Origin of the sequence: Acinetobacter sp. IK23 (assembly GCF_035615275.1) — a bacterium.
Classification (GTDB): domain Bacteria; phylum Pseudomonadota; class Gammaproteobacteria; order Pseudomonadales; family Moraxellaceae; genus Acinetobacter; species Acinetobacter seifertii.
Genome location: NZ_JANBNX010000004.1, coordinates 115,344 through 204,700 on the forward strand (window position 1 = coordinate 115,344; position 89,357 = coordinate 204,700).

The window sequence follows — 89,357 nt, forward strand, 5'->3', positions numbered from 1 at the left end:
CGTTGGACTGCTTTATAGGTCGTATTACCTGTATTTAAGTCTGGGAAAATAAATACATTGGCACGACCAGCTACGCGTGAGTCTGGTGCCTTTTGGCGTCCTACACTTTCAACAGAAGCTGCATCGTATTGGAGTGGGCCATCAATCAGTAAATCAGGGCGGCGTTGCTGTGCAATTTGAGTTGCTTGCTGTACTTTCTCAACATCCGCCCCTGTTCCAGAGGTTCCAGTCGAATAGCTAATCATGGCAATACGTGGGTCAATTCCAAACGCTTTTGCAGAGTCAGCAGACTGAATCGCGATTTCAGCAAGCTGGTCGGCTGTAGGGTCTGGGTTAATTGCACAATCACCGTAAACATAAACTTCATCTGGTAAAAGCATAAAGAATATGGATGAAACTAAAGAGTAAGACGGTGCGGTTTTAATCAGCTGAAAAGCAGGGCGCACGGTGTTCGCGGTTGTGTGAACTGCACCAGAAACCAAACCATCTACATGATCTAGCGCCAGCATCATGGTGCCAAGAACAACAGTGTCTTGTAATTGATCTTTGGCTTGTAACTCGTTGAGTTTACCTTTGCGGAGCTCAACCATAGGTGCAACATATTGGTTGCGAATGCTATCCGGATCAATAATTTCTAAGTCAGCTGGTAGTTCAATCCCGCGTGCTTTTGCAACGTCTTGAACTGCATCTGGTTTTGCTAGCAAAATACAATGTGCAATACCACGAGCCTGACATATAGCAGCTGCTTCAATAGTACGTGGCTCATCGCCTTCTGGAAGCACAATTCGTTTTTTAGCTGCAATCGATTTTTGTACCAGCTCATGACGGAATGCTGAAGGGGAAAGACGAGGAGTTGCACCGTTATTACTGTGCTGTTTAAGCCATTCGACATCGATATGACTTGAAACAAAACGAGTCACTTGCTCGGCACGTTCAGTATCATCAGTTGGAATTTCATTACCAAAATCAGATAAGCGCTGTGCTGTTTCCAGTGTGTTTAAACGGGTATGTAAAATTGGTAAGCCTTGTTTGATAGCGCTTTGGCAAAACTCTAAAAGCTCAGGGGCAGGTGCTTCACGTTCGGTCAGTACCAAGCCTGCCAATGGAATACCGTTACTAGTTGCCAAGCTACCTGCAAGTAACACATCGGTACGTTCAGATGCGCTAATAATCAACTCGCCAGCAATGAATTTATTCAATTCATATTCAATGCTTGAGGCAATTAAACTTGAGTGCAAAATACGACGTGTTTTCGCTTCGCCTTGATGTACCCATTGACCATCAATCACGTTCGCGATGTCTAAAGTTCTAGGTACGCTTAGTGTATTACTAAATGGAACTAAACCAATAATTGGTAAATCGTTCGATCCAAAGTAGCGATTGTATTTTTGCAGTTCTGTCGTAAATTTTGCGATGTCTTCAGTTGGACGCAGCGATGGGTCGAATGCGACAGGAATCTGAGCTGTTTCCTCAGATAAGCCACGTGTACGCATAAAGAGTACACCTGCTGTTCGGTTTGAAGTTGCACCGCCAAACTGACGCAAGTGAGCTTCAACTTTCTCTGCTGTTTTACGTGGGTTTTGGATGTCTGCTGTGCTTACCAAAACCACTTCTGCATCAAGAGCTTGGGCAAGGCTGGCATTAAGCTCACTGGCAAAATGGTCTTGCCCATTTGGCAATAAGCCTTCAACAATAATGACATTATTGTCTGCTGCAATACTGCGATGAAGACTTACTGCTTCTTCAAGGAGTTCATCGACTTCACCTGACGCAATGCGTTGGGTTAACTTTTCATGAGAAATGGATTGAACAGTTTTACCTTGAAATAAATGACCAAATAAAGATGTAGTTCGGTCTAAATTTTCTTGATCTACCTGAGAAAACGGTTTTAAAAAGCCTGCTTTAATTCCATTACAATCAAGTGCATAAATCATACCTAAGCAGGCAGAGGTTAAACCAACCCCTTCACCTGTAGGAATTAATAAAATTGTATTCATATAAACCTATAAATAACGTTCTTTAACTTCTGTAATTAAGCAAGGCTAATTTCAGGAGATGTATTTTGTGCAACGTCTACAACCTGACGCGTTTCTTTAGCAATACGGCCTTCTTCATCGGTTGGAATCACCCAGATTTGTGGTCCTGTACCGCTATCAATACGGCCTTCTGTGCCACGTTTTAAATTGTTGTTCTGGTCTTTATCGAGCTGTAAACCAAAGTGAGGTAAATAAGCTAAAGTCTTTTCACGAATGTAAGCTGAGTTTTCACCAATACCACCTGTAAAGATCAGGCCATCAATACTTGGCAAACCACAGCTTAATGCTGCAAGTGATTTTGCAAGGCGGTAGCTAAATACTTCAATTGCAAGACGCGCATCTTCGTTGCCATTTTCAGAGGCTTCAATCACAGTACGCATATCGTTAGAAAGTTGTGATAAGCCAAGTAAGCCACTTTCGTTATTTAAAACTTTATCGATTTTCGCCAAGTCCCAGCCAAGATTTTTTGCAAGGAAACTGTGTAAGCTTGGGTCGACATCCCCACTACGGGTTCCCATTACAACGCCTTCAAGCGGGGTAAGGCCCATAGAAGTATCAACACTTTGTCCATTCCATACTGCACAAGTCGAACTACCATTGCCCAAGTGTGCTGTTAACCAGCCACCTTTTTGGAAATTACCAGCCAGTTCACTACCGCGGTCAGACACATAAGCATGACTTGTGCCGTGGAAGCCATAGCGGCGAACGTTATGGTCTGTATATAAAAATTTAGGGATTGCATAACGGTATGCATGCGCAGGCATGGTTTGGTGGAATGCAGTATCGAATACGGCAACTTGAGGTAATTCAGGAAATAGGCGCATTGTTGCTTCAATCCCGATTAAGTGGGCTGGGTTATGAAGCGGTGCAAGAGGGGTGGCTGCACGAATACGTTCTATAATTTCAGGAGTAAGTAATTCAGCTTTAGTGAGGCTTCCACCATGTACGACACGGTGACCGATTGCTTGAGGTTTATAGTTTGCAAGACGTGCAAGTAAAGTTTCTAAAGCTTTGGCGTGGTCAGCATAAGGAATTGAGAGCTCTAGTGGTTCTCCACCGACTGTAATTCCTTTAATACGAGCATCAGCCGCCCCTAAGTTTTCTGCTAAACCATAAATACGATCTTCACGACGGTCTGAAACCAGCGCGTATTTAATAGATGAAGAACCGCAATTAATAACTAATACTGATGTAGCCACGTTGAAATACCCAAGTCCTGATTTAAAAATAGTTTTCCTAACTTCCTGATCAAAAGGCATTAATTGCAACATGCATTAAGAGCAGGTTGTGATGTTTTAACATGTGTTGTTTTTCTGTCCAAGATAGACTTTAGCCCATTAGACTTAAGCACTATCGACCATCAAATTTTTTATAACTAATATTCGTTGAGTATAAAGCTTAACCACTGTATTTATTGTTTTTTTGTAGAAGAATTAAACAGTTTTTTGTATATATTTATGAAAAGTAAATTTTGAATCAATGTAATTTTCAACTATTTGGTATAAATTTTTTAAGAAAAAATAAGTGTTGTTATTTTAATCAAACTACAGGGGAGTATTACAAATAATATACGTAATTGAAATTAAGTTTTAATAGTTTATACATAGGATAAAAAGGATAAATTATAAACATTTTTAATATCAAACTAAGTATAAATAAGTATAAAAAATTCAGTGCTCACCCATTTATAAAGATATTTTATTGCTTTGATATTATGAGAAATTTCTCATAGTTATTAATATTTAATTTACCCGTAAATATAGTCAAAAATAAAATCATTTCCTTGTTTAAAACTTAAACATTATTTGTCTTTAATGCTAAGGCCTAGAGTATTGCTCGGAGTTATAAGGACTTGCATGTCGCTTTTTGCCTTAATAATATTATTCATCCCTCTGCCAAATGATCGTTAAATATATCGTTTGGTCTATTTTGTTTTTCCGGCTTATCCGGTTGTACAGGAGCGTCCAGCATGGACTTGCCGAACCCAATATTGGCAAAAGTTACCGAGCGTGTAATCGCGCGTAGCCAAAAAACTCGTTCTGCATATTTACAACGCATTGAACATGCCCAAGGTAAATTTCCTGCTCGTGGAGCACTCTCATGTGCCAATCTCGCGCATGGTTTTGCCAGCATGGAAGATAATGAAAAATTAATTATTAAAGTTGGCCGTGAACCAAATATTGGCATTGTGTCTTCATATAATGAAATGCTTTCAGCACATGCCCCTTATAAAACCTTCCCAGACATTATAAAAACAGCTGCCCGTGAAAATGGTGGTGTTGCTCAGTTTGCAGGTGGTGTGCCGGCAATGTGTGATGGCATTACTCAAGGTAATGCCGGTATGGAATTGTCATTGTTTTCACGTGAAACAATTGCGATGAGTACAGCAATTGCACTTTCTCATAATATGTTCGATGCCGCATTGTGTCTCGGCGTATGCGATAAGATTGTGCCGGGCTTACTGATTGGTGCGTTACAGTTTGGTTATCTACCAACTATTTTTGTGCCTGCGGGTCCAATGAGTAGCGGTTTATCAAATGATGATAAAGCCAAAATCCGTCAACAATTCGCGACTGGTCAAGTGGGCCGTGATGCCTTACTTGAAGCTGAATCGGCTGCCTATCATGGTCAGGGCACATGTACCTTCTACGGTACTGCAAACAGTAACCAAATGCTGATGGAAGTCATGGGTTTACATTTGCCAAGCGCTGCATTTGTTCACCCTCATACGCCATTACGTGATGCGCTCACTGCCGAAGCGGCTAAACGTGTGCTTGACTTAACTGCTGAGCGAGGCAACTACACACCAATTGGTCATGTGATTGATGAAAAAGCTATTATCAATGGCATTGTGGCTTTACTCGCGACGGGTGGTTCAACCAATCACACATTGCATCTGATTGCGATTGCACGTGCGGCTGGCATCTTAATTGACTGGGATGACTTTGATGAGTTGTCTGCTGTTGTTCCATTGCTCGCAAAAATCTATCCAAATGGTAAGGCCGATGTAAACCATTTCCAAGCTGCGGGTGGGGTGGCATTCCTTATTCGTAACTTACTTGAAGCTGGTTTACTCCATAACGATGTAACGACAGTCGCTGGTAAGGGTTTACAGCACTACACCAAAGAACCGAAATTGATTGACGGTAAGCTCAGTTGGGTTGACGGTGTAGTTCAAAGCCTTGATGACAAAGTACTTCGTAGCATTGATGCGCCGTTTCAGCCAGATGGTGGTTTGCGCTTAATGCAAGGTCGCCTTGGTCGTGGTGTTATCAAGATTTCTGCTGTTGCGCCAGAGCACCGTAAAGTGAAAGCACCAGCAATCGTATTTGACTCTCAAGAAGCGGTACAAGCAGCGTTTGATCGTGGCGAATTACATCGAGACTTTATTGCGGTCGTTCGTTTCCAAGGTGCTCGTGCGAATGGTATGCCTGAGTTACATCGTTTGACGCCTGTGTTGGGTGTTTTACAAGATCAAGGTTTCCATGTTGCCTTAGTTACCGATGGACGTATGTCTGGTGCTTCAGGCAAAGTTCCTGCGGTGATTCACTTATCTCCAGAAGCGTTACTAAATGGGCCGATTGCTAAAGTCCAAACCGGAGATATGTTGGTTATTGATGCTGAGGCTGGTGTACTCGATATTGAGTTAGATGAACAAACTTGGCAATCACGCCCTGTTGCACAGCCAGAACATCAGGCAGAAAACGAAGTTGGTTTCGGCCGTGAATTATTTGGTGTATTCCGTGCAGCAGCAGCACCTGCTGAACATGGTGCATCTGTGTTTGGTTCACTTGTTGGTGAAGAGCCGCAAGCGCATATTTGAGACAAAGGAATTACAAAGTAATGAGCAAGATTGAAGATGTGGTCAAATTAGGTCCAGTAATTCCCGTGTTGGCTTTTGACTCTGCCGAACAAGGTGAACATGTATCACGTGCGTTGCATGCTGGTGGTGTAAAAGTACTGGAAATTACTTTACGTACCGCTGCTGGTTTGGCTGCTATTGAGCGTGCAAGTCAGTTGGCAGACGACATTGTGGTGGGTGTGGGAACAATTACCAAGCCTGAGCATTGCGCCCAAGCTAAAAAAGCAGGCGCTAAGTTTGGTGTATCTCCTGGTTTAACCAAAGACTTACATTTGGCTGCGCAAGATGCTGGCTTACCTTTATTACCAGGAGTTATGACACCAAGTGATCTGATTCAGGCGATTGAGTTGGGCTATGACATTGTGAAATTTTTCCCAGCGCAGCAAGCAGGTGGAGTCGAGATGCTCAAAGCATTTTATGGTCCATTTCCAAACTTGCGTTTTTGCCCAACAGGTGGAATTACAGCAGAGTCAGCACCAGATTTCTTGAAGCAACCTAACGTAGTTTGTGTAGGTGGTTCATGGTTGACGCCTAAAGCTGCTGTTGCTGCACAAGACTGGGCTGAAATTACGCGTTTAGCTCAAATTGCGAGTCAGTTGAGAGCATTGTAAATGTAGTCAATATTTATAAAAAATGAAGTGCATTTTATGTGCTTTAAAGGCTGTATTGATGTGACCAGTTTGTGCTGGTCACACCTAAATATAAAAAATTAATGTCTTAACAGTAGGAATTACTGTGGTTGAAGACCTTTGTTTAGGCAGTGTGCCTAAATAATAATTCCAAGGAGAAATGTCCCATGGAGACGGTTCAGGGTGGCATGTTGCTGATCTACACTGTAATCGCGATTATTGCATTGGTTGTTATGATCGCGAAGTTCAGAATTTATCCCTTTTTAGTTCTTATCATTGTTTCACTCGGTTTAGCTTTAGCTGTTGGCATGCCAATGGGCGATATTGTTAAGTCATATGAAGCTGGTACTGGTAAAACCTTGGGCCACCTTGCGATTGTAATCGCACTCGGAACGATGCTCGGCAAAATGATGGCCGAGTCGGGTGGTGCTGAACGAATAGCAATTACTTTAATTAAATGGTTTGGTGAGAAAAATATTCACTGGGCCATGATGTTTATTGCCCTTATTGTTGGTCTTCCCGTATTTTTCGAAGTCGGTTTTGTTCTACTCATTCCAATTGCATTTAACATTGCTAAACGGACAGGTAAATCCTTACTGGTTGTTGGCTTACCGATGGTTGCTGGTTTGTCGGTTGTGCATGGTTTAATTCCGCCACATCCAGCAGCTTTGCTGGCAGTGCAGGCCTATCATGCGGATATTGGTAAAACGATTGCTTACAGTTTAATCGTGGGTGTTCCAACAGCTATTGTAGCTGGGCCTTTGTATGCACTTTGGATTAATAAATACGTCAAATTGCCTGAAAATAACCCGTTAGCAAAGCAGTTCGTTGAAGCAGATACGAATAGGACACGTGAGCTACCAAGCTTTGGGATTACCTTATTTACGATTATGCTGCCTGTTGTACTCATGTTAATCGGAAGTTGGGCTGATTTATTCTTTGCACCAAAGACTTTCGCAAATGATCTACTACGTTTCATTGGTACTTCTGATATCGCATTGCTTATTGCCGTACTGGTCAGCTTTATTACCTTTGGTACGATGCAGGGCTTTAACCGTGAACAAATTGAAAAATTCTGTGGTGGGTGTTTAGCTTCTATTGCCGGGATTATGTTGATTGTAGGTGCAGGTGGCGGTTTTGGTGGCATTTTGCGTGACACTGGTATTTCTGATGAGATTGTATCTACAGCTTTAAAGGCAAATTTATCGCCGTTATTGTTAGGCTGGTTTGTCGCAGCATTGATTCGTTTGGCTACAGGTTCTGCAACGGTGGCTATGGCTACCGCTTGTAGCATTGTTGCTCCAATTGCAGCTACGGCTGGCGTTGCAGTTAGGCCGGAACTCTTAGTCCTTGCCACGGGTTCAGGTTCATTGGTGTTCTCACATGTGAATGACGCAGGATTTTGGCTAATCAAAGAATATTTTGGTATGACAGTAGGGCAGACACTCAAAACTTGGTCGGTATTAGAAACGATCATTTCGGTGTTGGGTTTATCTTTCACGCTACTGCTTAGCACTATTTTATAATTAAAGGTGAGTAATCCATGATTGTGATTGCAATGGGTGTCTGTGGAACAGGTAAAACCCTAATCGGTGAGTTGTTATCAGAGCGTTTGGCTTGTGAGTTCCTCGATGGCGATACGCTTCATTCGGCTGCAAATAAAAGCAAAATGAGCCAAGGTATTCCTTTAACTGACGAAGACCGTTTGCCGTGGTTACAAGCTATTCGTAAGGCAATTGAAGAAAAACAACAAGCAGGTGAAACGGCTGTATTTACTTGTTCTTCACTAAAACGAGTCTATCGCGATATTCTACGTGGTCATGACCAGAACATTAAGTTTGTATACTTAAAAGGTTCTTATGAGCTGTTGCAGCAACGTCTTGCTGAGCGATCGGGTCATTTCTTTGATCCTTCATTGTTACAAACTCAGCTAGATACATTAGAAGAACCTGATGTGAATGAAGCAATTGCTATTGATATTGCGCTCACACCTGAACAAATCGTTGTGCAAGTCATGCAGAAACTAGGGGTAACTGACAGCGTGTGTCGCGGTTAACCTCGGTTAGAAACCCACATTTTAATGGCTCTATAGCCTAAGGCTTAAGCAAGGTGAATACCGGTAACGGTACTGGTATTTACCAAACTAGACCTGTTCATAACGGGCTAGGTTTACATTTATAAATAATTGGAGATAAGAAGAATGAGCCATTCAAATAATTTACAACATAAATTTCCCCCAGTAGATAGTATTCCTGACAGCGTACGTCTGCCATCTCAGATTCATCAGCGTATCTCGTTAGTGGATGGTGAGTTGAAGTTATGGGCTGGTTCAACCAAGAAGACATTCTCTCCAATCTGGATTCAGCAGCTTGACGGTAGCTTGCAACAAGTTGAGCTTGGTAGTTATCCAGTCATGGGTGAGAAAGAAAGTGACGAAGCTTTAGAAGCTGCAGTACGCGCCTACAATAATGGTCGTGGTGAATGGCCAATGATGAAAGTTGGTGAGCGCATCGCCTGTATGCAAAATTTCATTCAACGTATGGTGGAACAGAGAGACCTCATTGTTAAACTAATCATGTGGGAAATTGGTAAGAGCTTGGCGGACTCCGAGAAAGAGTTCGATCGTACTGTCACCTATATGCGTCAAACCATAGATGCCCTGAAAGATCTGGATAATGCCAACTCACGCTTTGTAATTGCTGAAGGTACGATTGGTCAAATCCGTCGTACTCCACTAGGTGTCGTGTTGTGTATGGGGCCATATAACTACCCGCTGAACGAAACCTTTGCTACCTTGATTCCAGCCATGCTGATGGGCAATACCATCATTTTTAAACCACCTCAATTTGGGACCTTGCTGTTTGAACCGTTGTTGGAAGCATTCCGTGATTCATTCCCTAAAGGTGTGATCAATACGATTTATGCACCAGGCTCTCTAGTGGTGCCACATCTGTTGGCATCTGGAAAAATTAATGTATTGGCATTGATTGGTTCTAGTAAAGTGGCTGACCACTTGAAAAAACAACATCCAAAATCTCACCGTCTGCGTGCGATTCTAGGATTAGATGCAAAGAACGCAGCCATTATTTTGCCAGATGCTGATTTGGATTTGACGGTGAAAGAGTGCCTGTTGGGAGCATTGTCGTTTAATGGTCAGCGTTGTACTGCGCTTAAAATGTTGATGGTACATCGGTCAATAGCTGACGAATTTGTTAAGCGCTTAACGGCTGAACTGGCTAAACTAAAAGTGGGTATGCCATGGGAAAAAGGTGTATTTATTACGCCATTGCCCGGTATTCACCGTACCACCTATATGACTGAAGTCATTGAAGATGCCGTGGCTAAAGGAGCTAAAGTCGTTAATCCGGAAGGTGGTGAGTTCTGCAAAACCATGTTCTATCCTGCTGTAGTTTATCCAGTGACAGAGGGTATGAGACTCTATCGCGAAGAACAGTTTGGTCCAGTGGTGCCTGTCTCTGTTTATGATGACATTGAAACTGTGTTGGAATATGTTACGACTTCTGACCACGGTCAGCAGGTGAGTATTTTTGGTAGCGATCCTGAGCAAATTGGTCATTTAGTCGATACACTGGTACATCAAGTTTGTCGTGTAAATATCAACTGTCAGTGTCAGCGTGGTCCAGATGTATTTCCATTCGGTGGCCGTAAAGATTCTGCCGAAGGTACACTATCTGTACATGATGCGTTACGTGCATTCTCTATCCGCGCTATGATTGCTGCTAAACAGACCGATGATAGTAAAGGCATGCTGGCCTCTATGGTATCTGAGCATTATTCTAAATTTGTGAATACCGACTTTATTTTCTAATGAACATATGATTAAAAAACCAGCCTTTGGGCTGGTTTTTTTATTGGAGCTAACAAAATAAAACGCCTGATATTGATCAGGCGTTTTATTTAAATAAGAGAGGACTTATTGACGTATTTGACCGTCACCTAACACAATCCATTTTTGAGAAGTTAAGCCTTCTAAACCAACTGGACCACGTGCATGAATTTTATCTGTTGAGATACCAATTTCAGCACCTAAACCATATTCAAAGCCATCAGCGAAACGAGTTGAAGCGTTAATCACGACTGAACTTGAATCTACACGAGCCAAGAACTGACGAGCTAAAGTATAGTTTTCAGTCACAATCGCATCAGTGTGATGTGAACCATATTTGTTGATATGGTCAATTGCTTCATCAATACCACTAACGACTTTAACAGCAAGAATTGGTCCTAAATATTCGGTATACCAATCTTCTTCTGTCGCAGATTTTACAGAAGCGCCCAAAATACGACGTGTTTCTGGACAGCCGCGCAACTCAACTTGTTTTTCAGCATAAAGTTCAGCAATACGTGGTAAGAAAACGTCTGCAATTTTTTCGTCAACAAGCAGTGTTTCCATTGCATTACACACGCCGTAACGATGTGTTTTGGCATTCAATGTAATTGGTAATGCTTTTTGCAAGTCTGCTTGAGCTTCTACAAACACATGGCAGTTACCATCAAGATGCTTAATCACAGGAATACGAGCTTCATTGGTTACACGTTCAATTAGGCTTTTACCACCACGTGGAACAATTACATCTACATATTCAGCCATAGTAATGAGGTGACCAACCGCTGCACGGTCAGAGGTTTCAATCACTTGTACTGAATGCTCAGGTAAACCAGCAACTTTTAAGCCATGTTTAATCGCTTCTGCGATGGCTTTATTTGACTCAAGTGCTTCTGAACCACCACGTAAAATAATGGCATTACCCGATTTAATTGCTAAAGATGCAGCTTCAAGGGTTACGTTTGGGCGTGATTCGTAAATCATACCAACGACACCTAAAGGCACACGCATTTTTCCAATTTGAATACCTGTGGGGCGATATGCAAGATCCGTAATTTCCCCAATTGGATCGACAAGCGCGATCACATCTTTTAAACCTTGCAACATCCCTTTAAAGCGTGCGGGCGTAAGCTCAAGACGATCAAGTAAGGCACTATCAAGCTTGTTGTTACGGCCTTTTTCCATGTCGAGTTGATTCGCCGCCAAGATTGCTGCCTGATTATTTTCTAAAGCAGTATAAATAGCAGAGAGTGCATGATTTTTAAGCGAAGTTGAAGCACTTGTTAATACGCGTGAAGCTTCACGTGCTTGTTGTCCAACTTTTTGCATGTATTGTTCAATTGAATCTTGCATAGCAGTTTTTAATCATTTACCAATGACTACGATAGTAGCAGTCAAATGCGGAACAATGAATGGCTTTTTTTCAAAAATGTGATCGCTATAAAGAAACATTTAAATATTTTGAAAACTATTAGCGGCTTAAACAAGATGAGCGGTCATTTCAGCGATTGCGTATATTTCAGACAATTGTTTAGAATGGACTTGTGCAATACAAACTAATACAAATTTTAAAGATTTGTGCATAAAAGATTACATGTTCAAGAAGGAACTCTTGCAGCATAAAAAAATTACAGCAAGGAGGAAGCAAGGATATGAATTCCATTATTCAAATGGATTCGGAGATAAACCAAGCTTATGCCGGTTTTGGGTTTTTCGATATCTACAATAGAGATAGTTTTAAACAGCCAGCTCGTACTACATGGATTGACGGCTGGAAAATTGAGTACATGGCGATTGCAGATCCAAAAACCATTCACAAAACACCCATCGTGATTGTTGGCGGCGCTTTTCAAAATTTTAACTCTTATAAATATTGTGTTGAGCAACTGTTTGAAAGTGGTCCTGTCATTCTAATTGACTTGCCATCAATGGGTGCAAATCAACAAATTACCAATCGGGATACTGGAATTTCTGCTGGAACGTTAGAACTACCTGATTTATCAGAAATGTTAGGTCGCTGGTTAGATATTGTTGGAATTCAAAAAGTTTCTGTAATGGGAATGTCGTTGGGTTCAGTCGTTGCTTCTTGTTTTGCCTATCACCGTCCAGATTTGATGGATCGTATGATTTTAATGGGTGTCATGCAAAAGACCCGTAAAAGCTGGCGAATGATTTTGGAAGAATCGCTCAAACTCATGCAAGAAAATCGTATGGAAGAGTTTGGACAAGCGGTCATTTTATATTTGGTCAATCATGCCAAGTTAGATAAAACCCGTATGTCTCCGACAGCTAAAAAACTTTTTTTTAGGCAAATGGCTGAGTTCACAGGTACCGAGCGCGAACGTTATGACATTAACTGTAATCGTCTTCTACGGTTAACAGATGTGCCAATTCCAGAATGTAAAACACTGGTTGCAGCGGGGCAGTATGACAGTTTTACTCTGCCTCATGAAAATGCGAACTTTGCTTTGCAATGTCCTGATATGGAGTTTGCACTCATTGCGAATGCCGATCATGTACCACAGCTCCAGCGTCGTAAAGAAACCATGAGCTTGTTTACTTCATTTTTAAAAGGTGAATCTATCCAAAATCTGGATGGCATTATTCCAATGACGCGCGAACAAATGCAAAGCATGGAGCGTCGAGGTGAAGAAAGGATTTCAGTCCTCCAACCTAAAACCAAATTGAGCCACCGTGAATGTAAAACAGAAGTGCCAGTAACGATTGCAGATGTCACTTTCTTTGGAATGTACTTAAAGTTAGATGATGTGACACAGCTCGACTTTGTAAATGAACACCCACGGGATCTGGCTCTGCATCTAGAAGATGAAGAAGGCCCTTTCTCGATTGAATGTTTAATCTTTGAAGCTACTGAACAAGGAATACGTGCTTTATTTAAACATGGCAGTTTTGAGCTTGCTGATCGTTTAAGTCGTTTTATTGTCCGTCAAAAACAAACTGCTTAATTAGGTTTTTATAAATGGAAGCTCGTTTATTTCGAGCTTCCATTTTTTTATATTTATTATTTTGTTTGGGCATGAATAGTCCAGACTAAGCCACCTAAATGCTCTTCATCGCTCTCTTTAGAAATTTCCCCAAAGAATATTTGTGGTTGTTCAACGTTAACTTGACTAAAGCCTGCATTTTTAAAAAAGTCTTTCACCTCACGTGGCGTTTTAAAATGAAAACTAAATGAGCTGCGAGACATGAGTTTAAGTAATTTACTACTGTTCCAGATAATGCTGGCAAGTTTATTTTTAACAGGTTCAGGGTAAAGGTCGGTTAAGTAATGGAACTTTTTAAAAGAAGTCCCATAGTGAGCAATTGACTGGATCAGTTGTTTTAATAAGTCTTTATCAAAATAGTTAATCAAACCTTCACTAATCACAACCAGTGGGCGGTTCGGGTCAAATACTTCAAATGCTTGAGCAAAGGCTTCGGTAAATAAATCGACTGATAAAATCTCAGGTGCATTTTTTTCAATTTGTTGTAACGCATTTTGTTTGGTTTGTGCCATATCGGGTAAATCAAGTTCTCGATATGTAATCGAAGGATAATGCTGCCTAAACCACCAGCCTCGTGGAGACAGGCCACATGCTATTTCTAGAACTTGTAAATCAGGACTTTCTTGAATGAGTTGTTCTAAGTGATGATCAAGCATGGTGTGGCGTTGTTTGAGTGTCGTGCGCATGCTACCGCCCACATATTTCTCTGCCCATGATTCTATTGGATGAACCAAATATGCTAGTGATTTGCCTTTGGCTGTAGCAAGTGCTTCATGAGAGATCCCCATTTGATACCAGATATAGCCTGTATAGTGGGCTGTAAAAGAGATGTGGCGGTGTTTTGAAAGGTGTTGTGTCATTCGTCCTGAACTCGATTTATTGTTTTTGGGTGATCTTCATTATTTGTAACAATGAAGAGATTTTAATGCATTGATGCCGAATAAACCTGCATGAAGGAGTCCTGTCAATTAGGTTGGCATTCTGGGATGAACTTTCAGTTGGAGTTACTTTTCTTTCGGGAAAAGTAACCAAAACCTGAGGTGCGAATAGCAAAGATTAATTATCTTTGCCGTACCGTAAAACGAAAGCTATGCTTGAGTAAATACTACGCACTTCGTTTGTCTTGCACAATGCGAAAGCGCTAACGCTTTTGCATTGCTCAGGTTGCGTATGACTTAACCGTGTATCAGATAGTGAATAGGTTTTTGTAGCCAATTGAAATTTATACTAACTTAAATCGAATTTTTAAACTCTTCAATGGCTGTTTTGACAGCTTGCCACTCGTCGCCAAGCGATAAAGTTTCACCAATCTGAATTTGTGGAATTTGACCACGCATGCGTTCAAGGCGTTCTTGGTTTGGTAGCGCTAAGTTTGCAATACCTTCGAGTGCTGTACAGGCTGCACTACGGTCATTACATACCAGCCCCATATCACAACCCGCTGCCAGAGCGGCCTGAATACGCGCATCTGCACCACCAGCGACACAAGCAGCCTGCATGCTTAAGTCATCAGAGAAAAGTACGCCATTAAATTTCAAGCGATTACGAAGGACCTCTTGAATCCAGAAAGGTGAGAAACCTGCCGGATTTGGGTCAACCTTGTCGTAAATTACATGTGCAGGCATGAGCGCGTCTAGCTCAGGCATAAGTTTAATGAAGCTTTGCATGTCATGGTTATAAATTTCGTCATAACTACGGCTATCGATTGCAGCTGCGACATGAGAGTCGGCTTTTACCGAACCGTGACCTGGAAAGTGTTTGCCGGTATTGGCCATTCCAGCTTTTTTCATACCGCGCATAAATGCGCCAGCAAGTGGAGCGATATCTTCAATATTTTTAGAGAATCCACGGTCACCAATCACATCGCTAATTGCATTAAGGTCTAAAACTGGTGCAAAACTAAAATCGATACCCACAGCTAAGACTTCTGTTGCCATTAACCAGCCACACTGTTCTGCCAGTTCAAGGGCCTTTTGTGGTTGAGTAATATAGAGTTCGCCAAAGCGACCCATTGCTGGCAATAGAGTAAAGCCAGATTTTAAACGTTGAACTCGACCACCTTCTTGGTCGACAGCAATTAAAATATCTGGGCGAACTTGGCGCATATGGTCGGTTAAAGCACGGACTTGTTGTGGTGATTCAATATTTCGTGCAAATAAAATCATGCCACCGACTTGCGGAGCTTGTAATAGTTCAATATCTTCTTTAGTAAGTTCTGTGCCGGCAATGTCCAGCATCAACGCGCCAATCATATTGGTTCCATTTGAATTTTGATTGAAAAACAATAAGCGAATTTTGCAATGATTTGCTACATTTTGTCAGTACAGAATATGATAAAACTACACGGTATAAACAATTTAGTTGGTTAAGATGTTGAATCTGCTTAGTTCATATCGAAAACAGAGCGTGTAAGATACGAACACCCAAGGAAGTATTAAGAATTTATGAAACTTCAAACTATAGCTTGTGCAGTAACAATCGCGACTGGCGGTTTATTCTTCTCTCATACGATGAACGAAGCAAGAGCAGCAACTAATACTGCTGCTGTTTCTCAATCGATCCAGCCAACGCAAGAGCAGGCCTTGGTGGCTCGTCAACTGGCAACTTTAGTTGATCGCCAACATTATTTAAATATGCGACTAGATGCGAATACATCTAATCGTATTCTCGATATGTACTTAGACAGTCTTGATCCAGATCACTCATTATTTTTAGACGCTGAAGTTCAAAATTATAAAAAACTCTATGGTTCAAATTTTGGTGCTTCATTAAAAGCGGGGAACTTAACTGGACCGTTTGCAATTCACCAGCAATATCGTGAACGCTTAAAACAATTTTACGAGTTCATGCTGGCTGAGTTAAAACAACCACAAAATTTAAAACAGCCAAATAGCTATATTGAAGTAGATCGCGAAAAAGCGCCGTATTTTAAAACAACGGCTGAGCAGCAAAATCACTGGCGTAAAATGTTAGTTTCGCAGTTAATTAATTTAACGATTAGCCGTGAAGAGGAACAAGCAAAACAAAAAGCGCTTAAAGAAAACCCGTCACTTGCTGATGGTCAAGACTTAACAGGCCCAGAAGATTTAACACCAGCGCAGACTTTGACTAAGCGTTATACACGTCAGCTTGAAAGAATTAGCCGTGTGAAAAGCGATGATGTTTTAGATAAAACATTAAACGCAATGCTAGCGACTTATGATCCACATAGTAACTATTATCCGCCAATTGATGCGATAGAACTGAACCGCCAAACGACCTTACAACTTGAAGGTATTGGGGTATCGATTCGTCCAGAACGTGGCAATGAAGATTACACCAAGATTGAAACCATTGTAGAAGGTGGTCCTGCAAGTAAGTCTGGTCAAGTGAAATCAGGAGATCGAATCGTTGGAGTCGCTCAAGAGGGCGGTAAAATGATCGATGTGGTTGGCTGGTCAAGTTCGGAAATTGTTGGACTTATTCGTGGTAAACGAGGCACTAAAGTAACGCTGAAACTTCTTGGTGCTGGTGCATCAATGAGTCAGGCACGTAATGTGACTTTAGTGCGTGATGTTATTCAAGAAGAAGATGCAGGTGTTCGTTCACGTACCGTTGAAGTAACACGCGATGGTAAAAAGCACCTACTAGGTGTGATTGAAATCCCATCGTTCTATTTTGACTATCGTTCACGTCGTGCTGGTCAGCAATATCGTTCAGTTTCTGAAGATACTGCAAATGCTTTTGAGGCATTAAAAGCGAAGAAAGTCGAAGGTATTATTATTGACTTACGTAATGACCCAGGCGGTTCATTAGAAGAAGTTGCACGTATGCTTGGACAGGTAATTAAGTCAGGTCCGGTTGTGCAAATTCGTGACGGCAATGGTAATGTCAGTGTATTTGAAGACAACGATGGCGGTCAGCAAATCTATACAGGTCCACTTGCTGTATTGGTGAACTTAGCATCAGCGTCTGCAAGTGAGATTTACTCTGCGGCAATTCAAGACTATGAGCGTGGCATTATCATTGGTAGTACAACCACAGGTAAAGGTACAGCTCAAGTTCAACTTGATACTTTGGCATACGGTCAAGCGACTTTAACACAACGTAAATTCTACCGTGTTACTGGTGGTAGTACGCAAAACAAAGGTGTAGTGCCAGATATTAAACTTGTCGACATCTATAACGAAGAGTTTGGTGAGCGTAAATCGAAGAATGCTTTGAAGTGGGATACCATTCCGACTGCACCATTTAAACGAGAAGGTTCTGTTCAACCATATGTTGCGAAGTTGTCTCAATTCTCTGAACAACGTGTTGCTGCCGATCCTCAGTTTAAATATTTAAATAAACGTACGGCTATTGCGAAGGTTACGAGTGACCAAAAGCAAGTTGTACTTGATATTGATAAGCGCCGTGCTGAGCTTCTTGGTTTAGAAAAGCAAACGTTAGATGCTGAAAATGAACGTCGTGCAGCAACAGGTCAAAAACCTTTTGCAAACTGGGAAAGCTACCAAGCTTCATTAGATGCTCTAGCTGAATCTCGAGCGAAAATGAAAGCTAACCAACGTCCTGCGTTGCCAGAAGAAGAAACATTTGTGAATGAAGCTGCAAATGTACTTATGGACTATGCAAAATTGCAAAACCGTTAAGTTCTTTTGTCTGTTTTACGAAAAAGCACGCTGTTCTCAGCGTGCTTTTTTAATTTTTGATGTCAGTAAACTGTCATGCATTTATCATCAAAGTGTCAAGAAAGCTGCTTAATCTTTAAGCATGAAAATAAATACATTGATGGATGGCGCTATGCAAGGCTCATTCGCGACAGCACTATTAAAACAACAGCAACTTCCTGAAAGCTTCCAATTCCATTTCAAACAAAAACAGCAGTGGTCTAATACTCAGGGATTGCATCAACTCCATGATTTAGTCCGTCCACGTTTAAAAATTGCGATTGTGACAGAGACATGGCCACCAGAGATTAATGGTGTTGCACTCTCGCTATTACAGTTATGTCAAGGTTTGCAAAAACAAGGTCATAAAATTTTACTGGTTCGACCAGAGCAAAAAGCCAAGTGTCATGAGTTTTTGCCAGAGCAAGAATGTCTGGTCATGTCACAAGCCATACCAAAATATCCAACTTTGCAATTTGGCTGGCCTCAATATTTAAAAGTTTCAAAAGCTTTTGAAAAGTTTGTGCCTGATGTTGTACACATTGTGACGGAAGGGCCTTTGGGCTTAACTGCCATGCAAGCTGCCAAGGCAAAAGATATTCCAGTTTCTAGTGGCTTCCATTCACCATTTCAAGATTTTAGTCGATTCTTTGATTTGGCTTTCTTGGTTAAGCCAATCCAAAAATACCTTTGCTGGTTTCATAACAATACTCAAGTGACCTGTGTGCCGAGTAAAGATACAGAGGAAGCCTTACGTGGTTTTGGTATTACCTGCCCACTTATTGTGGTTGGACGAGGGGTCGATACCATGCGCTTTTCGCCAAAACATCGTTCAGAAAGTTTACGTCAGCAATGGGGTGTCGATGCCGATACTCGTGTCATGCTGTATGTAGGGCGTTTATCACCAGAAAAAGAAGTGCAATTGATTGTTGAAAGTTATGCAGCCATGCAAAACATGTCGCAACATAAAACTAAACTGGTGGTAGTAGGAGATGGCCCAGATCTTGCTCGATTAAAAGCACTGCCAGAAGCGAGAAGTGTAGTTTTTACCGGTAGTTTGCGTGGACAAGAGTTGGCGACTGCCTATGCAAGCGCAGATGTATTTGTATTTGCCAGTCAAGTTGAAACGTTTGGTAACGTAGTTTTAGAGGCAATGGCAAGCGGTTTGCCAGTTATCGCGTATGATTATGCATGTGCACATCAATATTTAGTCCATAACGTAAGTGGCTGGTTAAGTCCACTTGGACAGAAAGACCATTTTATACAACAAATTTATCAACTCCCTCCAGTACAACAACTTAGAGAAATGGGCATACAAGCCTGTCGTAAAGTACAGCAAAGCGGTTGGCAACTTCCGGTACAGCAATTAGAACAGGCATTTTATCAGGTGGTGAAAGAATCCTCGGTGGACTTCACCTAAGTATCCTAAAATAGGAGAACGACCATGAAATTAAAGAATGCAAAAATAAAAATACTCGATCTCGATTTGAGAGGCTGTTTATATCTCAATCATTTTTCTCACTCACAACGTGTGGCTTTATTCTTCAAAATTATTAGCCGTGCGGGCGATGGGCCATTTTGGTACCTCATGCTAGCAATTGTATGGGGAATGCATGGCATTACCTATAGTTTGCAAATTATCTATTTGTTAATTGGCGGCTCAATAGGAACTGCAATTTATAAATTTCTAAAACATAAAACGACGCGTCCACGCCCTTACCAAGTCCATCAAGTAATTGTGCTTGGTGAAAGACCACTTGATCACTTTAGTTTTCCATCTGCTCATACGTTACATGCAGTGATGGTGACAATTGTGTTGGGGTATATCCAACCTGTGTTATTAGCCGCTATGTTACCTTTCATGGTACTGGTTGCGTTGTCTCGCATGGTGCTTGGACTTCACTACCCAAGTGATGTGATTGTGGGGGCACTTATTGGTGCGGCAGTGGCAAGCATCATTATATTTGTAGCGCCATTATTAAACATCGCTTTATAACGAACAGTAATTTTTATCAGCTTAAGCTATCGATTAGGTTTGTGTATTTGCTAAAGTACACAGTTCGTGATTTAGCAGATTAAACAGATAGGAGCCGCTATGGGCTTACGTTGGACAGATACGATTGATATTGCCATTGAATTGTCAGAAGCACATCCAGAAGTTGATCCGCAATGGATCCGTTTTACCGATTTACATGCATGGGTATGTGCATTACCAGACTTCAGTGATGACCCAAATAAATCAACCGAAGGATTGTTAGAAGGTATCCAAATGGCTTGGATAGACGAAGTTCGCTAAAAACAGTAGAAAAAATCGCAACTTTTACACATTCAAAGCTGATTATTACCTATGACATCGGTATAATGCTGCAAATTTTTTAAAGTTTAAATCTTAAAATAAAGGAGCCACTCATGGCTATTGAACGTACTTTGTCTATCGTAAAGCCTGATGCTGTGTCTAAAAACCACATCGGTGAAATTTTTGCTCGTTTCGAAAAAGCGGGTTTAAAAATTGTTGCGACTAAAATGAAACACCTTTCTCAAGCTGATGCTGAAGGCTTCTATGCAGAGCACAAAGAACGTGGTTTCTTTGGTGACTTAGTTGCATTCATGACTTCTGGTCCAGTTGTAGTATCTGTTCTTGAAGGCGAAAACGCAGTTCTTGCTCACCGTGAAATTTTAGGTGCTACAAACCCTAAAGAAGCGGCTCCTGGTACTATCCGTGCTGATTTCGCTGTAAGCATCGACGAAAATGCTGCTCACGGTTCTGACTCAGTTGCTTCTGCAGAGCGTGAAATTGCTTACTTCTTTGCTGACAACGAGATCTGCCCACGCACTCGTTAATCGAAAGCATTCAAACCAGATAAGTGGTATACTACTTATCTGGTTTTTTTATTCTCTCAAGAGCATATTGTCTGATTCTTGAACAATATCTTCTGTTTTTGACATGGTTTAGGTAAATACACATGAGTTCTGCAGTGGTCGTTTCATCTGAAAATCTTGATGGACAGCAGCAATCTTCGTCCACGCCAGCATCGCCTGCTGCCGAAAAAGTGAATTTACTCGGCATGTCACGCGCGCAATTAGAAAAATTCTTTGAAGATATTGGTGAGAAAAAGTTTCGTGCCGGACAGGTCATGAAATGGATTCATCAGTACTTTGTTACTGATTTTGCTGAAATGACGAATATTTCAGGAAAGTTGCGTGCAAAACTTGAACAAATTTGTGAGATTAAAGCTCCTGAAGTTGTTCACCGTCACTATTCAAAAGATGGTACACGTAAATGGGTGTTTCGCGTAGGTGAGGGTGCAGGTTCTTTAGTTGAAACTGTGTTAATTCCTGCGGAAGATAAAACAGGCTTACGCAAAACTTTGTGTATTTCATCACAAGTAGGCTGTGCATTGGACTGCTCATTTTGTTCAACAGGTAAGCAAGGTTTCCAACGTGATTTAACGCCAGATGAAATTATTGGGCAACTGTGGATGGCAAACTATTCTTATATGGAAGAAGTGCCTGTTGCTGATCGTGAGCGTTCAGTGACCAATGTCGTGATGATGGGTATGGGTGAGCCTTTGCTCAACTATGATGCCGTATTAAGCTCAATGCAGATTATGCTTGATGACTTTGCTTATGGTATGTCAAAACGTCGTGTGACTTTATCAACTTCAGGTGTGGTACCGAAAATTGACCAACTTGCACAAGATATTGATGTTGCATTAGCAATTTCTTTACATGCGCCGAACGATGAGTTGCGTAATGAACTTGTGCCAATTAATAAAAAATATCCATTGGCTCAGTTGATTGCAGCATGTCAGCGCTATATTGCCAAAGATGGTAATGAAAGTACGCGTAAACATGTGACCATTGAATATGTGATGTTAGAGGGCGTGAATGATCAGCCTGAACATGCACAGCAAATGATTAAATTATTAAAAAATTTACCAAGTAAAATTAACTTGATTCCATTTAATCCATTCCCGCACGCGCCATATGGTCGCTCAAGTCGAAATCGTATTATCTCGTTCCAAAAAACTTTGTCTGATGCCGGATTTGTGTGTACGATTCGTCAAACACGTGGTGATGATATTGACGCTGCATGTGGACAGTTAGTGGGTCAAGTAGCTGATAGAACCCGCCGTGCTGAACAGTGGCAGAAAAAAGTGACACAGCGTCAAGAGATTTTACGTACACAAGGATAAAGTTGAGGGAAGACTTTGAGTACTCCGAAGTTAAAGATCATGTTATGTATGGGGGTTGCAGTTGCATTTCTGGCAAGTGGTTGTCAGACGTCGCCAACACTAAAAAAGGACCCGGAAAAAGCAGTTAAGGTGCGTACGCAGCTTGCTGCAGAATACATTCGTTCTGGTGACTTGGACTCAGCAAAACGTTCCCTCGACCAAGCTCTAAGTATCGAGAGTCGTGACGCAACGGCAAATATGATGATGGGTATTTTATTGCAACAAGAAGGCAGTAAACCCAATTTAGAAAAAGCAGAACATTATTTTAAACGTGCAATTTCTTCTGAGCCAGATAATGCTCAGGCGCGTAATAATTATGGTACGTATTTGTACCAGATGGAACGTTATAATGATGCCGTCGAGCAGTTCCGTATTGCTGGTGCAACATTAGGTTATGACCAACGTTACCAAGCCTTAGAAAATCTGGGGCGGATTTATTTAAAATTAGGTGATATTGCGAGTGCTGAAAAAACATTCAAACAAGCGCTCCTTGCTAACCGTGACTCTTACATTTCAATGTTAGAGTTAGCAGAAATTTTTTATTTGCAGCAGCAGATTCCGGCTGCTACACAAATGTATGAGCAATATGTTCGTACAGTGGGGCAGAAAAATCAGGGTGCTCGCGCACTTTGGATTGGTTTAAGAGTGGCTCGAGCCAATGCGGATAAAATGGGAATGCAAGTTTTAGTAAATCAATTACGTGCTTTATTCCCGGAAAGTCCAGAATATCAACGTTATTTGCAATTACAGTATAGTACTGAGGCCGTATGGAAATAAATCCTAATTCACAGCAGCCAACTGGCTCAAGCTTACCGACTTCTGCTTTAGGAAATATTCAACGTCCTGGTGAGTATTTACGTCAAATTCGTGTTTCTCAGAAAAAAGAATTAGAGCAAGTATCTTCAGACTTAAATATGCCGCTGAAAACGCTAAGTGCGTTAGAGCAAGACGATTATAAATCTTTGCCAGAGGCAACTTTTATCAAAGGTTATTATCGTTCTTATGCAAAATATTTAAATGCTGATGCAACTGCAATTATTCAGCGTTTTGATGAGATTTATGCAAATGATACAGGCCTTTTGCCAAATCATGCTTTAAACAACTCACCAATTAAAATCATGGGTAAATTACCGGGTTCTAATAGTGATCGTAATAAAAAATGGTTAAAGCGTGCATTGCTTGCGATTTTGATTATTGCTGTAGTGTCATTGATCGTGATGGGCGTTCAAAAATGGACTTCAAACAAAGGCGAGACTGAAGTGCCAAAAGCAAATCAGTCTAATGTTGAAGTTTTACCTATGAAAGGAAATGGCTCTGCAACAGCGGGCGATCAATTGGTGTTAAACTTTAACCGTCCAACTTCTGTTCATATTGTAGATGCAACAGGTAAGGTTTTAGCGACAGGTCGTCAGGCATCGACTTTAACCTTAAATGGGGAGTCTCCATTCCAGATTCGTCTTGATGATGCAACAGCTGTGTCATTAAGTCTAAACCAAGAACAGATTTCATTGTCTCCATATACGGTAAACGGTAAAGCTGAATTCCGTTTATCCCGCTAATACCATGAGTTGAGCGATACAATGATAGAGAACCCAATTAAACGTCGACCAACACGTAAAATTCGTGTTGGTTCGGTCTATGTCGGTGGCGATGCACCTATTAGTGTGCAAAGTATGACAAATACCGAAACTTGCGATGTCGATGCAACTGTGGCTCAGATTGAGCGTTGTGTTGACGCAGGTGCAGATATTATGCGTGTTTCAGTTCCTTCTATGGAAGCAGCTGAGGCTTTTGGTGCAATCCGTAAACGTGTTTCAGTTCCACTAGTGGCTGATATTCACTTTGACCATAGAATTGCTTTGGCAGTTGCAGACTATGGTGCAGACTGTTTGCGTATTAATCCAGGTAATATCGGTTCAGACCAGAAAGTTCGTGAAGTTGTTGCTGCTGCACGTCATCACGGCATTTCTATGCGTATTGGTGTGAATGCGGGTTCTCTAGAAAAAGATTTACAGAAAAAATATGGCGAACCTACAGGGCAGGCACTGCTTGAGTCAGCTTTACGTCATATTGATATTTTAGACCGTCTAGATTTCCATGAGTTTAAAGTCAGCGTAAAAGCATCAAATGTATTTTTGACCATGGATGCTTATCGTTTGCTTTCTCAACAAATTGATAATCCATTGCACTTAGGTGTAACCGAGGCTGGTATTTACCGTACAGGTACTGTGAAATCAGCGATTGCTCTTGGCGGGTTATTGATGGAAGGCATTGGCGATACCATGCGTATTTCGCTTGCTGCTGAACCTGAAGACGAAATTAAGATTGGTTTTGATATCTTAAAATCGCTTGGTCTACGTTCTAACGGGATTAACTTTATTGCTTGTCCAAGTTGTTCTCGTCAAGAATTTAACGTGATTCAGGTGATGCAAGCCTTAGAAGAGCGTTTAGAAGATATCCGTACGCCAATGGATGTGTCAGTGATTGGTTGTAAGGTAAATGGCCCGGGTGAAGCAAAAGAAGCGGATATCGGGGTTGTTGGGGCTGCGCCTCGCTCACTGGTTTATCGTAATGGTGAGAAAAGCCATTTAATCGATACCGATCAATTGGTTGATGAAATCGAAACAATGGTTCGTCAACGTGTTCAAGAGCTTGAAGAAGCTAAATCTAAAGAAATTATTCGTAGTTCATCATGAGTTCAATAGTCGCAATCAAAGGTTTTAATGACGTCTTACCAACGCAAACATCAGCGTGGAGACGTCTCGAGCAGCATTTAGCATCGTTAATGGATGCTTATGGTTACCAACAAATTCGTTTGCCGATCGTTGAACAAACGGGACTGTTTAAACGTGCTATTGGTGATGCAACCGATATCGTTGAAAAAGAAATGTACACATTCTTCGATAAAGGAAACCCACCTGAATCATTAACTTTGCGTCCAGAAGGGACAGCGGGTTGTGTACGTGCGTTGGTTGAACATAACTTATTGCGTGGTGCTACGCCGCGTGTGTGGTATATGGGACCTATGTTCCGTTATGAAAAACCACAAAAAGGCCGTTACCGTCAGTTCCACCAGTTTGGTGTTGAAACTTTTGGTGTGGCAACTCCTGATATTGAAGCTGAAGTTATCTTGATGACAGCTCGTTTATGGAAACGTATGGGCGTTGATCATATGGTTCAGCTTGAGTTGAACACGTTGGGCGAAAAAGATGAACGTACAGAATATCGTAATGCTTTGGTTGCGTTCTTAAATGAGCATAAAGATGCTTTGGATGAAGATTCACAGCGCCGTTTAACGACAAACCCATTACGTATTTTAGATTCTAAAATTGAATCTACTCAGAAAATTTTGGAAAATGCGCCGAAATTAAATGACTTTTTAAAAGAAGATAGTCTAAACCACTTCCAACAATTACAAGATTATTTGACTGCTGCTGGCGTTAAATTTGTAATTAATCAAAAATTGGTTCGTGGTTTAGATTACTACAATAAAACTGTTTTTGAATGGACAACAACAGCACTTGGGTCGCAAGGTACAGTGTGTGGTGGCGGTCGCTATGATGGCTTGGTTGGTCAGCTAAAAGGTAAGGCAGACCAATCTGTACCTGCTGTAGGTTTTGGCATGGGAATGGAGCGCTTACTGCTTCTGATTGAACAAGTTGAACAACCTGAAACTGTACGTGATTGTGAAGCATTCTTGGTTGCAGAGCCTGCTTACCAAGCTAAAGCATTGGTTTTGGCAGAGCAATTACGCGATCAGCTAGAAGCAGCGAATAGCAATATTCGTATTAAAACGGGTTCACAAGGCAGCATGAAGAGTCAGATGAAAAAAGCTGATCAGGCTGGGGCTGTTTACGCCATGATTTTAGGTGAGCGTGAATGGGAAGCACAGCAGCTTGCGATCAAAGAGTTAGCAACAGCTGAGCAGACACAAGTTGCACTAGCTGAACTCGTACCATTCTTAATTGAAAAATTTACAAAATAAACTGAAACATCTGGAAAAGGACAATCACATGAGCTTAAGTGATGAAGAACAATTCGACAGCTTAAAGTCGTTCGCCAAAAAATATGGTTCTGCCATGATTAGCGGGATTCTCATTGCATTGATTGCCTTTTTTGGGTGGGAATATTGGCAAAAAAGAAATCTTGCAACGAGTCAGACTGAAACTGCAAAAGTACAGCAGTTAATGGATGAGGCAAATGCAACAGCCGATAATCCAAATGCTTTAGCTTCAATAACAGCTTCGGCAGATAAACTTGTAAAAGACGATATTGATTCAGTTCAGGCGATACAAACTCAATTTGTATTGGCAAAGCTTGCATATGAAAAACAAGATTATGCGGCTGCTGAAAAAGCTTTGAAAAAAGTTGAAAACTCAAAAGTAAAAGATGAAGGACTGATTCAGGTTGTAAAATTGCGTTTAGCAGATGCACAATTGGCGCAAAACAAATATGATGAAGCTCTAAAAACTTTGTCTGGTAATGTCGATCCGGCATTTAAAGCAACAGTAGAAGAGTTACGTGGTGATATCTTTGTTGCGAAGAAAGATATTGATTCTGCTAAAAAAGCGTATCAAGCTGCATGGGATTCGTTACTGGAACGTAAACAAGAGCGACAAATTTTACAAATTAAACTCGAAAGTGTTGGCGTTTTAGTTGAAGATCCACAGATTGAGCGCCCAATTTTGGAAACACAGGTGGAAGAGTCTTAATGAATCAGAAATTCAAACTGCCTTTGGCAATTGCAATCGCATCAGCTGTATTGGTGGGATGTTCTAGCAACAAAGTAAAAGAAGCAAAACCAAATCCACTACCGAAATTGACTGAGTCGACAAAGGCTCTAGTACCGGTGTTTTCACGCAGTGTTTCTTCTACGAATAAGGCAGATCCATTACGTTTACAACTTGATGCTAATGAAGGCGTTGTCTTTACACTTGATCCTAAAGGTGAAGTTGCAGCATATCGTGGCAAACAACGTCTTTGGGAGAAAAAAGTAAGTAAATTGGGCTTAAGCTCTGGTGTTGAAGCGGCTGAAGGTATTGTTGTTGTGGGTAACAGCAAAGGTCAGCTATTTGCTTTAGATCAAGCAACAGGTGAACAAAAATGGACTGCACAATTATCTGGTGCATTATTAAGTCCTTCTTTAGTTCAGTCTGGACGTGTGATTACGATTGCAAATGATGGTACTGTTTTTGCACATGATGCATCATCAGGACAACAAGTCTGGGCATACAAATTGCCAAACGTTCAGTTTAGTTTGCGCGGTCAGCCATCGCCAGTGAGCCTTGATTCACGTACTGTTTTAATTGCTTCAGCAAATGCTTATGTTTATGCAATTGATATCATTAGCGGTATTCCACGTTTCCAACGTCGTGTTGCGGTAAGTGAAGGTCGTTCTGATATTCAACGCCTGATCGATATTGATGGTGATCCAGTTGTTGCAGGCCAGCTTATGGTGACAACAAGCTTCCAAGGGCAAGTCACAGTGACTGATTTGGCTTCTCAACGTGTAGTTTGGAGTGAAGATTCAAGCAGTACCAAACGTCCAGAAGTTTATGACAATAAAGTATTTGTTTCGTCAACTGATGGCAAGCTGACTGCTTATGATTTAACGACAGGTGAGCAGCTTTGGCAAAATGACAGCTTGTTGAATCGTCATTTAAGTAATCCTGTTGTATTAGGCCAAAATTTAATAGTCGGTGATTTGGATGGTGTTTTACATCTTATTGACCCGACAACAGGTAAATTGGTGGGACGTTCTAAAACGAGTGGTGAGGTCAATACATTACGTGTTATTGAGAATCAACTCTACGTTTCGACCCAAAAAGGCGATTTAAGTATTTGGCAGAATCGTTAATTTTGTTCGCTTGTGCTAAAATAGCCGCTTAACAAATTACGCTGTTAAAAATATCGGGGTGTTTGAATTAAATCAGTTCAAAGCCCCGTCTTTTATTATGGTCATATCTGACCTTAAAATATATCTCCTGTATTGTTTCTAATGCTCATGCCATGAGATATGGCTGGTCTTGATTAAGGTTATTGTATGAAACCCGTTATTGCGCTCATTGGTCGTCCGAATGTCGGAAAATCAACGTTATTTAACCAGATTACCAAGAGTCGTGATGCACTTGTAGCCGACTTCGCGGGTCTGACTCGTGACCGTAAATATGGTGATGCGACTTATCAAAATAAGTCTTTCATTGTTGTTGATACTGGCGGTATCGGTGAAAGTGAAGGCGGTATCGATAACTACATGGCCGAGCAGTCAAAAACAGCCATCAACGAAGCAGATATTATTATTTTTGTAGTTGATGCGCGTGCCGGTTTGTTAGCTTCTGATGAGCAAATTGCTCGTGAACTTCGTACTTTAGGTAAGAAAATTTATCTTGTTGCGAACAAGGTAGATGGCGTACATGCTGAAGCTGCTTTAGTTGAGTTTTATAAACTTGGTATGGGCGAACCATTACAAGTTGCAGCAAGTCATGGTCGTGGCGTTCAGCAAATGCTGGAAGATGTACTTGCGGAAGTTCCAGAAGATGAAAACCCAGATGAACATGACAAAGACACTGGCTTACGTTTAGCCATTATTGGTCGTCCAAACGTAGGTAAATCAACGCTGGTAAACCGCTTACTTGGTGAAGACCGTGTAGTCGCATTTGACCAACCGGGTACAACTCGTGACTCTATTTATATTCCGTTTGAGCGTGAAGGCCGTAAATACACCTTAATTGATACAGCGGGTGTGCGTCGTAAAGGTAAAGTTGATGAAATGATTGAGAAGTTCTCAATTGTTAAAACTTTACAGGCAATGAAAGATGCACACGTTGTGGTTGTTGTGGTCGATGCACGTGAAGGTATTGTTGAGCAAGACTTACATTTAATTGGCTATGCGCTTGAAGCTGGTCGTGCCATGGTAATCGCCATTAACAAATGGGATAACATGTCTGAATACGATCGCAAGCAATGTAAGCTTGATGTTGAGCGTCGTTTTGACTTTATTCCTTGGGCAAAAATTCATTTAATTTCTGCACTGCATGGAACAGGGGTAGGTGATTTATATCCTTCTATCCATCGTGCCTATGAGTCTGCGAACTTAAAAGTATCACCAGCGAAATTAACTCAAATTTTGAGTGATGCAACAGAAGCTCACCAACCACCAATGATTAGTGGAAAACGTATTAAAATGCGTTATGCGCACATGGGCGGACAAAACCCACCGACTATTGTGATTCATGGTAACAAGGTTGATAAAACACCTGCGGACTACCGCCGTTACTTAGAGAACGTGTTCCGTAAAGTATATAAACTTGAAGGTACGCCAGTTCGTATTGACTTTAAAACTTCTGAAAACCCGTTTGAAGGTCGTAAGAGTCAGGTTGATGAGCGTACAGCAGCTCGTCGTCGTCGTTATATTCAGAAATTCAAGAAAGCGGAAAAGAAATTTAACCGTTAATTTGTATGAATGTAAAAAAGCCCAAAGTCTTCTTTGGGCTTTTTATTATATGGTTTAATAAGTTATTGTTACTTTTATATTAGCTTTACTCCCAGATAGAATGGATTTAAAAAATGATTGACAAAAATATTGAAGTCTATACAGGGAAGCTAGATACATTTTTAAAACAACAACAAAAAGACTTTCCCGACTTTCGTACATTTAACGATTATAAAAAGCAGCAGATACAACATATTAAAAATAAGCTATTAGCTCAAAAGCTAAATGTAAATCCAACAGATTTGCAATTTGCAAAACATGAGTATGGCAAACCTTATTTATTGGATCATACTTTGCATTTTAACCATTCACATAGCCAACAATATTATGCTTTGGCGTTAAGTGAACATGTTAAAGATATTGGTATAGATGTTGAAGAACTTGATCGTAAAGTACGTTTAGATAGTCTGGCACAACATGCCTTTCACGCTGATGAATATGCAACATGGCAAACTCTAGAACAAGATAGAGAGTTTTGGTTTAAAGTTTGGACTACTAAAGAAGCTGTTTTAAAAGCTTCAGGCCTTGGTATACGTTTGGATTTAAATACTTTAAATACTCAAGCGCATCCTACCAATCATGGTGGATTATGTTCGCATGAACTTATTGGAACGTTTGCTTATCAAAACTTTATCTTAGGTAACATGATTTTAACGGTCGCATGGCGTTCCGAGCAGTCTTGCCGTGGGTTTCAGTTTCCTTCTATTCAGCTTCATTCGCTTGATGGCTAACAAACAAAATAGTAGATATAAAAAAACCGCGAATTACGCGGTTTTTTTTGTTTAGAGCAAGCTATAAATTAAGCTTGACCTTCAACGGCAGCAGCTTGAGCACGTTCCATATTTGCTTCGAACTCTGCATCAAAATTGATAGGAGTAAGAAGTAATTGAGGGAAGCTACCTTTAGTGACTAAGTCATTTACAGCTTCACGTAAGAACGGGAACAAAATGTTCGGGCAGTATGCACCCAAAATGTAAGGTAAGCGATCTTCTTCGATGTTATCGATTAAGAAAATACCAGATTGAGTTACATCTACGATGAACGCTGTTTCATTGTCATTATTGGCTTCAACCACAACTTTTAAAGATACTTCAAAGTGAGTTGGGTCAATCTTTTCTGCAGCAGAAGAAAGATTGATGTTAAGTTCAGGTTGCCATTGTTTAGTAAAAACTTGTGCCCCTGGAACCTCAAAAGAAATATCTTTTGTATAAATACGCTCTAAAGCTAATTGTGGTTGAACTTGTTGTTCTTCGCTCATTGTTTTTTCCTTAATATGGATGCGAGGTTAAGCCAATAATTCGTCGAGTTTACCTTCACGCTCTAAAGCATAAAGTTGGTCAAAACCACCGATAAACTGATCATTAATAAAAATTTGTGGAACAGTACGGTGATTGGTACGTTGCATTAATTCAACACGTACTTCTGGTGCTTCAACAGAAAGATTTACTTCTTTATAAGCAACACCTTTACGCTCAAGTAATTGTTTCGCGCGAACGCAATATGGGCATACAGAAGTTGAGTAAACAATGACATTTGCTGCCATAACAATTCTCCTTAAGCTTTTGGTTTGCTTTTAACGAGGGGTAAGCCTTGAGCTTTCCAGTTACTGATACCACCATCGAGGCGATAGCTATCATGGTGAGCGACTTTTTGTAAAGCGCTACCAGCAACTTGCCCTAGGTTGCAAATAAATACCAATGGACGGTCACTTGCTTTTAATTCATCAGCATGACTTGCAATTTGGCTATAAGGAATATTGCGGCTACCACTAATGTGACCTTCGCGGAAGTCTTTGCTATCGCGTAAGTCAATTAAAATAGCATTCTTCGCTTTCACTAAAATACCAAGCGACTGTGGAGAAATTTTACGACCGTTACGTTGACCTTCAAAAATGAAGAACAATACGATCAAGACTCCGAGTGTACCAAACAAAATGGGGTGATTCCCCATAAACTCTAACCAGCGTTCCACAAGTCACCTAAAAAAATTAAAAACAAAATTGACCTAGAGTATAGCGTATATAGATGGTGATCAAAATCACCACTTCAAGGGCAAAAGGGGTAGAAAATTAGTTTTTTTGCTGCGCTTCTTGAATCTCATCGATTAAACGTAAGAAGCTATCTAAACGTCGTGGCAAAATTTCACCTGCTTCAACAGCCTGTTTTAAGCCACAGTTCTTTTCATGAGTATGCGTGCAATTGCGGAACTGACATGAGCCTAAATGTGCTTCAATTTCAGGAAAACCCATACGAATTTTTTCTAAATCGAGATGCCAAAGCCCAAACTCACGAATTCCCGGCGAATCAATTAAGGCACCATTTTTACCAAAGTTGATTAAGCGCGTAGAAGTCGTGGTGTGTTGGCCAAGTGCAGAGTTTTCAGAAATGATATTGGTTTTCTGCTCAGCATCTGGAATAAGCACATTAATAAGCGAGCTTTTACCAACACCTGACTGACCAACAAAAGCAACGGTTTCACCATCAAGTCGTTGAGACAATGCTGAAATATCGCCTTTAGAATGACAAATCATGCTTTCATAACCTAAATCTTCATACTCTTTGAGCATGTCGAGAATCGGATCGTTTTCAGTGAGTAAATCTGATTTATTCAACACTAAAAGAGCAGGAATATTTGCATCTGCACATGCCACTAAGTAGCGGTCAATCAAAGTAGGTGCTGGTTCTGGAAGTGGAGCAAAAACAATAACGATTAAACTGATATTGGCTGCCACAGGTTTTACTTTGTGATAGCGATCTGGACGAGTAAGCAGTGAAGTACGTGGGTGAATTGCAGTAATAATTCCTAAGCCTGTGTTAGGGTCTGCTTGCCACTTCACTCGGTCACCCGTGACCAGTAATTCAAGATTTGTACGGGTGTGACAGCGCCATACGCTTTTGAGCTCAATCGGTTTCCAAAATGGTTCTGGTTCGCCTTCGGCAACTTGAGGTTTTTCTGGGTGATGCTCGGGTACAGAAAGTGCCTGTACTTCAAGTTGACGGCCATAGTGCTGTACAACCAGCCCATCTAGATCTTGTGAAGTATCGACTTCTTCTTGGCGAGTTTTATGCTGTTTTTCAATACGACGTTGCTGTTGCTCAGTTAAACGACGCTTACGAATTAGAGCCATTCATATCCCAAAAAAACCATTGTTTGAAGACCGCAAAAATAGCACGAAGCTGGTATGGAATTACAGCGCAGAAGCAAGAAATTTGCTACTATTGATGTTTTTACGGCATTTTAGAACGTACATACATGAGCAGTACTTTAAATACACGATTAATTTGGATTGATCTGGAAATGACCGGTTTAGATACCGACAACGACCAGATTATTGAAATCGCAACAATTATTACAGATGATCATTTAAATGTACTTGCCGAAGGTCCGGTTTTGGCTATTCATCAACCTGATCGTATTTTAAATGCAATGGATGAGTGGAACACTCGCCAGCATGGCCAGTCAGGTTTAATTGAACGAGTTCGTCGTAGTAAGTTGACGGCCCGTGATGCTGAGTTACAGACTTTAGAATTCCTAAAAAAATGGGTCAATCCAAAAATTTCACCAATGTGTGGTAACTCGATTTGTCAGGATCGCCGTTTCTTACATCGTTTAATGCCTGAGCTTGAGCAGTATTTCCACTATCGTAATCTTGATGTATCTACGATCAAAGAACTCTCAAAACGCTGGCGCCCTGAAATTATGAGCGGCCTGAAAAAGAATGCATCGCATTTGGCAATGGATGATATTCGTGACTCAATTTCTGAACTTAAATATTACCGTGAATACTTTTTCATTATGAATACTGATGGTAAAGATTAATGACGTTGTTCAAGTAAAAATGAAAAGGGGGCTAAAGCTCCCTTTTTTATTGTTTAAAGGACATTGTTACAATAATGCCAAGGGCTAATTTGGCTTTCATATTCATTTTGCTTAAAATGATGTTTTAAGTTTATTTATTATAAAAAGAGAGCATTTATGCAAAGTAATAACCCGATACTGACTCGCGTTGAAACGGTCAGTGACTATAGTCAACCGATGACCGTGCAAGGTGCGATTCAAAAATCTGTGATGTTGACCATCATTGCTGCCGCAGTGGGTGTCGCTTTATTTTTCTATGCAGCCTTTACTGCAAATGTTGGTATTGCTTACGCAGCATCAATTGTGGGTGCAATTGGTGGCTTGGTTTTAGCTTTAATTACAACGTTTAAACCAACAACTGCGCCAACATTGGCAATTCCGTATGCCTTATTTGAAGGGGCGTTTCTAGGTGGTATTTCGTTTACTTTCCAGTTGAAATATCCGGGCGTTCCTCTTCAAGCTTTATTGGCAACCTTCGTAACCACTTTAGTGATGTTTGGCTTATATAAGTTTCAAATTATACGCGCTACTGAAAAGTTCAAATCAGTTGTGATCTCTGCATCTTTAGCGATCTTTATTGTATTTATCGTGCAGATGGTGATGCGCTTAGCGTTTGGCTCAAGCGTTCCTTATATTTTTGAAAGTAACTGGTTAGGAATTGGTTTTGCCGCATTCGTTGCAGTTATTGCCTCACTTAACCTAATTTTAGATTTTGATTTAATTGAAACCAATGCGGCATACCGTGCTCCAAAATTCATGGAATGGTTGTGTGGTATTGCGTTGCTTGCAACTTTAGTCTGGATGTATATCTCGTTCTTACGTCTAATTGGCTTATTGTCTGATGACTAAAATTTAGATCATAAAAAGTCGCTCCGCTATAGGGGCGATTTTTTTTCGTGCGATTTTTGAAAAAAGATGCATTATGCAATTTCGAAAACTGCTGAATATTGGCATTATGCTGAAAATTGTTTTGAGTGAGATCGGCATGACACAAGGACTTTTAGCAGGTAAGCGCTTTTTGATTGCAGGCGTTGCTAGTAAATTATCAATTGCTTTTGGTATTGCCCAAGCATTACACCGTGAAGGTGCTGAGCTTGCATTTACTTATCCGAACGAAAAATTAAAAAAACGTGTAGATGAGTTTGCTGAGCAATTCGGTTCTAAGCTTGTGTTTCCATGTGATGTTGCTGTTGATGCTGAAATTGATAATGCATTTGCGGAACTTGCAAAACATTGGGATGGCCTAGACGGTGTTGTGCACTCAATCGGCTTTGCTCCTGCACACACACTTGACGGTGACTTCACTGACGTGACTGACCGTGACGGTTTTAAAATTGCTCATGACATTAGCGCATACAGCTTTGTTGCAATGGCACGTGCTGCAAAACCTTTATTACAAGCTCGCCAAGGTTGTTTATTAACTTTGACTTACCAAGGTTCTGAGCGCGTTATGCCTAACTACAACGTAATGGGTATGGCGAAAGCATCTTTAGAAGCTGGTGTTCGTTACTTGGCATCAAGCTTAGGTGTTGATGGTATCCGTGTAAACGCGATTTCTGCTGGTCCAATCCGTACTTTAGCTGCTTCTGGTATTAAATCTTTCCGTAAAATGTTAGATGCTAACGAAAAAGTTGCACCATTAAAGCGTAACGTAACGATTGAAGAAGTAGGTAATGCCGCGTTATTCCTATGCTCACCTTGGGCTTCAGGTATTACTGGTGAAATTCTATATGTAGATGGTGGTTTCAATACTGTAGGTATGAGCCAATCTATGATGGATGATGAATAAGTTTTAAAATTTATTCAGACATAAAAAAAGCCGTAGTTGAAGGACTACGGCTTTTTTAGTGGGCGCAAGTTATTGCGGCAACTCTTTTACCGGCGAACCACCTAATGCCTGCATAAGGGTAACATAAGCGTTGTATTGGCTTTGCTTGGTTTCAACAAGACTCAAGCGCGCAGTACGTGTAGTTTGCTGAGCATCGAGAAGTGTTTTTAATGCAACAGCACCATAACGATAACGCACTTCAGTTAAACGTTCGGTTTTTTCTGCAAGTTCAAGATTACGTGCTTGAAACTCTACTTGTTTGTCGAGTTCAGTACGACTTGATAATGCATTTTCTACATCAGCAAAAGCTTGATAAAGCGTTTGGCGATATTGAATAATCGCTTTTTCATAGTCTAGGTCGCTAATCGCAATATTTTTTTTCATATCGTTATATTGCAAAAACGGTAAGCTTAAACTCGCCCCAAGTGTGAGGGCAGGGTTACGTAATAACTCCGTTAACGACGTGCTACTTGAACCTAAACTACTGGTTAAGCTAATTGATGGATAGTAGCTTGCTTTTGTTGCATCTTTGGTTGCTAGAGTTTCTCGTAAGCGAAGCTCGGCTGCTTGCAAGTCTGGACGACGTGACAGAATATCCGCTGGTAAACCAGCACCAATAGCAGGGAGTGCAGTACGTGGTAAACGTTGTGGTTCTTGAATGTTGAGCTGCTGTACAGGTTCATGCAATAACACTGCAATGGCTGTACGGGTTTCAACCAGCTGTTGTTCAATTTGACTTAAACTTGCTTTTTGGCTTTGAACAGACTGTTCGGCTTGCGTGAGGTCTAAGCCTGAAACTGCGCCAGCTTTATATTGGGTTTGAACCAACTGATAAAGCTTTTGTGAAGTGGCTAAGCTTTGCTGCGCAGTTGCATAACGTTCATTTAAATAGCCGAGTTGCCAGTAGAGTTTCGCTGTAGTAGCAATCAGGCTTTGCCCAGTCGCTTGTAAGTCTTGTTCAGTTGCCAAGGCTTCCCATTTGCTCGCTTCGGTTTGACGAGCAAGCTTGCCAAACAAATCAAGCTCATAGCTTACACCCGCACTCATTGATAAGCCTTTAGAGCTGTCATCACCTGAATTTAAATCAAAAGTATGGCCTGTAGAAACACTTGAACTGGTACGCAAGCCTTGTTGATTTGCAGTTAAATCAGCTTTTAAACGAGCTTGCTTTAAAGTGATTCCTGCAACAGCCAAATCGCTATTGCGTTGTAACACGTTACTTACAAGCTGGTTGAGCTGAGCATCGTTAAAAAGCGTCCACCAACGGTCAGAATATTGCTCGACTGATGCTGTTTTTGTTTTAGTTGCATCGTATTGGAAGTTACCCGGAACCTGTACAGAAGGCGCTTGGTAAGGTGTTTTAACGATTGCTGCACATCCCACAAGAGAACTGGTGAGGAGAAGTGCTGCGCTAAGTTTAGTCATTGAAAAAGACATGCAATTTTCCTTATTCTCGTGATAGTGCTGCAACAGGATCGAGTTTTGCGGCATTTTTGGCAGGCAAGAAACCGAATACGACTCCAATTAATGTTGAGCAAACAAATGCAGCTACAATCGAAGTCGTAGAATATGCTACTGCGAAATTACCTGCGGCTACTTTGTTAATGAGCTGCCCTAAACCCAGCGAAAGCAATACGCCGAGTACACCACCAATTAAACACACTAAAATTGCTTCGATTAGGAACTGCTGCAAAATATCACTTTGTCGAGCGCCGACAGCCATACGTACCCCAATTTCTTGTGTACGTTCAGTCACCGAAACCAACATAATATTCATTACACCGATACCACCAACTACAAGAGAAATGACAGCAATTGCTGAAACTAGAAGTGTCATGGTGCTGGTTGTTTTCTCAATGGTTTGACGGATACTGTCACTGTTCATGGTGAAAATATCTTGAGCACCATGTCTTTGTGTGAGTAAGTTAACAATCGCATTTTCGGCTGCACTGGTTGAGTATTGATCATTAATACGAACCACAATATTACGGACATTGGCTTGTCCCAACATGCGGCTCATGACTGTGGTATAGGGCATATATACATTGAGTGTGTCATCTGAACCCATACCGCTAGTTTGAGGCTCTACAATACCGATAATACGAGCCGGTACACTACCGAGTAAAACCACTTGCCCAATTGGGTTGGTACCATCACTAAAGAACTGCTTTTGTGTATTGGTATCAATCACAACATCTTGTGAACGGTCACGTACACTACGCTGATCAAAGGTTTGTCCATCTTTAAAAACCAAACCCTTTACATCAAAATAATCGTTGCTCACACCGTTAATAGTCGCGTTTGCTTCATTTTGCTGATAACGCATTGTTTTTGATGTACTGACCATTGGACTGACCGCACTTACATAAGGCTGGGTCATTAATGCATCAGCATCTGCAGGAACCAAAGTTTTAAAACTGGCTGTTTTAGAGTTGTCACCAAAACCTTTACCCTGAAAAACTGTAATGGTATTGGTACCGAGGCCGCTAATATTTTCTAAAATCTGCTTTTGCGAGCCATTACCCAGTGCGACAACCGTTACCACGGAAGCAATCCCGATAATAATACCTAACATGGTGAGGAAGGTACGCATACGGTGGGCATTCATGGACAGTAAAGCCATTTGGAAAGCTTCAGATAAGCGGTCTAAAGTTGAGCGCCAAGCCGAAATACTTTTACCTTTTTTCTGCTTGTTTTGTAGAGCAGGGGCTGCATCTGGGTCAGATTGAACTTCTTCTGTAGATTGGTCTGGAGCATTAGGACGGTCACTAATAATTTCCCCGTCACTAATTTCAATAATACGCGTTGCATTTTTTGCAACTTGCATATCGTGTGTAACCAAAATAATGGTATGACCAGCGGCATTAAGTTCACGCAAAATTCGCATGACCTCAACACCACTATGTGAATCGAGCGCACCCGTTGGCTCATCGGCCAAGATTACATCACCACCATTCATGAGGGCACGTGCAATTGAAACACGTTGCTGTTGACCACCTGAAAGCTGGCTTGGTCGGTTTTGTGTTTTAGTCCCTAAGCCTAATTCAGTGAGTAGGGCTGTTGCACGCTGTTTACGATCAGACGGTGTAACACCTGCATAAACAGCTGGGACTTCAACGTTACCTTCGGCAGATAAGTCACCGAGTAAATGATAGCGCTGGAAAATAAAACCAAAATATTCACGGCGTAACTGCGCTAACTGGTCGGGTTCAAGTTTACCTGTTTCTTGGCCATTAACTTTATAGCTACCACTCGTTGGGCGGTCCAGACAGCCTAAAATATTCATGAGTGTTGATTTACCAGAACCGGACTGACCGACAATGGCAACAAGTTCACCTTCATAAATAGTAAGGTCAATGCCTTTTAAAATTTGTATCGTGCTTTCGCCAGCAGGGAATTCCCGGACCAGATTGCTGACTTCAAGCAAAGCTTGTTTTGTCATGCTTACATTCCCATTGGGCCACGGCGGCGATTATTACCACTATTTGCAGAAGCAGCAGAAGTATCTGAGCTGTCTGCAATCACAACTTGGTCACCTTGTTTTAATCCGGCAAGTACTTGAGCATTTACACGGTTGTTAATACCTACCAATATTTGAGTCGGTTTAGTTGTTCCATCTGCTTGTAAAATACGCACTACACTAAGCGTTGCCTTACCTTGTTCGACCAGTTGTTTTTGTTCAGCAGTTAAATTTAAGCGTTCTAAACGAGCACCATTACCTATCTGTTTTCTTTCCGCACTTGGAGTTGAAGCAGCTTTGTCTGTAGCCTGACCAGATTTTTTCTGACCAGAAAATTGTTTATTACTTAAAGCAGAAGATGGAACCAGTAAAGCATTCTTTGCTGAATCTAGTACGATATAAACTTGAGCAGTCATATCAATACGTAATTTGCCATCTGTATTTGGAACGTCAAATAAAGCGTTGTAATAAACAGCTGAACTTGTAGTTGAGCTTGTCGTACTTGTTGTTTCACTAGAAATTGAATCTGGAGCTGGTTCAATCTGACGCAATGTCGCATAGCGTTTAGTTTCATCGCCTAGAGTGGTGAAGTAGACTTGTTGGCCTTTTTCTACTCGCATAATATCGGCTTCACTCACCTGTGCTTTAATCGTCATATTTTGTAGTTTTGCAATTTTAACGATCGTTGGAGCACTTTGGTTTGCGTTTACGGTTTGACCTTCTTCAGTCACAATCGCAACAACCGTACCGTCAGTTGGCGCAACAATACGTGTATAGCCAATATTTGTTTGTGCTGTTGAGCGAGTAACTTTCGCAGACTCAATTTGTGCATCTAATGCTTTAACTTGTGCCTGAGCTGTTTTATAAGCAGCTTCAGCTGACTCTAAGTCGGCACGAGGTGTCGCATCTTGAGCATACATTTGTTGCTGACGACGATACTCAAGTTGTTTTTCATTTAAAGATGCCACTTGTTGAAGGCGCTGAGCTTCTAAGTTTTTAATGTTGGCATCAGATGTTTTTAAACTGTTTTCTTGGGTAGTCGAGTCAATTTGTGCAATCAGTTGGCCTTGTTTTACATGATCACCAAGTTGCACATACATTTTTTTTACCTGACCAGACACCTGAGCACCCACACTAATCAGTTTGGTTGCATCAAGTGTACCTGTGGCAAGTACATTATTTTCAATGTCTCCGCGAGTTACCTCTGCTGTAATATATTGAGGCTGCTGCTGTTTAGGCTTTAAAAATTTCCAAGCTAGCGCAGCAATAACGGCTATACAGACGACAATAATAACGAGTTTAATTGGCTTTATTTTTGGCATGGCAATAGGTCGAAAAGTCTAAAATTTCACTTAGTATAAAAGTCAAATGAGGATAAAACGTGAATTTTTATGATATTTCAACAAAAGCAGCCGCCCAATTTCTAAGCGCTATTGTATAAATAATGTTTTTCCACACAACTCGGCAATGGCCTGTTGCATTAAATGTTCGGCATTTTCATTCGACATGCCTTTAATTGCCGCATCGATTTGCAAGAGTAGAGTAGACCAGCCTAAAAACTGTTGTGGATTGAGTCTTCTTAAAGCTTGTTGATATAAGCTAACTTTGGTTTTCCAGATTCCTAGTTGCAATGCATTGTGCGGTTGTTCAAACAACTGCATGAGTAAACGCATTTCTTTACTTAATGTCCATAAGATTAGGCTTTCGGGCTCACCAGAACCAATTAAATACTGGAAAATCTTAATCGACTGAGCGAGATTACCTTCTAATAAAGCATCACTTAAATCGTAAGTGGTGTAACGAGATTGATCTTGTAGGCATGCATATAACTGTTCAATTTGAATCAGCTTTTGGTCTGGGAAAGTATCTCGTACGCGCATTAAGCTATTTTTAGCAGCGAGTAAGTTGTGCTCATGATGCTGCATGAGCCACTGCCAAGCGTCATTGTCGAGTTGAATTTCAAGCTTGTCTGCTTCGGCAGTTAAAATTCTTTGACGGTCTTGCGGGTAGTTGGCAGTTAAAGCAACCACAACGCCGTTTGCTTCAACAACTTGGAAAAAAGCAGACTTTAAACTGCTACTGTCTTGTTTAGGTAAAACAATTAACAGCAGGTTAGTTTCATTGTGCTGAATATAGCTTTTAAGCTGTTTTAGACCATTTGCATCGGGCTTGATATTGCCATGAACTTCAATCGCAAGTTGCTGCGAAAATAAAGACAAGCTGTTCAGTGCATTAAAAACATTTTTCCAGTCACTCACACTACTAATGTCATAGCGCTGTCTTTCAATGTCTTGCTGCTGCCAGCTTTTGCGGAAAGTATCTAATAAGTTTTGTTCAAGTAATGGTTCCTGTCCATGCAGAATCCACGCACCCCGGGCTTCCGGAATGCGTTTAAGAGCTTGTAAATAGTCAAGTTTCATTACTTAAGAACAATTAAATCTTATGGTTGAGCTTTTGGTAAGCGGTTTGCTGAAATTTGACGAGTAATTTGCTGTGCAATGTCATCAATCACAATACGTTGTAAGTAGCCTTCTTGCTGGTTCTCAGTGTTAACCGTTGCCAAATCGTATTGATAACTACGAGATGCAGTTAAAGTACGTGGCTCGGTAATTTTATTACCTTGACGGTCTTCAATTTGGAAAGTCACAGTCAAGCGTAACAACACTTCTGTAAGCTTACCATTTAGAAGTTGACGACGCGGTGTGTACTCTAAAACATGAAGAACATACGCATCGTTATCATTACTGAACTGAACGCCATTTGCAGCTAAATACACTTTTAATTGTGTTTCTAGGTCATCGGTTTTTGCCGGTAACTCAAGGCTTAACTTTTTATAAACAAGTGGAGTCGCAGTCGGGTTAGTTCCTTTTAAATGGAAACCACACCCGACTAAGCCTGCACTAAGGCCTAAGGTTAAAACAACAGCGGCTAAACGTTTGGCTAAGTGCATGCTTGATCCTCTCATTAATACCTGTAATTAAACCACGAGGTTAACCAATTTGTTTGGAACCACAATTTCTTTTTTGGTTGGTCCTGTTAAGAACTGTTGAACTTCTGGTAATGCTTTAGCCTGAGCTAATAAGTCATCTTTAGAAATATCGACAGAAACTTCAAGTTTACCGCGAAGTTTACCATTTACTTGTACAACAATCGTTTGGGTATTACGTGTTAATGCAGAAGCATCAACCTCAGGGAAGATTGCTGCTGTTAAGTCTGTACCAAACTGAGTCAATAAAGTTTGACTTAAATGCGGTGCAAATGGAGCAAGTAACGTTAACAATGTTGTGATTGCTTCACGTTCTACAGCAACATCATTGTCATCTTTTGCTTCAAACTTGTTGCTTGCGTTTAACAATTCCATCAAAGCAGCAATTGCAGTGTTGAATGCATGACGGCGTTCAATATCATCACTTACTTTTTGAATCGTTTCGTGAGTCTTACGACGTAAATCTTGAGCATCTTTAGACAAGTTTGCTGTATCGATTGCAGTTGCAGCATTTCCTTTTTCAAGGAAGCTTGCTACCAGACGCCATACACGTTTCAAGAAACGGTTAGCACCTTCAACACCTGCATCAGACCATTCTAAAGATTGATCTGGTGGAGCAGCAAACATCATGAATACACGTGCGGTATCTGCGCCGTATTGGTCAATAATTGCTTGTGGGTCAATACCGTTATTTTTCGACTTAGACATTTTTTCTTGTCCGCCGATAATCACTTCTTGACCGTCACCTGAATATTTTGCAGAAAGAATACGACCTTTCTCATCACGTTCTAATTCGATGTCAGCAGGGTTGAACCAAGTTTTCTTACCATTTTCTGCTTCACGATAGAATGTATCTGCAAGCACCATGCCTTGAGTTAACAAGTTAGTAAATGGTTCATTACCTTGTACAACGCCTTCATCACGCATTAATTTGTGGAAGAAACGCGCATAAAGTAAGTGAAGAATCGCGTGTTCCACACCACCAATGTATTGGTTTACAGGAAGCCAGTTTTGAGCAGCTTCAGGTTTCACCATACCGCCAGTGAAGTCTGGAGACGCATAGCGTGCGTAGTACCAAGATGACTCTACGAATGTATCCAAAGTATCTGTTTCACGACGTGCATCGCCACCACAGCAAGGGCATTTCGTTTCATAGAACTCAGGCATTTTATTAAGCGGGTTACCTGAACCATCTGGAACAACGTCAGTTGGTAATACAACCGGAAGTTGGTCTTCTGGAACTGTGACTTGACCACAAGTATCACAGTTAATCATTGGAATTGGACAACCCCAGTAACGTTGACGAGAAACACCCCAGTCACGTAAACGGAATTGAACTTTAGAGTTTGCTAAACCTTGTGGTTCTAATTTCGCAAGGAATGCGTCAAACGCAGCTTGGAATTCTAAACCATCAAACTCGCCAGAGTTAACAAGTTTACCTTCTTTAGAACCGTACCATTCTTGCCACTCAGTTGCAGAGTAGTCTGCATCGTCAGCGCCTTTGGCATCAATCACTTGCTTAATTGGTAAGCTGAACTTATTCGCAAATTCAAAGTCACGTTCGTCATGTGCTGGTACAGCCATCACTGCGCCAGAACCATAAGACATTAATACGTAGTTTGCGATCCAGACAGGAAGCTGTTCACCAGTTACAGGGTGTTTTACAAACAAGCCTGTTGCCATGCCTTTTTTCTCGGCTGTTGCCAAGTCAGCTTCTGCAACTGAACCCATGCGGCATTCTTCAATAAATGCAGCCAATTCAGGGTTGTTTTCAGCAGCTTTAAGCGCAAGAGGGTGTTCTGCTGCAACAGCAACATATGTCACGCCCATCAGCGTGTCAGCACGTGTTGTATAAACAGTTAAGCCGTCAGCATAAATTTCGGTATTGGCAGATGGGAAAGTAATTTCCATACCAGTAGAGCGACCAATCCAGTTACGTTGCATGGTCAACACTTGTTGAGGCCAGCCGTCTTGTAAGGTGTCTAGGTCGTCTAATAATTCTTGTGCATAGTCCGTAATACGGAAGTAGTACATTGGAATATCGCGTTTTTCAACCAATGCACCAGAACGCCATCCGCGACCATTTTCAACTTGTTCGTTAGCTAAAACTGTTTGGTCAACCGGGTCCCAGTTTACTGTTGAAAGTTTACGGTAGATTAAGCCTTTTTTATAAAGTTGAACGAACAACCATTGTTCCCAGTGGTAGTACTCTGGTGTACAAGTTGCAAATTCACGGTCCCAATCTACAGATAGACCTAATTTTTTTAATTGGTCACGCATGTAAGCGATGTTTTCAAATGTCCATTTTGCCGGAGCAACTTTATGGGCAATTGCAGCGTTTTCCGCAGGTAAACCAAATGCGTCCCAACCCATTGGTTGTAGTACGGTTTCGCCTTTTAGACGGTAAAAACGGCTAATTACATCGCCAATTGTATAGTTACGCACATGACCCATGTGCAGTTTGCCACTTGGGTAAGGGAACATTGACAGGATGTAACGATGTTTACCTTCGACAGTGTCGGCAACTTTAAAGACTTTACGATTTTCCCAATCTTGTTGGACTGATGGTTCAATCGTGTTTGCTTGATATTCTGGGTCAATGTGAGAAATAGTCATAGACGTAAGCTATACAACGAAAATTGAAATGAAAGATTGCTGCACAGCATAGCGCAAAATACAGGAAAATGTCAGTTTTTAGATCACGATTTTATCTTTTAATATGAGCTATAAAAATTTCCCAACCCATTCTTCTTTATTTTAAATCATGGAAGAGTGGTGAAAGTATTCACCACTCTTCTTTTACTTAACGTGGTGCTGTAGCAGATGGAGCCGGTGCTGCAGATGGAGCTGCTGCTACGGCTTTATCTGTTTTATCTTGAGTTTGTTGTTCTGGGGTTGGTGTCGAATTCTTTACAGGTGGCTGGGTGCCATAAGTCGAAACTGTGTTCAAATGTTTCGCGCCTTTAGGCGGTGGTGTCGTGGTGTAGTGTGTCGAGCCACTTTTATCTACCCATTTGTAATATTGCTCTGCCTGACTCTGACTTGAGCAAACTAAAATCGCTGTTGCGACTGCTGTATATAAGCTTGTTTTTAAATAAGATAAGTTCATATTAGATGTTCCCCAAAAAATACTGACTATATTTAAATAAAGTTCATAAATAAGCAATTTAGAATGAGTGGTTTTATATCAAAAAGAGTGTTTTTTATATAAATAATGAGGCAGGGTGATCAAATTTACGATTCGATATTAGATTAAAAAAACGTCAGCTAGTTTTTTTTATGGAAAAACCTTTCCTTTAATCTTGACTTTAGTGAATTAAACAACAAAAATGCTTTCTTTAGTTTTATATGCGATTATTTGATCACCCTTCGAATAACCGTCATGTTTTGTAATAGACATTCTCTCTAGCCGAGAGATTGATTTTACTAAAGTATGTATATCCAGACATGCTTTATTAATGTTAAAAAAGCTTATACGGCTGAAAAACAGAAATTTTTCTATTGCAACGAAAACTAGACAATATGTGTGCTATAACAGTGCAGACAATTCAATGAATGAAACACTATTTGTGCCTTCCATAAATAGTGATAAAGAATTTAGGGTGAATCACGTTGGAACTTTTATCTGGTGGTGAAATGCTCGTTCGTGCTCTTGCGGACGAAGGCGTTGAACATGTTTTTGGTTATCCAGGCGGCGCTGTATTACATATTTATGATGCGCTATTTCAACAAGACAAAATCAATCATTACCTCGTACGTCATGAACAAGCGGCCGGTCATATGGCAGATGCTTACTCACGTGCTACAGGTAAGACTGGCGTAGTACTGGTCACTTCAGGACCTGGCGCAACCAATACAGTAACTCCAATTGCAACAGCTTATATGGACTCAATCCCAATGGTGATTTTGTCTGGCCAAGTTGCATCACATCTTATTGGTGAAGACGCTTTCCAAGAAACTGATATGGTGGGTATTTCACGTCCTATCGTGAAACACAGTTTCCAAGTTCGTCACGCAAGTGAAATTCCTGCAATTATCAAAAAAGCATTTTATATCGCATCAAGTGGTCGCCCTGGCCCAGTTGTAGTCGATATTCCTAAAGATGCGACGAATCCAGCAGAAAAGTTTGCATACGAATATCCTGAAAAAGTGAAGATGCGTTCTTATCAACCACCTTCACGTGGTCACTCTGGTCAAATTCGTAAAGCGATTGATGAACTTTTAAGTGCAAAGCGTCCTATCATTTATACAGGTGGTGGTGTTGTTCAAGGTAATGCATCAGCATTATTAACTGAACTCGCTCATTTATTAGGTTATCCAGTAACTAACACGCTTATGGGCCTTGGTGGCTTCCCGGGCGACGATCCACAGTTCGTGGGTATGTTAGGTATGCATGGTACTTATGAAGCAAATATGACAATGCATAATGCTGATGTCATTCTTGCGGTAGGTGCTCGTTTTGATGACCGAGTAACTAATAATCCTGCAAAATTCTGTTTAAATGCCAAAGTTATTCATATTGATATTGACCCGGCAAGCATTTCAAAAACAATTATGGCGCACATTCCAATTGTAGGGGCAGTTGAGCCTGTACTTCAGGAAATGTTGACCCAGTTGAAACAATTGAATGTGTCTAAGCCAAACCCTGAAGCGATTGCTGCATGGTGGGATCAAATTAATGAATGGCGTAAAGTTCATGGCTTGAAGTTTGAAACACCGACTGATGGCACAATGAAGCCTCAGCAAGTTGTTGAAGCTTTATATAAAGTAACGAATGGTGATGCCATCATTACTTCAGACGTTGGTCAGCATCAAATGTTTGGTGCGTTGTACTACAAGTACAAACGCCCACGTCAATGGATCAACTCTGGTGGTCTTGGCACCATGGGTGTTGGTTTACCTTATGCCATGGCTGCGAAGCTTGCTTTCCCAGATCAACAAGTTGTTTGTATTACGGGTGAAGCTTCAATTCAAATGTGTATTCAAGAGCTTTCAACTTGTAAGCAATACGGTATGAATGTGAAGATCTTATGCTTGAATAACCGTGCTTTAGGTATGGTTAAACAGTGGCAAGATATGAACTATGAAGGCCGTCACTCAAGCTCATATGTTGAATCATTGCCTGATTTTGGCAAGTTGATGGAAGCTTATGGCCATGTTGGTATTCAAATTGATCATGCTGATGAATTAGAGTCAAAGCTTGCTGAAGCAATGGCGATTAATGATAAATGTGTATTCATCAACGTTATGGTTGATCGCACAGAACATGTATATCCAATGTTGATCGCAGGTCAGTCCATGAAGGATATGTGGTTAGGTAAAGGGGAGCGTACATAATGAGACATATTATTTCTGTACTCGTTGAAAACGAAGCTGGTGCGCTTTCTCGTTTGGTGGGTTTATTCAGTCAACGTAACTACAACATTGAGACGTTGAATGTTGCCCCAACCGAAGATCCTACGTTATCACGTTTAACGTTAACCACTTATGGTGATGACCATAAAATTGAACAGATTACGAAGCAACTCAACAAACTTGTTGAAGTTGTAAAAGTAGTAGATTTATCAGAAGGTTCACACATTGAGCGTGAACTGATGTTGATTAAAGTAAAAGCGTTAGGTGCTTCACGTGCTGAAATTAAGCGTACAGCGGATATTTTCCGTGCGCAAATTGTAGACGTGACATCAACAACCTATACCATTCAAATAGCAGGGACAACTGAAAAATTAGATGGTTTTATTGATGCGCTTTCAGAAAACACCATTCTAGAAGTCGTTCGTTCAGGGGTATCTGGTATCGCCCGTGGCGAAAAAGTTTTAGCCATTTAATTTTTTAAAAAGTATTTTAGCGGAGAACACAAATGCAAATTTTTTACGACAAAGACTGTGACTTATCAATCATCCAAGGCAAGAAAGTAGCGATTATTGGTTACGGTTCTCAAGGTCATGCACATGCACTTAACCTTAAAGACTCAGGCGTAGACGTAACTGTAGGTTTACGTGCTGGTTCAGCTTCTTGGAAGAAAGCTGAAAATGCGGGTCTTAAAGTTGCTGAAGTTCCAGCAGCAGTTAAGCAAGCTGACCTCGTAATGATTTTGACTCCAGATGAATTCCAATCACAACTTTACCGTGACGTGATTGAGCCAAACATTAAAGAAGGCGCGACTTTAGCATTTGCTCATGGTTTCTCTGTTCTATATAACCAAGTTGTTCCACGTAAAGACTTAGACGTAATCATGGTTGCGCCTAAAGCTCCTGGTCACACAGTACGTTCAGAATTCCAACGTGGTTCAGGTGTTCCTGACTTAATCGCAATTCACCAAGACGCTTCTGGTAATGCGCGTAACGTTGCGCTTTCTTACGCTTCTGGCGTAGGTGGTGGTCGTACAGGTATTATCGAAACTTCATTCCGTGAAGAAACTGAAACTGACTTATTCGGTGAGCAAGCAGTTCTTTGTGGTGGTGCAGTTGAACTTGTTAAAATGGGCTTCGAAACTTTAGTTGAAGCTGGTTATGCTCCTGAAATGGCTTACTTCGAGTGCTTACACGAACTTAAGTTAATTGTTGACTTGATGTTCGAAGGCGGTATCGCTGACATGAACTACTCAGTGTCTAACAACGCTGAATATGGTGAATACGTAACTGGCGTTGAAGTAATTAACGAACAATCTCGTGAAGCAATGCGTAATGCATTAAAACGTATTCAATCTGGTGAATACGCGAAGATGTTCATTCAAGAAGGTGCGTTGAACTACCCATCTATGACTGCTCGTCGTCGTCAAAATGCTGCACATGGTATTGAAGTAACTGGTAATAAGTTACGTGCGATGATGCCTTGGATTCAAGCAAACAAAATCGTAGACAAAGAGAAAAACTAAGATTTCTCTTTAGCTTGAAACGTGCGTTAGCGAAGTAAAACTTCGCTCTTGCACTCGGGCAGAGCAGTGCTCTGCTAGTCCTCGCTCCTTGCGTAGGAAGAAAGCGCTGCTTTCTTGATTCCTACTCAGGATTCAAGCGAACAAGATCGTAGACAAAGAGAAAAACTAAGACTCTTTTCTAGTGTTTCTAAAAAAACCTGCTTAATGCAGGATTTTTATTTTAATTCAGCTAAAAACCAAGCTTAAAAAATCATCATTAAGGTCAGCTGACCTAGACTCAAGAAATCCTATATTTTTCATATAATTGGATGCTTAATTTTTGTTTAGTTTATTGATTTCTAAAGTAAAAAATACTTGACCAAATGTTAGATAATGTTATTGTTTATAACTGACTAAAAAAGTCAAATTTACTAATATTTCTTTAACGTGTTTAATTGTATTTTGTGCAATGAATTGAACAAAATAAAAAAAAGTATTGAATAATCATGGAAGTCCAGTATGGGTCATGTTGATTACGATAGCACATTGATCGTCGGCTCTTTTATTGCGGCTGGCGTTATTTGCTATATTGTGATTTCCATGGAGCAGTTAATATTTAAGCAAGCTTACAGAAAAGTTGAGCCTCTTATTTTAATACTAAATGGTTTATTGCTTGGAGCAGCCATTAGTATTGTCCATATTGTTGGCATGAATGCTTACCACATCTTTGAAACTTCAGCCTCGAATGTTCCATTAATTACATTTTCTTACGGTATTAGTGCCTTACTTTCGTGTATCTCAATTTGGCTGACTTCTCGCTATACCTTACCTTTAGTGAGACTGATTTTAAGTTCAGTCATTATGGGAATTGGTATTTCCGCTTCGTACTATGTGAGTATGTTGGGTTGGAATATCGATCTTTATAAGAAAGATTACACCTCATTCCTAATTCTATTTTCTGTATTAATTGCCATGAGTGGCTCAGGCTTGGCTTTCTTGCTAGCCTATAAGTTAAAAGAAAGTGATCGTAATCGCGTAAGTTTAAAACTAGCTTTTGCAGTCATGATGACTTTAAGCATTATGGGAATGCACTATACGGCACTTATTGCGACAAATATTACCGATAAATTTGTAAGCCAGTATCAGGCTGAACATGATTTGCTGCTGTTTACCATTATTTTAGTCACCTGCTTGGTGCTGGTCGCGAGTTTTATCGTTGCGGTACTGGAACAACGACTCAATCAGCGCAATTTAGAACTCCGAAAAGCCAATAAAGAACTCGCCAATCTCTCTATTCAAGATAATCTAACTAAGCTACCAAACAGACTATATTTAGTTGACTACGCCGAAGTTCTCCTTTCAGACCATCGTTATAAAGACCAAAAAATTGCTTTTCTTTATATAGACTTAGATCGTTTTAAATCGGTAAATGATGCGTTTGGTCATCATATTGGAGATCAACTCCTTATTCAGATGGCGAACCGTTTACATTGGCAGCTTAGTGAAAAATGCAAGTTACTAAGAATTGGTGGTGATGAGTTTTTATTAATAGCTGAAAATACCGATACCGATGGAGCGGTGTATTTAGCTGAAAAAGTATTGCAGCTTATTCAAGAAAGTTATCAAATTTCCGGTAAAGAAATTAACATTTCAGCGAGTCTTGGTATCGCACTGTTTCCTGAACATGGGCAAAATGTTCAAGACTTACTTATGAATGCCGATGCAGCAATGCTGATGTCTAAAGAACAAGGCCGTAATACTTATACCGTCTTTAGTTATTCTACTCATCAACAAGAAACAAGAAGTCAGTCAAAACTAATCAACGATTTATATAAAGCAGTCGACGAAAAGCAATTTGTTCTTTATTACCAACCGAAGTTTAATACCAATCTTGAAATTTGTGGGGTAGAGGCGCTTATTCGCTGGAACCATCCAACGTTGGGTATGCTTACGCCACACATGTTTATTGGCGGTGCAGAAAAGACAGGTTTAATTATTCCAATGGGATATTGGGCGCTTGAACAAGCTTGCCAGCAAATTCAGGAATGGGAACGCAATAATACTCATTTTTATCCAGTTGCAGTCAATTTATCTGCCTTACAGTTTGAAAATAAAAAGCTCTTTAGTACCCTCGAAAGTCTGTTAAAAAAATACCAAATTAAGCCTCATCACCTTACTGTTGAAATTACCGAATCAACAGCAATGCGACATATCGACTTAAGCATTCGTGCTTGTGAGCGACTACGTGATATGGGTATTCGAGTGGCAATTGATGACTTTGGAACAGGGCACTCAAGCTTCTTATATTTAAAAGATTTACCAGTCGCAGTCGATGAGCTTAAAATTGACCGTGGTTTTATTGTCGATTTAAAACCGGGTTCAAAAGAAGAAGTCATTTTAGAAAGTATTATTCACTTGGCGAAAAAGTTAGGTTTAACCGTAACAGCCGAAGGGGTAGAAACTCAGCAGCAAGTTGAAATTTTAACGCGTTTAGGCTGTCAGCAGTTCCAAGGTTATTTGTTGGGTATGCCTGTAAATGTAGGGCAACTGATCCAGTCACAAGGCGCTCATTTTGTTTAATCTCGACATTAGCTTAAAATTAAAAAATACTTTTATATATAATGTCTAAAATAATAATTTATTTAATCTAATGAAAAACAATAAGAAATTTAAAATCTTGGCATAAATTCCACATTGACACTTCTAAACTCTCAGATTATCCTTTGCCTGCTGGCCTACATTGCCAGCCGGTTGTCGCAGACCGATTAGTAAAGGCATCAGATTATTCCCTCTGAGGAGTAGTCTTGTGTGTAAATCGTCCCTCGCTCGTTGCGGTAGGACGAGTGAGGGACACCTTCGGGTGTGCTGATTCTTTACTATCAGTCTGCGAACCCTTGCTCGTTCTGCCACCATAATTCTAAATTCATGCTTTGGCAGAACTCCAAATATAAGGAGTTGGCTATGCATACTTTTTTTATACCACCAGATTAGTCTTTAACAAGGTTTGATTACTTTTGAGTTTTCAGACTCTAGTTCGCCACGACTAAAAAATCATATGAACAATAAAACTTGAGATGCGTTAGGGCCATCTTTGGGGCCTTTTTGCATGCTTTTTTTGCCTAAAGCAAAAGTTGCAGCCGTTTTCTCTCATTTAGACACAACAACAAATTAATTTATAACGGTACATATATGCCATATTCAGATCTTTCATTTCGCGCGTTAAGTGCGCTGCATAAGTGTCGCTATCTTTTTAGTCAACATGGTTTTCACAACGTCGGTGTCGATCGTCTTGCGAGAGAGGCAGAGGTCCCGAAAGCCTCATTTTATAACTATTTCCACTCTAAACAGCGGCTGGTTGAAATGTGCCTAAACTTTCAAAAAGATGCCTTAAAAGAGCAAGTACACTCAATCATTTATATACAAAAAGATTTAGCATTACGTGAAAAGCTCAAGAAGATTTTCTTTTTACATACCAATTTAAATGGCAACTATTACTTATTATTTAGAGCTATTTTTGAAATTGAAAAAAACTACCCAACAGCTTATCAAGTGGTGGTGCAGTATAGATATTGGCTCATTAATGAAATCTGTAATTTGCTTTTAACCTTAAAGAAAGAAGCCACCCAACAAGATGCTTATATGCTTTTGTTTGTAATGGATGGGGCGATTATGCAATTACTCGATGCAAATAGGGGAGATACACGAGACATGTTACTGGTGTATATTTTAAAGAGTATTTTTATGAGTGATTAATTAATTTAAATAAATAAGCTTACCTAACACTATATTTTTATTAAGGAATATTTAAAGGATTAAAGTTATATAAAGTTAAGGCCGTTATGTAGCGAGTACATATCGGCCTAATTTATATTGATTAAGAGAAGAAGCAAGTCTGCTTATATAAATAAACTAAATTATTAAGTTTATTTAAGCAGCTGCACATCTCAGAGTTGTTTCGAGTTCAATTAGTTTGTTTATATAAGACCATGTTTCTTCAGGGTTAATTTCTGGTTTATTAATAGTGGCATCAATAATAAGTCCATCTATAATATTAAGAAAAAGGCTACTTAGAACTTTTGGATCTTCAATTTCTAAATCTGAAAATATTTCAAAAACTACATTGTAAATCCAGTTTCGGTATTTATTAACTTGAAATTTAACAGATGGATACATTTGTAGTACTTCAATGGTCGCTTTTTTAAATAAGCATCCATTAAAATCTTCAGTATTAATCCAGTCGATATACCAATTAAAAACACTTTTAAGTTTATTTAATGGGTTGTTTACACTGTTAACTTTGTCTAATAAAGACGCCTGAACCTCTAAAATCCGTCGTTGAAGACATTCTTCAATTAAAATCTCTTTAGAAGAGAAATACTTATAGAACGTCATTTTTGCAACATTGGATTCAGCAATAATTTTGTCAATACCAATAGAGGTATAACTTTTTTGATTAAAAAGGGTCATTGCTGTTGTTATAATCGTTTCTCTTTTTGACATTAGTTGCCCCGTCATAGATATTTTTTGATTAACTTTGCTATTGTAAAGTATGAAAGCTTAAATAAAACTTATTTTATGATATTTAAAAAATCATATTTATTCAATAGTTTGGTTTATTTTAAAAATTATGAATTTTTATATTTTATTGGCAATAGTTTACTTTTTTAAATAATATTAATTAATCCATTGATTTGTTGAGATAATGAACATAATATCGGATCGTTAAGTATGGGTATACGGAATTTATCCTTTTAGCAAATGAGTGCAAAATGGAAATAGAGGGATGACCCACAGCTTAACTATAAGAAAAACTTTTTATTGAGAATGATTATGTCAAAAAAATTTGAAGACTTTGATAATCCAAGACAAAAAGCATTACAAGGTATGAAAAACAGTATTTCTGCCCAACAGTGGGAAGAAAACTTACAATTTCTCAAACAGTTAAGGAATAGAATTGCACATTTACCAGTAAGTCATCATCCAGCCATTGAAATATTAAATAACGGTTATCTTGATAAACAAACCCTGACACGTATTCATTTAGAATATCGTCATGCCATCGTACAAATTTTTACTGATGCTTTATTACAGGCGCAGTTTCTCACGAAGCAGTTGGAACCAAAGCTTCACTCTGGCGCTAAAATGTTTCCTAGGGTGTTATTAAGCTTAAATATATTGGATGAATTCGGTTTTAGACCGGGTTTAGGTAAAGATAATTATTATTTAGGGAACCCTGAATATGCACATTATCCTTTATATGAAGATTTATTAAATGATTATGGTTTGACTGAGGCAGACCGCCGTAATTATAAACCTTCTAAAATTTCAGATCAGGTAAGAACATTCTTAGAAGATTCTTATGATAGCTATATGAAAGTTGTGGCTTTATTGGCCGTAGCAGAAGAAGAAGTCATTCTTTTTAGCCCACCATTAAGACAAGCAACCAAGTTTGTAAATATTGATGTTGAGGGTGGGGGATATTATCACGTACATGGTGTTTCAACAGATGAAACGGCTGAAGCTGCTGATGATGACCATCAAGACGACTTGTGGTTTGCATTAGCACAAGCGATTACTCCAAGTGACTATGAAAGTTTAACCAAACTATGTCTTGATTATTGTGCATTGTGGACTGAATTTTGGGATGCCCAAATTGCCGATGTTCAATTTATTGAGGAAAAGAAATTGGCATAAGTTTCTAAGTTTATTCATAAAAAGCCTGTTTATATTGAACAGGCTTTTTTAATGGTGAATGCCATGAGTTCTTTAGGGCTTCACGAAAAATATTCCTGACATGAAAACACGGGCAGACAACTCAACAATCTCTAAACAGTACCTATAAATCTGCTACAATTACGCCAATTTTTATTTTGATCGACTTTAGATCTTTGGCACTGCAATCTCCGCAGTAGGTGTATTTCATGAGTTTTAAAGATGAGTTAGCGGCACAGGTCGCTCAACGACGCACATTTGCTATTATTTCCCACCCAAATATTTGATATCTATTCAAGCTCATTCAACCTATTTCAAATATAATAATAAAATTATTGTAAGTGCTGTAAAAATATAAAAATATTGATATTCTTTATCTGACATATCTTTCAACCCCGTTCAATAGATTTCAAGTCTAGTCAGTATGTTTGTGTACATATGTGTGTACATATTTTCTAGAATTAGCTACTTGAAAAAAATATGTACACAGGTGGAGTAAAATGCCTTTAACAGATACTTGGCTTAAGAAGAATCTAGATCGTGAACGTTCAGCTATACATACAGAGCCTGATCAAGATGGATTGAGCGTTCGTGTATCGCGAAAAGGAAAGCTCACTTTTCAGATGCGTTTTCGATATAACGATAAGCAAGCTCGTTTAGACTTGGGAACCTATCCAAATATGAGCCTTAAAGAAGCTCGTATTGAATTGCAGAAAATGAAAGCAATTTTAGAAAAGGGACATGACCCACGTATTCATAAAAAAGTAGAGCTTCACAAGATCACAGAGGCTATAACTTTTGAAGCGTTATTTCGTGAGTGGCATGCGAAATATACTATTCCTAATAAAAAGAATGCAGATCAATATTTGAGATCATTTGAACTTTATGTTTTCCCAAAGTTAGGTAGCATACCTGCTGAGCAAATCACATTACATATGTGGTTAGATTTACTAGAAGAGCAATTTAAACAGTCACCATCGATAACTGATCGCATTCTTACGAATACAAAGCAGTGTTTGGATTGGGGGATCAATCGAAAATTAATTGAGCAAAACCCCATAAGACATATCACGGGAAAACGTGACTTGAATATTAAGAAAAATAAAACTGTTCGAGTATTACAAGATGATGAGTTATCTTTAATTTTTAAAATTTGTGATGAGTCTAGAACATCATTAAGGAATGTTTTATTTCTCAAATTATGTTTGTTTTATGGTAATCGATATAGTGAGTTGAGGCTTGCACGGAAATCAGATTTTGATTTTAGTAAAAATACATGGACAGTACCGTATGAAAATCATAAGACAGGAGAAAGTAAAGGGGACATTGTTCGACCTATTATTGATGAGATCAAACCGTGGCTTCAGTCGGCAATTGATTTGAGTAATTCTGAATACATTTTCCCACATGAAAATGGCAAAGAGCCAATGGGGCGTAGTGGGCCAACAGATACCCCTTATAACTTCATGCAATTTGCAAGGAAGAATTATAAAATTGAAATGGATCATTGGTCTATGCATGATTTACGGCGTACAGCTAGGACAAATTTCAGTGCGTTTACGAGTAGGGATGTTGCGGAACTGATGGTTGGACATGTGATGCCAGGAGAACAGGGGACATATGACTATTATGATTATCAAAAAGAGATGTCTAAAGCTTATAAAAAATGGTGGAAAAAGTTAAGTAATCTGTCTAGCTAGACAGATTACTCATTTGGTTGTTATTGAAATATTTGAGTAGCCATTCATTAAACATTTCTTCATCCCAAAGACTAGAAGAGCCAGCACATTTTTTAATAGGTTGTGGCATCGGTTTTTCGAACATTTTTTGATTAGGTTGTTGGTAACGCCATAATGTTGAAGGAGAGCAATTTTTAAGTTTGTGGCGAATTTCTTTAGATGTTAAGTAGCCCATACCTGTGATCCTTTTGTAGTCATAACAATTAGATGAAAGAACTAATTTCTAGCTTTAAATACAGGTCAGAGAGCAACGCGTATTTTTAAGTGATTAGTTCTGTTTGTTGATGAGGTCACTATAAAATTTAGAAAAGATTTAAAGTAGAGCAGTACGTGCATCTAAAAAAATAGTAGTATTATGCTATCTAATTATCTGTAATTTAATAACTTGTGAACAATAAAAAATTATCAAACGTAGAGCTGCTTGAGCAGGATATATGGTTAAACTTTTGCTACTACTATCAGTGTGAGTTGGATGATGAATCAACTGCAACAGAGAATCAATCATGCATAGATAAAAAAGAGAAAATCATAAAAAGAATGCAGCAGAATGATTTTTCAGTAAATGAGGAGAGAATTTCTTTTGCTGAAATGATGGGGGCTGATTTGAATATTCCCTTCAAACCATCTCAGCTCGCTGAGCTTTTAATACAACTTAATACATTAAGGGTTGAAGTGAATAACTTGCCTGCCAAAATTTTTCAAAGGCAATATTCAGATATCTTAATTGCTTCCGTGCAAATGCTTGGTGGATTGGAGTTTATTCAGAACCCTACACTTGCCAAAAGTGCAAAGGCTATCATTGCAGTCAAAGCTCGTTACGACAAGCATTTATACCCAAGACGTGAAATTATATATCGTATTTTACGGGAACAAGTGGCACGTCGTGGTAAATGGAAGACTTTAAATCAAGCAGTTAATTTTGTGCTTGATGATCTGGTCAAAGCTTTTGAGGAATACGATATTCAGTGGATTAAGTCTGAACTCGTGCTTAAGCAAGAAATGCTCACAAAGTTAGAGCGAGAGTTGTTATCAGTGAAGCAAGATAAAGCTGGTCAAGGCGGTATACGCAGAAAACCAAGAACAGCTTTAACTTCTAAAAAGATAGTAGATTTAAAGAAAGAACTTAATGAGTTGAACCAGATACTCAGGGCAAAATACCCGTCTAAAGAGATGGAAAAACTCAAATATAAGATCCCATATAGTGGTGGGTATATTGCCGAAACCATTATTCATGAGTTGAGAAATCAGCCTGATATATTGAAAGAAATTCTTCATAAAGATAGTTGCTGATATTTTTTATAGGTTAGCTACCTTTGATTTTGATGGTTTCGCCCAGCATATCCACAACACATTTTCGTTATGTATATGCATTTGTAGGAGTGTGATTTTTAGTGAAATGAGTCGAAAAGATATTTTGAGTTATAAGGCGGAAGTAGAGGCTTCTGCTTTTTTTTGCCCCTTCTATTCATGAAACAATAAAATTGAGAATCACTTTATTGAAAATAATATAGAGGATTGTTATCTATAGACGATGAAATAATGTTTTATAGATATATTTTTTTAACTTTACTATACGCTATAATTTAAATAGTACATGTAATAATACATTTTAAAATTATGAAAGAATCAAGATATATAGGCATTTTAGATGATTTTAGTTGGAATAATTTAAAAATTAATGTTGAAGATATATTTTGTATTTTGAAACTTAAAAAATTACAAATGATAGTTTCTTGTGGAGACGATGCGAGTGGTTTTGGTCATACTCAACAGTTGATTGATGAGTTGGAGAAGTTGCAGTATTTGTGGTGTTTGGTTGAGCAACACTCTTCTTTGACTCTAGATCAGTTTAAGCACAATTTAATGCACAGTACGGCAACGAATTGGTTGCTTAAAAGACAAGAAATTGAAAGTTTAAGTTGTGATCTGAATCTAAGGATTTCTCCATATCTTAAGATAGGCGATGGACTTTATTTAATTTTGAATATGCTGAATTTTCTGAAACAATCGTCATCAAATTTAAATCATCATCTGTACTTGTATCCACATTTAAACGGAAATGCGAATACAGTGTTGTCATCAGGTGTAGGTGATGGAAAACATCTTCAGCCTCATTTGTATTGTGAGGTTTTGTTTTGGTTGAAACAATATTTAAGTACGACCAACTATCAGCCGAATTATGTAATTCCTAACTTGGTACATCAAGTCACGAGTGAGCAACTTCTTGATACCCTGTTGGAAAGATATCAATCAGTTTTTTGCCTGACCTTAAATATTCAGCTTCCGTTCAAGTCAAGTGAAATGGATGACTATCATTCGTTCATTCAGGATCGATTGATGCGAATCCCTGAGTTACAGCAGACTATGCAGGGGATTGCAGGATTATTATATATGATGACCAAGGTGGAACATGACTTGGTATCAGGACTAAATCTCAACGTGGTATTGATGCTGAACAATCAAAAAGAACAGCTATCAACCAGGATCATTAAAAAACTCGAATCAGAGTTTAAAAAGATTTTGATTGATCGACCTTTTCATATTCATCCATGGGGGGAACAACTTGCTCAGGGATTGAAAAAAGATCCAATCGATGGGGTAATAAATTCGACCAATCACCGAAAAATAAAAGATTATAAATATTGGATTTTGAATATCTTTAAGCATGTGGATGAGGTTGTTCAGTTTTTATATATCCTCAATAACCAAATTTACCCGATCAATCAATTCTGGTATTCCTCTGAGCTTTTGGGTGACCGTAATTTCCCCCTAGATTTAGCGATGATGGCGCGAAAATCGTTTCAGGATATGGTGCGTTATGAGGATGATAAAATATGGAGTGTGCGTCACCAACCAGTTTTAGCAAGAAATAGGCTTAAGATTTCACAAATTTTCAATCGCGAATTGGCAAATGAGCTAGGAGATTTTCAAGAGTTTATAGCACTCATTCAAAATATAGAAATATTTATGACGACTGTGATGAATACTACAGTTGGTGCATTTGATCTGCCTATTCGACTAGGGAATGTTGAGTTGACTGCTGAAGAAATTGAGCATTCAATCACACGTATAGGTCATCAATTATTATGGATATACAGTCATTTGCCAGATTTGAAATTGTTAAGTATAAGCCCCTACTTATATCGGCTAAATATCAATGTGCAGTTTTTTCTAAAGAATATGAATCTTTGGCAGGTCGAGCAACAATTAGCAGAAAAAACCAGCAAGCAAGGTGCTGAACGATTCAATGCATTGGTCAAGCAACTTCGATCTGACTATCACTCGAATATTAGGCAATCTAAGTTAGATGTTAAAATCTGGAAACAAGTGCAGCATGTAGTAACAGTGGATTTAGACGAAACTACAATTGAAAACAACGAAACGATTGCTGAAATCATTAAATATGTAGACTATGTCCAAGCGGATGATATTGGTGATGAGATTATTACAACGTATGATTATATTGAAGCAAGTTATAAAAAGTGTGGACTACGATTGAATAGCTTGCAGACATATTTGAAAAAATTGCTTAAAAAAGAATGTATTCTTTATCGAGCCCGCTTTGGTCTAGAGTCAAATGGGGCAGAAGTTAATCAGCAGATTTTTTCAAAAAATATTACAGAGATGTTTTTACGTAACCGCAGTAGGGAACCAGTATCTAGTATGACAGGCTATTTTGGAGCATGGCGGGAATATGCTGGACAGCATACTTATCTTGATCTGATTTTAGTTTTTGATGCGAGAAAGTACGAGGAGCTAAAAAGTAAGGATGATTTATTTGGGGAAATGTGGAAAACCCAAATGAATACTGTTCAACAGGATGGATTTAAAACATTATTCGATACAGTTCCTTTGATGCCATCAGTTCCTGAGTTGAATCAGCAATCATTGTTACTTGAAATTGGTGACCAATCTAGACGAAAGCAGGTCTTTGAAGTATTGGTAAATTACTACAGCTTCCTTGAGCTGTATGAGCGACAAGCGACTGTCCGAGTCCCTAAGGTTTTAGTAAAAGGCAGTGTGGCTAAATCTAAAGTTAAAACCAAATCAAAGGCGTAACTTTAGCCTAAGCAAAATCCGATAGATTGGCGATAAGCGTTATGTAGATGAATGATCTTATCGAAACAACAGAACAATATGCTTAACAGGTATCTTATATTATTAACTATAAGTAATATATTAATAATACAAACAATATCTTATCTAGTTAAGTGAGTACAATGAGTTACTTAGTTCAGTATAGCCCATACTCAAATGGGCTATAGACCATATATCAATATCAAATAACTAAAGCAATCTGAATTAACCCTATAGTATGTTCCAAAGTCTATGATCATATTCAGTAGAGCAGGATGACCACAACATCCTGCTACAGAATAATGACTAGTAAAATTTTACATCGCTCACTTAGATATGAACCTTATGTTTCAGTGAGAACCTAAATGTACCAAAACAACCCATTAGAAAATGAATCATCTATCCTTATTTCAATCGAAGATTTTATGATTAGTACATGCCATGAACAATTCGTTGATGATCATGAGGAATTCAAGCGAGAACTGTTAGATGCTGTATGTGCTTTTAAAGTGATTTACAGAGATTACTTTTTTTATTCTAAAATTATCAATGTTTTTAAGAGAGTGATTATTCTCGTAGATTACATCATGGAAAAATTGGATTTCCAGATTTATGAAGATATTATACAGTTTGATATAAATCATATCTTTCATATTCAGGGCATGATTCAGCATGAAATGAAAAGTGCTATTCAAGATATTCATAAATTTCAATACCAAGAACGAAAAAATCAAATTAAACTAGCGCACTATTTGAACAAAATGCTCCATCATTATGCTAGGTTGGTCTTTGTACGAGTTGATGTAGGAATCCTTCAAGAACATCAAGCGAATTGGGATGTTGAAGACTTTCATCGGGCTTTGGAAATACTACGGAATAGAATGTCGAACAAAGATACCTGCTTTCGTTATTTACAGGGCTGCGTTTGGGCATTTGAACAAGGTGCAAAGAAAGGTTATCACTGCCATTTATTGCTTATTTATGATGGCAATATGCGTGATGGCGATGAATGGTTAGGAGAGGAAGTTGGCAAGTATTGGCAACAATCCATTACCAATAATCAAGGTAGCTATTTCAACTGTAACCGAAAAGAGAACAAAGAAAAGTTTGAGGCCAGAGGTTTACTTGGTGTAGGAATGATTCATAGAGAACAACCGAAACAACGTGAGAATGCTTTTCGTGCAGGTCTATATTTGGTAAATCCGAAAAAAGTAGAGCAGCGCTTACGTGCCAAGATATCTGCTAATATGAAGACATTTGGCATCAGTCAGTTTGATGTGGGTTGGCGACGAGATATATAAAGAATAAGTCATTATTATATTGAAAATAGAGAACACGACAATCTAAAGTGTTCTCTATATCCTTAGTCAGATATCAAAATGTGATACTCAAACTCCCTTGATCAGTAATGAGTTCTGCTTCAAGGACTTGATCCCCTTTACATTTTAGTAAATATCTAACAGTTTGACTGTAGTTCAATGTGACAGGTAATTTGCTATAAAAGTCACCTGTGCTAAAACCACAACGCCCACGGTTGATTTTCAAACCTTGTAAGGTAAAAGGCTGTTCATTGGTCGATTGGATTTCAATGAAGTAATCAATTGCCCCAGGCACATTGAATGCAGATTGTGATTCCTGAGCGGTGATTCGTCCTCGTGCACTGATGGCACTCGTTTCAATAGAGGTCTCTTCATCAGGTGGTGTGTCATCGACATTTTGAGTCTGATTCGGATTAAGATCAGATTCCATCATGGCTTTCAGCATATCAGGATATTTATTCCATCCATTGATATAGGATTCTGCTTCCTTCACTTCAGCAGGGAGATAAATGTGTCCATTTTCAACAATGATCTGCATATCCATCAGTCTGGCTTTGACTGCCTCTTCAGTATAAGGGGCATAGATCGAATGAGCATCATGGCTTTCTGACACGGCTGGATTGGTCGTATTTGCTTCATCTGCTTTAGGTGGTGGATTATTTTGACTACATGCCATCAATAAGGAACACAGGGCAATGATAGAGAATAAATTTTTCATGATTGAACCCCTTATAGTTTAGGACGAATAACAACGAACCAAATGAATAATAGGATCAAGATACCACCTACAATTTTACCGATGACTGGAAACATTACTGCAGGCCACACTAAGCCTTGCCCCAAATTGTAAGTAAATGGCTTGTAGTTATACTGTCCCCAAAAGTGTTGATAGATGGCAAAGAAAAAGCCAATCACGAAATAGGCACTAATCAGACCTGTTTTAATATTTGAATTCATTTACTTTCCCCCAATAGCATATTTTGCCAATGCAATAAAAATTCCCATTACGATCATGAAGCCAATGAAGGGTAGTCCTAGTACACAAATCACGGCGATGACACAGATGATGCCTGCAAGTGTTCTCATGGCTATTCCTTCATGCACTGATAGGGAACGTTGACCATATCCATCTGAAAGGATTCAGTTTGTTGAAGGGTGTACAGATTATTTTTAAGACCATCCTCTCCATATTTATCTTCAAGTTTGTCGTAGATGCATGAACAGGTACTGCCATCAATACCACCTGTTTTACAACCACTGATAAATTGACGTTCTGTTTTACTGGCACAGCCTGAAGCCATCAATGCAACAGAGATGAGTGCAATTGAAATTTGAGTTTTCATCATTTCCCCTAATTTTTTATTGTGTTATTTGATGTGTAATAAATTTTGCTTATGTTCTGAAATTTAGGCGAGACAAAGCCTTCCAAAGCTAAACCGCATTTGGATCAGTCATATCAGCAAAGGTTTATGAATGTTGCTAGGGCAACAAGGGGATAGAAAATCGCTTTAGGGAAAACAATAAAGATAGAAAATGCTGAGTCATGGCGACTACTCCTGTATGTATTAAGAAGCTCTACCAACTTACTGCTAAATAATGGTGGCAGAACGAAAAGGGGTTAGCAGACTGGACATACAGAACCAGCACGCGCGAACGCGTCCCCCTCCCGTTCTACCGCAAAGGGGGACGAGAAGGTTTTACGCATAAGGGATACTCAGAAGAATAAACCCTGATGCGCTGTATGAAACGGTCTGCTAAAACCGACTGACGATGTAGGTCAGCAGTTGAATGATAAAATTAAGGGTGGGTTTAGTCAATCAAGCAATATTGGAAAAACAAGTAAAATCAAAGATGGAAGCATATGAAAAAAAGTTTTTGGTAAAATTCTAAGATGGGTATGGATCTATATTAAATCATTTTAATTGCTATAGAATTGGTCCTCATACTTTATGATCATTAAAATGTATATATTTACGTAACGGGGAAAAAATGAAAGGTGAAGCAAAACAATTTCTGAAATTTATTGATGGTTCGGATAAAAGATTTATCATTCCTGTTTACCAGCGTAATTATAGTTGGCAGAACAAACATTGTGCTCAGTTACTTAATGATTTAAAAGGGTTAATTAAAAAGCCTGATGTCCCTCATTTTTTTGGTAGTATTGTTTCAAGCCATATGCAAGGCGGCAAAAGAGAAGATTTTTTAATTATTGATGGGCAACAACGGTTAACGACCATATCAATTTTGTTGATTGCTATTGTGGATTTATTGAAGCATAAAAAAGTTATTCCTAAAGATGATCGTTTAATTGAGAAAATCACCAAAAAACATTTAGTAGATGAGTATCAAGAAGATCAGCGGAAAATAAGATTGAAGCCAATCAAGGATGACTGTAAAGCTTTCGATGCCTTGTTTGGTGATGAATCTGATTTTGTTGACGGTTCTAATGTAACGTCAAATTTTAGATATTTTAGAGACAGAATACTAAATGAAAATATCGACATTGATGATTTGTATGATGCCATTTCACGACTACAAACAATTGATATTTTTTTAGAAAAGGATGATGACCCCCAGCTTATATTTGAAAGCTTGAACTCAACGGGACTTGAACTTGAGGAAGGCGATAAAATCCGAAATTTTATTTTAATGGGGCTTTCTTCTGAATTACAAGAAAAATATTATGAAGCTTTTTGGAACAAAATTGAGAAAAATACTCATTTTAAGGTGAGTGATTTTTTCAAAGATTACTTAACCTTAAAATTAAATCGCACAGTCGTTATTAAAGATATCTATTTTACTTTCAAAGATTATGTGAAAAAAAATAATGATGATATTGAAGCTTTATTACAAGATTTACTGGAGTACTCAAAGCTTTATGCAATCATTTTGAATCCGATGCAATATCAAAACAGTTTTACCGCTGTGTTGGTACGGCTGAGTCAGTTAGAGTTTACCGTTATATTTCCAGTCGTATTGGCAATTCTAAAACGTTGGAATGAAAAAAATCTTACTGATCAAGAGGTCACTGAACTTTTAAGAGTAACGGAAATATTTTTATTTAGACGTTTGATTGTTGGTTTAGCCACTAATGCTTTGTCTAAAATTTTTGCAACTTTAGATAAAGATGTGACTAAGAAAGCACAATCTAGCCAATTGGCATCCTATGCTGAAATTTATAAATATGTGCTGTTAAATAAAGAGGAATCAAGTCGTTTTCCTAATGATGAGGAATTTGAGCAAGCTCTTTTTAGCCGTAACATTTATGCCATGAGTTCGAAAAATAAAGCATATTTATTTAGTTTTCTAGAAAATGAGGAAAGCAAAGAACAAATTAATGTAATTGAAAGAATTAAAGATGGAACATACACCATAGAGCATATCATGCCCCAAACGCTTTCTCCTGTTTGGCAAAAAGAATTGGGTGAAAAATCACAACAGGTTCACGAGCAATGGTTGCATACTCTGCCAAATTTGACATTAACTGGTTATAACAGCAAATATAGTAATCGACCTTTTAAAGATAAATTAGACGTTGAAAATGGATTTAAAGACAGTAATTTGCGTTTGAATCAATATGTAAGAGAATGTCTAAAATGGACGGAAGATGAGCTGGTTGAAAGACAAAGCCGCCTATCAAAGAAATCGCTTAAATTATGGTATTACCCAACAACAAGTTATGCTCCACCTGTAGAGGAAACGAATGAATATTTACTGGAAGATGACTTTGATTTTACAGGATACACTTTAGTATCTTATACCTTGTATGATGTTGAATCTAAAGTACAATCATGGAAAGAAATGCAGATAGATGTCGTAAAATATTTATTAGAACAACACACAACGAAAATTATGAGTTTATGTGCTGATCAAAAGTTTTATGATCTTTCCTTGCTTGAAACGACAAATAATTTTACTGAAATCAGTAGGTCGGTTTTCTTATACACAAATTGTTCAACGAGAACCAAAATAAATATTCTTAAAAAAATATTTGAGCAGTGTGATGTTGAGCAATCTGAATTAAGTTTTTTAATAAAAAAGGATAGTAATGTTTAAAATTTTGAATGATTCCAAATAATTTCAGATACATAACATCCTAGTGAGAATCATGAAGATCTTTTGAGATCACATGAAAATATGAAAACAAAGCCTGCCTTCGAGCAGGCTTTTTTGTGCCCAAAATTTAAGGAGTTGAGCCATGAGCTTGAGCTGTCCCTTTTGTCATTCAACGAATGTGATATTGGTTGAAGCAAGTACACAACAATCAAATAAAACCTTAACCAATTTGGTCACACCGACCACATTGGGTGCATTGGGAACAACAGTCGCAAAGTCTTTCAATCTACCACCGATTGTCGGTGGAATCGCAGGAACAGTATTGGGCAGTGTGTTGAACTCATTCACTGAACCAAGCGCACTACCACCACAGAATTTGTGCTTCTGCCACAACTGCTACCAAAAATTTCCAACGCATCTTCTGCACTAGATAAAGTCAGTATTAACACAGATTCAAAATTCAATTTTCAAATTAAAAGGAATACAACCATGGCACATCAACTTGAACAAATGGCTTATGTCGGTGAAACCCCTTGGCATGGGCTAGGGAATCAACTAAGTCAAAACCAACCGATTGAGGTCTGGGCACAGCAGGCAGGCATGGACTGGTGTATCGAGTCATCCAATGTCAGTTATATGGCACAGAATGAACGTGGGCAAAGCATCATCATGCCGGAGTTGTGTGCCCCACAACTTGCAGCACAAATCTATATTGAGAATATAGATGGCGTTGAGCTATTGGTTGTGGAAGTCGCACGAGGTAGTTTATTTCCGTATTACCTTAAATCTGTAGGACGTGAGCAAGGCACATATATCCGCCTAGGTGCGAGTAACCGTGTAGCATCGCCTGAGCATATTCAACAACTGGAATTGCAAAGGTTGAATATCAGTTTTGATGCCTTAGCCAATTATCAATATCCTTTAGAAAAGCTCGATTTAACGGTCTTGGAAGGAGCGTTCAAAGCTGCTGATAAAACACTGACTTTAGAAAAGATGTTGAATCTGAAACTGGTGATTGAAGAGCAAGGACAGCGTTATGCCAGTCATGGTTTATTGATCTTGCTCGGTCAATATGAGCATGTGATGACCCAATGCGCCCGATTTAAAGGCACAAATATGAGTGTGTTTTTAGACCGTAAAGAATACACAGGTGACTTGTTTTCTCAAATTGAACAAACAGAAATTTTTATTAAAAATCATTTGTCTTTACGTGCTGAAATTCGAGGCTTAAAGCGTTATGACTATTTGGAAATTCCAGAAAATGCCATTCGTGAAGCCTTAGTCAATGCCTATGTACATCGGGATTACAGTAACTTTGGGCGGAATATCAAGGTCGCTGTGTATGATGACTTGGTCAATATCGTCTCCCCTGGTGGCTTGCCCAATGGTTTAACCGAAGCAGACTTGTTACAGGGACGTTCGGAAATTCGGAATCGGGTTTTGGCTCGTGTGTTTCGAGAGCTAGGTTATATTGAGCATTGGGGCAGTGGTCTGCAACGGATCAAGCAGATGTGTGAAGCTGAAAAACTGTCAACACCTGAATTTTTAGAAACCAATGATTTTTTTGATGTGAAGTTATATCGTCCTGTGATTGAGTCGATGGGTGGTGCAATAGGTGGTGCAATTGATGATTCAAGTGGTGTAATCGAAGATTTAGGTGGTGCAATTGAAGCAAGCCAATTAACCGAACGCCAACAGGAAATTTTAGTTTTAATTCAGCGTAACCCGAAAGTTTCTTATCGTTCTTTGGCTGAGCAACTCGGTATTAATCAATCTGCCTTACAAAAGCATCTGAATCATTTAAAAGATGCAGGCTGGCTTGAGCGTGTCGGTGGTACTCGTGGTTATTGGAAAATTAAAAAAGAGTTTGGGGGAATTAGTAAGTGAAATTTAAGCAATATTCTTTTAAAGAATTATTATCGAATATTGTTGATAATCGAGGGAAAACCTGTCCAACAGTAGACCAAGGTCTACCGTTGATAGCAACAAATTGTATCAATAACAATAGCCTATTCCCTGTTTTTGAAAAAGTCCGCTATGTAAATTTAGAAACCTATAAGAATTGGTTTAGAGGACACCCTCAACCTGACGATATCATTTTTGTTTGCAAAGGTTCTCCTGGTCGTGTCGCTTGGGTTAAAGATCCAGTTGGCTTTTGCATAGCTCAGGATATGGTTTCAATACGTGCTGATAAAACAAAAGTAGATCCTAAATATTTATTTGCTTTACTACGATCGGACAATGTACAGCAAAAAATTTCAAATATGCATGTTGGTTCATTAATTCCACATTTTAAAAAAGGGGATTTTGGGAACTTGTATTTAGATATTTCTGAAGATATGGAATATCAAAGAATGGTTGGAGAAATATATTTTAATTTTTCAATGAAAATTGAACAAAATAACCAAATCAACCAAACCTTAGAATCTATCGCCCAAGCGATTTTTAAAAGTTGGTTTATCAACTTTGAGCCTGTGCGTGCCAAAATTACTGCAAAACAAACAGGGCAAGACCCTGAATTTGCCGCTATGTGTGCGATTAGCGGTAAAAGTGAAGCTGAGCTTGAGCAAATGGCTAAAGAAGATTTTGCTGAGTTACAAGCAACGGCTGCGCTATTTCCTGATGAGTTGGTGGAGACTGAGTTGGGGGATGTGCCGAAGGGGTGGGAATTACAGCAACTTAAAGATATTGCCAAATATAGCTCTAATAAGATTTTATTAAATGACCTAAATCTTGAAAATTATATCTCTACAGAAAATATGTTACCTGAAAAAAAGGGGATCGAAAAAGCAAGTTCATTACCAAAGGCAAATAGTGTTCCAGCGTTTAGGCAAGGGAATATTTTGGTTTCCAATATCCGACCTTATTTTAAGAAAATTTGGTTTTCTTTTTTCGATGGTGGGCATTCTAATGATGTATTGAACTTTGATGTCTTAGAAAAAGGTACGGAAGAATATTTATATAATTTAATTTACCAAGACAGTTTTTTTGACAGAATGATGGCTTCATCTAAAGGTTCAAAAATGCCTAGAGGTGATAAAAAAGCAATTATGGATTTTCAGATAATTGTACCGCCGATAAGTTTAAGGTGTTTGTATTCTGCAAAAGTAAGATCATTTTATTTTTATCAAAATAAATTAAAAATTGAAAATCAAACATTGATTGATTTAAGAGATACTTTATTACCAAGGTTGTTGTCGGGTGAGGTGGATTTATTGGATTTGCATGGTGAGAGGGATTAATTATGAATATAATATTCCGATTCTTACTCACTTTAAATTCGACATCATTATTGTTGATAATTTTTTTGATTAAGGAAAAGTATGTTTTATGGCAAGGAGTTTCTGAATATTTATCATATATTGTATATGTTGTTTCACCAATTTTGATGACATATCTTAGTATTCTTTTATGTTCTAAACTTGGTAAAGATAGTTTTAAATGTGAATTAGACAAAACAGGAGCTAAAAGCTACCCCATACAAGAAATTGAGTATGCAAATAATAGTTTTTTACCCAGTTATCTAGGTTATTTTTTTGTTGCATTGAGTGTTAATAATATAGAAACATTGGTATGTGTTTATGCCATATTGTTTGTATTTACATTTTTATCTCAAGCTTTATATTTTAACCCATTGTTTTTGTTATTTGGGTTTAATTTTTACAATATCAAAACTAAACATGGTGCATCCATATTTTTAATCACAAAATATGATTATAAAATTCCAGAAGATGTTGAAGTTGATGTAGCATACCGAATTAATAGTTATACTTTTATCGAAAGAGGAAATGAATGAATCAATTAATAGCACGAGTAAAGGGAAGGAAGAAACCTTTTTTCTATAAGTTACTTGATGATAAAGAAATTTATAACTTTGATGTTAGTAATGTCAGTCTAGTAGAGTATTCTTCTGACCATCTTCTTGATGAGGATAGCTGGTTTAAAATTGATAGTTTTAGTGAACAAGAATTTTTCCTGGATTTTTTAGGAAAACAGTTTGTTTCTTCAGAATATAACAGTATTCCAAAATCTAAGTATAAAGATATAGTCTACCTTTGTTCAGTCCAAAATGAAGATTACTTCTTTCAAAAGGTTACACCATCATCTTATGTGACTAAAAAATTCCTTACTTTAGGTGATGAGCTAGTTATTGAGGATAATGTCGACCGAGTTGTTATTAACCATTTGCCTGATGCTATATATTTCAAAAAAGAAGATAGACTAATCTTTAGAAACTTAGCTACTATTTCCAGCATTTTTAAGGGAATAGATATGCTGTATAAAGAGGCTACTCAAGAAGAGGTGCAACAATTTATTGATTTGGATTTTATAAAAGTATCAAATGATTATGATGCTCAAAAAAGTTGGTAAACAAAATAGAAAACGTATAGCTTTGGCTTTAGCTACATTCACGGCTATGAGTGATGCTGATAAAGACACAATTTTTGATTATGTCCAAGAATATTGTGCAAATCTAAAATTTGATAAATCTGCTAAAAATTTTGAAATATCATGCGAAGAAGATATGAAATTTTTATTGTATGGAATTGAACAGAGATTTTATACAACTGTTTGTGGGAAAGAAAAGCGACTTGCTAATTCTGTACAACGACTTTAGTTTTTTTAAGCTAAAGTCCCGATATATTGCTATATAAGGACTTTGTATACTCTTTCTACATATGGTAGATGAGCTATGTATATGCTAAGTTAATTTAACTTTTTTGGCAACAATCGATGCAAAAGGACAACATATTTTTCATTTCATCACAAATGGAAGTAGATAATAATTTTAATTTAAGTATTTGATATAAAATGTTATTGTTATTTTATTGCAAACGGAAGTAAGTAATTTTAAAAGGCTAATATAAGAGAATTTCAACCATGAACGAAACACAACTCGAAAACCTATGCTTAGACTGGTTCGCTGAAAATGGCTGGGAAGTTGTTCATGGTGTCGATATTGCGCCTGACAGTAGCAATCCTTTACGCAAAGACTATAAACAGATTTTAATTGAAGCGGACTTACTGACCGCTTTTGAAAGATTAAATCCACATTTGCCAGTGAGTTGTTTTGAGCAGGTTTTACAGAAACTCAGTAAACCTGAAAGCCTAGACTTAGTGACCAATAACCGTGCCTTTCATCGCATGCTATTAGAAGGTGTACCTGTCAGTTATAAAAAAGACGATGAGTGGGTCAATGATCAGGCTTTTTTGCTCGACTTCAACCAAGTTACTAATAATCGTTTTGTGGCGATTAACCAATTTACGATTTTAGGGACAAAGCAGCCACGACGACCTGACATTATTTGTTTTATTAATGGCATACCCTTTGCTGTACTCGAACTAAAAAGCCCAACCGATGAGAATGCCGATATTTGGGATGCCTTTAACCAACTACAGACCTATAAAGAAGAAATTTCCGATCTATTTGTATTTAACGAAGCCCTTGTGGTGAGTGATGGCGTAACAGCCCGTGTCGGTTCACTCACGGCGAATCAAGAGCGCTTTTTACCTTGGCGCACGATTAAAAACGAGAAAGATAAACCCGCTTTAGCATGGGAATTGGAAACGGTTGTTCGAGGTTTCTTTGATCGGGAGTTGTTCCTTGATTATATTCGTTTTTTTATCTTGTTTGAAACCGATGGTGAAAAAATCATTAAGAAAATTGCAGGCTATCACCAGTTTCATGCGGTACGTGAAGCGGTACAAGCAACGATTACAGCAGTCAATCCAGCAGGCAATAAAAAAGCAGGTGTGGTTTGGCATACTCAAGGTTCAGGTAAAAGTATTTCAATGTGCTGTTATGCAGGTAAGTTATTGCAACAACCTGCCATGCATAACCCAACCTTGTTAATCGTCACTGACCGTAACGACTTAGATGGGCAACTGTTTGAAACTTTTAGCAATGCTCAAGAACTTTTAAAACAAACACCTGTACAAGCCAATAACCGTGATGAACTAAGACAACTCCTTGCTGAGCGTGAATCAGGCGGAATTATTTTTACCACTGTACAAAAGTTTGCTTTGCTAGAGGATGAAACTGAACACCCATTACTCAATGATCGCAATAATATCGTTGTGATGTCAGATGAAGCACATCGCAGCCAATACGGACTCAAAGCTAAACTATCTAATGACGGGACTTATAAATTTGGCTATGCCAAACATATGCGAGATGCCCTAAAAAATGCTGCATTCATTGGTTTCACAGGTACACCAATTTCCAGTGAAGACAAAGACACCCGAGCAGTCTTTGGAGAATATGTTTCAATTTACGATATTCAAGATGCAGTAGAGGACGGCGCAACCGTACCGATCTATTATGAATCCCGTTTGGCAAAATTGGACATCAATAAGGCTGAAATCGAGGAACTATCTGATCAAGTTGATGAAGTGGTAGAAGATGAGGAAGATGTCGGTAGTCGTGAAAAGACCAAAGGGGAATGGAGTCGCTTAGAAAAATTAGTGGGTGCGACCCCACGCCTGAAACAGATTGCTGCGGATTTGGTGACGCACTTTGAAGACCGTACTGAAGCCACGGCAGGCAAAGGTATGATTGTGACCATGAGCCGTGAAATCTGCGTGCATTTGTATAATGAAATTATTGCTCTGCGCCCAGATTGGCATGATGATGACCCGAAAAAAGGAAAAATCAAAATTGTGATGACGGGTTCAGCATCGGATAAGCCATTGCTACAGCCTCATATTTACAATAAGCAAGTGAAGAAAAGCTTAGAGAAACGTTTTAAAGATGTGAATGACCCTTTGCAGTTAGTGATTGTGCGTGATATGTGGCTGACAGGTTTTGATGCACCGTGTACCCATACCATGTATATCGACAAACCAATGAAAGGGCATAACCTGATGCAGGCGATTGCTCGTGTGAACCGTGTCTTTAAAGACAAGCAAGGTGGTTTGGTTGTTGATTATATTGGGATTGCCAATGAGTTAAAGCAGGCATTAAAAACCTATACAGATGCCAAAGGAAAAGGCGAACCAACTTTACGTGCGGAAGAAGCTTATGCTGTGCTTGCTGAAAAAATGGATGCCATTCGTGGGATGTTTGCCAAGACCAATGACCAAACTGGATTAGACTTAAGTGGTTATGAAACGCAAGCACATCGCTTGATAATTCCAGCAGCCAACTATGTGCTGAGTCTAAAAGATGGCAAAAAACGCTTCTTGGATTTAGTACTTGCAGTCAATAAAGCCTTTTCATTGTGTGGTACGTTGGATGAAGCCAAAACATTGCATAAGGAAATTGCGTTTTATTCAGCCATTAAAGCAGTCATTAGTAAGCATACTTCTGTGGATCGTAAATTATCACAAGCAGAAAAGGATAGTACGCTTAAACAAATTCTGGATAATGCTGTTGTTGCTGATGGTGTGGCAGATGTATTTGCGCTATGTGGTTTAGATAAACCAAATATTGGTTTACTGTCAGATGAATTTCTAGAAGATGTGCGACAAATGCCATATCGTAACTTGGCGGTCGAATTATTAGAAAAATTATTGAATGATGGTATCAAGGCAAAAACACGGAATAATCTCGTACAGGAAAAACGTTTTTCAGATCGTTTGCAGGAAACCCTAAGAAAATATAATAACCGTGCGATTGAGACCTCTCAGGTGATTGAGGAGTTGATCCAGATGGCGAAAGAGTTTCAGGCAGATATGGAACGTGAAGCCTCACTGGGTCTGAATCCTGACGAAATCGCTTTTTATGATGCTTTAGCAAATAATGAAAGTGCGGTACGTGAGCTTGGAGACGATACACTGAAGCAGATTGCTCGTGAAATCACTGAGAAATTGCGTAAATCGACAACTGTGGATTGGCAAGTTCGAGATAGTGTACGTGCTCAGCTTAAAATCTTGGTACGACGTACTTTACAGCGTTGGAAGTATCCACCTGACAAAGCGGCAGAGGCTATTGAGTTAGTTATGAAGCAGGCTGAAATGTTATCGAATGCTTGGACAAGCTGATATAAGGTTAAGGAGCAGGTTGGTCTGCTCGTTATTAAGGGCTTGGATTGAAAAATGATTTTTGATGTCATTTTAGAATTCATCAGCAACCGATCAAGTCACCGTACATGATACCGATCAAGCTACCGTACAAGCTGGTGATCATGCTCAACGTTAGATTGTGGTTATGGAGCAGAGAGAATATAGTTTGATAGAATTAATGTCTTTACTAGATTTGACTTATCGTACAACTTTTCAGCAGAATTACCTTAATCCAGCAATAGGGGCAGGACTGGTTGAACGTACAATTTCAGACAAACCAAAAAGTCCAAAGCAAAGATATAGATTGAGTGTATAAAACTAGATGGCTCAAACCCATATGAGCGACTGGATGACCCCCTATGCCTATATAACTCTAAATCTGCTACAATTGCGCCAATTTTGAATTCCCACTTTTTCGGTTATGTACACATTTGGAATTGTGTACATAATTGTGTACATAATGTAGATTTTTCTCATGTTTAAAGATGAATTAACTAGGCAGGTAAAGGCTCGTAGGACTTTTGCAATCATTTCCCACCCCGATGCCGGTAAAACCACCATGACAGAAAAACTGTTGTTATGGGGTAAAGCGATTCAGGTTGCAGGGATGGTAAAAAGCCGTAAATCTGACCGTGCAGCTACATCTGACTGGATGGAAATGGAAAAAGAGCGTGGTATTTCGATCACCACGTCTGTTATGCAGTTCCCATATAAAGGTCACACGATTAACTTACTCGATACACCGGGACACGAAGACTTCTCGGAAGATACTTATCGTACGCTTACCGCGGTTGACTCTGCACTCATGGTAATTGACGGTGCAAAAGGTGTCGAAGAGCGTACCATCAAATTGATGGAAGTGTGTCGTATGCGTGACACACCAATTATTTCTTTCGTCAACAAAATGGACCGCGAAATTCGTGAGCCACTTGAGTTGTTAGACGAAATCGAAAACGTTTTAAACATTCGTTGTGTACCAATTACATGGCCACTTGGTATGGGTCGTGACTTTGCTGGTGTATACAATATTCTTGAAAATAAATTGTATGTGTACAAAGCAGGTTTTGGTTCAACGATTACAGATATTGAAGTGCGTGATGGTTATGACCATGCCGATATTCGTGAAAAAGTAGGTGAGTTAGCTTGGGCTTCATTTGAAGAGTCGCTTGAGCTTGTACAAATGGCAAATGAGCCATTAGACCGCGAACTTTTCTTACAAGGTAAACAAACACCTGTTCTATTTGGTACAGCATTAGGTAACTTTGGTGTTGACCACGTTCTAGATGCATTTATGCACTGGGCACCTGAACCTAAAGCTCACCCAACGCAAGAGCGTGTGGTTGAAGCGAAAGAAGAAGGTTTCTCTGGTTTTGTATTTAAAATCCAAGCCAACATGGACCCTAAACACCGTGACCGTATTGCGTTCATGCGTATTTGTTCAGGTAAATACGAGAAAGGTCTGAAAATGAACCATGTGCGTATTGGTAAAGAAGTCCGCATTAGTGATGCATTGACTTTCTTGGCTGGTGAGCGTGAGCATTTAGAAGAAGCATGGCCGGGGGATATTATTGGTTTACATAACCACGGTACAATCCAGATTGGTGATACTTTCACTAGTGGCGAAAACTTGCACTTCACTGGTATTCCACACTTCGCGCCAGAAATGTTCCGCCGTGTACGTTTGAAAGATCCATTAAAGTCAAAACAGTTGCAAAAAGGTTTGAAAGAGTTGTCTGAAGAAGGTGCAACTCAGGTATTTATGCCGCAAATTAGCAATGATTTGATTGTGGGTGCAGTTGGTGTGCTTCAGTTCGACGTTGTTGCTTACCGCTTGAAAGAAGAATATAAAGTTGACTGTGTTTACGAGCCGGTAAGTGTAAATACTGTGCGTTGGATTCATTGTGATGATGACAAGATACTTAATGAGTTCAAGAAAAAAGCACACGACCAGCTTTCAATTGATGGTGGCGGTCACTTGACGTATCTTGCTCCAAGCCGAGTGAACTTGCAGATTATGCAAGAGCGTTGGCCTGACATTCAGTTCCGTAACACTCGTGAACACTAATCATGTAAACATAACAAACAGCTTCGAATAGAAGCTGTTTTGTTTTGAAAAATAAGAAAGGATGATGAAATGAATTTGAGTAAAAAAGCAATTATTGCGCTTGTAGTTGCAGCCATAGCATTAATTTCTGCTATTTCTGTATTTGTCTGGAAGGGTACTCAGTCCTCATCATCCTCTCAAAAAAATGTAGCTTCTGCTAAAGATCACTCTGCTGAGAAAGCAGAGGTACTACCTTATTTAAATTTGACCGAAACTAAAGCGAATTATGCAGTGCCTTTTTGTGAAAAGAAAAACTGTATTGATGTCGATATTCAAACGATAAAAACTCAAGATACTTGGTTAAATAGCTGGATTGAAAAAAATCAGGCGAAAGTCATTCAGACTCAAATTGATTTGAAAAAAGATTTGAGCTTGCAACAAGCAGTAGATGCTTACGTCAAAAAGTCTGATGAATGGCAAGATAAATATTCTAAAAACCGTGCCTATGAGTTACACATTCATACGCGCATCGCTTCGCAGCGTAATCAGTATGTTTTATTGCAATTAGGGTTGGACAGTAAACAGGAAGAAGTCACGATAAAAGATCGTTATTATTTTTTTGTGGCTGACCGTAAATTGCATAAAAGTTTAACTTTGCTTGATGTACTTCAAAAAGACAAACAAACCACTGTGCATCAAATCGTGCAAACTGCTTATCAAGACTGGCTCAAAAAGCAAAGTGCTGACGTCAAAAAAGACGCCCCAAAAACCTTATATTGGGGACAAGCAGACTGGTTCTTTGATGGTGAAGGTGTGGGTTTGCATTATCAGGCAAATCAGATTACCAAAGATGCTCCTCAGCTCGATATTTATTTAACGACAGAGCAAACTAAAAAAATATTACAACCTGAGGTTTATGAACAAATGTTCTAAGTTGGTAGCAGAATTTGCAACCTACTTATAGATGCGCTAACTTCATATCAGTTATGCATAATCTTCTCAGAATAAAGGCAAAATATGATGTTAACTTCTAAGGCCTCGTTCCGTTTAACGCTACTTGCTTCTGCGTTATTTTTAGTGGCATGTCAGCCTAAAAGTGATCCTAAAGAATCGGAAGATCAGCAAAAACCCGCAGTGGTTGAGCAAAAGCCAGTAGAACTGACTTTAAAAGGGGAAACAGTTCCTAGTAAGGTGGTTTTGCCAGACTGTAGTGGTAAAACTTGCCCAGACTTTAGAGTAGAGCGCCTGCAAAGTAACTATCCTTTCATTGATAAGATTATTGACCAACAAGTTTTAAAAGCACTTGGTCAGATTCTTGAAATTGCGAAGCCAGATCAAAAAGCAGGAAAAACTGATAAAAATACAGAGGCCTCTGCAGTTGCTGCTGCTAATCAACAAGATAGTTTTGATGTTGAAGTTCAGCGCTATGCAAATTCATTTGTTGGCTTAGACAACGAATTAAAAGCGCTAAGTAATAATCATCAAATTAACCTTTTAGTGAAACCTAAAATTATACAGTCACAAGGTAAAGTGGTAACCGTTGTCGTCAATAGCAGTAGCTATTTAGGTGGTGCACATGGTTCGGCAGCACAGCAATATTATAATTTTGATTTAAAAGAACAAAAGCACATCAAACTTGAAGACTTATTACGCCCGCAGAAAAAAGCGGCTTTAGAAAAGTTAGCACATGAAGTATTTAAAGCTTGGGTGACCGACTCAAAGCTTGCTAATAGTGTGAGTGAATATGAACAAGCTTGGCCATTTAAACTTACCGAGAACTTCTTGTTAGGTGATCAGGGTTTGATTCTTCAATATGGTGAGTACGAAATTGGGCCTTACGTGGTTGGGTTGCCTCGTTTAGTCATTCCATATGACCAGTTGCAAGATGTGTTGAAAGAAGAATATTTGCCACAGCCTAAAGCCAAACCAGCTTCGGCTCCCGTTGCAAAAAGTACTAGCTAATGCATTTGTTTGATACCCATACTCATTTTGATGTTGCCGATTTTGATGAAGATCGGCAACAGTTAGCCCTTGAGGCTAAGAAAGTGGGTGTAGATGCTTTGGTGTTAATTGGCTTTTTGCAGTCACGCTTTGATGAATTATTGCAAATCCATCACCAGCTTAAGCAATGGGATAATGTACCGACTTCTTATTTAGCACCGGGGTTGCATCCATTTTATATCGAGCAGCATAGGCCAGAGCATCTTTCTCATCTTGAACAAATTTTACAGCAAGAAGAGTGTGTAGCCGTAGGTGAAATTGGCTTAGATACTTTCTTGAAAGAACATAAGCAGCCCGATATATATGCTAAGCAAAAGCAGTATTTTGCTGACCAGTTAGAACTGGCAACGCAATACCAAAAACCAGTGCTGCTTCATATTCGAAAAGCACATGGCGATGTACTTGCATTATTAAAAGCGCATAAGTTTAAACTCGGTGGAATTGCACATGCCTTTAGTGGTGGTGTAGAAGAGGCAAAAGGGCTAATTAAACTCGGTTTTAAAATTGGTGTAACGGGACAAGTGACTAACCCAAATGCGAAAAAGCTTCATACCGTTGTGCAAGCTATAGGTGCCGAGCATTTGGTAATAGAAACGGACTGCCCGGATATGACACCACTTTGCTGTCAAACCTCTGCTGAGCAGCGTACTCGCAATACTCCTGTAAACTTACCGTTTGTACTCAAAAGTTTGGCCGAAAATTTAAATATGGCTGAGTCAGATTTAGCCGAAAAACTGTGGAAAAACTCTCTATCTGCTTTGAAATTATCGTAATAAAAATCAAAGATTAAAAATATTAACTAAAACAAAACACAGCGATTAGAAAAGAAGCTTAAAGTAAGAAAACAACATGTAAAAACGTGAAAAATAACATTGCCAGACATGGGAGGATAACCCAATGGCTAAGTATAGCAATATCAATAGTTTTAATGCTCTACAGACGCTAACAGTAGGTTCCAGCAATTATCAGATTTTTAGCTTAAGCCAAGCCGAGAAAAAGCTAGGCGACATTGCCAAACTGCCGAAATCATTAAAAGTACTGTTGGAAAACTTATTACGGTTTGAAGATCAGCATAGCGTTAAAACAGAACACATTCATGCTTTAGCAGAGTGGTTAAAAACCCGTAGTTCAGATCAAGAAATTCAGTACCGACCTGCACGGGTTTTAATGCAGGATTTTACTGGTGTTCCTGCTGTGGTTGACTTGGCTGCCATGCGTGCAGCAATGGCACAAGCGGGTGGTGATCCTGAAAAAATTAATCCGTTATCACCTGTAGACTTAGTCATTGACCACTCTGTGATGGTTGACCACTTTGCCGATGATCAGGCTTTTGAAGAAAACGTTCAAATTGAAATGCAACGTAATGGTGAGCGATATCAATTTTTGCGTTGGGGACAATCTGCATTTAATAACTTTAGTGTCGTGCCTCCGGGTACAGGTATTTGTCATCAGGTCAATTTAGAATATTTAGCTCAAGCAGTATGGCTCGGTGAAGATAACGGCCAAACTTTTGCTTTCCCTGACACCTTGGTCGGTACAGACTCGCATACCACGATGATTAATGGTTTAGGTGTATTGGGTTGGGGCGTTGGTGGTATTGAAGCAGAAGCTGCCATGCTCGGCCAACCTATTTCTATGCTTATTCCTGAGGTGATTGGTTTTAAACTCACAGGTAAATTACAAGAAGGGATTACAGCGACCGACTTGGTGCTCACTATTACTCAAATGCTTCGCCAAAAAGGTGTGGTGGGTAAATTTGTAGAATTTTATGGAGACGGTTTAGCCGACTTACCACTTGCTGACCGCGCAACTATTGCCAATATGGCACCTGAATATGGTGCGACTTGTGGTTTCTTCCCAATCGATGAAGTGACTTTGGGGTATTTGAAATTAACTGGTCGTCAAAGTGACCGTATTGAATTGGTTGAAGCGTACAGCAAAGCGCAAGGCTTATGGCGTAATGCTGGCGATGAACCAGTTTTCACCGATACGTTAAGTTTAGATATGAGTACGGTTCAGGCAAGTCTAGCTGGTCCAAAACGCCCACAAGACCGTGTATTGTTGTCAGAAGTGCCTAAAACATTTAATGCCTTAATGGAGTTAAATTTAAAGCCTGTAAAAGAAGCTAAAGAGCGTTTGGAAAATGAAGGCGGTGGTGGTACGGCTGTAGAAGCGACCAAAGCCAATATTCAGCATGAAAGCCCGTCTTGTGTAATTGATGGAGAAAAGTATCCTTTAAATCATGGCGATGTTGTTATTTCAGCAATTACTTCATGTACCAATACTTCTAATCCAAGTGTCATGCTGGCAGCAGGTCTACTTGCTAAAAAAGCCATTGAAAAAGGCTTGCAGCGTAAACCATGGGTAAAAAGTTCACTTGCACCCGGCTCTAAAGTCGTGACGGATTATTTGTTGGCAGCGGGGCTTACGCCGTATTTAGATGAGTTGGGCTATAACTTGGTGGGTTATGGTTGTACAACGTGTATTGGTAACTCAGGTCCTCTACCTGAACCTATTGAAGATGCAATTCAGTGTCATGATTTAAACGTAGCGTCTGTACTTTCGGGTAACCGTAACTTTGAAGGACGTGTACACCCATTAGTTAAAACAAACTGGCTTGCTTCGCCACCTTTGGTAGTTGCTTACGGTTTAGTTGGTAATATTCGTACCGACTTAACGACACAACCGATCGGGGAAGGTAAAGATGGACAACCTGTTTACTTAAAAGATATCTGGCCAAGCCAAGCAGAAATTGATGAAGTGCTGCAAAAAGTAAATACCGACATGTTCCACAAAGAATATGCTGCAGTATTTGATGGTGATGAAAGTTGGCAAGCGATTCAGATTCCAAAAAGTAAAACTTACGAATGGGCTGATGACTCGACTTATATTCGCCATCCGCCGTTCTTTGAAGGGATTGGTGAACCACCAAAACCAATCAAGAATATTGAACAGGCGCGTATTTTGGCAGTGCTTGGTGACTCGGTAACAACTGACCATATTTCACCAGCGGGTAATATCAAAAAAGACAGTCCGGCAGGCCGATATTTACAAGACCAAGGTGTTGAGCCAAAAGACTTCAACTCTTATGGTTCGCGACGTGGTAATCATGAAGTCATGATGCGAGGTACCTTTGCCAACATTCGTATTAAAAACGAAATGCTCGGCGGTGAAGAAGGCGGTAATACTATTCATGTACCAAGTGGTGAGAAGCTTGCTATTTATGATGCCGCAATGCGTTACCAACAAGAGCATACGCCGCTTGTGATTATTGCTGGTAAAGAATACGGAACAGGTTCTTCACGTGACTGGGCTGCCAAAGGTACGAACTTGTTAGGTGTAAAAGCTGTCATTGCCGAAAGTTTTGAACGTATTCACCGTTCAAACTTGGTGGGTATGGGGGTGTTGCCACTCCAGTTTGTTGATGGACAAACCAGACAGTCCCTCAATTTAACTGGTCATGAGGTTATTTCAATTCGTGGTTTATCGGATGGTATTCAGCCCCATCAAATTCTTGAAGTTGATGTGAAAGGGCCAAATGGAGTAGCCAGCCATTTTAATGTGTTATGTCGAATTGATACGTTAAATGAGGTTGAGTACTTTAAAGCAGGAGGTATTTTGCATTATGTACTGCGGAATTTAATTGCTGGTTAATTTAGCTAAGTTTGCATAGCCTTGTAATGAGGGTGCTTTGGCTAATGTTGACTATATAGGCATATCCTTACTTTTTAAGGATAAAAAGTAACAAAAATCCTTTGTCGGGCTGACGGTATATCCTTATACCGCAGCCCAACTGGGCGGCATCCTTGCCGCCTGTCACAGTAATAAATGAAGGACTAAATCCTAAATGTTCTTATATATGATGTTATAAAGTTTTCTTTGATCTGAAATACACTTTCGTCTGAAAAGCAGTAAAATACTCCCCGTGTTTTATATCCCCTCAAAGAGCAGCAATGACCGATCTCCAACAAGATGAATATGACCGCCGTTTTGCAGGTGTAGCCAAAATTTATGGTGATTCATCGTTCCAGCACTATGAAAAAAGTCATGTGATGGTGATTGGGATTGGTGGTGTCGGTAGTTGGGCGGTAGAGGCTTTAGCACGTACAGGTATTGGCGAGATCACGCTGGTAGATATGGACGTGGTTGCAGCATCAAATGTAAACCGTCAGCTACCTGCAATGTCATCTACACTGGGCTGTGAAAAAGTTGAAATTATGGCGGAGCGTTGTCGTCAAATTAACCCGCGTATTAAAGTTAATATTATTGATGATTTCTTAACACCTGAAAATGTCACAGAGCTTTTAAACCCTGTACCAGACATTGTGTTGGACTGCATCGATGACGTTAAAGCAAAACTGGCTTTAATGTTGCATTGCCGTTTTAACAAAATACCTTTGATTGTGTCGGGCGGAGCGGGTGGTAAGCTTGATCCACTTAAAATTCGTGTGGCTGATTTATCAAAAACAGAACAAGACCCAATGCTAGCGAAGCTACGTAGTCAACTTCGTGCTCGTGGCATCTGCAAAAAGCCAAAAGAGAAATTTGGTATTACTTGTGTTTATTCAACTGATAATCCATTTTCAAGTGCTGATGTCTGCCCATCAGCTGGCCTCCGCTGTGGTGGTTATGGTTCCGCAGTAGTGGTGACTTCAAGTTTTGCTATGATTGCTGTGGCTGAAGTTTTGAAAAAGCTCGATTTAAAGAAAGCCTAATTTAAATATTGAAAAGGCATGCTCTTATGTTGGAGAGCATGCCTTTTGTTTTTGAGAAAAACGATTTAATCATATAGCTCTATAGTGTCGTGTTTGGGCTGTGTTGGAAGCTGCTGATCGTAAAATTTAAAACACCATAAAAGTAGAACAACGACAGTAAAGATGGTGAAACCTTTAAAATACTTCATGAATAATTCAATCAAGTGAGTGGTCTTGATAAAATTCTAGCGAAGGCAATCTATCTAATCTAATATAGAAAATAGACCTAATAATCTAATTTTGAGATGGTGATGCTCACATTAAAACAATTCCAATATTTTATAAAAATTGTAGAAGAAGGGAGTTTTACTGCTGCTTCAGAAAAGCTCTTTATTGCTCAGTCTGCTTTAAGTCGACAAATGAAGCTATTAGAAGAAGAAATTGACTTTCAGCTATTTGATCGCACGGATAAGAAAGTAAAGCTTACAACGGCAGGAGAGGTTTTCTATAAAAAAATAAAAAATAATATGCACTATTTAAATGAAATCATTGGAGTTTCTAAGAATATTGCTGAAGGAAAAAATCGCCAGATTAAAATTGCTCACTCGAGCAGTATTATTATGGATGAGAGAAAGATTCATATATTAAAAGAAATTAGCTTAGCTAATCATATAAATTTTGAGATAAATACTTTGTCGTCTGAGCATCAAATTCTAGCTTTAATGAGTGGAGAAATTGATATTGGTTTTATTCGGCCGCCCGTTCGGCACACCTTAGAAGACATGAATGTTTTTAAATTATATGAAGAGCCTTTAATGGTAGCTGTCCATATTGATCATTCTAAGTTTACTAAAGAAGAAAAGGTTTATTTAAAAGACTTAAAAAATGAGCATTTTGTAGCTACACCTTATGCGGAAAGAGGGGGCTTAAGTTATTTGGTGGCAAATCTGTGTCTAGCTGCAGGATTTACTCCACAAAAAGCCCCAATTCAGTCTCGTAAGATTTCGCAGCTACAATTGGTTTCTGCAAATTTGGGAATTAGTATTGTTCCCCAAGAGTTTGAGAAAATATTGCCCCATCAGGTCAAGCTATTACCTTTGGCAGATTATTTGTCACTTTCAGAAGTTCAGTTGGTCTATAGAAAAGATCATGATGAAATGATTCAACGCTGTGCCGAGCAAATTCATCAAATGTTTTATCTTAAAAATGAATTAGCCTAATCTGTAGTAAGTATAAGTAACGCTATCATCTTTATAGACGTCATAACTGCTTTGTTTAAAGTCAGAAACCCATTCACTACCTGTGTAACCAGCAATATGCCCATAAACGTGATTACGGGTTCTATGAATGATGTAAATATCGCCTTCTTGTGGCTCATCAAAAGCTGGATCAATTTCTTTATAGCCGATTTTTTTCAGGGTATCGCCCCAATCAGATGCTGCAATTGGGTGGTTTTCAACATCAGCACCAGCAGATTCAAGTGCAAGACGAATGCTACGTGCACAACGAGCTTTACTGCGTCTAGAGGTAACACTTTCTAATTTTGCTACGAATTTTTCTACATCTATGGCTGGAGGGGTGTTGCTTTCAGTGCGGTGATTATTGGGTTTCATGGTGAAGGGATAAGGAAGGCTTGGTGTGCTGTGTGATAAAACAATCGCTGCCTGATTTGAATCCTGATACATATAGTTATCAGCTACTTGTCCGTCATAAATAATCATCGTGAAATCTCTACCCGTACTACCTATATCCGTATTTAGAAAATCACCACCTACCTGTGGCGTTCAGAGATACTAATTGCCCAAACTTAAAAGTTTTGTTTATGTTATGTAATAACGTATCTTTTTTCCAGTTTTTATTTCTGACTGAGAAAAAAGCCTAGTTAAAAGGGTGGCTGAAATCAGTGAAATTTAATTATTTGATATTATTCATTTTAAATAATTAATCAGAGCTTAAATTTGAATATTTTGAGCCGACATTTGCGAATATACTCAAAATCTAAGTCTCTGATTTAAAATGCCACATTTTCTTACAATTTAAGGGCGCTGAGCGCGCTTAAACCTGATGCTCTTTTACATATTCTTCAGTACGAATGATCGCAGCTTGCATGTTTCGAATTGCATTCTCGACATCAGCTAAAGTTTTTGCATTTCCACCGCTTAATGCTTGACGCCATTTACGGGCACCCGGTAAGTTTTGAAATAAACCTAAAATATGACGGGTAATGATAGATAGTGGTGCACCCTCAGCCATACGTTGTTCAATATAAGGCAGCATTTGCTCCATAATATCGAAACGGTCTGGTGCTTCTAAGTTCCAGAGTTGGCCGAGCTCAGCAAGTAGGTAAGGGTTGTGATAGGCTTCACGGCCGATCATCACGCCGTCAACATGCTGTAAATGAGCTTGAGTTTCAGCAAAAGTTTTAATACCACCATTAATTTCAATAGTTAGATGTGGGCGTTCTTGCTTTAAACGGTAAACATCTTCATAGCGTAGTGGTGGTACTTCGCGGTTTTCTTTCGGAGACAAACCTTTCAATATGGCAATACGTGCATGGACGACAAAGTGTGTGCAGCCCGTTGCCGCAACAGTATCTACAAAGTGCAGCATTTCTTCATAAGACTGCATGTCATCAATACCGATACGGTGCTTTACCGTTACTGGAATATTCACCGCTTTTTGCATGCTATGAATACATTCAGCGACCAAGTCTGGTTCTGCCATTAAACATGCACCGATTTTATTATTCTGTACACGGTCACTTGGGCAACCTACATTCAGGTTGACTTCGTCATACCCCCAGTCTTCAGCCATTTTTGTACAAGTGGCAAGTTCTTGTGGGTTTGAACCACCGAGTTGCAGGACGATTGGGTGTTCTTGAGCGTTATAGTCCAAGTGGCGTTTTGCATCGCCAAATAAAATCGCGCCTGTCGTTACCATTTCGGTATACAGCACAACGTTTGGGTTAAACAACCTTGCAAAGAATCGGTAATCCTTTGTAGTCCAGTCCATCATCGGGGCAACACTGATTCGCGGAGATTGAGTGTTTTCAATGTTTTTGTTAATAGTCATTAAAAATCATACCTTTAATCTATGTTTCGCAACCTGCGCGAATCTGTTTTAACCTGTGTTTAGGTGGGTTAATCGGTTTGCATTTACACCAAATTTTACACCATAATCAAAAAAACAGGTTATGGTGTAAATTATGGGGTCAATTACAGCAAGGAAAGGTGCAGATGGTAAAGTTAACTATCGTGCTGCGATTCGAATCAATCGAATGGGCTTTCCTACTTTCTCTGAAAGTAAAACATTTCACTCAAAGAAGTTAGCTGAAAACTGGGTTAAGAAACGAGAAGTCGAAATTCAAGAAAATCCTGATATTTTGCTTGGCAAAGAAAAGCTGATTGATCTGACCTTATCAGATGCCATAGATAAATATTTGGATGAAGTCGGGAGCGAGTACGGAAGGACGAAACGCTATTCTCTGCTCTTAATTAAGAAGCTACCAATTGCGCGCAATATTATCACAAAAATAAAATCAGTACATTTGGCCGAGCATGTTGCTTTAAGGAAGGGAGGAGTACCTCATCTAGAACTTGAACCTATTGCGACCAGTACGCAGCAACATGAGCTTTTACATATCCGTGGTGTGCTTTCTCATGCTGCTGTTATGTGGGAAATGGATATTGATTTAAATGGCTTTGATAAGGCTACGGCTCAGTTAAGAAAAACACGTCAAATTTCCTCAAGTCAAAAAAGAGATCGACTCCCTTCAACTGGTGAATTGATTGCATTAACGAAATATTTTACAGAACGATGGAAGCTAAACCGTTACGGTTCTAAGTATCCAATGCATTTGATTATGTGGTTTGCTATTTTCTCATGCAGACGTGAAGCTGAATTAACACGATTATATCTTCGAGATTATGATTCACATCACTCAACTTGGAAAGTGCATGATCTAAAAAATCCAAACGGCTCCAAAGGTAATCATAAATCATTTGATGTCCTTGATCCTTGTAAGGAAATGATTAAAAGATTAAAGCACTCAGAAGTTCGTGAACGGATGTTGAAGCTTGGGCATGATGAAAATTTGCTACTGCCGTTGAATCCTAAAAGTTTAGGCAAAGAGTTTAGAGAAGCGTGCCGAATGTTAGGTATTGATGATTTGCGCTTTCATGATTTGAGACACGAAGGCTGTACACGTTTAGCAGAACAGAGTTTTACTATTCCTGAGATTCAGAAGGTAAGCTTGCATGACTCTTGGAGTAGTTTACAGCGTTATGTGTCAGTGAAGGCAAGAAGAAATACTATGCAGTTTGAAGAGGTGCTACGCCTCATCGATGAAACGTAGCATAATCTTTAGAAGCTTCTAAATACTTACTGTCTAAAATATCTGCTAGATCTTTAATGTGCACCAAAAAGGGTGCACGTTTACTTTGATCTATTTTAAACACTGAGAAAGGGAATTCTTGATTATTCGCCTTTCTCAGTGCTTCAGCTTTACTAAGATGGGGGTAATAGTCGGAAACTATTGTCATCAGTTCAACGGTCATAGAGCGATATTTCATAAAGAGGTAGTCAGCAGTGGTAAGCTGAAATATTCCCATTATTAAATTTTCAACCCTATTTGACAAATTTTGAGTACAAAATCTCAAGAGAAGTCTGTAATCCATCTACTCTATATAATGCATCTGTACCTATAAGATAGCTTTTTAGACACCTGATCCGTTCTCTGTAATTTGGATTTTTCTTACTAAAACGGTTGTTAGCAAGAAACCCATTTAAGCATCCAGAATCATAGTTAAAGTAATAGCAACTATTTGATTCAACAGTATTTTTTATACATTGAAAGAAGCTTAGGTCTGTAAACCCTGATGGTTCATCAATGTAATCTTTCTGCAAGATCACGATATAGCGCAGGTTCATTCGCTTGTTTAAACAAGGTTCTTTCTTTAACAAAATGGCTAAACATTTATCAGGCTCGATCTGACTCAGCTGAGTTTTTAGTTCATTACTGATAAATTTCTCTAACCCATTAATATGTATAGTATTATTTTGATCCGTATCATAATTAAGGCAGAACTCTTGGAGCTCAAAACCAGAAGAGCTTCTTTCAATATTTCGAAATATTGTATCCAATTCTTGCTTTGAGCCTTCAAAAGGCTTAGACCATTCGATAAGGCTCTTAGTAAATTCAATAGTTTGTATGCGATATTGGAAATGCTCAGATAAATAAGATACAGCAAGTGGATTAATGGTAGCAGTTTGATTTTGCTGAATTAAGCCATGTTCATAAGCTAGATTACCTAAGTTTGCATTATATGGATTCAGGCTAATATTTGACATATTGCCATTAAACCATGGTGCATTATTCAGCCAAGGAATTGTCTGTATTGCTTGCATAATAGCGACATTTGAGCCTTTAAGGGCTTTTTCAATGCTTTTAGCAGATGCTTTTCCAATAAGTGATGCTGCTTGATAAATATCAGATGGACTTGGATGTGATAGTGCTAATCGTGCACCAGTGCTACAAAAATATGCAGTATGAGCTACTGAAAGATCTTTCTTAGTCAACATTAGAAATCCCCCTTATCTTTGCTATTCAACAAAGTTGTGTTAACAGCTTTTCTTGGACGACCAGCATTAGAGCCTCGTTGAGGTGGTTGGCTGGTCTGAATTGTTCTAACGCTTTTCAGTTTGTTAAACATAAAGTACTGTTCCTTTTTACAGAAATATTGAACACAGTCATCTAACGCTTTACGTTTTGCGGTATCTGTGTAGCCAATCATTCCTATACATAGAGTTTTGTATTTGTGTTTTGCCATATGGCAGTTATAGGTGCAGCCTCGATCGTTCGTAAGCTTCTTCCAGTACTTGGTAATTTCATGTGCAAAATACCCATCACTTTGATGTAAATTGCCATCCATAAAAAACAGAGCATGGACGTGAAAACCTTTTTTCAACCCATGTTCAAACTTCAAAATATAACCCTTGATTTGGTTCAATATTTTGTTGTGCCTTCTATTCCTTAGTAACTGTGCAATCAATTCTTTTAAAGATTGCAAGGCATCTTCAGAATGAAAAGGGTGTTGTAGTTCATTTGGGCAATAAGGGGTTAAGTTCTCTAAAGGTGGCTTAAAGGCAAAATCAACACGTATAACCAAAAGTTTGCTGAATTTGGCAAAGCATTGGTTTATCGCTTTACGACAAGACTTTAAGTTTTGTTTAGCCTTTTCCTCACGTTTTCGGATAACATTTTTTACTATAGTGTTACCCATTTGCTCACGAATCAGTTGAACGAATTGATTTAATAAATCTGCTCTTGGTTGTATATGTACAAGAGGTTGGGAATTTGGTTGTTCAAATAACCCAATCAGATCTAATTCGGTATTTAAAAGTTCTTTTGCTTTGAAGAAACATAATATTTCTTCACAGACTATAAAGTCTTTCAGGTAACTAAGATCAATGCCTGCAATATCATCAAAGACAGGCACAAATGGTCTTATCCACTGAGCGTAGTAAAAGAAGCCCTTAAATACGTTGAAATCATCGGGTTCAACTTTGGCTGCAAATTCGCTTTGCGTTTAAACATTCCCTGACGAATGACACTATATTGAGCATACATTTCAATCGGTGGTCACGATATAAAATGGTCTGTTCAATCTCTGATGATGGCAGAAGTTCAAATGCACCATCGCTAATGAGAGGATAAACAATCGCAGGTGTTTGAGCTTTGTAAGATTTAAGAGGCATGAGTGTACCCCTTAGCTTTATAGCAGTTAAATCTATACTGATTAATAATCAGTAGTGTTTTGTATAACACTACTGGAATAGGTATAGACTGATCCTAGACAGTATCGTGGACAACAAATCCCTCTAAATTCTTAAAATATTTCTTCTCAAAGGCTTCAGGGCTTAACCAGCCATTTGCAGAATGTCTTCTGACCCGATTGTAATAAATCTCAATA

At 39.1% G+C, this 89,357-nt stretch carries 77 protein-coding genes and 3 pseudogenes (1 of these 80 only partly in view); 51 read left to right on the forward strand and 29 right to left on the reverse strand.

The window, feature by feature from the left end; all coding sequences use genetic code 11:
• On the reverse strand, nucleotides 1-1,997 hold the 5' portion of the coding sequence (pta, locus tag MSG95_RS04895; protein ID WP_077164487.1) for a phosphate acetyltransferase. It extends 148 nt beyond the left edge of the window; the window shows 1,997 of its 2,145 coding nt (coding positions 1-1,997); its start codon is at nucleotides 1,995-1,997; its stop codon lies beyond the left edge, outside the window.
• A 35-nt stretch (nucleotides 1,998-2,032) separates the two neighbouring features.
• Entirely contained in the window at nucleotides 2,033-3,235 is a 1,203-nt protein-coding gene (locus MSG95_RS04900; protein WP_077164486.1) for an acetate/propionate family kinase, read from the reverse strand.
• 770 nt (nucleotides 3,236-4,005) lie between these two features.
• Between MSG95_RS04900 and edd the strand changes: the two genes are divergently transcribed.
• The 5 genes from edd (at nucleotide 4,006) to MSG95_RS04925 (ending at nucleotide 10,356) form a co-directional block, all read left to right on the forward strand.
• Complete coding sequence (edd, locus tag MSG95_RS04905) at nucleotides 4,006-5,859, forward strand: phosphogluconate dehydratase (RefSeq protein ID WP_039250386.1); 1,854 nt, start codon at nucleotides 4,006-4,008, stop codon at nucleotides 5,857-5,859.
• A 20-nt stretch (nucleotides 5,860-5,879) separates the two neighbouring features.
• Nucleotides 5,880-6,509 carry a bifunctional 4-hydroxy-2-oxoglutarate aldolase/2-dehydro-3-deoxy-phosphogluconate aldolase gene (gene eda / locus MSG95_RS04910; RefSeq protein WP_004698780.1) on the forward strand — a complete coding sequence of 210 codons (630 nt, stop codon included), beginning with the start codon at nucleotides 5,880-5,882 and terminating at the stop codon, nucleotides 6,507-6,509.
• A 185-nt stretch (nucleotides 6,510-6,694) separates the two neighbouring features.
• On the forward strand, nucleotides 6,695-8,053 hold the full coding sequence (locus MSG95_RS04915) for a gluconate:H+ symporter (protein ID WP_077164485.1): 1,359 nt from the start codon (nucleotides 6,695-6,697) through the stop codon (nucleotides 8,051-8,053).
• Between the two features lie 17 nt (nucleotides 8,054-8,070).
• A complete protein-coding gene (locus MSG95_RS04920; protein ID WP_068932538.1) occupies nucleotides 8,071-8,583 on the forward strand; it encodes a gluconokinase in 513 nt (170 codons plus the stop codon).
• A 144-nt stretch (nucleotides 8,584-8,727) separates the two neighbouring features.
• Nucleotides 8,728-10,356, forward strand: coding sequence for an NADP-dependent glyceraldehyde-3-phosphate dehydrogenase (locus MSG95_RS04925; protein WP_151819269.1), 1,629 nt, complete (start codon nucleotides 8,728-8,730; stop codon nucleotides 10,354-10,356).
• Nucleotides 10,357-10,461: 105 nt separating this feature from the next.
• Here the strand turns inward: MSG95_RS04925 and MSG95_RS04930 are convergent, their stop codons facing one another.
• On the reverse strand, nucleotides 10,462-11,727 hold the full coding sequence (locus tag MSG95_RS04930) for a glutamate-5-semialdehyde dehydrogenase (protein WP_077164483.1): 1,266 nt from the start codon (nucleotides 11,725-11,727) through the stop codon (nucleotides 10,462-10,464).
• 299 nt (nucleotides 11,728-12,026) lie between these two features.
• Here MSG95_RS04930 and MSG95_RS04935 point away from each other — a divergent pair, with 299 nt between their 5' ends.
• Nucleotides 12,027-13,340: an alpha/beta fold hydrolase gene (locus tag MSG95_RS04935; RefSeq protein ID WP_213033528.1), complete on the forward strand. Its 1,314-nt coding sequence runs from the start codon at nucleotides 12,027-12,029 to the stop codon at nucleotides 13,338-13,340.
• A 56-nt stretch (nucleotides 13,341-13,396) separates the two neighbouring features.
• Here the strand turns inward: MSG95_RS04935 and MSG95_RS04940 are convergent, their stop codons facing one another.
• A complete protein-coding gene (locus tag MSG95_RS04940) occupies nucleotides 13,397-14,239 on the reverse strand; it encodes a class I SAM-dependent methyltransferase (RefSeq protein WP_077164482.1) in 843 nt (280 codons plus the stop codon).
• A 372-nt stretch (nucleotides 14,240-14,611) separates the two neighbouring features.
• Complete coding sequence (gene nagZ, locus MSG95_RS04945; RefSeq protein WP_077164481.1) at nucleotides 14,612-15,631, reverse strand: beta-N-acetylhexosaminidase; 1,020 nt, start codon at nucleotides 15,629-15,631, stop codon at nucleotides 14,612-14,614.
• 192 nt (nucleotides 15,632-15,823) lie between these two features.
• On the opposite strand from nagZ, the gene MSG95_RS04950 reads away from it, so the two are divergent.
• From MSG95_RS04950 to MSG95_RS05015, 14 genes are all read left to right on the forward strand, one after another.
• A complete protein-coding gene (locus MSG95_RS04950) occupies nucleotides 15,824-18,007 on the forward strand; it encodes a carboxy terminal-processing peptidase (RefSeq protein WP_077164480.1) in 2,184 nt (727 codons plus the stop codon).
• A 139-nt stretch (nucleotides 18,008-18,146) separates the two neighbouring features.
• The gene (locus tag MSG95_RS04955) at nucleotides 18,147-19,445 is read left to right on the forward strand and encodes a glycosyltransferase family 4 protein (RefSeq protein ID WP_077164479.1); all 1,299 of its coding nucleotides are present in this window, start codon (nucleotides 18,147-18,149) and stop codon (nucleotides 19,443-19,445) included.
• A 24-nt stretch (nucleotides 19,446-19,469) separates the two neighbouring features.
• Nucleotides 19,470-20,021, forward strand: coding sequence for a phosphatase PAP2 family protein (locus MSG95_RS04960; RefSeq protein WP_324644966.1), 552 nt, complete (start codon nucleotides 19,470-19,472; stop codon nucleotides 20,019-20,021).
• 99 nt (nucleotides 20,022-20,120) lie between these two features.
• Nucleotides 20,121-20,321, forward strand: coding sequence for a Fe-S cluster assembly protein IscX (gene iscX / locus MSG95_RS04965; protein ID WP_004698764.1), 201 nt, complete (start codon nucleotides 20,121-20,123; stop codon nucleotides 20,319-20,321).
• 113 nt (nucleotides 20,322-20,434) lie between these two features.
• Nucleotides 20,435-20,866 carry a nucleoside-diphosphate kinase gene (ndk, locus tag MSG95_RS04970; protein ID WP_000963851.1) on the forward strand — a complete coding sequence of 144 codons (432 nt, stop codon included), beginning with the start codon at nucleotides 20,435-20,437 and terminating at the stop codon, nucleotides 20,864-20,866.
• A 122-nt stretch (nucleotides 20,867-20,988) separates the two neighbouring features.
• The gene (rlmN, locus tag MSG95_RS04975; protein ID WP_004698763.1) at nucleotides 20,989-22,221 is read left to right on the forward strand and encodes a 23S rRNA (adenine(2503)-C(2))-methyltransferase RlmN; all 1,233 of its coding nucleotides are present in this window, start codon (nucleotides 20,989-20,991) and stop codon (nucleotides 22,219-22,221) included.
• A 15-nt stretch (nucleotides 22,222-22,236) separates the two neighbouring features.
• Nucleotides 22,237-23,037, forward strand: coding sequence for a type IV pilus biogenesis/stability protein PilW (gene pilW, locus MSG95_RS04980; protein WP_004698762.1), 801 nt, complete (start codon nucleotides 22,237-22,239; stop codon nucleotides 23,035-23,037).
• Complete coding sequence (locus MSG95_RS04985; protein WP_004698761.1) at nucleotides 23,028-23,819, forward strand: helix-turn-helix domain-containing protein; 792 nt, start codon at nucleotides 23,028-23,030, stop codon at nucleotides 23,817-23,819. The genes pilW and MSG95_RS04985 overlap by 10 nt, the downstream gene beginning before the upstream one ends.
• Before the next feature lie 21 nt (nucleotides 23,820-23,840).
• Nucleotides 23,841-24,956 carry a flavodoxin-dependent (E)-4-hydroxy-3-methylbut-2-enyl-diphosphate synthase gene (ispG, locus tag MSG95_RS04990; RefSeq protein ID WP_004698760.1) on the forward strand — a complete coding sequence of 372 codons (1,116 nt, stop codon included), beginning with the start codon at nucleotides 23,841-23,843 and terminating at the stop codon, nucleotides 24,954-24,956.
• Nucleotides 24,953-26,245, forward strand: a complete 1,293-nt coding sequence (gene hisS / locus MSG95_RS04995) for a histidine--tRNA ligase (protein WP_077164478.1) — start codon at nucleotides 24,953-24,955, stop codon at nucleotides 26,243-26,245. Before ispG ends, hisS begins: the two co-directional genes overlap by 4 nt.
• A 28-nt stretch (nucleotides 26,246-26,273) precedes the next feature.
• The gene (locus tag MSG95_RS05000; RefSeq protein WP_002053293.1) at nucleotides 26,274-26,972 is read left to right on the forward strand and encodes a YfgM family protein; all 699 of its coding nucleotides are present in this window, start codon (nucleotides 26,274-26,276) and stop codon (nucleotides 26,970-26,972) included.
• Complete coding sequence (bamB, locus tag MSG95_RS05005) at nucleotides 26,972-28,117, forward strand: outer membrane protein assembly factor BamB (RefSeq protein ID WP_077164477.1); 1,146 nt, start codon at nucleotides 26,972-26,974, stop codon at nucleotides 28,115-28,117. Before MSG95_RS05000 ends, bamB begins: the two co-directional genes overlap by 1 nt.
• Before the next feature lie 186 nt (nucleotides 28,118-28,303).
• Nucleotides 28,304-29,713, forward strand: coding sequence for a ribosome biogenesis GTPase Der (gene der, locus MSG95_RS05010; RefSeq protein WP_019458083.1), 1,410 nt, complete (start codon nucleotides 28,304-28,306; stop codon nucleotides 29,711-29,713).
• Between the two features lie 113 nt (nucleotides 29,714-29,826).
• Nucleotides 29,827-30,483, forward strand: coding sequence for a 4'-phosphopantetheinyl transferase family protein (locus MSG95_RS05015; RefSeq protein WP_077164476.1), 657 nt, complete (start codon nucleotides 29,827-29,829; stop codon nucleotides 30,481-30,483).
• Between the two features lie 68 nt (nucleotides 30,484-30,551).
• Here the strand turns inward: MSG95_RS05015 and secB are convergent, their stop codons facing one another.
• The 4 genes from secB to rsgA all read right to left on the reverse strand — a co-directional run bounded on the left by secB (nucleotide 30,552) and on the right by rsgA (nucleotide 32,879).
• The gene (secB, locus tag MSG95_RS05020) at nucleotides 30,552-31,010 is read right to left on the reverse strand and encodes a protein-export chaperone SecB (protein WP_004698753.1); all 459 of its coding nucleotides are present in this window, start codon (nucleotides 31,008-31,010) and stop codon (nucleotides 30,552-30,554) included.
• 27 nt (nucleotides 31,011-31,037) lie between these two features.
• Nucleotides 31,038-31,295 carry a glutaredoxin 3 gene (grxC, locus tag MSG95_RS05025; RefSeq protein ID WP_002114715.1) on the reverse strand — a complete coding sequence of 86 codons (258 nt, stop codon included), beginning with the start codon at nucleotides 31,293-31,295 and terminating at the stop codon, nucleotides 31,038-31,040.
• Between the two features lie 11 nt (nucleotides 31,296-31,306).
• Nucleotides 31,307-31,723 carry a rhodanese-like domain-containing protein gene (locus MSG95_RS05030; RefSeq protein ID WP_004698745.1) on the reverse strand — a complete coding sequence of 139 codons (417 nt, stop codon included), beginning with the start codon at nucleotides 31,721-31,723 and terminating at the stop codon, nucleotides 31,307-31,309.
• A 97-nt stretch (nucleotides 31,724-31,820) separates the two neighbouring features.
• Complete coding sequence (gene rsgA / locus MSG95_RS05035; protein WP_077164474.1) at nucleotides 31,821-32,879, reverse strand: ribosome small subunit-dependent GTPase A; 1,059 nt, start codon at nucleotides 32,877-32,879, stop codon at nucleotides 31,821-31,823.
• A gap of 125 nt (nucleotides 32,880-33,004) precedes the next feature.
• On the opposite strand from rsgA, the gene orn reads away from it, so the two are divergent.
• The 3 genes from orn (at nucleotide 33,005) to MSG95_RS05050 (ending at nucleotide 35,399) form a co-directional block, all read left to right on the forward strand.
• A complete protein-coding gene (gene orn, locus MSG95_RS05040) occupies nucleotides 33,005-33,571 on the forward strand; it encodes an oligoribonuclease (protein WP_004698740.1) in 567 nt (188 codons plus the stop codon).
• A 156-nt stretch (nucleotides 33,572-33,727) separates the two neighbouring features.
• Nucleotides 33,728-34,459, forward strand: coding sequence for a Bax inhibitor-1/YccA family membrane protein (locus MSG95_RS05045; RefSeq protein WP_077162741.1), 732 nt, complete (start codon nucleotides 33,728-33,730; stop codon nucleotides 34,457-34,459).
• 136 nt (nucleotides 34,460-34,595) lie between these two features.
• Nucleotides 34,596-35,399 (forward strand): enoyl-ACP reductase FabI, encoded by an 804-nt coding sequence (locus MSG95_RS05050; RefSeq protein WP_004698737.1) that lies wholly within the window; start codon nucleotides 34,596-34,598, stop codon nucleotides 35,397-35,399.
• A gap of 69 nt (nucleotides 35,400-35,468) precedes the next feature.
• On the opposite strand, the gene MSG95_RS05055 is transcribed toward MSG95_RS05050, so the two are convergent.
• The 7 genes from MSG95_RS05055 to MSG95_RS05085 form a co-directional block, all read right to left on the reverse strand.
• Nucleotides 35,469-36,863: an efflux transporter outer membrane subunit gene (locus MSG95_RS05055; protein ID WP_077164503.1), complete on the reverse strand. Its 1,395-nt coding sequence runs from the start codon at nucleotides 36,861-36,863 to the stop codon at nucleotides 35,469-35,471.
• Nucleotides 36,864-36,885: 22 nt separating this feature from the next.
• Nucleotides 36,886-38,880, reverse strand: coding sequence for a MacB family efflux pump subunit (locus tag MSG95_RS05060; RefSeq protein WP_077164473.1), 1,995 nt, complete (start codon nucleotides 38,878-38,880; stop codon nucleotides 36,886-36,888).
• A gap of 2 nt (nucleotides 38,881-38,882) precedes the next feature.
• A complete protein-coding gene (locus MSG95_RS05065) occupies nucleotides 38,883-40,220 on the reverse strand; it encodes a MacA family efflux pump subunit (RefSeq protein WP_077164472.1) in 1,338 nt (445 codons plus the stop codon).
• A gap of 108 nt (nucleotides 40,221-40,328) precedes the next feature.
• The gene (holA, locus tag MSG95_RS05070) at nucleotides 40,329-41,318 is read right to left on the reverse strand and encodes a DNA polymerase III subunit delta (protein WP_004698728.1); all 990 of its coding nucleotides are present in this window, start codon (nucleotides 41,316-41,318) and stop codon (nucleotides 40,329-40,331) included.
• A gap of 20 nt (nucleotides 41,319-41,338) precedes the next feature.
• Complete coding sequence (gene lptE, locus MSG95_RS05075; protein WP_004698727.1) at nucleotides 41,339-41,848, reverse strand: LPS assembly lipoprotein LptE; 510 nt, start codon at nucleotides 41,846-41,848, stop codon at nucleotides 41,339-41,341.
• 27 nt (nucleotides 41,849-41,875) lie between these two features.
• On the reverse strand, nucleotides 41,876-44,500 hold the full coding sequence (gene leuS / locus MSG95_RS05080) for a leucine--tRNA ligase (RefSeq protein WP_019458092.1): 2,625 nt from the start codon (nucleotides 44,498-44,500) through the stop codon (nucleotides 41,876-41,878).
• A gap of 187 nt (nucleotides 44,501-44,687) precedes the next feature.
• Nucleotides 44,688-44,993, reverse strand: coding sequence for a DUF4124 domain-containing protein (locus MSG95_RS05085; protein ID WP_077164471.1), 306 nt, complete (start codon nucleotides 44,991-44,993; stop codon nucleotides 44,688-44,690).
• A 503-nt stretch (nucleotides 44,994-45,496) separates the two neighbouring features.
• Here MSG95_RS05085 and MSG95_RS05090 point away from each other — a divergent pair.
• From MSG95_RS05090 to MSG95_RS05110, 5 genes are all read left to right on the forward strand, one after another.
• Entirely contained in the window at nucleotides 45,497-47,221 is a 1,725-nt protein-coding gene (locus MSG95_RS05090; protein ID WP_004698721.1) for an acetolactate synthase 3 large subunit, read from the forward strand.
• Nucleotides 47,221-47,712: an acetolactate synthase small subunit gene (gene ilvN / locus MSG95_RS05095; RefSeq protein WP_004698718.1), complete on the forward strand. Its 492-nt coding sequence runs from the start codon at nucleotides 47,221-47,223 to the stop codon at nucleotides 47,710-47,712. The genes MSG95_RS05090 and ilvN overlap by 1 nt, the downstream gene beginning before the upstream one ends.
• A gap of 32 nt (nucleotides 47,713-47,744) precedes the next feature.
• Nucleotides 47,745-48,761, forward strand: a complete 1,017-nt coding sequence (ilvC, locus tag MSG95_RS05100) for a ketol-acid reductoisomerase (RefSeq protein WP_004698717.1) — start codon at nucleotides 47,745-47,747, stop codon at nucleotides 48,759-48,761.
• 498 nt (nucleotides 48,762-49,259) lie between these two features.
• Entirely contained in the window at nucleotides 49,260-51,320 is a 2,061-nt protein-coding gene (locus MSG95_RS05105) for an EAL domain-containing protein (protein WP_324624602.1), read from the forward strand.
• 609 nt (nucleotides 51,321-51,929) lie between these two features.
• The gene (locus MSG95_RS05110) at nucleotides 51,930-52,493 is read left to right on the forward strand and encodes a TetR/AcrR family transcriptional regulator (RefSeq protein ID WP_077164470.1); all 564 of its coding nucleotides are present in this window, start codon (nucleotides 51,930-51,932) and stop codon (nucleotides 52,491-52,493) included.
• Nucleotides 52,494-52,667: 174 nt separating this feature from the next.
• Here MSG95_RS05110 and MSG95_RS05115 read toward each other — a convergent pair whose 3' ends face one another.
• Complete coding sequence (locus MSG95_RS05115) at nucleotides 52,668-53,240, reverse strand: TetR/AcrR family transcriptional regulator (RefSeq protein ID WP_077164469.1); 573 nt, start codon at nucleotides 53,238-53,240, stop codon at nucleotides 52,668-52,670.
• Nucleotides 53,241-53,570: 330 nt separating this feature from the next.
• On the opposite strand from MSG95_RS05115, the gene MSG95_RS05120 reads away from it, so the two are divergent.
• The 3 genes and pseudogenes from MSG95_RS05120 (at nucleotide 53,571) to MSG95_RS05125 (ending at nucleotide 56,152) form a co-directional block, all read left to right on the forward strand.
• Nucleotides 53,571-54,434 (forward strand): hypothetical protein, encoded by an 864-nt coding sequence (locus MSG95_RS05120; protein WP_004698707.1) that lies wholly within the window; start codon nucleotides 53,571-53,573, stop codon nucleotides 54,432-54,434.
• A gap of 227 nt (nucleotides 54,435-54,661) precedes the next feature.
• Nucleotides 54,662-54,733: pseudogene (locus MSG95_RS18915) on the forward strand (hypothetical protein); the annotation flags it as partial.
• A gap of 219 nt (nucleotides 54,734-54,952) precedes the next feature.
• Nucleotides 54,953-56,152 carry a tyrosine-type recombinase/integrase gene (locus tag MSG95_RS05125; protein ID WP_086222417.1) on the forward strand — a complete coding sequence of 400 codons (1,200 nt, stop codon included), beginning with the start codon at nucleotides 54,953-54,955 and terminating at the stop codon, nucleotides 56,150-56,152.
• Here MSG95_RS05125 and MSG95_RS05130 read toward each other — a convergent pair.
• On the reverse strand, nucleotides 56,145-56,366 hold the full coding sequence (locus tag MSG95_RS05130) for a hypothetical protein (protein ID WP_086222416.1): 222 nt from the start codon (nucleotides 56,364-56,366) through the stop codon (nucleotides 56,145-56,147). The two genes, MSG95_RS05125 and MSG95_RS05130, sit on opposite strands and share 8 nt — an antisense overlap.
• Nucleotides 56,367-56,578: 212 nt before the next feature.
• On the opposite strand from MSG95_RS05130, the gene MSG95_RS05135 reads away from it, so the two are divergent.
• The 3 genes from MSG95_RS05135 (at nucleotide 56,579) to MSG95_RS05145 (ending at nucleotide 61,569) form a co-directional block, all read left to right on the forward strand.
• A complete protein-coding gene (locus MSG95_RS05135; RefSeq protein WP_104919098.1) occupies nucleotides 56,579-57,481 on the forward strand; it encodes a hypothetical protein in 903 nt (300 codons plus the stop codon).
• A 327-nt stretch (nucleotides 57,482-57,808) separates the two neighbouring features.
• Entirely contained in the window at nucleotides 57,809-60,250 is a 2,442-nt protein-coding gene (locus MSG95_RS05140; protein WP_171287836.1) for a hypothetical protein, read from the forward strand.
• A 383-nt stretch (nucleotides 60,251-60,633) separates the two neighbouring features.
• Nucleotides 60,634-61,569: a YagK/YfjJ domain-containing protein gene (locus MSG95_RS05145; protein ID WP_086222413.1), complete on the forward strand. Its 936-nt coding sequence runs from the start codon at nucleotides 60,634-60,636 to the stop codon at nucleotides 61,567-61,569.
• 73 nt (nucleotides 61,570-61,642) lie between these two features.
• Here MSG95_RS05145 and MSG95_RS05150 read toward each other — a convergent pair whose 3' ends face one another.
• The 4 genes from MSG95_RS05150 to MSG95_RS05165 are packed head-to-tail and all read right to left on the reverse strand — an operon-like array spanning nucleotide 61,643 to nucleotide 62,930.
• The gene (locus tag MSG95_RS05150) at nucleotides 61,643-62,305 is read right to left on the reverse strand and encodes a hypothetical protein (RefSeq protein WP_086222412.1); all 663 of its coding nucleotides are present in this window, start codon (nucleotides 62,303-62,305) and stop codon (nucleotides 61,643-61,645) included.
• An 11-nt stretch (nucleotides 62,306-62,316) separates the two neighbouring features.
• Nucleotides 62,317-62,544: a hypothetical protein gene (locus MSG95_RS05155; protein ID WP_086222411.1), complete on the reverse strand. Its 228-nt coding sequence runs from the start codon at nucleotides 62,542-62,544 to the stop codon at nucleotides 62,317-62,319.
• Complete coding sequence (locus MSG95_RS05160) at nucleotides 62,545-62,673, reverse strand: hypothetical protein (RefSeq protein WP_002062302.1); 129 nt, start codon at nucleotides 62,671-62,673, stop codon at nucleotides 62,545-62,547.
• 2 nt (nucleotides 62,674-62,675) lie between these two features.
• Entirely contained in the window at nucleotides 62,676-62,930 is a 255-nt protein-coding gene (locus MSG95_RS05165) for a hypothetical protein (protein WP_324624600.1), read from the reverse strand.
• Between the two features lie 646 nt (nucleotides 62,931-63,576).
• Between MSG95_RS05165 and MSG95_RS05170 the strand changes: the two genes are divergently transcribed.
• From MSG95_RS05170 to MSG95_RS05240, 15 genes and pseudogenes are all read left to right on the forward strand, one after another.
• Nucleotides 63,577-65,643, forward strand: a complete 2,067-nt coding sequence (locus tag MSG95_RS05170) for a DUF262 domain-containing protein (protein WP_086222410.1) — start codon at nucleotides 63,577-63,579, stop codon at nucleotides 65,641-65,643.
• 142 nt (nucleotides 65,644-65,785) lie between these two features.
• Nucleotides 65,786-66,073, forward strand: a complete 288-nt coding sequence (locus tag MSG95_RS05175) for a hypothetical protein (RefSeq protein ID WP_079267138.1) — start codon at nucleotides 65,786-65,788, stop codon at nucleotides 66,071-66,073.
• A 59-nt stretch (nucleotides 66,074-66,132) separates the two neighbouring features.
• Nucleotides 66,133-67,530 (forward strand): ATP-binding protein, encoded by a 1,398-nt coding sequence (locus tag MSG95_RS05180; RefSeq protein WP_324644969.1) that lies wholly within the window; start codon nucleotides 66,133-66,135, stop codon nucleotides 67,528-67,530.
• Nucleotides 67,527-68,885, forward strand: coding sequence for a restriction endonuclease subunit S (locus MSG95_RS05185; protein WP_228147629.1), 1,359 nt, complete (start codon nucleotides 67,527-67,529; stop codon nucleotides 68,883-68,885). The genes MSG95_RS05180 and MSG95_RS05185 overlap by 4 nt, the downstream gene beginning before the upstream one ends.
• A gap of 2 nt (nucleotides 68,886-68,887) precedes the next feature.
• On the forward strand, nucleotides 68,888-69,439 hold the full coding sequence (locus tag MSG95_RS05190) for a hypothetical protein (RefSeq protein ID WP_005198540.1): 552 nt from the start codon (nucleotides 68,888-68,890) through the stop codon (nucleotides 69,437-69,439).
• Nucleotides 69,436-70,014, forward strand: a complete 579-nt coding sequence (locus tag MSG95_RS05195; RefSeq protein WP_324624599.1) for a hypothetical protein — start codon at nucleotides 69,436-69,438, stop codon at nucleotides 70,012-70,014. Before MSG95_RS05190 ends, MSG95_RS05195 begins: the two co-directional genes overlap by 4 nt.
• Nucleotides 69,995-70,261, forward strand: a complete 267-nt coding sequence (locus MSG95_RS05200) for a hypothetical protein (RefSeq protein ID WP_324644971.1) — start codon at nucleotides 69,995-69,997, stop codon at nucleotides 70,259-70,261. Before MSG95_RS05195 ends, MSG95_RS05200 begins: the two co-directional genes overlap by 20 nt.
• 263 nt (nucleotides 70,262-70,524) lie before the next feature.
• Entirely contained in the window at nucleotides 70,525-73,626 is a 3,102-nt protein-coding gene (locus MSG95_RS05205; protein ID WP_086222524.1) for a type I restriction endonuclease subunit R, read from the forward strand.
• A gap of 51 nt (nucleotides 73,627-73,677) precedes the next feature.
• Nucleotides 73,678-73,963 (forward strand): annotated as a pseudogene (locus tag MSG95_RS05210) (Fic family protein); the annotation flags it as partial.
• A gap of 159 nt (nucleotides 73,964-74,122) precedes the next feature.
• On the forward strand, nucleotides 74,123-75,712 hold the full coding sequence (locus MSG95_RS05215) for a peptide chain release factor 3 (RefSeq protein ID WP_151819273.1): 1,590 nt from the start codon (nucleotides 74,123-74,125) through the stop codon (nucleotides 75,710-75,712).
• A 69-nt stretch (nucleotides 75,713-75,781) separates the two neighbouring features.
• Entirely contained in the window at nucleotides 75,782-76,624 is an 843-nt protein-coding gene (locus MSG95_RS05220) for a hypothetical protein (RefSeq protein WP_077164468.1), read from the forward strand.
• A gap of 87 nt (nucleotides 76,625-76,711) precedes the next feature.
• A complete protein-coding gene (locus MSG95_RS05225) occupies nucleotides 76,712-77,653 on the forward strand; it encodes an RsiV family protein (RefSeq protein WP_077162733.1) in 942 nt (313 codons plus the stop codon).
• The gene (locus MSG95_RS05230) at nucleotides 77,653-78,465 is read left to right on the forward strand and encodes a TatD family hydrolase (RefSeq protein ID WP_077164467.1); all 813 of its coding nucleotides are present in this window, start codon (nucleotides 77,653-77,655) and stop codon (nucleotides 78,463-78,465) included. Before MSG95_RS05225 ends, MSG95_RS05230 begins: the two co-directional genes overlap by 1 nt.
• Before the next feature lie 124 nt (nucleotides 78,466-78,589).
• Nucleotides 78,590-81,346, forward strand: coding sequence for an aconitate hydratase AcnA (gene acnA, locus MSG95_RS05235; RefSeq protein ID WP_077164466.1), 2,757 nt, complete (start codon nucleotides 78,590-78,592; stop codon nucleotides 81,344-81,346).
• A gap of 299 nt (nucleotides 81,347-81,645) precedes the next feature.
• On the forward strand, nucleotides 81,646-82,407 hold the full coding sequence (locus MSG95_RS05240; protein ID WP_077164465.1) for a tRNA threonylcarbamoyladenosine dehydratase: 762 nt from the start codon (nucleotides 81,646-81,648) through the stop codon (nucleotides 82,405-82,407).
• Nucleotides 82,408-82,486: 79 nt separating this feature from the next.
• Here the strand turns inward: MSG95_RS05240 and MSG95_RS18920 are convergent, their stop codons facing one another.
• Nucleotides 82,487-82,558: a hypothetical protein gene (locus MSG95_RS18920; RefSeq protein WP_223848716.1), complete on the reverse strand. Its 72-nt coding sequence runs from the start codon at nucleotides 82,556-82,558 to the stop codon at nucleotides 82,487-82,489.
• Nucleotides 82,559-82,691: 133 nt separating this feature from the next.
• Here MSG95_RS18920 and MSG95_RS05250 point away from each other — a divergent pair, with 133 nt between their 5' ends.
• Complete coding sequence (locus tag MSG95_RS05250; protein ID WP_151819274.1) at nucleotides 82,692-83,606, forward strand: LysR family transcriptional regulator; 915 nt, start codon at nucleotides 82,692-82,694, stop codon at nucleotides 83,604-83,606.
• Here the strand turns inward: MSG95_RS05250 and MSG95_RS05255 are convergent.
• Together MSG95_RS05255 and dusA are read right to left on the reverse strand one after the other, a co-directional pair.
• Complete coding sequence (locus tag MSG95_RS05255) at nucleotides 83,598-84,107, reverse strand: hypothetical protein (protein WP_077166031.1); 510 nt, start codon at nucleotides 84,105-84,107, stop codon at nucleotides 83,598-83,600. The two genes, MSG95_RS05250 and MSG95_RS05255, sit on opposite strands and share 9 nt — an antisense overlap.
• 334 nt (nucleotides 84,108-84,441) lie before the next feature.
• On the reverse strand, nucleotides 84,442-85,458 hold the full coding sequence (gene dusA, locus MSG95_RS05260; RefSeq protein ID WP_394804379.1) for a tRNA dihydrouridine(20/20a) synthase DusA: 1,017 nt from the start codon (nucleotides 85,456-85,458) through the stop codon (nucleotides 84,442-84,444).
• Nucleotides 85,459-85,591: 133 nt separating this feature from the next.
• Between dusA and MSG95_RS05265 the strand changes: the two genes are divergently transcribed.
• Nucleotides 85,592-86,740 carry a tyrosine-type recombinase/integrase gene (locus MSG95_RS05265; RefSeq protein WP_309171546.1) on the forward strand — a complete coding sequence of 383 codons (1,149 nt, stop codon included), beginning with the start codon at nucleotides 85,592-85,594 and terminating at the stop codon, nucleotides 86,738-86,740.
• Here the strand turns inward: MSG95_RS05265 and MSG95_RS05270 are convergent.
• The 4 genes and pseudogenes from MSG95_RS05270 to MSG95_RS05285 all read right to left on the reverse strand — a co-directional run.
• Nucleotides 86,724-86,996, reverse strand: coding sequence for a pyocin activator PrtN family protein (locus MSG95_RS05270; RefSeq protein WP_309171545.1), 273 nt, complete (start codon nucleotides 86,994-86,996; stop codon nucleotides 86,724-86,726). The two genes, MSG95_RS05265 and MSG95_RS05270, sit on opposite strands and share 17 nt — an antisense overlap.
• Before the next feature lie 16 nt (nucleotides 86,997-87,012).
• Nucleotides 87,013-87,966, reverse strand: a complete 954-nt coding sequence (locus MSG95_RS05275; protein WP_309171544.1) for a hypothetical protein — start codon at nucleotides 87,964-87,966, stop codon at nucleotides 87,013-87,015.
• The gene (locus MSG95_RS05280; RefSeq protein ID WP_309171543.1) at nucleotides 87,966-88,883 is read right to left on the reverse strand and encodes a YagK/YfjJ domain-containing protein; all 918 of its coding nucleotides are present in this window, start codon (nucleotides 88,881-88,883) and stop codon (nucleotides 87,966-87,968) included. The genes MSG95_RS05275 and MSG95_RS05280 overlap by 1 nt, the downstream gene beginning before the upstream one ends.
• A 353-nt stretch (nucleotides 88,884-89,236) precedes the next feature.
• Nucleotides 89,237-89,357, reverse strand: a pseudogene (locus MSG95_RS05285) (IS3 family transposase); the annotation flags it as partial.

What these genes read in the sequence shown, in the direction of transcription:
- MSG95_RS05205 (WP_086222524.1), top strand. Translation starts at nt 70,525, where the DNA reads ATGAACGAAACACAACTCGAAAACCTATGCTTAGACTGGTTCGCTGAA.
- MSG95_RS04915 (WP_077164485.1), top strand. Translation starts at nt 6,695, where the DNA reads ATGGAGACGGTTCAGGGTGGCATGTTGCTGATCTACACTGTAATCGCG.
- MSG95_RS04950 (WP_077164480.1), top strand. Translation starts at nt 15,824, where the DNA reads ATGAAACTTCAAACTATAGCTTGTGCAGTAACAATCGCGACTGGCGGT.
- edd (WP_039250386.1), top strand. Translation starts at nt 4,006, where the DNA reads ATGGACTTGCCGAACCCAATATTGGCAAAAGTTACCGAGCGTGTAATC.
- MSG95_RS04930 (WP_077164483.1), bottom strand. Translation starts at nt 11,727, where the DNA reads ATGCAAGATTCAATTGAACAATACATGCAAAAAGTTGGACAACAAGCA.
- MSG95_RS05000 (WP_002053293.1), top strand. Translation starts at nt 26,274, where the DNA reads ATGAGCTTAAGTGATGAAGAACAATTCGACAGCTTAAAGTCGTTCGCC.
- ilvN (WP_004698718.1), top strand. Translation starts at nt 47,221, where the DNA reads ATGAGACATATTATTTCTGTACTCGTTGAAAACGAAGCTGGTGCGCTT.
- rsgA (WP_077164474.1), bottom strand. Translation starts at nt 32,879, where the DNA reads ATGGCTCTAATTCGTAAGCGTCGTTTAACTGAGCAACAGCAACGTCGT.
- MSG95_RS05085 (WP_077164471.1), bottom strand. Translation starts at nt 44,993, where the DNA reads ATGAACTTATCTTATTTAAAAACAAGCTTATATACAGCAGTCGCAACA.
- MSG95_RS05225 (WP_077162733.1), top strand. Translation starts at nt 76,712, where the DNA reads ATGTTAACTTCTAAGGCCTCGTTCCGTTTAACGCTACTTGCTTCTGCG.
- MSG95_RS05200 (WP_324644971.1), top strand. Translation starts at nt 69,995, where the DNA reads ATGCTCAAAAAAGTTGGTAAACAAAATAGAAAACGTATAGCTTTGGCT.
- MSG95_RS05110 (WP_077164470.1), top strand. Translation starts at nt 51,930, where the DNA reads ATGCCATATTCAGATCTTTCATTTCGCGCGTTAAGTGCGCTGCATAAG.
- MSG95_RS05055 (WP_077164503.1), bottom strand. Translation starts at nt 36,863, where the DNA reads ATGACTAAACTTAGCGCAGCACTTCTCCTCACCAGTTCTCTTGTGGGA.
- MSG95_RS05270 (WP_309171545.1), bottom strand. Translation starts at nt 86,996, where the DNA reads ATGGGAATATTTCAGCTTACCACTGCTGACTACCTCTTTATGAAATAT.
- MSG95_RS05155 (WP_086222411.1), bottom strand. Translation starts at nt 62,544, where the DNA reads ATGAATTCAAATATTAAAACAGGTCTGATTAGTGCCTATTTCGTGATT.
- der (WP_019458083.1), top strand. Translation starts at nt 28,304, where the DNA reads ATGAAACCCGTTATTGCGCTCATTGGTCGTCCGAATGTCGGAAAATCA.
- MSG95_RS04935 (WP_213033528.1), top strand. Translation starts at nt 12,027, where the DNA reads ATGAATTCCATTATTCAAATGGATTCGGAGATAAACCAAGCTTATGCC.
- MSG95_RS05250 (WP_151819274.1), top strand. Translation starts at nt 82,692, where the DNA reads ATGGTGATGCTCACATTAAAACAATTCCAATATTTTATAAAAATTGTA.
- ilvC (WP_004698717.1), top strand. Translation starts at nt 47,745, where the DNA reads ATGCAAATTTTTTACGACAAAGACTGTGACTTATCAATCATCCAAGGC.
- grxC (WP_002114715.1), bottom strand. Translation starts at nt 31,295, where the DNA reads ATGGCAGCAAATGTCATTGTTTACTCAACTTCTGTATGCCCATATTGC.
- MSG95_RS05230 (WP_077164467.1), top strand. Translation starts at nt 77,653, where the DNA reads ATGCATTTGTTTGATACCCATACTCATTTTGATGTTGCCGATTTTGAT.
- MSG95_RS05045 (WP_077162741.1), top strand. Translation starts at nt 33,728, where the DNA reads ATGCAAAGTAATAACCCGATACTGACTCGCGTTGAAACGGTCAGTGAC.
- MSG95_RS04955 (WP_077164479.1), top strand. Translation starts at nt 18,147, where the DNA reads ATGGATGGCGCTATGCAAGGCTCATTCGCGACAGCACTATTAAAACAA.
- MSG95_RS05105 (WP_324624602.1), top strand. Translation starts at nt 49,260, where the DNA reads ATGGGTCATGTTGATTACGATAGCACATTGATCGTCGGCTCTTTTATT.
- MSG95_RS05180 (WP_324644969.1), top strand. Translation starts at nt 66,133, where the DNA reads ATGGCACATCAACTTGAACAAATGGCTTATGTCGGTGAAACCCCTTGG.
- MSG95_RS05015 (WP_077164476.1), top strand. Translation starts at nt 29,827, where the DNA reads ATGATTGACAAAAATATTGAAGTCTATACAGGGAAGCTAGATACATTT.
- MSG95_RS05160 (WP_002062302.1), bottom strand. Translation starts at nt 62,673, where the DNA reads ATGAGAACACTTGCAGGCATCATCTGTGTCATCGCCGTGATTTGTGTA.
- MSG95_RS05220 (WP_077164468.1), top strand. Translation starts at nt 75,782, where the DNA reads ATGAATTTGAGTAAAAAAGCAATTATTGCGCTTGTAGTTGCAGCCATA.
- eda (WP_004698780.1), top strand. Translation starts at nt 5,880, where the DNA reads ATGAGCAAGATTGAAGATGTGGTCAAATTAGGTCCAGTAATTCCCGTG.
- MSG95_RS05050 (WP_004698737.1), top strand. Translation starts at nt 34,596, where the DNA reads ATGACACAAGGACTTTTAGCAGGTAAGCGCTTTTTGATTGCAGGCGTT.
- leuS (WP_019458092.1), bottom strand. Translation starts at nt 44,500, where the DNA reads ATGACTATTTCTCACATTGACCCAGAATATCAAGCAAACACGATTGAA.
- iscX (WP_004698764.1), top strand. Translation starts at nt 20,121, where the DNA reads ATGGGCTTACGTTGGACAGATACGATTGATATTGCCATTGAATTGTCA.
- MSG95_RS05265 (WP_309171546.1), top strand. Translation starts at nt 85,592, where the DNA reads ATGGGGTCAATTACAGCAAGGAAAGGTGCAGATGGTAAAGTTAACTAT.
- nagZ (WP_077164481.1), bottom strand. Translation starts at nt 15,631, where the DNA reads ATGATTGGCGCGTTGATGCTGGACATTGCCGGCACAGAACTTACTAAA.
- MSG95_RS05060 (WP_077164473.1), bottom strand. Translation starts at nt 38,880, where the DNA reads ATGACAAAACAAGCTTTGCTTGAAGTCAGCAATCTGGTCCGGGAATTC.
- MSG95_RS04920 (WP_068932538.1), top strand. Translation starts at nt 8,071, where the DNA reads ATGATTGTGATTGCAATGGGTGTCTGTGGAACAGGTAAAACCCTAATC.
- acnA (WP_077164466.1), top strand. Translation starts at nt 78,590, where the DNA reads ATGGCTAAGTATAGCAATATCAATAGTTTTAATGCTCTACAGACGCTA.
- bamB (WP_077164477.1), top strand. Translation starts at nt 26,972, where the DNA reads ATGAATCAGAAATTCAAACTGCCTTTGGCAATTGCAATCGCATCAGCT.
- MSG95_RS05195 (WP_324624599.1), top strand. Translation starts at nt 69,436, where the DNA reads ATGAATCAATTAATAGCACGAGTAAAGGGAAGGAAGAAACCTTTTTTC.
- MSG95_RS05175 (WP_079267138.1), top strand. Translation starts at nt 65,786, where the DNA reads ATGAGCTTGAGCTGTCCCTTTTGTCATTCAACGAATGTGATATTGGTT.
- ndk (WP_000963851.1), top strand. Translation starts at nt 20,435, where the DNA reads ATGGCTATTGAACGTACTTTGTCTATCGTAAAGCCTGATGCTGTGTCT.
- secB (WP_004698753.1), bottom strand. Translation starts at nt 31,010, where the DNA reads ATGAGCGAAGAACAACAAGTTCAACCACAATTAGCTTTAGAGCGTATT.
- MSG95_RS04985 (WP_004698761.1), top strand. Translation starts at nt 23,028, where the DNA reads ATGGAAATAAATCCTAATTCACAGCAGCCAACTGGCTCAAGCTTACCG.
- MSG95_RS04940 (WP_077164482.1), bottom strand. Translation starts at nt 14,239, where the DNA reads ATGACACAACACCTTTCAAAACACCGCCACATCTCTTTTACAGCCCAC.
- MSG95_RS05170 (WP_086222410.1), top strand. Translation starts at nt 63,577, where the DNA reads ATGAAAGGTGAAGCAAAACAATTTCTGAAATTTATTGATGGTTCGGAT.
- MSG95_RS05165 (WP_324624600.1), bottom strand. Translation starts at nt 62,930, where the DNA reads ATGAAAACTCAAATTTCAATTGCACTCATCTCTGTTGCATTGATGGCT.
- MSG95_RS05120 (WP_004698707.1), top strand. Translation starts at nt 53,571, where the DNA reads ATGTCAAAAAAATTTGAAGACTTTGATAATCCAAGACAAAAAGCATTA.
- hisS (WP_077164478.1), top strand. Translation starts at nt 24,953, where the DNA reads ATGAGTTCAATAGTCGCAATCAAAGGTTTTAATGACGTCTTACCAACG.
- MSG95_RS04925 (WP_151819269.1), top strand. Translation starts at nt 8,728, where the DNA reads ATGAGCCATTCAAATAATTTACAACATAAATTTCCCCCAGTAGATAGT.
- MSG95_RS05125 (WP_086222417.1), top strand. Translation starts at nt 54,953, where the DNA reads ATGCCTTTAACAGATACTTGGCTTAAGAAGAATCTAGATCGTGAACGT.
- MSG95_RS05190 (WP_005198540.1), top strand. Translation starts at nt 68,888, where the DNA reads ATGAATATAATATTCCGATTCTTACTCACTTTAAATTCGACATCATTA.
- MSG95_RS05065 (WP_077164472.1), bottom strand. Translation starts at nt 40,220, where the DNA reads ATGCCAAAAATAAAGCCAATTAAACTCGTTATTATTGTCGTCTGTATA.
- MSG95_RS05115 (WP_077164469.1), bottom strand. Translation starts at nt 53,240, where the DNA reads ATGTCAAAAAGAGAAACGATTATAACAACAGCAATGACCCTTTTTAAT.
- ispG (WP_004698760.1), top strand. Translation starts at nt 23,841, where the DNA reads ATGATAGAGAACCCAATTAAACGTCGACCAACACGTAAAATTCGTGTT.
- lptE (WP_004698727.1), bottom strand. Translation starts at nt 41,848, where the DNA reads ATGCACTTAGCCAAACGTTTAGCCGCTGTTGTTTTAACCTTAGGCCTT.
- MSG95_RS05145 (WP_086222413.1), top strand. Translation starts at nt 60,634, where the DNA reads ATGTACCAAAACAACCCATTAGAAAATGAATCATCTATCCTTATTTCA.
- MSG95_RS05130 (WP_086222416.1), bottom strand. Translation starts at nt 56,366, where the DNA reads ATGGGCTACTTAACATCTAAAGAAATTCGCCACAAACTTAAAAATTGC.
- MSG95_RS05275 (WP_309171544.1), bottom strand. Translation starts at nt 87,966, where the DNA reads ATGTTGACTAAGAAAGATCTTTCAGTAGCTCATACTGCATATTTTTGT.
- MSG95_RS05255 (WP_077166031.1), bottom strand. Translation starts at nt 84,107, where the DNA reads ATGATTATTTATGACGGACAAGTAGCTGATAACTATATGTATCAGGAT.
- MSG95_RS05150 (WP_086222412.1), bottom strand. Translation starts at nt 62,305, where the DNA reads ATGAAAAATTTATTCTCTATCATTGCCCTGTGTTCCTTATTGATGGCA.
- dusA (WP_394804379.1), bottom strand. Translation starts at nt 85,458, where the DNA reads ATGACTATTAACAAAAACATTGAAAACACTCAATCTCCGCGAATCAGT.
- rlmN (WP_004698763.1), top strand. Translation starts at nt 20,989, where the DNA reads ATGAGTTCTGCAGTGGTCGTTTCATCTGAAAATCTTGATGGACAGCAG.
- MSG95_RS05240 (WP_077164465.1), top strand. Translation starts at nt 81,646, where the DNA reads ATGACCGATCTCCAACAAGATGAATATGACCGCCGTTTTGCAGGTGTA.
- MSG95_RS05215 (WP_151819273.1), top strand. Translation starts at nt 74,123, where the DNA reads ATGTTTAAAGATGAATTAACTAGGCAGGTAAAGGCTCGTAGGACTTTT.
- orn (WP_004698740.1), top strand. Translation starts at nt 33,005, where the DNA reads ATGAGCAGTACTTTAAATACACGATTAATTTGGATTGATCTGGAAATG.
- MSG95_RS04960 (WP_324644966.1), top strand. Translation starts at nt 19,470, where the DNA reads ATGAAATTAAAGAATGCAAAAATAAAAATACTCGATCTCGATTTGAGA.
- holA (WP_004698728.1), bottom strand. Translation starts at nt 41,318, where the DNA reads ATGAAACTTGACTATTTACAAGCTCTTAAACGCATTCCGGAAGCCCGG.
- MSG95_RS05140 (WP_171287836.1), top strand. Translation starts at nt 57,809, where the DNA reads ATGAAAGAATCAAGATATATAGGCATTTTAGATGATTTTAGTTGGAAT.